This is a genomic window from Algoriphagus alkaliphilus (assembly GCF_900103735.1).
GTDB lineage: Bacteria > Bacteroidota > Bacteroidia > Cytophagales > Cyclobacteriaceae > Algoriphagus > Algoriphagus alkaliphilus.
On sequence record NZ_FMXE01000021.1, the window covers coordinates 1 to 88,970 of the forward strand.

Genomic DNA, 88,970 nt, shown 5'->3' on the forward strand with positions numbered 1-88,970 from the left:
GCCTTTGATAAAGTGCACAATGTGTCCAAAATTCAACTTTGGGTCATAATTTGGTCACGATTTATCATGATAATCATCTGTACACAGTTTATTTATACCCCTTGCCGAATTTTAGTCAAAACAAAGGCAAATAAAGATCTGAGTCTGATGAAAGTCACTCAATATTTAACAAGGAATCCACAAAAATTGATTCTAATTCTGAATGAATTACAAAGCAAACCAAATGAACCTTGCCTGGCGATAGAGGCACTAGCCAAATATTGTTGCTATGAAACAAGAAAAAGATCTCATTATCAACAAGATCTGAAAATTATATATCGCTAAGTTAACGCCAATGCCTTGGAGGGTTGTTTATTAATTGTCCTGCTTCTCCTCCGATTGCTATCGGAGCCGGACTATTCCTTGCCACAAAGCTTTCTCGGCACATCAGTTGATTGTAAAAACTGGAAAAATATGGAATCAGATTCCATATTTTTCCATATTTTTGATTATGATTTCAAGGAGGGCAACCGAAAAGCTTCAAGAATTGGCAAGCTATTTTAAAGTAGTAGCTGTAGTTGGTCCACGTCAATCTGGCAAAACCACGCTCGTTCGGTCCATTTTTCCCCATAAACCCTATGTATCCTTAGAAGATCCTGATCAAAGGAGGTTTGCGCTTGAGGACGCAAGAGGATTTTTAAGTGAATTCCCGGAAGGGGCTATTTTGGATGAGGTACAGCGCACACCCGAACTGTTTTCTTACTTGCAAGGGGTGGTAGATTCAAGTCCTCAGCCAGGGCAATTTATCCTTACCGGTTCAAACAATTTCCTTTTGCAACAGTCCATCACTCAGAGTCTGGCAGGAAGAGTAGGGTATTTGCAACTGCTTCCTTTTTCTTTGATAGAACTTTACCCAGAACAAGCTGACATTCCTTCAGAAGATGAATTAATGATTAAGGGGGGATATCCACCGCTCTTTGAGCCTGGTATTCCTATGGATTTATGGTTTCCAAATTACCTGCGGACCTATATTGAGCGGGATGTAAGGCAGATCAAGAATATTACTGATTTAATTGTTTTTGAGCGATTTATTCGCCTTTTGGCCGGAAGGGTAGGCCAAGAATTGAATATGACTTCACTCGGAAACGAAGTCGGGGTAGATACAAAGACCATTCAATCTTGGATCGGTATTTTGGAAAGTAGTTTTTTGATTTATCTATTAAGACCCCATTTTCAAAACTTCAATAAGATTATCGTCAAACGTCCTAAAATCTATTTCTTAGATACAGGGTTGGTTTGTTTTCTTTTGGGAATCAGTACTATTGCACAGTTGGATTTTCATCCTTTGCGGGGGGCACTGTTTGAAAATTTGGTGGTATCGGAATTGATCAAAGAAAGGACGAATCAAGCAAAAGAGATCAATCTGTTTTTCTGGAGAGATAAGACCGGACATGAAATTGATGTGCTGATCGATGAGGGATTAGACTTATTTCCCATGGAAATTAAATCCGGGAAAACCATCAACTCCGATTATTTCAGAAACCTGAGATTTTGGATGAATCTGAGTCAGCACAAAAAAGGAGTAGTGCTGTATTCTGGTAATCAGTCCCAATCCCGAAGTGATGGGATAGAAGTCAGGAACTGGAAAGAATTTCTATTCCGAACATAGCGGTTCTAATCTTTATGGCCGAGTCAAAATCCTGGCTGCAAATGGTGCAGGACAACTACCCGGATATCGAGTTTCACTTTACTTCAGAGTTTTAGAGTCATTAACCATCCAAGGGTTCGGAACCCTTGGAGGGTTTCTTTTATGCTGTCCTGCTTCCTCACAGATGGGGGATTGATTTCTTACCTACCATAGAGCTTCTGTCGGAAAAGTAGCGGAGACTGAATGAATAATCCAAAACCGGAAAAATATGGAATCAGATTCCATATTTAGTCAAAAACTTTACCGTAGCTCCTCTCTTCACCACTTATCACTTCCCGATTTTATAGCTAAATCGTGAGGTTCCAGGATTTCCCTGCTTGCTGATTCCTTCGATTAATCCATGGATTACAGTTTCTACGTCGTGGTTATAAAACTTAATAGAAGCTTTACCGCTGGAGTCAGTTTGGATGTCAGGGGCCCAAAAGAGTGTCACCCGCCGATCAGGTCTAGGCTGTGGTGGTTTCTGAGCTTCGTATTTTGGGGAGTAGAATTCTTTTTCAAGCTGATATCCGCTTGGCACGGGTGGATGATCCGATTGATTTGGGGTGCTGGACTGCACTTTGCCTCTTTTGGTGTAGAAACCCAATACACCATTCGCTCCCCGAGAACCAAAAATCGCGGCATCCGGCCCTTTCCATACCGATACACTTTCAATCTCCAAAACAGGAATTGAACTTAAGCCTTGGATCGGAATCGGAATATCATCCACCATGATCAGGGGCTCCACACTGCTGTTGATTGAGCTTACACCTTGGATCAAAATGCTCCAGGTATCACCACTGCCCCAAACTTGCACTCCTGCGACTCTACCTTTGACCAAGTCCAGCGGGTGCTGAAGGTTTTCTAAGGCAGGATTGTCTGCCACAGTGATTTTTGTCGATCCACCTCCATAGATCCTTGGACCGGTGTATTGATCTATGATTTTTGTTCCGGTAACTTCCACTCCCTCTAGTGCAATAAGGTCTTCGTCAAAATCAAATGCCCTGCTTATATTTTTTCGCTCCACGCTTTTGATTAGAAATTCCCTTTCGAGTACAGTTGGAGTGGAAAAGAAGGGTAATATCGAATACCTAAGTGTTGGAGTCCTACGAGTGTGATCAGCAGAAACAGTAGCAGTGGATTTTCCATTTTTCAATTTCCCCTGAAGCATGACCTCGGCTGAATCAAAATAGATGAGGTCTTCAAATTCAAATTTACCCTGTGAATCGCTGGTAGTGGTCCTGGATTCGGAAACGGGAAAAAGCGAAAGATACGAGGCGGTACCGCTGGCAATGGGTTTGTCGGTTTTTGGATCGGTGAGTTGCCCGCTGATCGTAAGTCCTTTTTCAATTCGGTAGGCGGGTTTTGGGAGTTCTCCGCTCTGTGCCTTTTTGAGTGAAAATTTTCGCCAACCTTGAGTGAGCAGGAGGTAATCGAGTGCAACTTCCCGATCCGGATTTTCAAGATTGAAATAGTACCCCGGCTTTTCAATTTGTCCTTGCAGTTCGGATGAAAGTAAGAGGTTGGATTGGATGGTTTCGTGGTCCTCATCAAAAGGCACTTGGCTCTTGTCAAAAACACTCAGGGAGAAGTTGGCTATGACCGGCTGTCCAGCCTTATCTTTTGCGGTGATGTCAATTAGTACCGATTCTTTGGGGCCATAGTTGGATTTGTCAGGGACAGCAGACAGGGAGAGCTGATCCTGATGGTCGATGAAGACCAAGCGCTCTGCCAACGGGATTCCGTTTTCATCCAAAGCGGTGATTTGAGCGATTCCTGTCGGAAATTCTTTCTTGGGAATTCGTACAAATACCACTCGATTTGCCAAGTCGGCCCGACTCGATGCACAGACCAAACCGCGAGTCTGTGCCAATAGGCTGATTTTGGAGATTTGAGAGTTCTCCGAAGATTGGATTTTCACCACAATATCTTCTGACTTGCCGGAGTTGGACACCGACATGACTAGGCCTGATTCCTGGGCAGCGGGCAGATCCAAATCCATTTTGTAGCCTTCTAGGTGGGCTTGATAGGTTTTTCCTTTTTCAGGTAAAAGTGGAAAAACGCCCATTCCAAGTGAATTACTCTCAAACTCAGCGATGACGGCATCTCCTTCCAGAATTTTTCCCTTTACAGCTTTTCCAAGTCCATTTTCGCCAATGGCTTTGAAAGCCACTTTACTGAGAATCCCCTGGACCAAATTTCCCCCTTCGGGAAAAAATTGAATGTCCACTTTTCCAGTAGCAAGCTCAATTTCTCGAGTCGTCGAAGGCTTGGAAATGACTTGACTGTTCCAAATTTTTATGGGTCGGTGAAAAAAATAGTCCTCCCCTGAATTTCGCATCCAATTGGTATAGGCTCGCAGTAAATAATTGCCTGAGCGGATTGAATCTGAAAGCTCAAGCTGACCGGAGGCAAAACCATCGGGTGTGAAAAGCTTATGCTGCTCGATTAGTTCTCCCTCCGAGCCGATCAACTCCACATAGATAGTGCTACTCAGCGAAGAGGGAATGTGGAAAGGTCCGGCGGTGAGGTAGGCTTTCAGCCAAATGGTTTCACCTGCGGCATAGGTTTGTCTGTCAGTGTGTAAATAAACTTTTTCCTGAGGTTGCTCAGAAATGTAGCGCTGAAACCCTGCAATGATCTCTTCCAAAGGATCTTTAGCGCTTGAAAATGAAATCAATAGGCAAGAAATTGCCAGAAAGAGTACTTTAAAAAATGGCTTTATCACTTTTAGCCAATCTAATTTTTTAATTCCTTTTCTCAACTTAATCCAATCTTAATTCTGAACTCCAATAAATAATTTTCTGTAAGATGGTAGGAATTCAGTGTTTCTACAAATAATACGTAAATAAACGTATTTCAACTTTTAAAACTATCCAATCCAACTGCTTTAAAAAAAATGCTTCCCATCTTTTCAAACTTTTGGGATTTGATCAATACTTAACTGGTTGAAGATATCTGATCGTTTGAAATCAAGCAGTTCAGCAAAATTTTGGCTATACTTGATCCTCTTTTAAACCTATTAGAATGGCTAATTTCAATATTGATGCAGACAAAAACCTGACTTATGATGCGATTGTCATCGGTTCGGGAATCAGCGGAGGCTGGGCAGCAAAGGAACTTTGCGAAGCCGGACTCAAAACCCTCGTCCTGGAACGGGGGCGAATCGTGGAGCATGTCGTGGACTATCCCACCATGACCCTCGATCCCTGGGAAACAGAACTCCGTGGCGGACTCACGCCCGAGCAAAAAGCAAGACATCCAAAAGGAGGGCGGTCCGGTTTTATCGGCGAAATGAACGAGCATTTTCATGCGAATGATGTCGAAAACCCTTACACAGAAGTAAAGCCTTTTCTATGGGTTCGGGCCCATCAGATGGGTGGCCGATCTCTGCTTTGGGGCAAGCAGTGTTACCGTTGGTCAGATTTGGACTTCGGGGCCAATGCCAAAGACGGTCATGGAGTAGACTGGCCGATTCGTTATAAGGATTTGGCACCTTGGTACACCCATGTTGAAAAATTTGCAGGGATCAGCGGTGAAGCCCTGGGATTGCCACAGCTGCAGGATAGCCATTTTTTACCTCCCATGGAGCTCAATTGTGTGGAAAAACACGTCAAAGAGCGAATCGAAAAGGAATTCAAAGGAAGAAATATGATCATCGGTCGGGTGGCTCACCTGACCGAACCGCTGAATGGTAGAGGGAAGTGTCAGTTTCGTAATCGATGTGATAGAGGTTGTCCTTATGGCGCATATTTCAGCAGCAATGCGGTAACCTTGCCGGCGGCTCATGCCACGGGAAACCTCACCATCCGTCCTTTTTCCATTGTGCAGTCCATTGTCTATGATGAGCAAAAAGGAAAGGCTTCCGGTGTCAGAATCATCGATTCGGAGACAGGAGAAGAGTTGGTATATAAAGCCAAAATTGTCTTTGTCAACGCATCCACGCTCAGCACCACACAGATTTTGCTCAACTCCACTTCCAATCGTTTTCCAAACGGCCTGGGAAATGATTCCGGCGAATTGGGACATAACCTGATGGACCATACCTATCGGGTAGGAGCAATGGGTGCTGTGGAAGGTTTTGAAGATCAGTATTACAAAGGACGCCGTCCAAATGGAATCTACATCCCACGCTATGTCAATCTGGATGAAAAGACCAAGTCAGACAAGTTCGTGAGAGGCTTTGGTTTTCAGGGTGGTGGAGGACGCGCAGGCTGGGGTGCAGGTTCCAACCAGGAAGGTTTTGGAGGTGATTTCAAAGATGGCCTGATGAAGCCAGGTCCTTGGGAATTCTTTATTACTGGTTTTGCAGAGTGCCTGCCTTATCATGAAAACAAGGTTTACCTCAACAAAGACGTGCTGGACAAATGGGGTCAGCCGACGCTATCTATCGATGCGGAATGGGGCAAAAATGAATTGGAAATGAATGCCCAGATCCGGATTGATGCCAAAGAAATGCTCGAACGCATCGGCGTGAAAAACGTCCTGGATTTTGACAATAAACATGAAATGGGCTACGGAATCCATGAAATGGGAACCGCGCGAATGGGACGTGATCCCAAGACTTCCGTGCTGAGCGCGACCAATCAGATTCATGATTGCAAAAACGTATTTGTCACTGACGGTGCTTGTATGACTTCATCATCCTGCGTCAATCCTTCGCTGACCTACATGGCACTCACTGCCAGAGCGGCCAGTCATGCGGTATCAGAACTCAAAAAATCAAATCTCTAATCCATGAACAGACGAGACGCACTAAAAAAAACAGCCCTTTTTGCAGGTTCGGCAGTAGCTGCACCGACCATGCTTAGCCTTTTGCAGGCATGTGTCAAACAGGATCGATTGACTTGGACTCCCCAGTTTTTGGGAGAGGATCATGCGCTATTCATTTCGGCTTTTGTGGATTTTCTATTGCCAAAGACCGAAACTCCAGGTGGCCTGGATGTGAAGGCGGATATTTTCATCGACTCCATTTATGCAAAAACCTACGACGAAGCCGGACAGAAAAATGTCCTTGCCGAAATCGAAAAGTTTAATGCGGATTGTAAAGTTGCCTACGGAAAAGTTTTTGCTGAGCTAAGTCCGGAGGATAAAGCCGCCTGTTTTCAAGCACATGAAGCCAATTCGCCTAAGTTTCCAAAGAATGTATGGGGTTCGGCAGTGGGACCAAGAGAGTCGGTAGGATTCTATCGAAGTCTGAAATCAACAGTGCTTTGGGCGTATTTTACCTCGGAAGAAATCGGAAAAAATGTCCTGAGTTACGACCCCATACCGGGAGAATTCAAAGGCTGTATTCCGGTTTTGGAAGTAGGGAATACTTGGAGTTTGTAGGAAAGACTTTTGTGTAAACAGAAAAAAGGCTGTCTCATAACTGTTGTTTGTCACATTGAGTCTTAAATATTCTGCGAACATACAAAATGGAAATGGCGGTAAATCACTTCGAAAGCAGGGGGTTTGTCACCTTGAGCATTTGAGAGACGAGAGTCTCGAAATCGAAAGGTCCTCGACTCCGCTCGGACTGACACACATTCAGCTGCCAAAATACCTTACGTGATTGGTAGTACCTGTCTGTCGGGTAGGCAGGAGTCCAAATGCAGCTGTATTTGCTGCAGAGGGCCTTCGACTCCTGTCACGCAGAGCGGAGTCGAAGTGTCAGGCTGACACATTTAGGCCTTTTGAGACACCCTCTTTTAACTTTAAGTCTTTTCATAAGCCTTCCTAAAAAAGTCTAAAAGTGACCGAGCGCTTCAGGAAATTCAACAGGCATTTATTCCATAGAATTGGGCTAATAAACCCCAATCTGAATAATGACTCAACAATCCTGTTTAGGATTTATACCTAATTTGCGGCGGAAACCTTATTCGGTGTCGTGGCACCGGGTTTGAATAAGTTGAAGTAATAATTTATTGTTTCACTTTAACCCAAAACAAAATGAAAACTGACACTAGGCTTCAAATTAAAGGTACTTGGAATGAAGTTAAAGGAAAATTGAAGCAGAAGTATGCTGATTTGACCGATGACGATTTGCTATACGAAGAAGGAAAAGAGGACGAGCTCCTCGGGAAATTGCAGAAAAAGCTTGGTAAGACGATGGATGATGTCAAAAATGAGATTAACTCACTTTAATCGTTTTAACAAGGTGATTTGGAATGATTAAAAATCATTGATAAGCCAGAACTGTAGCAAATCAAACAAAAACAAAAGGGCTGATGTGAAAATCGGCCCTTATTTTTTTTACTCACAGATTTCACTGATTCTCACAGATGGGAATCGGGTCTTTGGTCATCTTAGTCATCCCTCATCCGCTAAAAGATCTGTAAGGAATTCCCTGAAGGAATATGATGCACAGGAAGCCCCGGCATGTTTTCATTCAGCCAATTTTTTACAAATTCTGATCCGCCTTCCTCACTGGCCGAATGGCCGATTTCGATCATAGAAAGCTTCATCCCGATTTCATTTGCTGCACGCACATATTCTGGTGTTTCCCTTCGTTGGATTCACCGCACACCAAGACGTCAGGCTTTTCTTTCATGATGGATTCTATTTGCCCTCTTCCTCCTACTGCTCCGGGAAGAAGCAAGACTTTGCTGCAGGTCTGATCCAGATCTCCTACATAGCGCATCGCCGGTACACCAAGTTTGCCTTTGATATGATGAATTAATTTTCGAAGGCTGGTTCGGGGAATATTCAGAATCGGACTTTTTGGTTGATAATTAGCATTCCGGCACCGATCGGTACACTTGATTTGAGTAAAAATTCACGCCTGATAGTTTGGGAGTTCATAAGCCTTGTTTTTTTGTTAAGATATAAAAAATGCCGCTGGCAGCTCAACAGCGGCATAAGGAAATTCAGTTGAATTTCAAACATGGATTAGTCAACCTTGATATTGGTAAACCAAATAAACCGTTTACCGGCATCATTGGAGTGGTCGGTTGCAAACTTGAGTGGGCCGAAGTCCTGCACATTTTCCCAAGTGACCGCACGTCCATCCGGGCCGTTTCCTCTACGGAAAACCCATTCTGTGATCATTTTATTTTCATTCAAATAAAGGTCATAGGCATCGCCTGGGGTGTACCCCATTCCGGGTGCCGTAGGCTCTCCGGAGTTATATAGGATGGTCAGCTTGGTAGAATTGGCCTTAGCAATTGGGGAAGGGACATTTTCCAGAATTTCAAAGGTGTACCCAGTGTCCCATGCGAGTTGGAAAGGCATCATCAACCAATATTTGTCATTGATGAATCCTCCGTCCTGCTTTGGCAAAGAGTCTGAAGCCAAGCTGTAAGTGAAGGTAGTGTCAGGTCCTGAATAATAAACTGTATTTTCTTTAATATTCCATTTCCAGTCTCTGGAAAGCACATTTACCGAATCACGCTGCACATTCCATGTATATGCGATGGAGTTTACCTGGTCAAAATTACTAAATCCGTAGGCCTTTGCCACTTGGATAGGTAGGGTGTCAGGCAGTTCTGTTTTTTGCTCACAGGAGCTTATTAGCCAGATGAATGAGAGTAAGAAGAAATAGTTTTTCATGGAATGTGGTTGATGATTTGAAATTAAACTGAACCGTTATTGCTTTGTTTTGCTTGCCAAGATCGGAATTTCTTTGATTCAATTGTCTGATAGATCGGTCGAATGAAATAAAGGAAATTATTCAAGTGAAGCAGTATTTTAAAGAGGGGAGATGGGAAAATCATGTTTTTGCCTTTCTGCACTCCACTGAGAATTTTTTGAGCTACAATTTTTGGGCTTTGCATTGGGAAGGCTTTTGGGATTTCGCTACCGGCGGAATCAAAAAAAGTGGTGGATGTGGCGATTGGAAATACTAAACTTAGCCAACTTCCTGATTTTTCAGCCCAAATTGTTCTTGCCCATTGGAGTAGTGCAGCTTTGCTGGCACCATATACACTGTACCCTGGAACAGCCCAAAATGCAATTGCAGAACAAGTGATGATGTGCCGGAATGTGATGTTTGGAAAGCAGGTCTTTAATTCCAATCCCAGCTGAATCGGGCTGAAGACATTGAGTTGGAAAAGCGAGTCCATTTCATGCCAATTTTGATTCTCCGTAGCGTTGTATTCAGCTTTCCCTGCATTTGCAAAACAAAAATCAACCCCGATCCAATTTGCTTTAATCCATTCCAAAATCAGTATGTTTCCTGTTTTTTCACTTAAATCTGTAATTAGAAAACCTTCAATTTCGGGAAGTTCATCCTTTAATTCCTCAAGATTTTGACCTGAGATATCCACGGCTAAAATTTGCTTTGTCGATGGGTAGAGTAGTCTTACCAGGGCTAATCCGATCCCCGAACCTGCTCCGGTGACAATAATTTGTTTGTTTTCAAAATGGTTCATCCCCATAGGTTGGCTCCGGGAATTTGATGTGAAAGGGGCTTATCTTCATGGCCAAAAGAGGCTTGATATCCCGAATGTCAGGAAAAAAAGTGGGATCCAAATCGAGGCTTTTTATTTTAGCCAGCTTTCCCCAACCATATCCACTGGGCTTGGTGTAGTATTTTACCTTATTCCAAATTTGGCATAGACTGATAGGCAAAAGTGAAGTAGTCACAGGGAAAGACAGCCCACTATGTGTGATTTCTGTTGAAAAAATCACTTGGTCACCGGATTTAATTTGGATTATATCTTTGCCTTGCTCCTTTTCCCAGGTAAAAGGAAGTGTTTCCTTAGGTATTCCCCAGTTGTTTCGTCCATTTTGGGTACTTACCTCTGTATCCACATAAATTTTGGTAATCGCCTGTTTTTTTATTTTTCGAAATTTCCCGGGGATGATCAGCAATTCGTGATAAGGTCCTACCGGTGTTTTTTCATAGTTGACGAGCATGACGTAACCCAGTCCGCCTTTGAATTTTCCTTCGAGATGTTTTGGGAGTAAACCAAAGTTTTCAACCCAATTTTTTTTGAATTTGAAAATTAGTATGATCCCTTCACCACTGAGCTGCCAGGGGGGTGGAGATTTTAATACCAGGTGAAGGTCTTTGGCGATGAGATGGTTTTCAGACATAAGGAGAGGGGCTAATCGCTGTCCAGCCACCATCTACGATGAGTGTTTGCCCGGTGATGTGACGTGCGGCATTGGAAAGTAGAAATGCTGCAGCCTCAGCTATATCAGTCGTAAAGGCGGGACGGCCGATCGGGGTAAGTTTTGACCAGGTTGTGACATATTCCGGGTCAGAAGTAGTGCGCTCGGTAAGGGTAGCACCGGGTGCTATGGTATTGATTCGAATGCCAAAGGGAGCGAGTTCCAATACCAGATTTTTGGCCAACATCTCAATGGCGGCCTTGCTCATGGCGTAAGCGGCAAGATTTTCATGGCTTTGATGTGCAGTGACAGAGGAAGTAAGCAAAATCGACCCTCCGTTTTTCTGGTCTTTCATTACACGTGCAGCTGCTTGTGTCAAAAAGAATGTGCCTGCTTGATTGACCCGCATCACTTCCAGAAAATCCTTTCGGGAATACTCCAAAAAATTACCGAAAAGCGTAATGCCTGCATTTGCGACCACTTGGTCAATTTGACCAAAATGATGCATGGCCAATTCGATCAATTCCGAAATCACCTCCTCGGAAGAAGAATCGCCCGAGCATCCTATGACTTGACCTTTGCCCATGCGGGCGAGGGAAGCTACGGCCTCTTCGGTCAGGCCGACTTCCAGATCATTTAGGACAATATGTGAACCGGTATCAAGCATTTTTCTGGCAATCTCCAATCCGATTCCCTGACCTGCTCCTGTAATAATGGCTACTTTTTGGGGTTTCATGACATGTTAAATTATAGAGACCTGGCAGGTTTTCAAAACCTGCCAGGTCTGGTAATTTAAAATTAATGCGAATCTCTTTTCACTTCTGAACCTGAGCTTCCTTGGAGAAAATCAAAGTCTACGCCTTCGTGTGCTTGATTTACTTTGTCAAGGAAAAGATTCACGTAGCCTCTTTCATAAGGGAGCTTGGTCGGCTGGAAGCCTACTCTTCGCCTTTCAAATTCCTCTTCGGAAATCAATAGGTTTAGGCTGCGGTTGGGTACATCCAAGGCGATCATATCTCCGTTTTGCACGAATGCCAATGGGCCTCCGATTGCAGATTCAGGAGAAACGTGAAGCACAACTGTACCGAATCCTGTTCCGCTCATTCTTCCATCCGAAATTCTTACCATGTCTTTTACACCTTTTTCAAGAAGTTTTGTTGGTAGTCCCATATTGCCAACCTCCGGCATGCCGGGATATCCTTTTGGCCCTACATTTTTCATGACCATCACGCAAGTTTCATCAATATCCAGATTCGGGTCGTCTACTTTGGCTTTGTAGTCATCAATATTTTCAAAGACAACGGCTCTTCCGGTATGGGTAAGCAGGCTTGGAGTGGCGGCCGAAGGTTTCAGTACCGCACCGTTTGGGCAGAGATTACCTTTAAGTACTGCTATGCCTGATTCCGGTTTGATGGGGTTTTCCAATGTGCCGATCAGATTTCTATCCCAGCATTCAGCCTTTGCAATATTCTCTCCGATGGTTTTCCCATTGACTGTAAGGGAGTCACGGTGGAGATGCTTTTCGATTTCGCGCATGACCGCCGGTAGTCCACCTGCATAAAAGAGATCTTCAACCCAATGCTCTCCGGATGGCTGCACATTGGCGATAAGGGGGATTTTGGCTGAGAAATGATCAAAATCTGTGAGATCCAATTCCACTCCGATTCGCTTGGAAATGGCTGTCAAATGAAGAATAAAATTGGTGGAGCCTCCTACAGCCGCATTGACCATGATGGCGTTTTCGAAGGCTTTACGGGTCAAAATCTTACTCATTTTCAAATCTTCTTTCACCATCTCCACGATTCGCATGCCGGTCATGTGGGCCATGACTTTCCGGCGGGAGTCGGCTGCAGGGATGGTTGCATTATCAGGTAAAGAAAGGCCCAAGGCCTCTACCATCGCCGCCATGGTAGAAGCAGTACCCATAGGGGCGCAGTGTCCTACAGAACGGGACATGGCGGCTTCTGCCTCGATAAATTCTTCCTGAGAAAGCTTTCCCAACTTGAATTCCTCTGCAAATCTCCAAATGTCCGAAGTGCCGATTTTCTTTCCTTTGAATCTTCCTATGAGCATAGGTCCACCTGAAAGTACCATAGCCGGAATATCGACAGAAGCGGCTCCCATGACGAGTGAAGGGGTGGTTTTGTCACATCCACACATCAGCACCACGCCATCCATGGGGTTTGCTCGGATGCTTTCTTCCACATCCATGGAGGCTAAATTTCTGAAAAGCATCGCAGTAGGTTTGAGGGAGCATTCGCCCAAGGACATCACCGGAAATTCCAATGGAAATCCACCGGCTTCCCAGATACCACGCTTCAAGGCTTCAGCTAAATCCCTGAAATGGGCATTGCAGGGGGTGAGTTCGGACCAGGTATTGCAAATTCCAATCACTGGCTTATCGCCTTCGAAAAGATGATGGGGGAGTCCCTGATTTTTCATCCAGGATCGGTAAATAAATCCGTCTTTTCCAGTCCGGCCGTACCATTCTTGGCTACGGAGTTTTTTCTTGGTCATAGGTTAAAATGGGTTGAACTATTTGGCCAAGAAGTTACCAAAAAAAAGGCGAAAAGGTCAAAAGGGAATGGATAATTGGGAAAAGAAATTCTGAAAATACGCTTTTTCAGTTTCTATTCTTACCTCTGTCCAAAGTCATGATCGGTGTTTGTTTCTCTGAGTCCAGCCATAATTAAAAAAGAAATTGGGAGTCAAAAGCTCCCAATTGAATTATGCAATTCGTTCGATTTTTGCGCCTAAGGCATTTAGCCGAACGTCAATGTTTTGATACCCTCGATCAATCTGCTCGATATTGTCAATGACAGAAACCCCATTAGCAGACATGGCAGCTATGAGCAGTGCCACTCCCGCACGGATATCCGGTGAAGTCATTCGAATACCCCGAAGTGGATACTTTCGGTCCAATCCGATCACGGTGGCCCGATGCGGATCACAAAGGATGATCTGTGCCCCCATGTCGATCAACTTGTCCACAAAGAATAAACGGGATTCAAACATCTTCTGGTGAACCAAAACAGTCCCTTTTGCCTGAGTGGCTGTCACCAAGATGATCGAAAGCAAATCCGGCGTAAATCCGGGCCAAATCTGATCGGCAACGGTCAAGATCGACCCGTCGATGAATGTTTCAATCTCGTAGTGCTTTTGTGCAGGAACGAAAATGTCATCGCCTCGAAATTCCAAATGGATGCCCATTCGCTTGAATGTCTCCGGAATAATTCCCAAGCGCTCAATTTGACAGTCTTTGATGGTGATCTCGGACTGAGTCATTGCTGCCATTCCGATGAACGAACCGATCTCGATCATATCCGGAAGCATGGTGTGCGTTGTACCGCCAAGTTTTTTGACACCCTCAATAGTCAGCAAATTTGAGCCGACTCCTGTGATTTTTGCCCCCATACGGTTGAGCATGTCACAAAGCTGCTGAAGGTATGGCTCGCAGGCTGCATTGTAAATAGTGGTTTTGCCTTCGGCTAGCACTGCTGCCATCAAGATATTGGCCGTGCCGGTGACCGAAGCCTCATCCAAAAGCATGTAGGTACCCTTGAGTTTTTTTCCATCGATGTGAAAAATCTCATTTTTGGCATCGTAGTGGAATTCTGCCCCGAGCTTTTGAAAGCCAAAAAAGTGGGTATCCATTCTTCTTCGGCCGATCTTATCTCCTCCCGGCTTGGATAGTTTGCCTTTTCCGAATCTCCCCAAAAGCGGACCCAGTATCATCACCGAGCCTCGAAGTGCGGATGCCTTGGTCAGGAAATCTTCCGTTTCCAGGTAATCCAAGTTGACCTCGTCTGCCTGGAAACTATAGGACTCAGGACTCAGTTGCTTGATTTTGACTCCCATATCGGCAAGCAGCTCGATGAGCTTGTTTGCGTCACGGATGTTTGGGATTTTGTTGACAGTGATTTTTTCGGGAGTGAGCAGGACTGCGCAAAGAATTTGAAGTGCCTCATTTTTTGCTCCCTGAGGGGTGATTTCACCTTTTAGTCGGGTACCACCGGTGACTCGAAATGATGCCATTAATTTCTGCGCTTTTTATTATTGTGGCCGTTGCTTCTGGGCTTTTTGGGATGGTTGAACTTCTTTTTCTGAGGTTCAGCCTCGATATGAGGAATTTTGAAGTCTCTCCTAGTATTGGATTCGAAGAGGGCATTCTCCCTTACTTTTTCCAGATCGATATGAAGTCTCCCTTTTGACAGCGTTTTGATGTCGTCAAGGATAATCCCATCATCGAAGTTCTCCCTGTTCCAGGTAGAGTGGAAGGAACGCATTAATTCGCCGATGTAGATGATTGCAGATTCCTGATCGTCATCATTCTCAATCTCTATGGCTTGTTCGATCAGTTTTTCGATATTTCTGCCATAGTGCTTAAACTTCACCTCACCTTTGGGGTATCCGATGGGCTGTGGTTTTTTGCCTAGAAGCTCTTTTTCCGGCATCGGAAAAGGGCCATCCACATCGAGTTTGAAGTCCGACATGATGTAGATGTCATCCCAAAGCTTCTGATCATTTTCCTGCTTCCAGGTTGGATTGAGCTGTTTGATGATTTCGATGACAGTGTAGGCACTCTGAGTGCGCTTTTCACGGTCTTCAATCGCGGTGACATGATCTACCAGGCGTTGAATGTTTTTGCCGTATTCTTTCAAAATAAGTCGTTGTTTTTCAGGTTCGGTGTGCTCCATGTTGCTTCCCGTTTATTGCCATTCAAAAGGTAACAAAAAATCACCAAAAGGCAGGAAGGCAAGTGATTAGTCTATGATTCTGAGCTTGGCAAAGCTAAGCAATAAAGTTTTCTCACCAAAATGCTCAAATTGAATCGTTGCCTTTTTGTTAAGTCCTTCTGTTTCAATTTTTTGAACTTTTCCAAAACCAAATTTCGGGTGCTCTACCAATTGGGCTGCTTTCAGATTGTTGGTATTTGAGGGCTTAAAATCAGGAGATGGGGTATGAATTTTCAGTTGTGAGGGTTGTCTGGATTCGGGTTGCCTTTTGATTCCCACAAATCCTCCTGCTCCGGGTAAACCTTCCTTGCGAAGCGCCCCCGGCATATCCTTGGAGGACATACGCTTGTTTACCTTGATCATGTTTTGGTCCACTTCTTCCAGGAATCTGCTCGGTTCACAGTTGAGTAATCGCCCAAAACGATAACGGGACAAAGCATAGGTCAAATACAATTTGTCCATCGCCCGGGTAGTCGCAACGTAAAATAAGCGCCGCTCTTCCTCCAGATCTTCGCGGCTTTGCATCATCATTTGCGAAGGAAAGAGATCTTCTTCCATTCCGACTACAAATACCTGTCTAAACTCCAAGCCCTTGGAAGAATGGATAGTCATCAGGGTGATCGCATCGGTTTTGTCCTTGTCCTGATCATTGTCGGTAAGCAGGGCAATTTCCTGAAGGAATGAGCCCAAGCTTTTGTCCTCATTTTCAGGGTTGTCCACGTATTCTTTGATTGCATTCAGCAATTCCTGGACGTTTTCGTATCGATTGAGCCCTTCTATGGTTTTGTCTTCGTAGAGCTCCCGCAGCAAACCACTCTGCTTGGCGATGCTGCTGGCCACTTCAAATGCGTCTTTTCGCTCGACTTCGATTTGGAATGCCTTGATCATCGTGGCAAAATCATCTACCGAACTTCCCGCTCTGCCGGGCAGAAAACTGTGGGCGTTTTTTACAACCTCCCAAAGCGGGATATCATGATCGTAAGCGGCAACAAGGATCTTCTCCACGGAAGTATCCCCGATTCCCCGTTTGGGATAATTGATTACGCGCTTGAAGGCTTCCTCGTCCACCGGGTTCACGGTGAAGCGCATGTAAGCCATCAAGTCTTTGATTTCCTTCCGCTGGTAAAATGAAAGACCTCCCACGATTTTGTAGGTCAGGTTCATTTTGCGCAGTGCTTCTTCCATCGATCTGGACTGGGAGTTGGTCCGATAGAGAATCGCAAAGTCACTGTTGTTGAGCTTTTTATTGTTTTTCTCCTCAAAAATCGTGTTGGCCACGATCCGTCCCTCCTCTCCATCCGATGTTGCTTTGATCAGCTCGATCAGTTCGCCTTCGGGATTGGAGGTCCAGACGAGCTTTTTGAGCTGTGCTTTATTCTTGTCAATAATGGAATTGGCCGCTTCGACGATGGTCTTGGTGGACCGATAGTTTTGCTCCAGTTTGACCACAAAAAGGTCCGGGTAGTCCTTTTCGAAATTCAGAATATTCTGGATATCCGCTCCGCGAAAAGCATAAATACTCTGTGCGTCATCGCCCACTACACAGATGTTTTGGTGGACAGCAGCGAGTTTTTTGGTGATCAGGTATTGGGAAATATTGGTGTCCTGAAACTCATCCACCATCACATATTTGAAGCGCTGCTGGTATTTATTCAACACGTCCAAATGATCCCTAAACAGGACATTGGTGTTGAAGAGCAGATCGTCAAAGTCCATGGCGCCCGATTTGAAGAGTCGCTTTTGGTATTTCTCGTAGATAGCCCCCATATGAGGTTTCATGGCTGCTTCGTCGTCTGCTTTGACATATGGGTCATCCTGATAGGCTTGCCAGGAAATGAGGCGGTTTTTAGCGCCCGAGATTCGGGAAAGTACCACACTCGGCTTGTACACTTTGTCGTCGATTCGCATCTCTTTGACGAGGGTGCGAATGAGGGATTTGGAGTCGTCGCTGTCATAGATCGTAAAGTTGGAAGGGTAGCCGATTTTACCGGCTTCGACACGGAGGATTTTCGCAAAAACGGAGTGAAAAGTCCCCATCCAGGTATTTCTGGCCTCGAGCCCAACCAGCATCTCGATGCGATGCTTCATTTCCGCAGCGGCTTTGTTGGTGAAAGTCAGGGAGAGAATATTGAAAGGATCGATTCCTTTGGCATAGATCAGGTGTGCAATGCGGTAAGTCAGAACCCGGGTTTTACCCGAGCCGGCACCTGCAATGATCATCACCGGACCATCAGTATGTTGCACCGCCTGAAGTTGCGGGGGATTCAGTTCCTTGAGGTAATCCATTTTTAAGTATCAAGTAGCTAGATTTTAGTATCAAGAGGTAAGATCCTATTATCTAGTGTTAGTGGTAATTTTTTAATGTACGATGCTTCGACTTCGCTCAGTACAAGTTTAAGAATTAGGATTTATGAGCTTATATTTAGTGTGGAGGTAAAGCATAAATCAGGCTTTTGCTATTTTTCACATCCTGACTTCCAACCTCCAAACCTCCAAACTTCCTAACCTTCCAACTCACATTTTCCACCGCTTATGACTCCAGAGATAAAGGTCAGGTTGGTTTCTGATGTTTTCTTCAAGCCTACGGCAAAATTCGTCTGTGATGCTGTGGGCTTCATGTGAATCGTAAGGAGGCTCGGCAACTTTCGCGAATTCAAATCGGTAATGTCCCCGTTTCAATTTGGTCATGGTACCGAAGAAAACGGGTAATTCCATCTTTTTGGCCATAAATTCTCCGCCTTCGAAGAAATAAGCCGGTCGGTTGAGAAAATCCCGCTGGTAGCGCTTTTCCGAACCGGGAGGTCGTTGATCCGCTGCCAAATGTACGATTCTCGGCTGACTTCGCATGGTGATCATGCTTTTCCGAAAGTCCCTTTTCTCGGTCATCACCCCGCCAAAATGTGTCCGAATCTCCAACATAAGCTGGTTGAAGAAGGGATTGTTTAACTTGAGATAAACCGTTTCGGCTGTTACTTTGGTATTGAGTGCCACGCCCAAAATCGCCATTTCCCAATTGAATACATGTCCGGCCATCATGAGGGCACTTTTGCCTTTTTCGACTTCTGCATCGATGATTTCCTGATTTACTACATGGAATCGTTGACTGAGTTCTTTTTCAGAAATGCTCAGCATTTTGATTGTTTCAGCAAAAAAGGCATCCGTGAAATTTCGGTAAAATAGATTACGGATTTGCTTTCGTTCTTCTTCGGATTTTTCGGGAAAAGCAAATTTCAGGTTTTCGTCGATTACATTTTTGCGGTAGCTGAGCAGGTATCGGGCGATCAGATAGATCAGATCTGAAAACAAGTACAACATCGAAAGCGGCAAATAGGACAGCAGCCTAAAGAAAAACATAACAAATACCTTTGTTGATGGGGAGGTTTGCTCCGAACTTGGAGTCAATTCAGCAACAAAATAAATTAATTCAGCCGACTTTCGGTTTAAATTCTGGTTATAAATTGGGCTTTCATTACTTTTGAACCTTATGTCTGAAGTACAGCGCAGAAAATATTCTCAAGAAGAGAAAACGGCCATCTTTGATGGGGAGTTTATGCCACACATAGATTCCATGTACAATTTTGCTTTTCGACTCACCTTTGACGAGGATGATGCCAAGGATCTCGTGCAGGATACTTACATGAAGGCCTTCCGGTTTATCAATTCTTTTGAGAAGGGAACGAATGCCAAAGCATGGCTTTTCAGAATTCTGAAAAACAGCTTTATCAATGAGTACCGGAAAAAAAGCAAGCAACCAACGAAGGTAGATTATCAGGAGGTGGAAACTTTCTACAACTCGGATGATGTTGACTACCAAAGTACTTCTGATCTCCGGGCTGAATCTGTCAAGGATATGCTCGGGGATGAGATCTCCAATGCACTTAATGCACTGGCTGTTGATTTCCGTACGGTGATCATTCTGGCAGATCTGGAAGGCTTTACTTATGAGGAGATGGCCAAGATCCTGGACATCCCCATTGGGACGGTAAGATCCAGGCTGCATCGCGCCAGGAATCTTTTGAAAGAACAACTGAAAGGGTACGCTCAGTCTATGGGCTACAATACGAACGAAGAAGAGGAGGATTAAAACGATTACTCATGGAAATAAACGATCAATCAGGCGATGAGCGAAAGCTGGCGTGCAGTGATGTAACCAAGTGTTTTCAGTTGCTCGAAAGCATATTGGACGGCGAGATGGGTGAAACGGGCCAGGAACTGATGAAGGAAAAGTTGGCAAAATGCCAGCCTTGCTTTGAGCACTTTCATTTGGAACAGGCGATTCGGGACGTACTGAAGACAAAATGCACCAAACAAGCTGTCCCAACGGAACTGGCTAGGTCTATACGCCAGATGATTCAGGAGAGCAAATGAGCAAAACCCAAGGCAAAGCAATTATTTTCTCAGCCCCGTCGGGATCAGGAAAAACCTCCCTGGTCAAGCACCTGATACAGCATGTACCTAATCTTGGATTTTCTATCTCGGCATGTACCCGTGACAAAAGAGGCAGACATGAAGTTCACGGCAGAGATTACTACTTTTTAAGTATCGATGAATTCAAAAATAAGATAGACAAAGATGCCTTTGTGGAATGGGAAGAAGTCTACGAGGGGAATTTTTACGGAACCCTCAAAGAAGAAGTACAACGCATCTGGGACAATGGTAAAGCAGTCATTTTTGATGTGGATGTGAAAGGCGGCTTGGCACTCAAAAAATACTTTGGGCCGCAGGCACTGGCTATTTTTGTCAAAGTGCCCTCACTGGAAGTGCTGAAAACCAGGCTGAACGACCGGGGAACTGAATCCGAAGAATCCCTGTCCAGAAGATTGTACAAAGCGCAGTTTGAAGCCATGTTTGAGCCTCAGTTTGATGTGAGTATTCTCAACGATGACTTTGATCGATCCTCGCAGGAGGCGGTAGCATTGGTATCGGAATTTTTGGCAAAATAAAAATGAAGGTTGGACTGTATTTCGGAAGCTTCAATCCAATCCACGTCGGACACCTGATCATCGCAAATGTATTGTACGATCGCACTGACTTGGATGAAGTCTGGTTTGTGGTCAGTCCACAGAATCCATTCAAAAAGCAACAAGCCCTGATCCATGAGTTTGATCGCCTGCGAATGGTAGAATTGGCGATAGCGGATCATTTTCACTTTCGGGTCAGCGATGTGGAGTTTCGGATGCCCCGGCCCAGCTATACCGTCGATACACTAACCTACCTCAGCGACCAATATCCACAGCATCAGTTTTGCCTTTTTCTGGGCTCGGATAATCTGACCCACTTCCAAAAGTGGAAAAACCATCAGGCGATCTTGGACAATTATGAGATTTTTGTCTATCCCCGACCTAGGGAAACAAAGGGTTTTGTACATCCCAAAATCAAAACCATCGAGGCCCCGCTTTTGGATATCTCGGCGACTTTTATCCGCAAGTCAATTCAGGAAGGTCACTCGGTGAAATACCTGCTACCGGATAAGGTGGAGGAGTATATTCTGGATAAGAAGCTGTATCAATAAATTTCTTTTTTACCGTAAAGAAGTTTTACCACAGAAAACACTGAGGGGAGAAGAAGGAGATTGGTTTTTGTTATTGGAACTTAATACTTTTTCACTTCGGGTTACTTTATTCAAGGGCATGGAGGAAAAGCTAAAGCTTTATATTTTTCATCGCAAAGCACGCAAAGGAAGATTAAATGTAGGCTTGGGTGAACTTGATAATAAACTTCAGGAATCCCCGAAACAGATGACTTTTTTCAAGGGCACGGCCAAACAGCTAAAATTTTTTGTTTTTTCACCACAAAGCCCTGTAGGGGCCAAATGTAATAGCCAGGGGTTTTAACCCCTGGATTTGAGCGTTTCCACCATTCCCCGCGCTGGCGCAAAATGCTGATTAGGAACTAGAATGCATGTGCCAGCGCAACACAATAAATTTCATTCAGGAAAGCGATTTTACAATGGAGAGTTTTGGGAAATGGAAATATTGATTTAAAGATTCTCAGGGGTTGTTCTCTATACCAACCTAATTGTGAACACAGAGAAAAACTAAAGCTTTTCACAGCAAACCTTCTGCATTTGACAGAATTGATTAAGATAATTGCGTAAAAGTGACCGTTCAAAAAAAAAAAAAAACGCCGTCCAAGTATTTTACAAATAAATTTCTAAACTAGATCTTACATTTCGGGGACTAAGCCATTAGATTAGTTTCAGCTTCAGGATGAAGCCGTTTTTGGCCAAAAGCTTTTTAATAAAATCTAAAGCCGCCGTTCGTGTCTTCACGCACGGCACTTGAAATGAAAAATTAATCATTGGATTGGCCTTTTTGGGGTCATTGGCATTTGGAGGTTCAGCATTGGAAAAAGCAATGCTAGCCAATCCTACGGCGGTGGTTTTCGTGCTTGAATTTGAGCTTAATGTTAAGTAATGGCTTTTAACCATTAAGGGAATTAAGAAAATTAAGTTTTGGAGATCAAATCTTCGGTACAGCTCAAGGCATTATGAGTTGAATTAAAAGTGCAAAATGAAGCGCCTAGCTTTAGGGCTAAATGCTCTTAATCTTCTTAATGGTTAAAAAAATGAGAAAAAAAATCCCGAAACTCACGCCTCGGGATTCTCTAGTTTCTCGCTAATTTTGGCTTTTTGATTTCCTTGTCTAAAATCTTGTCTCTAATATCTAGCGTCTTTCTAACATCGCCACCCGATCCGGCTTGGTCGAGATTTTACTCCAGATCAGTTCCCCGACTTTCTGTCCTTGCTTGGTTCCTTCCGTGATGGCTGGCATAAAATGAATTCCACCATAAAATCTGCTGATGGCAGCTTCTGCCGCAGCCTGTGAAAAGTTCCTAAACTCTCGAATGGGAAGTCCATAGGCCTCTTCGGTACTGTCTACGATATGCAGCTCATCTCCGAAAAGTTGGGTTAAAGTAAAAGCCGCTGCTGTCGAAGCCACACTATGTCCCGAGGTATGTTCGGGGAAAGGAGGCGTCTGCAATAGCGGAACCCAATCTTCGTCGATAAATTGATTGATATAAGTCTCCGGGCGGATCAGGCGACTTCGGTATTTCTCATCCCAGCAGGCAATAAATGCTTCATTGAGTGAAATTCCTGTCATAGCCAAAGCTTCCACAGTCCCTTTCCAGTCTTTTTCCGCTGCCGCCGATGCGATAGATGCGATGCCCATCCAATGGCCACCTGGAGTGATCTTTTTCTCTGCAAACATCACATGGCCTTTGACATTCATTTTGTAGGGATTGCAATCCCAAAACATCGCAATCGCTGTTTCTTCGGGAGTGGCGTTTTGTTTGGCATCATAGACTTCTTTGGCCAGCTTATAAAACTCAGAATTAGGTTCTGTCGAGTAAGCTGGGGGAGGAGTGATCCTAAATTGTGAAGCAGAGTCCAGGACAAAGGTTCGGATTTTGTTCCAGTGGGGCTCTACAGCCTCCATGTATGCGGGGGGAGTAGGCTGCCAAGTTCCCGGCTGGTTGACGACGGTGTACTTAGGAAAAGACCGGCTTTGGTGGTAGTTATCCTTTTTAGAGTAGTCTTTCACCTTTTCACCGACTTCCTGTCCAAATTTTACTGAGGTGTCAAATACCTCACTTGGGATTCCTTTTTTCTTCAATTCCTTGAAGACCTTGTCCCGGTGCTCATTCATCATTTCCTCCGAGAAGATCAGGGCGGTTCCTACGTGATAATAAGCTGCCAATGCTGCCAAAGGTGGATAGACTTTCTCAGGTATGGACAGATTCAAAGCTTCCGAACCGTTCAGTTGACCCATAAGCGGGGCGTAACTGGCAGGGTCTGTTGCTGCAGCTACTTCATAAGCTGCTAGTGAAGCATAGGAATAGATCCTGACAGCAACAGGCGGCGAGAAGATGTCATGAATGATGACTTCCGTGATCCGGTTTTGAGCCTGGTGAAAATACTGCCCATCGCTGATCACTTGCGAGTAATCTACTGGCTCCTGACAGGCTGAGAATGCACTGACCAAGGCAAGTGTAGAGCAAATTAATTTAAGGGTACGCATAGAGGGTTTTCATTTTTAAGTTGACGATAGATTGTCCCTTGCGGGCGATTGGGTTTTATCAACTTACATGAGTGTTCAAAGCTAATTATAAGGCATTCAATGCCAAATGATTTTACTCAGGTTTTTGTGGAATGTATTTTATTTTGCTCAGAGATTACACAGAAAGGCACAGATATTAACGGTGCCTAAAGATTTATCTTCTTGGATTATTCCGAGGGGATTCCGGACTCTTCAGGTTTTCGATTAATTTCTCCAAATCCTAAATCCATTCATTTGATCCAGACTAGTGAACCATTGTTTTGGGCACCGAGAAGCTGATTCCCTTTGTTGGTTTTAAGGAATTTCAGATTTCGGACTTCGGATGCTTCGACTACGCTCAACACAGGTTTCGGATTTCGGATTTTTTCCGCCTCCAACCATAATGACTGGTCCCACCTAAATGCCAGTATTCCAATGTTCAGAGATTTTCCAAGGTCGACTCGGAAGTCAGAGGAATTTCCACCGAGGTAAATTGTGCCTGTCTGCTCATCCACTTCTACGGCGAAAATTGGACTCCACTGCGCTTCTGACGGGAAAGGAATAAATTCAAAGCTTCCGTCTGCGGCCTGAAAGTAAACTCCGGATCGGAATTCATAGGCAGGGAGCTTTCTTGCTTTTTGGATTTCTTCTTTGGGGAAAAGATCTCCGGGGGTTCTGATTTTTGAGTAGTCTTGGTAAGAGTTATGCTGGCGCTTGATGCCCGGAATCTGTCGGATCAGATCATCCCTCGTGGCGAATGGGACGAGTTTGTCGCCCATGTAATGAAAGATCAGCGGATCTGCCTGCCCGTTTCCGTCAAAGTCATGATGATAGAGCCAAACCGGTTTTTCAAGCGATGCCTTGAGCTTGCTGTTGAGTCCGAGATTTCCTGTCAAGATATCCAATCGACCATCTCCATTCAGGTCAGCGACTTGGATCGTATTGATCCAACCTGCAGAGAATTCCAGACCTTGAGGTTTGATTTCGCTAAGTTTCTTTTCTGGCGAAAGCTCAAATACCCGCAAGCCCTGCCAATCACCACTGAGTATCAATTCAGCTTTTCCATCTCCGTCCAGATCGGCCCATTTTGCAGTGTTGACCATGCCTAAATCCGATCCCGATTCAAGCCAAAGCTGAGTTTCATCCCTGAATTGTCCATTGCCCTGATTGATCAACAAGCTGCTTTTCGGGCTGGCTCCGTAATCCCCAGTTTTGACAGCACTTCCTACAAAAAGATCCAAATCTCCGTCTCCATCCACATCGTGAATTGCAATGCAGGAAGTGTTTTCACCGATAGGAGGTAAGGAATTCATAGAAAATCTGAAATTCCCGTTGCCCTCTCCAAAGAAGATTCGATCAAAATTGAACAAGGCCCTACTTTCGTACTCATTTCCACCGCTACCGATAAACAAATCCAAAAAACCATCCCCGTTGAAGTCGGCAAATTCCGCCACCACATCCTCGGCTTTTGCCAATTGGACAAACATGGGATTGGGGATTTCCTCAAAATGTCCGTCTGACTTTTGAAGGAAAAGGACTCCGGGCTGGTCTTTGGCTCCACCCACATAGAAGTCGTCCAAACCGTCTCCATTTACATCAGCTACAGCCAAAGCAGGTCCCATTTTGGAATAGCTTTTTGGAGCCAAATATTCACGCTTGATGAAATCAACTTCATTTTTTTCCTGATGCGTCCAATTGATTTGGGGAAAAGAGTCTTTCGAAATATTCGCTTCGGTCAATTTCTCAAAGGACTTACCCTGACCTTGAGCGAGTTTGAGCGATAGGTTTACGGGAGTCTTCGGGAAAATCTCCGAAGTTCCATCAGCCCAATTGACCTGAACAGAATCCAGTGAAGTAATTTTCCCCAATCCGAAAACCAGGGTGGTGGAAGGACCGGACTGAAAACCACGGCTGGTGCTGATCCGCTGCGTCCATTTTTCGGTGCCTGAGAAAAGAATCACCTGGGAGCCGATACCAAAGATGTTTTGCCCTGTGGATTTCAAGTCAATCCGAAGAAAGTTGTTTCCGAATTTTTCAGCCTGATTTTGATAGAGAAAAGCAGGCTGATCCAGATTGTTGATGACCAGGTCCAGGTCTCCGTCATTGTCCAGATCGGCATACAGCGAACCGTTGGAATAGCTTTCCTGATCCAAACCCAAGGATTTTGCTTCGTTTTTGAATTGTAGACCCCCCTGATTTTTCCAGGCGAAGTTTGAAATTTTGAGGCTTGGAAGCATGTCGATCTGCTTTTTCCGCAGTTCTTCGATCGAGATGCCCGCATAGGAGTCCTGACTGTATTGGATAAAATCCAAGTCATTGGGTCGCTTCACGATCCCGTTGGTGACATGGATATCGGACAGCCCGTCATTGTCCATGTCAAAAATCAGGGGCGACCAACTCCAGTCTGAAGCATGAACGCCTGCGAAAAGGGCAATTTCCGAAAACCCATTTTCGCCCCGATTCAGCTGCAGGTGATTGCGCACGTATTGATCCTGGTAGCCAAATTGTTCCTTGACCTGATAGACTTCGGCCTTGTCTTCCCCTACGGATTTCATCCAGATTTCCGGATCCTCGGGGAGCATGTCGGTGGTGAAGATTTCCGGCATCCCGTCTCCATTCAAGTCTGCGGCATCGTTGCCCATGCTGTACCGACTGGTACTGGGCATGAATTCATTTAAAGCCTCCCTGAAAGTCCCGTCCTGATTGTTGAGGTAGAGGTAATCGTTTTCGGTAAAATCGTTGGAAACGTAAATATCCAGCCAGCCGTCCCCGTTGAAATCTTCTGTGCTGACACCCAGTCCAAAACCCAAAATACTGGAATAGATTCCCGAGACTTCGGTCACGTCTTCAAAACCGATTTCTCCTTCCGAAGCCAGGTTCTTGAAAAGTTTGTCTCCGCTGGGATCGATTTTGGCCCGTACTCTTGCCTTGGCAAAAACCTCCGGAGATTTGATGTTGTGATTGAGCAGGTACATGTCCAGGTCACCGTCCCGATCGTAATCGAAAAATACGGCATGCGTGCTGTAGCCTTTGAAATCCAGTCCAAATTCAGCCCCTGCTTCACGGAATTTTCCTTCGCCTAGATTCAGGTAGAGTTTGTTTTTCCCTTCAATTCCCGGCAATCCCCCGACTTGACAAACATAAATATCCAGCAATCCGTCCCCATCCACATCAGCCATCGTGACTCCTGTCGACCAGCCACCATCTCCGCTGACTCCAACTGATTCGGTGATGTCTTCAAACTGGAAGTTTCCCTTATTGAGGTAGAGTTTATTGGGGACTTGGTTGCCGGTGAAATACAGATCTGTCAATCCGTCTCCATTGATGTCACCTGCTGCCACGCCGCCTCCATTGTAGAAATAGAGGTATTCCAGAATGTTGTTTTCCGGACTTGAAGTCAGCTGATTTTGGAAAGTGATTCCTGTTTGCTCCGGAGTAAGTAATCTGAACTGAGTTGAGGTTTCTGTGGAGACTTCTTTTTTGCAGGAAAAAAGAAAAATTCCGGCTACAAATACCCAGCTGAATTTCGCGATTGAATGCTGCATCAGTAATTCCAGATCTCAGCTGCTGCGCTGTTTTTGATGACTAAAATCCGCTTGTCACCCAAAAGTGAGAACCCCCTGACATCGCCCTCCAGTTTCAGTCCATTTTCGCGGTTAGGGCTGAAGTTGAAGGTTCCGTCCCCGTTTCCGAGCAAAACCTCTCCAAAACTCCCGTCAAACTTCCCGATTTCCGGTTTTACCTGTGCAAGGTTGCCACCGAGGATCAAATCCAGCTTTCCGTCTCCGTCGACATCCAAAACCTGGATGGCAAAGATCCAGGATCGCTGGGCTATTCTCGGAAAGGGTTTCCACTCAAAATCCCCATTGCCCTTATTCAGCAGAATTCCTGATTCGAGATTATTGACTTCCTGGATGATGGATTTATCGACGATTTCCTTCGGGAAAATTTCAGTTAAAGATTTGTTGTTGTAGTCTGTGTAGCGGATGTACTTTTTCTTGATACCAGGCACCTGTCTTTCGAGTTCATGCTTGAGCGTATAGGGTATCTGCACCTCACCGACCCTTTGTGTGAAAAGGTGCTCAATGGATCCGTTTTGATCAAAATCATTCAAATACAAACTAACCGGAGAAGCTGAGGAGGCCTTTAGTCTGGTATTTAACCCATGATTACCAAGGGCCAAATCCGGTAATCCATTTCCGTCAAAATCCCCGACTTCGACCGTCCGGTACCAACCTTTGAGATTACTCAAATTTGGCAATTCTGTTTTTTCCAGCTTTCCTCCGGTGTTTCTGAAAAAGGTGGGAGCCATCCATTCACCAACTACAGCGAGGTCATTTTTCCCATTTCCATCCCAGTCCAGAACCTGCGCATCGGTCACCATGCCCAAGTCCTTCAATCCCGGAGCCAGTGCGGCAGACTGCTCGGTAAAATTGCCTTTGCCGTCATTTATCCACAATTGGCTACTTGCAGGAGCACCATAGGTGAATGGAATAAGTCTTCCTCCGACAAATAAATCCACTGCACCGTCGCCGTTGATATCGATTAGTTTTACAGTGCTGCTGCTTCCAACTACTGAAGAGAATCCTCCCCCGGAAATTTTGCGAAAGTCTCCTTTTCCATCATTCAGGTAAAGCCGGTCAGCCAGATCCGGCGATCCAAATCCTGATTCATTGCCTCCCGAGGTGACAAACAAATCCAAATCCCCGTCTCCATCTGCATCAAAGAAAACAGCATCAGTGTCCTCAGAAATCGCATCTGCAAGGAAATCATCCTGAGGGCTTTCCGTGTAGCTGGCCGAAGGGCTTGCCAAGAATAGCTTGGCAGGAAAGGATTTTGCTCCACCGAAAAAGAGATCCTCCAGGCCGTCGCCGTTTACATCTGCTTTGGCAAATGCCGGTCCCTCGGTGGAAAACATAAAGTAAGTCAGTCGATCCCGATCAAAGTCAACGAAAGCGTTTTCTTCATGAAGGAATTTCAAACCTGGATTTTCGACTTTGGTGAATTGTTGGTTTGAAGTCTTTTCAAAAAAGGATTTGCCAACTGGCAATTCTCCTGCTTCTTCCCACTTCACTATCAACAACTGATCGGTGGCCTGATTTTTCAACTCTGTGTATTTGCCGTCAGGCCAGAGGATTTCAATGGATGCTATCTCAGTAAGGGAACCTAATCCGATGGTGATCTTTGGGTCTACTGAGGATTGAAATCCCCGGTTGGGCATTTGCTCCACATAGAAGATTTTCCCTTCTGATTTCATGCGGATTTGCGTCCCTATGGCTTGGGTATTTTTGCCTTTCCCCACCAATTGGAATTGGATGGAATGATGACTTGGATGGATTGTTTTCCCCAGATTTCTGAAGATCTGAGCAGGTTGATTGACGTTATTCACGACCAGATCCAGTGTGCCGTCGTTGTTGAGGTCACCGTAGGCGGCACCGTTGGAGTGGATGGCTTTGCCCAGTCCCCAAGCCTCCGCCTTGTTTTCAAATTTCAGTTCGCCCATATTATGAAAGGCATAATTTGGGATGGGATTGACCGGAATCGGATCGATCAGGGCTTTGTAGTTGACACCTTCCTGAGAGATGATTTTACGCTTAGTCTGCTCATCATCGATGAAATTCAGGTAATCCAGGTCGGTGATGTCTTGGTAGATGCCATTGGCCACGAAAATATCCCGTAGTCCGTCATTGTCCATGTCAAACATCAGCGCACCCCAACTCCAGTCGGTGGCTTCTACATTTCCCAGTCTGCCGATTTCGCTGAAGGTTCCGTCTCCGTTGTTGAGATGGAGCATATTTCGGGAAAACTGGTAATGATAGCTGTGGGTCTTGTTAAACTGGAATTTATCCCAATTCTCAAAAGTTGTAACCTGCTTCAGGCGGGTTTGGTGCTCGGGAAGCATGTCAGTGACAAAGATATCCAATAGTCCGTCTCCGTTGATGTCGGCAATGTCCGCACCCATGGAAGCCGCACTGATCGAGCGCATGGAGCTTTCCATGGATTCTGTGAAGGTGCCGTCCTGATTGTTGATATAGAGGTAATCCTTTTCAAAAAAGTCATTCGAAATAAAAATATCGGGCCATGTGTCCTGATTTACATCTCCGATGGTGATCCCCAAACCAAAACCGATGATGGAACCATAGATTCCGGCTTCTTCAGATACGTCGGAGAATTTGTCTCCGTCATTTCGGAAGAGTTTGTCGCCGCCAACCGCATCCCGCTTGATCCGCTCGTTCTGCATTTTGTTAAATGAACCGATTGCCTGATAGGAATTATTCAGCAGATAGACATCTAGGTCCCCGTCCTTGTCATAGTCGAAAAAAACCGCGTGCGTGGAGAATCCCTGATCTGCCAAGCCATAAGCTTCAGCCATTTCCTTAAATGTGCCATCGCCCTGATTGATGAATAGCTCATTCTGCTTGTTGTCACCGGAGATGTCGCCCGAGTTGCACACGTAAATATCGAGAAATCCGTCCCCATTGACATCAGCCATAGCTACTCCTGTACTCCAGGCGCGGGTTCCTGCCACCCCTGCACCGTCTGTAATGTCTTCAAAACTGAAGTCGCCCTTATTGAGGTAAAGTTTGTTTGGCCCTAAGTTGGCGGTGAAATACAGGTCTACAAGTCCGTCATTATTGATGTCGCCGATGGCTACTCCTCCACCGTTGTAATAGTTTCGATAGGTAAAAACATTAAAGTTTTCATCGAAATTTAGGTCGTTGCGGAAGTTGACGCCGGTGGAATCAACATCCATCTCCTGATAGAGCGTAGGCTCTTTTTCCTTTTGTTCAGAACAGGAAAAAAGCAAACTCAGAAGAAAAAGACTTGGAAATAGGATTCTCATGAATTACTGTTTTCCTTTAATTTTTTCTCGATGGGAAGATCAGATATTTCGGCCCTTACGATAGAAATATGTTTTTTGAAAATCCGGATTCTGCGGTTACCATCCATTTTCACAAATACGATTTGGGATTTGTCCTCATTGGTGACTTCAATAAATCCCGGTCCATACCATTCTTCAAAGAGTTTGACCACATCGGCACGGAGTTTTTCCGCACTTAGCTCCTCATTCCATGGCGCCCACCCTTCGTAAGTAAATTCAACGGGCATCATGTAGATTTTATCCTGCTCAAATTTCGGATAGAAACGCATTTTGGCTGAATTTCCAGAAGCCAATTCAGTCCTATATTCCACTGAAAGTTCCGAAGGACCATTGGTAAGTTTGCCTTGTTTGTTTAGTTTCCAGCAAGTCTCGAAGAAGGTTTTCTGATCCATTCCCAGCTTCAAGCCCAAGAAGAGTTCATTGACCTGTTTGCCTGAGGAGAGTTCTCTCTTTTCCAGCTTTTCATATTCGGATTGGCAGGAGAATAGGAGCGATGCGAAAATCAGCGTGCTAACGTATTTCAAAAACGAGTGGCGTATCATTGTTTCTTAGGACTACTAAATTTGGTTTGTTTTCAAGAATAATTTGGAGGAACTGTCGGATTTCACCTCTGACGTACAAGCCGCTTTCCTCCGGCAGAAGTGCTTTCCATTGGTTGTTACCGAGCGGTTTCAGAGCCCATGCAAAACTTCCCATTTGACTTCCCAGTTCAGGTTTGATCCGGCTTTGATTCCCTCCGAAGAGCAATCGTGGAAGTTGTGAATCAGCGGAAATAGAGGTGATTGAATGGACAGGAGACGATTGAATTTCAGAGGGTAAGGCAGTACGGATAAAATTTCCCTGACCTCCATTTATCCATAGGCTGGTTTCCAGAATGTCAGCGTCCAAAGTTAAGGAATTTGCCCAAACTGCTTCAGGGAAAAGTTCTTCCAAGGACTTATTTTGGTAGGATTCATAAGTTAAAAGTTGCTTTCGTAAAACAGGAATTTGACGAAGTAAAGCTGGTTTGAGTACCCAGGGAATTGTTTTTTGATCTTCATACTTGGAAAGGATATGATCCAAGGCTCCATTTTGATCAAAGTCATTAATCAGCATGCGTAGCTTTGAGCTTTCTGAAGTGCGAAGTCGGGAGTTTAAGCCATGGTTGCCGGCAAGAATATCAGGTTTTCCGTCCCCATTGATATCTGCCACATAAAGGCAATTCCAAAGTCCGGCGGTATTTTCAAAACCAAATTCAGCCGTTTTTTCCAGTAATTTATTTTCCTGAAATGCGAAAATCCGGACAGGCATCCACTCCCCCGTAAAAATGAGTTCCAACTCTCCGTCTCCATCCAAATCCGCCAAAGCCCCGGAAGTCAGCATTCCAAGCTCAGAAAGTTCGGGATTTAGATTTCGGGAAATTTCAGTGAAACTTCCCCTTCCATCATTTTCCCAAATCTGAAGTCCCGCAGGAATCCCGTAGGCAAAGGGTATCGCCCGACTTCCTACAATCAAATCCAAATCTCCGTCTCCATCGACATCGTGGGAAAGTATGAAAGCCGTAGGGGTAGGGGAGAAAGCTTGTGGAGATTTCTGAAAGTTGCCTTTACCATCATTGAGGTAAAGCCGATCTGCATAGGCAGGTGAATAGTCTCCAAACTCGATACCTCCGCTGCCTACAAGCAAATCAGGTTTGCCATCTCCGTCAGCATCAAAAAAATGTCCGGTGACATCTTCCGAAATAGCATCCATTGCAAAGAGTTCTGCTAGCTGTGGGGTGAATTTCCCACTCGAATTTTGGGTAAGCAAAACTGAGGACTGACCTTTTGCTCCGGGAATAAACAGATCCTCCAATCCGTCTCCGTTCAGGTCTGCTTTTGCAGCCTTTGGTCCTTCATTACTGATCATCCAAAACCGCAAGCGGTCACGATCGAAGTCGATAAAATCACTCTCTTCGTGCTGAAAAGGGATCTTTGATTCACTTTGGAGGAAAGGCTGATTTTGAGCTTGCTGGAACGTTGGTTGAATTTTATCCTCGATTCCAGGTGAGAGTTTGAGTGTTTGATTGCTTTGGATATTTTTGAGCGTTCTTGTTTTTCCGCTTGGCCAAAGTATCTGAATGGAGTCTAATTTCTCAATTTCCCCCAAACCAAAATGGATCCGTGGATCTACCGATGACATATACCCTTTGACAGGTTGGTACTCCTGATAGAATTTTTGTTTCCCGGAGAAAGCCGTGACTTTTGATCCAAACGCATTTCCAAGTTCAATGCTTAAATAATTGCCATTTTTTGAATCGGCACTTGTGTTTTGATAGATGAAGGTCCGTTCGTTCAGGTTGTTTATGACCAAATCCAAATCCCCGTCATTGTCCAAATCTCCATAAGCCGACCCGGTGCTAAAAGTAAGCTGATCCAATCCGAGGTTTTGGGAGAGGTTTTCAAAATTCCAATTGCCCAAGTTTTTGAACAGGAAATTTCGCTGTGCAATAGATGGGAAGGCATCAATCATTTTGGTTAACAGCACGGAATCTTCCCGGTAGCCTTTTACTTTTTCCTGATTGTTGACATAAAAGTCCACAAAGTCAAAATCGGTCAGGTCTTTTACAATGCCGTTTGCGACGAAGATATCCTTCAGTCCGTCATTGTCCATGTCAAAAATCAAAGCCCCCCAACTCCAGTCTGTGGCTTCGACTCCTGCCATCCGACTGACTTCGGAGAAAACAGGGATTTGAGTTCCCGGTTGAAATCCCAAATTTCGTTGGAGGGTGTTTCGGGTAAACTGATGATGATATCCGGCTTTTACGCTTGCCTGGTATTTGTCCCAATCTTCAAAGGGTGTTTTGGTTTTGACGCGGGCTAGATCTTTCGGGAGCATTTCTGTGACAAAAATATCCGGACGGCTGTCATTATCCAGATCGGCAATGTCTGCCCCCATACTTCCCATGCTGATTTCGGAGAGCAATTCGGGAAGGACTTCGGAAAATGTTCCATCCTGATTGTTGAGATAGAGGTAATCCCGCTCAAAAAAATCATTGGATACATACAGGTCCGGCCAGTTGTCATCATTCAGATCGGCGACAGTGACTCCAAGTCCATAGCCTATGCTGCTTCCAAAAATTCCTGCTGCTTCGGATATGTCAGTGAACTTAGTCCTATCATTTCTGAAAAGTTTATTTCCACCCTCGGGATCCCGGATTTCACGCTGTCCTTCACGGAGGTCGTAGATCCCCACAGACCGCCCCGAATTACTTAGAAGGTACATATCCAGATCTCCGTCTTTGTCAAAATCGAAGAAAACGGCGTGCTGGCTCAGGCCTTCTTCGGCAAGTCCATATTCTTTGGAACTTTCGGTGAAAGTCAGGTCGCCATTGTTGATGAACAGTTCATTGTGGCGTTTCTCTCCTCCCGGAGGTCCTGATTTGCAAACATAAATATCCAGCAATCCATCTCCGTTGATGTCTGCCATGCTTACTCCTGTGGACCAATAGCCGGTGGAGTTTAATCCGGCTTGGTCTGTAATGTCTTTGAATTTCAGATTTCCCTGATTGAGGTAAAGCCGGCTGGAGGTTTGGTTGCCTGCAAGAAACATATCAATCAGCCCGTCATTATTGATGTCTCCAAGTGCTACACCGGCACCGTTGTAAAAATTCCGAAACGTATAGGGGTTTACTTTTTCGGTATAGGTGAGGTCATTTCTAAATGTAATGCCTGTTTTTTCCTCCGATAGGAGGCGAAACAGTGGGTCAGTGTTTTTTTCTTCCTGATGGCAGGAGTAAAGGAAAAGAAACAGAAGGAAAAGGATGTTTCTTCGCTTCATGGGCTTAAAGTAAAAAAAAGGAAGTGTGTCAAAACACACTTCCTTTCAAATTTAATTTAGACTCGATTAATAACCCGGATTTTGTTTCAAAGCAGGATTAGCGTTGATTTGATTTTGAGGGATTGGGAATAATGCTCTGAATGGCTGAGAAGCTGGCTTCTCCCACCATGGCTGATTCCATTTCCCGAATCGGATCATGTCAGTTCTTCGGCTTGCCTCTGCAAACATTTCAAAACCTCTCTCATCAAAGATATTATCCAAAGTGAGTGTAGTGAAAGCAGGCATATTGGCTCTTGTTCGGATCTGATTGATTGCAGTAAGCGCAGCTGCTGTTTTTCCCTGACGGAATGCAGCTTCAGCTTTGATCAAAATGATATCACCCAGGCGAATCAAAGGATAATCATTGTTCAAGCTGTTAGCAGCACCTAAGGCGAATTCAAACTTACCTACTCTTGTACCGGCTTGTCTGAATGCATTAGGAGCAAGCATGTTGATATTAGGAGTAAAAGTCAATGGAGGGCCGTCCGGATCAGTTGGTTCTGCTGAAATATCAAGCAATCTAGTGCCATCTGAAGCAAATTGAGGACCTACAAGGAATGACTTTTTACGTACATCCTTGTCATCAAATTTGTTATAGAATTCTTCCAAAGATGCATATCCATTCCAGGGTTGATCCTGCAAATTGTATGTTCTCTGACTTAGGTAGTGTAAGGTCATTTGAGGCAAGTTGAATCCCGGAGCGTTGTTCTGATCATAAGGGAGCGTCAAAATATTCTCTGTCGAGCCGCTGTTTCTTTCCGAGAAATTGGCAAAGAAATTTGAGGACAAGGAGTATTTGCCACTGTTGATCACCTGATCAGCTGCTGCTTCGGCCTCAGCCCATTTGGCAGTACCCGTGTAAATTTGCGCATTCAAATAAAGCTTGGCAAGCATGGCCTGAGCCGTATAGAAATTAACCGTAGATTTTGCGTTGTCCTTTGGCAAGGCATTGATGTTGTCCTTTATGGATTTTTCAATGAATGCAAAAACTTCTGCTCTGGTCTTATTTGTTGGATTACCACCTTTGGTAGTTTCGTCAATAATCGGCACGTTTCCGAAAGAGTCAATCAGCCATAGGTAAACCAAGGCTCTCAGTACTTTCAGTTCAGAATTCAAGGCTGCCACATCCGGGAACTGGATCAACAGGTTGTTGATTTCCCCGATTGCCGTGAAGCAATAGTTCCAGGAGTTGTTGAAGGATTCCTCAGCAGGGTTCCAAGTGTGTCTATGCATTCTGATCCATTGGCCTCCGTCTTCCCAGTCAGCACCCTTTTGAGGGATTGCCATTGCATCTGAAGAGACTTCATAAATAGACCAAATACTATTGTGACCGCCCCAAGAACCTACTATTCTAGCATAAGCGGAAGCTTTCAGGACGTTTATCAAATTCGGATTTTTGCTGTTTGCAATATCCTCAGCTGTCACCCCGTCCAACACCTCTTGCTCAAGCTCCTGACATGCGCCCAATGCATAAACCAACGGGAGCATCAAACAGATTTTACTTATAGATTTTAACATATCTGTAGAATTTGATTGGTTATTTAAAGTTTACTGTTACACCCAACGTGAATGAACGAGTCTGGAAGTAAGTATTTCTACGTTCGATTCCAGGAGAAAGTGCAGAAGTAAACGGATTATTATTTTCAGAGTCGTTTATTCTTACTTCAGGATCCACACCAGTGTAGTTTGTTATTGTAAATAAGTTCTGTGCAGCGAAATACACCCTCAAAGAACTCAAGTTTGGAGATTTGGTTTGGAAATTATAACCCAATTCCGCGTTGTCCAATCGGATAAACGATGCATCTTCCACCAATGAACTATTGAATGTCGGCGGTGATTTTATCAAAGGACTTGTAGGTGTCTTATCTGTCACAACTGAGTTCCATGTGTTTGAGGCGGTATCACCGTTTTCATAGAAACCTCTATAGGAGTTGTAAAGATCATGTCCCCAAGCACCTCTAAAGAAGAAGTTCAGGGTCCATTGACCGTACATAAAGCTGTTGGCAAAACCAAATTCACCTTTAGGCAGACCATTTCCCAACTTTTCGAATTGATTTGGGTCAGTGGTAGAAAGAATGTACTCACCGCTTTCGGTTAAGCCATTCAGACGAGGACCGTAGAAATCACCCAAATTCTGACCTACTCTGTTGTAGATAATCGGGTTGTTGTTTTGTCCAGGAGAACCCGGAGTGGCAAATCTCAATTCTTCGAAACCTAATTCACCGGCTGATAAGCTTTCGATGGAGGTTTTGTCATAAATGGTAAAATTGAATGTTGGAGACCATTTCAATGAACCTTTACCGATCTGGTTGACAGAGACTAAAAATTCAAAACCTGCAGCTCTTAAATCTGCCAAGTTTACCCAAGTCGAACCTGCAGTATTGAATCTTCCAGGATCAAATGGGTTTGGGGCACCCGTAGCTACAGGAACGTTGAATAACAAGTCAGATATATTTCTGGTGTAGTAGTCAACACTACCGGTTACTTTATTATTGAACAAACCAAAGTCAACACCGAAGTTTAATTCCCTTTTAGTTTCCCATTTCAATTCCCGATTTGGGTTGGAGAATTGGTTAATCCCTACGAAGATGTCATTTTGAGTCAGCGGATCCCCGTCAAGATCAATTCTGTTTCCATTACCAAACACACCCAAGGCCAAAGTAGGAGAAGGAGGAAGGTTACCGGTCACACCGAAAGATACTCTGGGCTTAAACTGAGAGAAAACGCCCATATCAAAAACCTGGGTAAAGTCGGATCCAATAGATACTGCAGGGAATACACCAGTTTGGTTTTTTGGTCCAAAACCGGAATAAGTTTCTGCTCTAACGGATGCAGAGAAGAAAATCATATTATCCCAGTTGAAATTCGCTCTTCCAAATAATGAGTTAAGCTGATCTTCATTTGCAAAAGATGAAACGTTGGTATTGTTCCCCAATCTGATCGCACCAGCTCCAAGATTATTCCATCCCAAATCAAACAAATACTGTCTTACTCTTGCATTGAAACCTTGGTTTGTGGTGTACTGCAAACCAGCACCTCCAAGAAGTGTCATGTTCAACTTGTCGGAAAGGTCAGTTTCGTATCTCAAGGTGGTCTCAAAGATTCGCTGCTTTCGGTCAAAGGTGTTTCTTTCAGCTGATCCTGTAGCCCCAAGCCCAACTTGAAAGTCTTGCAATGACCAGAAGTTTCCATCCAGTTCAGTTCTTCTATCCTGAGAATACTGTGCAGTAAGTGTAAGATTTGAGAGAATGTCATATTCTACCCGATATGATGTCAGGGATGTCTTTGCTTCTCTAACAAATTTTTGTTGCCTAGCCAAAGCCACTGGGTTGAAGAAATCAAACAGATCCCGTTGGAAGTATCCTCCAAATCTGTTTCGGGCATCTTCCGTGTTTTCAAACACCGGTGCAGTTGGATTGTAGATTGTCGCATATCGAAAGGCCGCATCATTGATTGACTCCCGATCTTCGGTTGTAAACGATAAATTGACATTGAATCTCAGTTTATTGTTCAATGCGCCTTGGGAAAGGTTCAATCTCGTATTGAGTCTTTCATTTCCGACACCGTTTACGATACCATTGTTATCCCGGTAGTTGACCGAAGCCATGTAGTTGGAATTTCCAAAGCTACCGGATACACTGGCGTTTGTGGTATAAGAAAATGCATCATCGATCAATTCATTTCTCCAGTCTGTGTTGCTGCCGAAATTATTACCGCCTCTTGCTACAAACTCTTCAGCAGATAGTATAGGGATTAAATTTGCTGCCCGATCCATTGTTGCGAAGGAATTGACAGTAACGTTAGTCGCTCCTTCTTTCTTGCCTTGTCTGGTGGTAGTGATCAAAATTACACCGGAAGAACCTCTAGCTCCGTAAATAGCCGCAGCGGAACCATCTTTCAATACATCGATGGATTGAATGTCATTTGGATCCACGTTTTCAAGGGAAGCACCGATTACCCCATCCAATACGATAAGTGGAGAAGCATTCGCGCCGAAAGTCGAAAGACCTCTAAGACGCACATTGAATGGATTGTTTGGATTGCCTCCAGGTCTTGTAATGGATAGACCGGCAACCTTACCTTGAAGCAATTGAGCAGGGTTGGAAACGTTACCGCGGTTGAAGTCTTCAGGTTTTACACCGACTACTGCAGAAGTAATTTCCTTTTTGTCCTGCGAACCATATCCAATTACCACAGCTTCCTGGAGGCTTTGAATGTCCTCCTGTAAGTTGATAGTGATAGTATTCTGATTGCCGATTTCTATTTCCTGTGTCAGATATCCGACAAAGGAAATAACCAATACCTGATCTCCTGCCTGAATTGGAATCGTAAACTTTCCATCCAGATCAGTCGCAGAACCTCGGGTGGTACCTTTGACGATAACCGTGGCGCCAGGGACAGGATCTCCAAGTCTTGCGTCCATCACTGTACCAGAGATGGAGCGGGTTTGGGCATTGGCAACTACGATTGCACCGATTGTAAGTGCTAAAGCAAGTGTCAATGACTTGAGTTTTAGTAAATAATTTCTCATAGGGTTTTTTGTTTTTTTAAAAATCGAAATAGGTATGAGTACTTGTATTTCGAATCTAAGGTGAATTGTAAATTTTGATTTTGCAATTTTTAACGAAAGCACTCTACTTACTTCTAAAAATCTATTTTCAACAGAATAAAGTATTATTTAGCAAAAACGCAATGATCAGCCGAATATGTTAAAGTATGTTTAATGGAAAACGTTTTCCATTTGTGGATACTTAAAAAAATCAATTTTTATTAAATAAATGAAAATTTGAAACTTTTCTGAAATCTTTGTTTAAAGTGCTTATTCGACATTTTTAAAAAATTTATAAAAGTCTAAGAATTAGCGGAGTTAATTTTCCCGGAGGGTTTTTTCGGATTTTAAAATTACCGGGGATCAATCATGTTCTCTAAATCCAACCTGATCATTTATCCTTTTTTTTCCGCAATCTTAAATCATCTCAAAACTACCCGGACAACCTATCCGTTGCTTTGAGCATCTGTATATTTACAAGATGCTAAACCACTTTTATGAGAGAATATAAGTGTACTATTCTATATTTCGCAATATGTCTTTTTGGGATTCCATTTTATTCACAGGCACAGGGGATCAAGGGCAAAGTAACAACCAAGGAAGGCGAACCTTTATCCTATGCCTCGGTTTACATCAGGAATCTCGAAGATGGTGTTCCAACCAATGAAAATGGGGAGTATGAGTTTCGCCTAAAACCCGGGTATTATGATGTACTGGTTCAGTTTCTGGGCTATAAGTCTCAACTGGAAACTGTGGAAATTCGTGAAGGTTGGGTTGATCTGAATTTCAGCCTGGAACCTCAGATCTACACCTTAAGCACGGTCGAGGTTCGGGCGGGGGCAGAAGATCCTGCACTGACCATCATGCGCAAAGCCATCTCCAAAGCCAAATACCATCGACTCCAACTACAGCGATATGCCATGACGGTCTATCTTAAGGGTACCGGACAATTGACCGATGCGCCTTTTTTCATGAAAAAGACACTGGAAAAAGAAGGATTGAAGCTCAATGAGGCCTACACTTCCGAATCAGTATCGAGAATTACCTTTACCCTGCCCAATAAAGTGGAGGAAAAGGTCATTTCCATCAGAACCAATGGGGATAATCAAGGCACTTCACCCGCGCCTTATATTCAAACCTCATTTTATCAGGACCAGATCAACGAGATCGTTTCTCCACTTTCCCGCTATGCTTTCAACTATTATCAGTTTAAGTATGAAGGAAGTTTTTTTGATCAGAATGTGATGGTCAGTAAAATCAAAGTGACCCCGAGATCACGTGGCGAGCGGGTTTTTGAAGGATACATTTACATTATCGAAGGACTCTGGGCGATTCATAGTCTGGATTTGAAGACCTCGCTTTTGGGTTTTCAGATTTCTGCCAAACAACAATATGCCCCGGTTGCTGACAATGTCTGGATGCCCCTGACACATACTTATACGTTTGGCGGAAAGATTTTTGGCTTCGAAGGGGAATTCAAATACCTGGCGTCTACACGGGAATATGATATTGAATTGAATCCGGACTTGGTGGCTGTGCCTGAGATCATCGATGAAAAGGTTCAGGAGATCCCTCAGGATTTGAAAAAATTTGACAAGTCAATTTCGGCCTTGGAACAGTTGGCCACTGAAGAACCCAAAACCCGAAAGGAATATCGGAAGCTGATCAATGAATATGAAAAGGAAGCTCTGAAAGAACAACAAGTCGAAGATAAGCAGGGGGTGGTTTCGGAGCGCTACTACAGTGTGGATTCTTTGGCGAAAAAACGTGGATTGAGCTATTGGGACAGCATTCGGCCGGTCCCCTTGACACTGAAAGAAGTGGAAGGTTACAAGCGGGACGACAGCCTCGCGGTGGTGGAAACAGCCAAAATGAGTGAGGTGGATTCAGTGGCCAAAAAAGCGCGAAGTAAGTTTAAACCGCTGGATTTCATGAATGGATCTCGCTACAATTTTGGAAAGGGAGTTTCGGTTGGCTTCCGCCAAAATTGGACAAAGATGTCCTTCAACACCGTAGAGGGCTGGAAGGTAGGTTTGGCAATGTATTACCGAAAATATTCTGAAGTAAAGCTGGCTGATAGCGTTAATCGGGAACGTAAAAGTTTCAACATCGAACCGGAGCTTCGCTATGGATTTGCAAGCAATCGGTTTTATGGAAAAGTAAATTTCCGCTGGTCTCATACCCAACCCACTTCCGGGCAAACCTGGGGTATCGAAGGAGGTCGATTCATCTACCAATTTAATCCTGATGAACCGATTCAGGAGCAAGTCAACGCTGCGTATTCTTTGCTGATCCGAAGGAACTACATGAAGCTTTACGAACAGGATTTTGCGCGGGCGTATTGGTCACATCGGGTCAATTATGGCTTGACTTATCGGGTGAATTTCACTGTAGCGGAGCGGAGGGAATTGTTCAATAACTCGGACTATTCTTATTATCGCAAACCTGAACGAGAGTACACGTCCAATCGACCTGAAAATCTAGAAGCAGGTGCAGCAGCTTTTCAAAATCATCGGATCGCAAAACTTTCTTCCACGGTAGAATGGCGTCCAGGTCTTACCTATTCAATTCGCAATGGTAGAAAAACTCCAAATTATGAGCGTTCTCCATTGATAACGATGACTTATCAGAAAGCCTTCCCAGATTTAATTCAAAATGAAAACTCTTCCAAATTTGATCTGCTTGAAGTCGGAGTGAAGCACGATGTCAGATTTGGAGTGAGTGGAAAATTAGACTTTAACTTGACGGCAGGGACTTTCCTAAACAATGACCGGGTTTATTTCCAGGATTTCAAGCACTTTGGAGGCAATCGAACAATCTTCTCCAATTTCGGCCCGGCTTCGAATTACCGCTTTATGGACTATTATAAGTACAGCACCAATTCCAATTACATTTCAGGAATTGCACATTATCAATTTAGAAAATTCTTGCTGACTCAGTTGCCGATGCTACGCTTCTCCGGAGTGCGTGAGAATATCTTTGTCAATTATCTGAAAACTGAAAACTCGCCTCATTATACCGAGATTGGCTATTCTTTGGATAACCTCTTTCGGATTTTCAGGCTGGAATTGGGAGTGGCCTTTGAAAATGGAAAGCACCTTAGAAGTGGACCACTCTTCGGAGTCGCGACCTTTATCAATGTGAATTTTGATGATTGAAAAAAGTAGGGATGCAGGGAGGTTTGGAGGTAAGGGAGTTAAATTGATTGGCTTAGGGGAGATTCGCCGAATTTAATTTAGATCATCTGATCAATTCACCCAAAGGCATTATAATTGGTGAATTGATCTTAAGCCTAAAGTTTAAAAAATAAAAACCCGGCTTCAGTAAAGTAGCCGGGTTTCAATTTGGGTTATTGAAGTCAAGATCAGACCTTCATAATATCCGCTTCCTTCTTCACCAGAAGCTCATCGATTTTGGCTGAATAGTTATCTGTTAATTTCTGAACCTGGTCCTCAGCCCGTTTGATTGCGTCTTCTGCAGCGCCGTCTTTCTGAAGTTTTCTTAAAGATTCATTCGTATCCTTTCTGACACTTCGGATAGAAATTTTTCCCGATTCACATTCTTGTTTGGACTGTTTCACCAGATTGATTCGACGCTCTTCTGTCAAGGAAGGGATCGTCAGCATGATGGTTTCCCCGTTGTTTTGCGGAGCCAAACCAAGGTCTGAATTGATGATTCCCTTTTCGATTTCCGAGATCAGATTCCGTTCAAATGGCTTGATCGCAAGGGTTCTCGCGTCAGGAGTAGTGACAGAGGACACTTGGTTGATTGGCGTGGGAGTCCCATAATACATCACCATTACGCCATCCAGCATATTTGGCATGGCCTTGCCTGCCCGGATTTTCAATAATTCAGCCGCGGTATGATCCACCGCTTTCTGCATCAGTTCTTTTGCTTCGTCTAAGAATAATTCGATTTCTTCCATGATTTAATTCAGGATTTGTCAGTGATCAATGTTCCGATTTGTTCGCCAAGTACGAGTTTACTCAGGTTGCCGGTCTTGTTCATGTCGAAGACAATAATGGGCAGGTTGTTTTCCTGGCAAAGCGTGAAGGCAGTCATATCCATCACGTTGAGATTTTTTTCATAAACCTCACTGAAGGTAATCTGTTCGTATTTCGTTGCGGTCGGATCTTTTTCAGGATCTGCTGTGTAAACACCATCCACTCGGGTACCTTTCAGTACCACATCTCCCTCGATTTCGATGGCACGCAGTGCAGCTGTAGAATCAGTGGTAAAATAGGGATTTCCAATTCCGGCTCCAAAAATCACAATCCTGCCTTTTTCAAGGTGTCTTATTGCCCGTCTTCTGATGAAGGGTTCGCAGACACTTTCGATTTTGATTCCTGACATGAGTCGGGTGTACATGCCATTTTGTTCCAATGCACTCTGCAATGCCATCGCATTGATCAGAGTAGCAAGCATGCCCATGTAATCTCCCTGAACTCGGTCAATACCGGATTTCTCTGCCTGAACTCCCCGGAAAATATTTCCTCCTCCAATCACAATTGCTATCTCCACTCCCATTTCCTTCACTTTTTTAATTTCATCAGCGTATTGTTGAAGGCGTGAAGGATCGATTCCGAAGTTTTTGTCGCCCATCAAGGATTCTCCACTGAGCTTGAGCAGGATGCGGTTGTATTTCATTGGGTGGTTGATTTCTAAGTTGCTTTCGGGTAAAGCCCGAAATCTTTTGGATTTAGCTGTCAAATTGCGATCGAATCGACCCTGAGAAGCCCGAGCAATCCGACAAATATAATTTCTTCATCTCACAATGCTAGGGCCAAATCCAAAAATGGGAAAATGTGTATTAAATTAGAATAGTTAATAGGCTGATAATATGGGCTTTTGGGATAAAAAAAGGGTTTGGATCATCGGAGCTTCTTCGGGTATTGGAGAGGGATTGGTTAATATTTTAGCGGAAAATGGAGCGAGACAGCTCATATCTGCCCGAAATAATTCAAAACTCGCGGAGTTAAAAACCAATTTCCCGAAAGCAGAAATTGTTGTTCTCCCTGTAGATGTTGAGCTACTTTCTGAGCTTACAACAAAAGTTGAGGAGGCCTGGCAATTTTTTGGAGGCTTGGATTATGTGTTCTTAAATGCAGGAATGTCGGTAAGAGATTTGGTGACTGAAAGCAAATTGGAAGTGGAGCGGAAAATAATGGACATCAATTTTTGGGGACCGGTGGCTATCACCAAAGCACTATTAAAAAAGCGAAATGCTGAAACTGCGCTTCATCTGGTATTGACATCCAGTCTGAGCGGCAAATATGGAGTCCCAAAACTCGCTGCATATTCAGCCTCAAAACATGCGATGCAGGGATATTTTGATTCCTTGAGGGCAGAGACTTTTGCTACAGGTTTGTTTATTCATGTCGTCATTCCGGGATTTATCAAAACCAATATTACAGTGACAGGACTGAGAGGGGATGGAAGCAGAAGCGGGAAAATGCAGAATGCTTTGGCGGAGGGAATGGAATCAAGCGATTGTGCCAAAGGGATACTAAAAGGACTAGAAAAGGGGAAAGAGGAATTTGCAGTGGGAGGTGCTGAGCGATTTACCCTCGGACTTAACAGATTTTCCCCGGGTTGATGAAAAAAATGATCAGATCCAATCCGCTGAAACGGCTTAAGCAAATGCAAAAAGCAATCTTTGCAAAATAAGGCTACTGGATAATTTGTACGGTCCGAAGTTAAAATTGAATCAGCACCTGATTTTTCTCCACGCTTTGTTTCAGTGCTACTTTTACATCTTTGACGACCCCGTCTCCCGGAGATTTGATGATATTTTCCATCTTCATGGCTTCCAAAATCAGGACTACATCGCCCTTTTTTACTTCGTCTCCAGGCTTTACTTTCAGGTCTAAAATCAAGCCCGGCATGGGGGCTTTGATGTCTTTTATCGCTCCGTTTCCCGCTGCACTCATTCCCATTTGCTCTAAAAGCAGGTCGAATCGATCTTTAAGCTGAAGGGTAGCAGTTTTGTGGCCAATTCGAATCTGCAGGCTTTTTGTATCTCGGTCAATTGACAGCAATTCCGCTTCAATGGATTCATTTCCCCGGATCAAATGGACTTTTCGATCTCCTATCCATTTCAAATCCCAAGAAATCGGTTTTTGGTTTACATTGATTAAATCCTCGGTTTTTTCTACCGAATGGGGGGCGTTTTGAAGGATTACTGAAAACATTCCTGCTATTTTGGGTGTGAATATACAGCTACAGAATCAAATGCTCCGTAGAGATTTCTTCCAAATATGATACAAATGCAATCGACACCAAAGAAAATCTTGATGACTTGCCTGACTTTTGGCAGCTTGTCTTTGGCCCTTTTTACAGTTTCCTGCAAATCAGAAAAATCTGCACTGGTTCAGAATTCCGAGAATTCAGCCGTGGCTGAAGCTTCACCTGAAGCCCGGATTGACAGTGCAAAATTACTGCGAATGATCCGTGAGAAAAATGCTGAAATAGCAGGATATCAGCCCAGTGCAAAGCGGGATTTTGACTTGCTTCACACTGAGCTGGATTTGGCTTTTGACTGGTCAAATCAGGCAGTTATAGGAAGGGCCAAGTTGAAGTTAACTCCCTATTTCTATCCTCAAAAGGAGTTGGTCCTTGATGCCAAAGACTTCGAAGTTGGGGCGATTTATCTTCTGAACGGGGAAGCCCAAAGCAAGCTGAATTATCGATACGATGAAAAGCAGTTGCGTATTTACCTTCCCGAACTATTCACTTCCAAGGACACCATTCAGGTTGAGATCAATTACATCGCATTTCCTGACAGGAATTCCGGTTCGGGAAGTGAGGCAATTACCGATACCAAAGGCCTGTATTTTATTGATCCCTTAGACACGATTCCGGGTAAGCCAACCATGATCTGGACACAGGGCGAGACCGAACACAACAGCAAGTGGTTTCCGACGATTGACAAACCCAATGAGCGATTTACACAGCTCTTCAAATTGACCGTTCCGGATTCGATGGTTTCGATCAGCAATGGAGTATTGGTAAAGCAGGAAAAACTGGAGAATGGGCTGCGAAAGGATTATTGGGAAATGAAATTGCCGCATGCGCCATATTTGGCGGCTATTGCGGTCGGGAATTTTGGAAAGGTGGAGGCAAAATGGAAAAATATTCCACTGGGATATTATGTTGAAAAGGGCTTCGAAAAGGGTGCTGCAATGGTATTTGAAAACACGCCTGAGATGATCGGGTTATTCGAAGAAAAGCTGGGGGTTGACTTTCCATGGCCAAAATACGATCAGATTGTAGTGCGGGATTTCGTCTCAGGGGCAATGGAGAATACCACAGCGTCGATTTTCATGGAAGAATTGCGATTGGATGAGCGGGAAGCGATTGATTCGGAGTGGGATTACATCATCGCTCATGAGCTTTTTCATCAGTGGTTTGGAGATCTGGTTACCACAGAGTCATGGGCCAATCTGACTTTGAACGAGGCCTTTGCCAACTACGGTGAGTATCTCTGGAATGAACATAAGTATGGAAAAGATCAGGCGGCCCTTAAGTTGGTGACTGAGATGGAGGGTTATTTTGCAGAATCAGAATCCAAGCAAGTGGACCTGATTCGGTTTGATTATGCCGATTCTGAGGACATGTTTGATTCACACAGCTACAACAAGGGGGGTGTTGTTTTACACATGCTCAGGCAACATTTAGGAGATGAAGCTTTTTTTAAAGGATTGAATCTTTATTTGAAACAGCATGCTTTCCAGTCGGTGGAGATTCACGATTTGAGGCTGGCGTTTGAGCGGGTAAGCGGACAGGATCTCAATTGGTTTTTCAATCAGTGGTTTTTGGACAAAGGACATCCTGAGCTATTTTTCGAAGTTGATTATTCGCAGCCTGAAAATATTCTTCTGACTGTGTACCAAGTTCAGGATTTAGAAAACTTACCCCTGTATCAGCTTCCCATTGAAGTGAGTTGGTATGAGGGCAAAAGCCGGAAATCCAAAAAATTTCAGATGACAAGTTCGTTCCAGCAGTTTGCCTTAGAAAATGAATTTCCGGTGACCCAGGTTTATATTGATGAAGGGAAAAATTTGTTGGCAAGAAGAAATCAAGAAATCAGTACAGCTCAATACGCACTTCAGTTCAAAGAATCAACTCTTGGTGTGGCAAGGTATGAGGCATTGGATAGTTTGGTTTCAAGGGAGGCTAAAGATTACCTGATTGAGATTTTACCCATTGCAGTTAGGGATTCTTTTTGGTCAGTAAGGGAAAATGCATTGGGCTTTATGCAAAATGATCCGGAATGGAGAAATCAAATTCAGGGCTTGGAGGACATGGTTTATGAACTGGCAGAAAAAGATCCTAAAAATTCGGTCAAGGCGGCTGCGATAGATCTATTGGCGGCATGGGATCCTGATAAATATCAAATGGCTTTTCTTCGCTTAGCAAATGAGCAATCCTATTTGGTGGCAAGTTCAGCATTGATGGGATTGGTAAGGGCAGAGGAGAATCCTGTGGACGCTGCGGTGATTGAAAGATTTGTTGGAGAAAGAAACTTCAGGATGATAATTCCAGTGGCGGAATATTATATTTTACAAAAAGTAAAAAGTAAGGGCCCGTGGTTTTTGGATCGGGTAGATCAACTGTCAGGCGAGGGACTATATTTCTATCTGGGATATTTTAGCGAATATTTCTCCAGATTCCCAGAGGAGGGAAAAGATCAAGCGGTTAGGAAACTATTTCATCTTTTAGAAAAGGATTCGAAAAGTTTTGTTCGATTGGGAGCTTTTCAGGCACTAATGGGATTTGCTGATGAGGAAGCAGTGATCAAAAAGTTAAATCAGGTGGTCCTAACTGAAAAAGATGAAAAACTTAAAAACTATTACAATTATTTCCTTGAAGCACTCAACTGAAAAAATTAATCAGTTGATTTTTAAATCATTGAATTACAACACGTGAAAAAGTTATCAAATTTGGTGGTCATCCTTTGATACTTTGACAAAAGGCTATAATTTTGCCATCCGTTAAGACCACTAGGGTTCAATCCCCAAGAGATTTTAGCGCAGTTGGGGGAATACCAAAGCGGCCAACTGGGACGGACTGTAAATCCGTTGACTTATGTCTTCACAGGTTCGAATCCTGTTTCCCCCACGTGATTGCCCGAATGCGAAATTTTTTATCTAGTTTTGCAGGGCTAAAAAAATCCGGTACGCCGGTTACAAGCGGGAGTAGCTCAGTTGGTAGAGCGGCAGCCTTCCAAGCTGCAGGTCGCGGGTTCGAGCCTCGTCTCCCGCTCTTTCTTTTCTTTCGGGAAATTAAAGGGCAAAAAGCCGACGTAGCTCAGGGGTAGAGTACTTCCTTGGTAAGGAAGGGGTCACGGGTTCAATTCCCGTCGTTGGCTCAATTACAGAGAATTATTATCTAAACATATCTTTAAACTTAAACTGAGGATTTTCACGCATGGCAAAAGCAACCTTCGACCGTTCCAAGCCGCACGTTAACATCGGTACGATTGGACACGTAGACCATGGCAAAACAACCCTGACTGCCGCCATCACTACCGTATTGGCTAAAAAAGGTCTTTCTGAATTGAGAGATTTCTCTTCAATTGATAACGCTCCTGAAGAGAAAGAAAGAGGTATTACTATCAATACTTCACACGTAGAATATCAGACTGAAAACAGGCACTACGCTCACGTAGATTGCCCTGGTCACGCTGACTACGTTAAAAACATGGTAACTGGTGCTGCCCAGATGGACGGTGCTATCCTTGTAGTAGCTGCAACTGACGGCCCAATGCCTCAGACTAGAGAGCACATCCTATTGGCTCGTCAGGTAGGTGTACCTCAGCTTGTAGTATTTATGAACAAAGTCGACATGGTTGACGATCCTGAGCTTCTTGAGCTAGTGGAAATGGAAATCAGAGAACTTCTTTCATTCTATGATTTTGACGGAGACAACATTCCAGTAATCGCTGGATCTGCACTTGGAGCCTTGAATGGTGAAGATAAGTGGGTTGAATCTGTTATGGAGTTGATGAACGCAGTAGATTCATTCATTCCGATTCCTCCTCGTTTGGTTGACAAAGATTTCTTGATGCCGGTTGAAGACGTATTCTCGATCACAGGTCGTGGTACTGTAGCTACAGGTAGAATCGAAAGAGGTGTAATCAACTCTGGCGAACCGGTTGACATTATCGGTATGGGTGCAGAAGGCTTGAAGTCTACAGTTACTGGTGTTGAGATGTTCCGTAAAATCCTTGATAGAGGAGAAGCTGGTGATAACGTAGGTCTATTGCTTAGAGGTATTGAAAAATCACAGATTAAGCGTGGTATGATTATCTGTAAGCCAGGATCTGTGAAGCCTCACGCTCACTTTAAGGCTGAAGTTTATGTTCTTTCAAAAGAAGAAGGTGGACGTCACACACCATTCTTCAACAAATACAGACCACAGTTCTACCTTAGAACTACGGATGTAACTGGCGAGATCAAACTTCCAGAAAACGTTGAAATGGTTATGCCAGGTGATAACGTAACTATCGAAGTTACCCTTCTTAATGCAGTGGCATTGGAAAAAGGTCTTCGATTTGCAATTAGAGAAGGTGGTAGAACAGTAGGTGCCGGTCAGGTTACCGAAATTCTTGACTAATCATACTTAATTACAAGTAAACTATGCGATCCCAAATTAATTTGGGATCGCATTTGTTTCTAAAGACATTATTCCTAATTTTGCGTTCCCATTTACGGAGCGTTCATTCATACGGGCATAGTTCAATGGTAGAATAGCGGTCTCCAAAACCGTTGATGGGAGTTCGAATCTCTCTGCCCGTGCAGCAAGTAAGTAGACTATGAATCTTAAAAACTTTGTCCTTGAATCTTACGATGAGATGGTAAATAAGGTCACTTGGCCTAAATTTTCATCCCTTCAGAATAGTGCCGTATTGGTGTTGGTGGCATCTCTCATTTTCGCGCTGTTTATCGGTGTGGTGGATTTGGGATTTGAGAACATCATGACATGGTTTTATGATTTATTCTAATTGACATTACAGAATGGCTGAACATAAGTGGTACGTACTCAGAGTAGTAGCAGGACAGGAGAAGAAGACCAAGACTTATTTGGATAATGAAATCCAAAGACAGAAAATTGGCGAGTTTATTCCTGAAGTTCTGATTCCTTCTGAGAAGGTATATGAAATGCGAAATGGCAAAAAGCGTGTCCGAGAGAGAAATTTCTTTCCGGGATATGTTTTGGTCAATGCAGATCTTTCCAACGGTGAAGCCAATCACGTAATAACGAGTATCCCGGGTGTCATCGGGTTTCTTGGATCAAACCATGGGGGAGCTTCCAAAACCCCTGAACCGTTACGCCAATCAGAAATCAACCGTATTTTAGGTAAGGTTGAGGAGATTGATGAGTTTGCCGAGAAGCAGGACACACCATTTATAGTAGGAGAGGCCGTAAAAGTAATGGACGGTCCCTTCAGTGGTTTCACTGGGACAATTGAGGAGATATTTGAGGAGAAGAAGAAGCTTAATGTTATGGTTAAGATCTTCGGCCGAAATACTCCTGTTGAATTAAACTTTATACAAGTAGAAAAACAAGACTAAGCAATGGCTAAGGAAATCACTGGTTATGTAAAACTGCAGGTGAAAGGTGGCCAGGCTAATCCGTCACCTCCAGTAGGTCCAGCTCTTGGTTCCAAGGGTTTGAACATTATGGAGTTCTGTAAGCAGTTCAACGCACGGACCCAAGAAAAAATGGGCACGGTGCTTCCGGTACTGATTACGGTTTTTTCTGACAAGTCTTTTGAGTTTGTGGTAAAAACTCCACCGGCAGCCAATTTGCTGTTGGAAGCTGCAAAAATCAAAAGCGGTTCAGCGGAACCAAATAGAAAGAAAGTAGGATCAGTTACCTGGGATCAGGTAAAGGTGATTGCTGAGACGAAAATGCCTGACCTAAATGCTTTCAGAATTGAGTCTGCCATGAAAATGGTAGCTGGTACTGCACGAAGCATGGGTATAACAGTATCTGGTAAAGCCCCTTGGGAAGTATAAATAAAAAACAATGGCTAAGTTAACAAAAAAGCAAAAAGAAGCTCTTTCTAAGTACGACGCAAGCCAAGTGTACTCCCTGGAGGCAGCTTCTTCACTCGTTAAGGAAATTACTCTGACAAAGTTTGATGCATCTGTGGATGTTGACGTTCGTTTAGGCGTCGATCCCCGGAAGGCTGATCAAATGGTACGAGGTGTAGTAGCACTTCCTCACGGTACAGGCAAAGACATCAAAGTATTGGTTCTTTGTACTCCTGACAAAGCAGCAGAAGCAACTGAAGCAGGTGCAGATTACGTTGGTTTGGACGATTACATTGCCAAGATAGAAGGCGGATGGGTTGACATTGATGTCATCATCACGATGCCTAATGTTATGGCAAAAGTAGGTAGGTTAGGTAGAGTATTGGGTCCTCGTGGCTTAATGCCAAACCCTAAATCAGGAACAGTTACTCTTGATGTGGCTAAGGCAGTTAGAGAAGTAAAAGCCGGTAAAATCGACTTCAAAGTTGATAAATTTGGAATTATCCATGCCGGTGTTGGAAAGGTATCTTTTTCTCCAGAGCAAATCGAAGAGAACGTGAAAGAACTTATCATGACTATCTCCAAGTTGAAGCCATCTTCTTCTAAAGGTACATATTTCAAAAGTATTCATTTGTCAAGCACAATGTCTCCGGGTATTGCTGTAGACAAGGGTAGCATTCAAGGTATTTAATCATGACTAGAGACGAAAAGAAAGTTATAATCGACAGTCTGACTGAGAAACTAAAGGAAAACCCTTTCTTCTACATCACTGATGCTTCCGGATTCTCTGTAGCTCAGGTGAATGCATTCAGAAGGACTTGTTACGAAAAAGGTGTTGAGTACAAAGTGTACAAGAATACCCTGATCGCAAAAGCTCTTGGAAATCTGGATGCGGACTACTCCAAACTTGCGAGTGGTGCATTGAAAGGGTTCTCCGGAATTATTTTCTCAAAAGAGACTAGTAACCTACCAGCAAAAGTATTGCTGGATTTCAGAAAGAAAATAGGTAAAAAAGAGACTAGACCAGTATTTAAAGGTGCAGGTATCGATTCAGATGTGTTTCTGGGCGAAAACAACCTTGAGTTACTATCTAACCTCAAGTCTAAGCAAGAATTGCTTGGCGATCTTATCGGATTGCTTCAATCTCCTGCTAAGAATCTTGTTTCTGCATTGCAGTCAGGACAGAACAACATTACTGGTGTTCTTAAGACTCTTGCTGAGCGAGAATCAAAATAATCTTATCAAATCATTCAAAAACAATTAAATAATAATACAATGGCAGATCTTACACAACTTGCAGAACAGTTGGTAAACTTGACTGTAAAAGAAGTTAAAGAATTAACAGACATCCTAAAGGATCAGTATGGCATTGAGCCTGCTGCTGCTGGTGCTATCATGGTAGCTGGTGGTGGTGCTGGTGCTGGCGAGGTTGCAGTTGAAGAAGAGAAAACATCTTTCGACGTAATCCTTAAAGCTGCTGGAGCTTCCAAGCTTGCAGTAGTGAAACTGGTTAAAGAATTAACTGGTCTTGGATTGAAAGAGGCAAAAGATCTTGTAGACAGCGCTCCTAAAGCCCTTAAAGAAGGTATTTCTAAGGACGAAGCTGAAGCTCTGAAAAAGTCTCTTGAAGAGGCTGGTGCTGAAGTAGAGATCAAATAATTTGCTGATTTCGCGCCATTAGGTTCGAAATTAGCCCCAAGACCTGACTTATTAAGTCAGGTCTTTTCCTGTTTATGCTCAGGTTAATAATTGCATTATTTCAAGTGATTATTGTCACTTTCTGATATTAAATTTCACCATAAACTATACACTACCTTGGCTATCAAGAATCAAACCGAAAGGAAAAGTTTCTCCTCCATTAAGGTGGTCAAAGACTATCCCGATTTTCTCGATATTCAACTCCAGTCTTTTAAAGACTTTTTTCAGTTGGATACTCCCGCAGAAAAGCGCCGGGCAGATGGGTTGTTCAAAGTTTTCGCTGAAAACTTTCCCATCAGCGATTCCAGAGAAAATTTCACTTTGGAATTCATCGACTACGCAGTAGATCCGCCTAAGTACAGTGTGGAAGAGTGCATCGATAGGGGATTGACCTATTCAGTACCGCTTAAAGCAAAATTGAGATTACTTTGTCATGATGAGGACAATGAGGATTTCGAAACCATCGAGCAAGAAGTGTTTCTTGGCAATCTTCCTTACATGACTGAAAAAGGGTCATTTGTAATCAATGGAGCCGAGCGGGTAATTGTTTCTCAATTGCACCGTTCTCCGGGGGTGTTCTTTGCACAAAGCAAGCATACCAACGGTACCAAGTTATACTCTGCCAGAATTATTCCTTTCAAAGGTTCTTGGATCGAATTTGCAACTGACATCAACAATGTCATGTATGCTTACATCGACCGTAAGAAAAAATTCCCGGTTACTACTTTGCTTCGTGCAATCGGATACGGTTCAGATAAAGATATTCTGGATTTATTCGGTCTTTCTGAAGAGGTAGCTGCTACTAAGGCCGCGCTTAAAAAAGCGGGAGGACGTAAATTGGCCGCAAGAGTATTAAGAACTTGGGTGGAGGATTTCGTGGATGAAGATACCGGTGAGGTAGTTTCTATCGATCGAAACGAGGTATTGCTTGAGCGTGATACTGTTTTGACTGAAGAAGATATTGAAATGATCTTGGATTCAGGCTCCAAGTCCATCATTCTCCATAGAGAAGATGTGAACGTGGCTGATTTCTCTATCATCTATAATACGTTACAAAAAGATAACTCCAACTCTGAAAAAGAAGCCGTGGAAGTTATCTATCGTCAACTTAGAAATACCGAGGCACCTGATGAGTCTACAGCTCGTGAGGTAATCCAAAGCTTGTTCTTTTCAGATAAGCGTTATGATCTTGGTGAAGTTGGTCGTTACAGAATAAATAAAAAACTTGGTCTTGATATTGAGCCTGAGAAAATTGTTTTGACTAAGCAGGATATTATTTCCATCGTGAAATATCTGATTGGTTTGATCAATTCGAAGGCTGTTGTCGATGACATTGACCACTTGTCCAACAGACGAGTGAGAACTGTTGGTGAGCAGCTGTACAGTCAATTCGGTGTAGGTTTAGCCAGAATGGCCAGAACGATCCGTGAAAGAATGAACGTTCGTGACAATGAAGACTTCAAACCAGTCGATTTGATCAATGCCAGAACGCTTTCTTCCGTGATCAACTCCTTCTTTGGTACCAACCAACTTTCTCAGTTCATGGACCAGACTAACCCGCTGGCAGAGTTGACTCACAAGAGAAGGCTTTCAGCTTTGGGTCCAGGTGGTCTTTCCAGAGAAAGAGCAGGTTTCGAGGTTCGTGACGTTCACTATACACACTACGGCCGTCTGTGTACTATCGAAACTCCTGAAGGCCCAAATATCGGTCTGATTTCCTCCCTATGTGTTCACGCGAAAGTGAACTCTATGGGATTCCTAGAGACTCCTTACAGAAAGGTGGCTGAAGGTAAAGTTGGAATGAAGGTAGAAGACATCGTATTCCTTACAGCCGAAGAAGAAGATAATCATAACATCGCTCAGGCAAATGCGCCATTGGATGATGCTGGTAAATTTATCAATGAAAAGGTAAAAGCAAGGTTTGAAGGGGATTTCCTGGTTCTTGAGCCAAGCGAGATTACCTATATGGATGTTGCTCCAAATCAGATTGTATCAGTAGCAGCTTCTCTAATTCCATTCCTCGAGCATGATGATGCAAACCGAGCCTTGATGGGCTCAAACATGCAACGTCAAGCAGTTCCATTGTTGAAAGCTGAGGCCCCAATTGTGGGTACAGGTTTGGAATCAAAAGCAGCGATCGACTCCAGGGCGCTGATTATTGCAGAGGCCAATGGGGTTGTGGAATATGTTGATGCAAAGAATATTACCATCAAGTATGATCTGACTTCCGACGAACTGTTGGTGAATTTTACCAATGAGTATAAAAGCTACGATCTGATCAAATTCAGAAGAACTAACCAGGATACGACAATCAACTTGACACCATTGGTGCTGAAAGGTGAGAAAATTTCCAAGGGACAAGTTCTTGTGGAAGGGTATTCTACCAACAACGGAGAGCTAGCTTTGGGTAAAAACCTTAAAGTTGCCTACATGCCATGGCAAGGATATAACTTCGAAGATGCGATTGTAATTTCTGAGCGGGTGGTTCGAGAAGACATCTTTACCTCTATTCACGTTGAGGAGTTCCAACTTGAAGTTCGTGACACGAAGCGGGGTGAAGAAGAATTGACTTCCGAAATTCCAAACGTATCGGAGGAAGCTGTTAAGCACCTTGATGAAGATGGAATTATCCGTATCGGTGCAGAAGTAAAAGAAGGTGACATTATCATTGGTAAGATCACTCCAAAAGGGGAAACTGATCCGACTCCTGAAGAAAAACTGCTAAGAGCAATTTTTGGCGATAAAGCAGGGGATGTGAAAGATGCTTCATTAAAAGCTTCTCCTTCTTTGAATGGTGTGGTCATTGAGACTAAACTATTCTCCCGACCTAAAAAGGATAAGGATAACAGAGCAAAGTCTAAAGCTGAAGTTGAAAAACTGAAAGGTAAATATTCTAAGGATCTCCTTGGAATCAGAGCCAGAATGATCAATAAGTTGGTAACGATTTTGGATGGCAAAACTTCCTTGGGAGTGCGTCACAAATTTGGAGATGAAATCATCACCAAAGGCACCAAATTCAATCTAAAGAACATTGAAAATAATCTTTTCCCTGCTAAGAACCCTTACAGAGATGAGTCTAACTATAATGTTCCTGAAGAAGCTAACCTGATTTCAGATATCATTTTAGATGACTGGACAGATGATGCGTATACCAATTCATTGATTGTCAAATTGGTGAAAAATTACACCAATTCCAGAAATGAGATTTCTGGCCTATTTAAGCGTGATAGATTTACACTTGAAGTAGGGGATGAATTGCCTGCTGGCATTGTGAAGCTTGCTAAAGTTTACATTGCCAAGAAGCGTAAGCTGAAAGTAGGGGATAAAATGGCAGGTCGTCACGGAAACAAAGGTATTGTGGCTCGTATCGTAAGAGACGAAGACATGCCTTTCCTGGAAGATGGAACTCCAATGGACATCGTGTTGAACCCACTGGGTGTACCTTCTCGAATGAACATTGGACAAATCTTCGAAACTGTATTGGCTTGGGCTGGGCAGCGTTTGGGTAAGAAATATGCAACTCCAATCTTCGACGGAGCAACTTTGGAAGAAGTAGCTGCAGAATTGGAACTTGCAGGTGTTCCACCTTATGGAAGAACCTACCTATACGATGGTCTTTCTGGAAACAGATTCGATCAGCCAGTTACAGTAGGTGTTTCCTACATGCTGAAATTAGGTCACTTGGTGGATGACAAGATGCACGCTCGTTCAATCGGTCCATACTCGCTCATTACACAGCAGCCGTTGGGTGGTAAAGCGCAGTTCGGTGGTCAGCGATTTGGAGAAATGGAAGTTTGGGCATTGGAAGCATTCGGTGCATCACACGTTCTTCAGGAAATCCTGACGGTGAAGTCTGATGACGTAATCGGTAGAGCGAAAGCTTATGAAGCGATCGTGAAAGGTGAAAACCTTCCTAAACCTAACATCCCTGAATCATTCAATGTATTGGTTCATGAATTGAGAGGTTTGGCTCTTGAAATTACTTTGGATTAATTTGGCTCATAGGGCGAGCAATCGCCCTTAACATATCTCAAAAAATTATGTCGTTTAGAAAAAATAAAAAACTCAACAACGATTTTTCCAGAGTTACGATCAGCTTGGCCTCTCCAGAATCAATTTTGGATAGTTCAAATGGTGAAGTGACTCAGCCAGAGACAATCAACTACAGAACATATAAGCCAGAAATGGGTGGGTTGTTTTGTGAGCGAATCTTTGGTCCTGTAAAGGACTGGGAATGTCATTGTGGTAAATACAAGCGAATCAGATATAAAGGAATCATCTGCGACCGTTGCGGTGTGGAGGTGACTGAGAAAAAAGTGCGTCGTGAGCGCATGGGACACATCGAATTGGTTGTTCCTGTAGCACACATTTGGTACTTCAAATCTCTTCCTAATAAAATCGGTTACCTTCTTGGTCTTCCTACCAAAAAGCTGGACCAGATTGTTTACTACGAGCGCTATGCAGTAGTTCAGCCTGGTATCAAAGCAGAGGAAGGTGTTCAATATTTAGACTTCCTGACCGAAGATGAGTATTTGGATATCATGGATAAGCTTCCTAAGGAGAACCATTCTCTGGATGATGCAGATCCAAACAAATTCATCGCCAAGATGGGTGCTGAGGCTCTTGAGATGTTGTTGGCAAGATTGGATCTCGATGATCTTTCTTACTCACTCCGTCATCAGGCAGCTACCGATACTTCGCAGCAGCGTAAGGCTGAAGCCTTGAAGCGTCTGAAAGTGGTCGAAGCATTCCGTGATGCAAGAACAAGAATCGAAAACCGTCCTGAGTGGATGGTAGTTCGTATGGTTCCTGTGATTCCACCGGAATTGCGTCCATTGGTTCCTTTGGATGGTGGTCGTTTTGCGACTTCCGATTTGAATGATCTATATAGAAGAGTAATTATCAGAAATAACCGTCTGAAGCGTTTGATCGATATCAAAGCTCCTGAGGTTATTTTAAGAAATGAGAAGCGAATGTTGCAGGAAGCTGTGGATTCACTTTTTGACAACTCAAGAAAAGTAAATGCGGTAAGATCCGATGGAAACCGTGCCTTGAAGTCCCTTTCTGATATGTTGAAAGGAAAGCAGGGTCGTTTCCGTCAAAACTTGCTCGGTAAGCGTGTGGATTACTCCGGTCGATCTGTGATCGTCGTAGGTCCTGAGCTGAAACTGCACGAGTGTGGACTTCCTAAAAATATGGCAGCTGAACTTTTCAAGCCATTTATCATCAGGAAACTGATCGAAAGAGGCATTGTAAAGACCGTAAAATCTGCAAAGAAAATTGTGGACCGTAAGGATCCGGTAGTTTGGGATATCTTGGAAAACGTATTGAAAGGACACCCTGTTCTTTTGAACCGTGCTCCAACACTTCACAGACTTGGTATCCAAGCTTTCCAACCGAAATTGATCGAAGGAAAAGCAATCCAGCTTCACCCATTGGTATGTACTGCATTCAACGCCGATTTTGACGGTGACCAGATGGCGGTTCACGTACCTCTCGGACATGAGGCAATCCTGGAAGCTTCGACTTTGATGCTTTCTTCACACAATATCCTAAACCCTGCCAACGGAGCGCCGATCACGGTACCTTCTCAGGACATGGTTTTGGGCCTCTATTATGTGACTAAAGGCAAAAAATCTACTCCTGAAGAAATCGTTGCTGGTGAAGGCATGACTTTCTACAGTCAGGAAGAGGTAATCATTGCCATGAACGAAGGCAAAATCTCCAAGCACGCCAACATCAAGTGTAAGGTAAAAGTAAAAGATTCCGAGGGAGTGATCGCAGACAAGATCATCGAAACCGTTGCAGGTCGATTGATCTTCAACCAGTTTGTTCCTGAGGAAGTAGGGTATGTAAATGAGCTTTTGACCAAGAAAAAACTACAGCAGATTATTGCTGAGGTGGTAAAAGTTTGTGGCATCGCCCGTACTGCACAATTCCTTGATGACATCAAGCACTTGGGTTTCCAAATGGCATACCAAGGTGGTCTTTCTATGGGACTGAATGACGTAATTATTCCTGATGAGAAAGTTCCGATGATCGCCAAGGCGAAAGAGGAAGTAGATCAGGTTTGGAACAACTACCTCATGGGTCTGATCACCGACAATGAACGATACAATCAAGTAATTGACATCTGGACTCGTACCAACTCTCATTTGACTAACATTCTTATGAAGCAGATGGAAGAGGATAAGCAAGGATTCAATGCTATCTACATGATGATGCACTCAGGAGCCAGAGGTTCAAGAGAGCAAATCCGTCAGTTGGGTGGAATGAGAGGTCTGATGGCGAAGCCGCAGAAAAACCTTCAAGGTTCTGTTGGTGAAATTATTGAAAACCCAATTCTTTCCAACTTCAAAGAAGGACTGGACGTATTGGAATACTTCATCTCTACACACGGTGCTCGTAAAGGTCTAGCCGATACAGCATTGAAAACTGCCGATGCGGGTTATTTGACCCGTCGTTTGGTAGATGTTGCTCAGGACATGATTGTTACCGAAGAAGATTGCGGTACCTTGAGAGGTCTGGTAGTACAACCATTGAAAGACAACGAGGAAATCGTTGAGCCACTTTCTGAGAGAATCCTCGGCAGAGTATCTGTACACGACGTGTACGATCCGATCACGGATCAATTGATCATTCCTGCCGGAATAGAAATTGGAGATGACGTTGCCAAAATGGTGGACGAATCTGCTATCGAAGAGGTGGAAATCAGATCAGTATTGACTTGCGAAACCAGAAGAGGGATTTGCGCAAAATGCTACGGAAGAAACTTGGCTACCGGTAATATGGTGCAGGCAGGTGAATCTGTGGGTGTTATTGCTGCACAGTCTATCGGTGAACCGGGTACACAGCTTACCTTGAGAACATTCCACGTAGGTGGTACAGCTTCCAACATGGCAGTAGATGCTTCCATTCCGGCTAAGTTTGACGGGGTAATCGAGTTCGATGAGGAATTGAGATACATCGAGACGACCAACAAAGATGGCGAAGCAGTCACTATGGTGATGGGCCGTTCCGGCGAAATCAAGATCAACGAAGCGAAAACCGGAAAGACTCTGGTATCAAACCACGTTCCTTACGGCGCGATGTTGAATGTGAAAGATGGGCAGAAAATCGCTAAAGGACATTCCTTATGTACTTGGGATCCTTACAATGCGGTCATTCTTTCAGAATTCGATGGTAAAGTTGAATTCGAAGCGGTCATTGAAGGGATTACTTATAAGGAAGTGGCTGATGATCAGACTGGCTTCCGAGAGAAAGTAATTATCGAAACAAAAGACAGGACTAAGAATCCTTCAATTATTATCAATCACGGTGATGATTCCAAAGCTTACAATATTCCGGTTGGAGCTCACCTTGCTGTAGAAGCTGGTGAAAAAGTGAAGTCCGGGCAAATCTTGGTGAAAATCCCAAGATCAGTTGGTAAGACAAGAGATATTACCGGTGGTCTTCCACGAGTTACAGAATTGTTTGAAGCAAGAAACCCATCCAACCCGGCTGTGGTATCTGAAATCGACGGTGTCGTGACTTATGGTGGTATCAAGCGAGGTAACAGAGAGATCATCATCGAATCAAAAGATGGTGTGATCAAGAAATACATGGTATCTCTTTCGAAGCACATCTTGGTTCAGGAAAATGACTTTATCCGTGCGGGTGAGCCATTGTCTGATGGAGCAATCACTCCAAATGACATCCTTTCCATCAAAGGACCAACTGCTGTTCAGGAATATTTGGTGAACGAAATTCAGGAAGTTTACAGACTTCAGGGTGTGAAGATCAACGATAAGCACATCGAAGTAATTGTAACTCAAATGATGCAGAAAGTAGAAATACTTGATGCGGGTGATACAGGATTCCTTCAAAATCAAATCGTAGATAAGTGGGCTTTCCGTGAGGAAAACGACAATATCTTGGACAAGAAGGTAGTAATGGATGCCGGTGATTCTTCTACTTTGAAGCCAGGTATGATCATTTCTGCAAGAAGACTGCGTGATGAGAATTCAAGCTTGAAGCGTAAGGATTTGAAGTTGGTACAGGTAAGAGATGCGGAGACTGCGGTTTCCAAGCCTACACTACAGGGTATCACTGCAGCATCTTTGGGAACTGAAAGCTTTATTTCTGCAGCTTCCTTCCAGGAGACTACCAAGGTGCTTTCTGAGGCGGCCATCAGAGGTAAGCGAGATGAGCTATTGGGCTTGAAGGAAAACGTGATCGTAGGTCACTTGATCCCGGCAGGTACCGGTCAGCGCAGATTGCGTAACCTGATCGTTGGTTCTCAGGAAGAATATGATAAGCTTTCTGAAAACATGGAGCGAACCACCTCCAAAAGATCAAGCGAAGCTATCCTTTAATAGCATTAGTATATCAATCAAAAGGCCTGTACTAATCATACAGGCCTTTTTTTAATTCTAAAATAATATGGAAGACAACAATAGACCAGACCAGCAGATCAATGTAGAGCTATCCGAAGAGGTGGCCGAGGGAGTTTACTCCAATTTGGCGATGATCGCTCACTCCAATTCTGAATTCGTGATCGATTTTATCCGTTTGATGCCGGGAGTGCCTAAGGCAAAAGTGAAATCCAGAATCATAGTGACTCCGGATCATGCGAAGCGATTGCTTGCTGCACTGAAAGATAACATTGAAAAATACGAAGCTGCCTTTGGTAAAATCAACCAAGGAGGAGGCGCTCCATCCTTCCCGATTTCTTTCGGAACGCCGGGAGAGGCTTAGGTTTTCAAAACCTTTTCTGATAAGCCCCAAATGAAGTGTTTTACATCTTGGTTTGGGGCTTTATATTTTTTGTAATTTGTTCAAGCGTTTAGTCCATTTACAGTCTTCTGTTAATCAAGCTCAAAATTTGATGTGCCGACTGGACCGTCACTTTGGGTAATTGATTTGCATTCGGATTTTTTGTCAAGCGAGTTTAACAAAGTTATCTTCAAGTTTTACGTTGAAATTTATTTCTGCTTTTAATGCTTTAAATACTTTCAAAATTGTGTCAATTGTAGCACTATTGGTGCTGCTTTCAAGTTTGGAAATTTGAGCTTTCTGCACGCCAACAAGTTTCCCAAGTTCTTCTTGTGTCAAACGCCTTTCTTGTCTTGCAAGCTTTATCATTTTGCCCAAAACGTCCATACTGAGTTCATATTCGTATTCGTCTCGGTCAGCTGTACCAACTTTTCCGATATACCTATCCTTCATTTCGGCAAGCGAATAAGTTTTGATTTCTTTAGTTGCCATAATAATATTTCTTTAGTTTGTTGTTGAAGTAGTTGTCCTTTAGCCTCACTGCACGGTCGATTTCGTTTTTTGGAACTTTGTCAACCTTTTTTATAAAACCGTGGGTCGCAATTACCAAGGTTTCTTTGTTATCTGTTTTGTCCCAAAATGCTAGAAGTCTAATTTGATGTCCAGCGTATTTTGTGCGAAACTCCCAAATGTCATTTTGAAGTTTCTTTAAAAGTTTTGGATCATTTGTCTGTTCCGCGAGGTCAATATTGTAAAAGATTTTTTTGACGGTCTTTGAGTCAAGTCCGGCAATGAATTTATCGGCCTCTTCTAAAAATCTTGTCTCAAAATATTTTATTCAATATTGTCCTGATTAACGTTACCAAAATAAATCCTGTTTCCAAATATAGAAACTTTAATTTAGGTAATTTCAATCGTTTTTGTTTTCTGAGCTGAATCTCAAAGTTCTATGTGAAGTCAATTTATTTCTTTGAGTTTTCATTATCGGCTCTGTGAGTGTCTCACTCACGGAAAAAGGCTGATTTGAACCCGGTTGGGTGTAAATTAATATTGCCCTTAGGAGTACTGAGAGACAAATTTCTCTTCCAAGGTCTGTGTCCTCACAGGACTTTTTTTGTGTAAACGACATTTTGATTCTTCCATTTTTCCTTCTGATCCAAATAATTACCAAGGGTAAATTGTCAAGTTCAGGGACCAGACCCTGTTGAACGACTGGGGTGATGCGTAAAAAATCGGCTCCAAGGTGACTGGATCAAGAACCCAATGCTTCTTATACATGGTGGTCAGGCCATAGTAATATCGGGCGTCCACCACAAAATGACTACCCAAGCGATAGCCAATCCCCCCCAGTATTCCGGCATCCAAACTTTGCAGGTGATCGTGACTTCCTTCGGAATCATTGTGCGTATATATTTCCTTGTCATGAACCAAAAAACCAATTCTGCCACCTGCCTGAATGAAAAAATTCTTTCCACCGGGGCTGTATCGTGCAGTAATCGGAACAGCCAGATAGTCGAAATTGGTAATGTATTTTCCTGAAAACACATTATCAACACTTCCACCTTGACGACTATAGACCAATTCTCCAGCCAAGGATAATATGTCCGAAAAATCCCTTTCCAATGCCAATCCCACCCGGTATCTCCACAAAGGATCTGTCAAATTGGTGCTGGTTTTTACCCGGCTCAGATTTAGTCCTCCGGTAACTCCATAGCGCATATTGTTCTGGCCATAACTTTCCCAAGAATTTCCAAAAAGAACCCCCCAAGTCACTATGCGGGCTAATACTATGTTGAATTTCATGTTTTTAGGATTTATGGAAGTGAACGTTGATCTAAATACCTTGGAGTGGTTTCGTTATCAATTCCTAGATTTGGAAAGTCCGCCTGCTATCAATCTTTATTATTAAGACAATGCAATTCTGGGATTTATTCCAAAACGACTCGAACCTTTTGGATGGGCAAATTTGATTTTGGGTCAGGTATGAGATGTATATAGTAAACCCCCCTAGGAAAATCCTTGACATCAATTTCAAGTTTTTTATTGGTATGAAATGAGTCCTTAGCCGCTAAATCCTCATGCGCCAATCGTTTTACTGCTTCCATGGATTTCTCAGAATATAGAATCAAATCAAAAGAAACGATATGGGAAGAGACATCTCTTTCAAATTCGATTGACAATAAATCAGTGGCAGGATTTGGATAGACCGTTTTAAGATATCCGCCAGCAGGAGGAAGATAGAAACAATATGGGATGCCAGTGCCACAAGAATTAGTTGCAGTAACGCAAATTGTAGCTCCGTTTGGGGTAGTGATATAGCAGTCTTGGTTCTGAGGATTTAAGACAGCCGAACCTGAAGAAACATAAAATGAGTAGGTCACTCCTGGGCCACCTGAAGTCTGGCTAAATTGCCACATATTAGATCCAGGGTCAAACAACCAATAATTAGGGTTGGTTATGACGGGCGGCCCCAATTTAATATTGACAACATCACTTTCAAGATTTCCGCAACTGGGAATTACAGCTTTTACTGAATAGGATCCATTTGAGATATTGGCGATGGTGACCGTGCTGGATGTTCCATTTTGAGTAAAGCTACTGCCACCGTTTACCGTTACTCCACCATAGGTCTCCCAAACCAAATTGATAGGGTGAGTACCTTGAAAATTATAATCACTTGTAGCGGTGATACTTCTGGAGTTTCCCGCACAGATGTTAGCTTCAACTGAAATACTCGGTGTAGGTGGTTTTTGTCGAATATATACTCGAATATTTCCACTTATACCCACGTGAGCCACATCTATCCATCCATTTTGTCTAGATGGATCCAGATTCAAGGTTTTCATGATGTCAGACGGAGTGCTACTTACCGTGAAATTGGAGGAAGGAGAAACACTAATCTTCAGATTACTAGGGCCGGGAATTATCACTAAATCAATGTAAACGTTGACATTTGTCTTGTCACATTTAATGTACGCCGTTTGCCCATTCGTATACCAAGTACCATCTATATTCACTCGTGAGGGGAGTACGGCTATAGCGGCTTGAAGTGAGAGAAGCCAGAAAAAACAAACTACACAAAACCTCATTTCATAATGATTTGATTGTAAGGTGAATGTAGTGATTTTTTACAGATATCAGCTAATTAGTCTGTATAGAATATAATGGCCTAGGAGAAATTCGGAGTTCCATCTCGATGGGCATGTGGATATGAATGTCGCCGATTCTTGGTCGAAGTATCCTGCTTGAGACTCTTCTCTCGGTAAGTTTTCTATTTTTTTTTGGAATGCGTCTGCTTCTATTGATTACTCTAGTGATGGTTTCCACCTTTCAGGAAAGCTCCCTTGGAGGATGGTATCGTTTCCTTGGGACGTTTTTCGGATAACTCTGACTATGCTTCCTTGTCTTTAACTGGCATTCGCTGAAATATGGTCCGCTTTGCGAACGGTGAGGCTGGAGAAATTAAGCTCGCGGAGCCTTATTCGGATGATAACTTTATCCTTAATTTCAAAGAAAGCGGAGAAATCACGGGGAAAACCTCTACTAATGAAGCATATGGTGAATATTCCATACTCAATGACCAATTATTGATTTCAAGTTTTACCAATGTTACTGAAATCAATGAGCTTTTTGATGGACGATCGTATATCGAGAAAATGAATAAAGTCAGAACATTCAAGATGTCCTCGAAAGGGCTGCACCTTTTTTATGATGGAATCAGGTTTCTTTTATTTCAGCCAGTCGAATAGTCGCCACTGGATTTATTGGTCGATTTCATTCACATGAGACGAGATTTTTTTGCCCACATCCAACCTAGGAAGGGGCTAAGCGGAATGGAACGGTGAGCGGCCAAGGGGGCGGTCGAAACAAAGCCAGTTCCTTTGAAGGTATTTGCCATCTATACCATTTTTGTGAGTTTGTCGGAAAAGGCCGATTCATCGTTTGCCTACTCTTAAGGAGGATCTTCCATTAGCGAAGTTTTGGATTCTTCTAGCCCTCCTAGCGGACGGGTCTTACAGGTCAGTTTAGTTGCCTGATTTTGAGCTTTTCCTTTACAAAAAATATAACTGCTTAATTTTGTTACTCTTATTAGTTTCTTTACCTTTGCAGTCCAAAATTTAACAGTTTACAGGAAAACTAAATATCATCAGTTAATGCCTACTATTCAACAGTTAGTAAGAAAAGGTAGAACTACACTGGAAATCAAATCAAAGTCTCGGGCTTTGGACGCATGTCCTCAGCGTAGAGGTGTTTGTACCAGAGTATACACTACGACCCCTAAGAAGCCAAACTCCGCGATGAGAAAGGTGGCCAGGGTAAGATTGACGAACGGAAAAGAAGTGAACGCTTACATTCCAGGTGAAGGTCACAATCTACAGGAGCACTCGATCGTATTGATCAGAGGTGGTCGTGTGAAGGATCTTCCAGGTGTAAGATATCACATCATCCGAGGTGCACTTGATACTGCCGGAGTAAAAGACCGTAAGCAAGGTCGCTCCAAGTATGGTGCTAAAAGACCGAAAGCAGGTAAAGGTGCTCCAGCAGCTCCAGCCAAAGGTGCTCAAGGCAAGAAGAAATAACAAAACACTTTAAAAGAAATGAGAAAAGCGAAACCAAAGAAGAGATATATTCTTCCTGATCCAAAGTTCAATGATACTTTGGTGACCAAGTTTGTAAACTGTCTGATGTTTGACGGGAAGAAGAGTATTGCTTACAACATTTTCTATGATGCAGTTGCAAAAGTAGAAGCTAAAGTCGGCGAGAATGGTCTTGAAGTTTGGAAAAAGGCGCTTAACAATATTACTCCTGCCGTAGAGGTAAAGAGTCGTAGAGTTGGAGGTGCTACATTCCAGGTTCCTATGGAAGTCAGACCTGAAAGAAAAGTGTCCCTTGGTATCAAGTGGATGATCAACTACGCTCGTAGAAGAGGTGAGAAAACAATGATGGACCGTTTAGCAGGTGAAATCATCGCGGCAGCAAAAGGCGAAGGAGCCGCTGTCAAGAAAAAAGATGATACGCACAGAATGGCTGAGGCTAACAAAGCATTCTCACACTTTAGATTTTAATTAGAATGGCAAGAGATTTAAAATATACCAGAAATATTGGTATTGCCGCTCACATTGATGCTGGTAAAACGACTACAACTGAGCGAATCCTTTTTTACTCAGGGGTAAGTCACAAGATCGGTGAAGTTCACGACGGTGCTGCAACAATGGACTGGATGGCGCAAGAGCAGGAGCGAGGGATTACCATCACTTCAGCAGCCACCACAGTTTTTTGGAACTACCGGAACAACAAGTACAATGTTAACATCATAGATACGCCTGGACACGTTGACTTTACTGTTGAGGTTAACCGTTCCCTTCGAATCCTGGATGGCCTAGTTTTCTTGTTTAGTGCTGTGGATGGTGTAGAGCCACAGTCTGAGACCAACTGGAGATTGGCAGATAATTATAAAGTAGCCCGTATTGGTTTCGTTAACAAAATGGACCGTGCAGGTGCTAACTTTTTGGAAGTTTGTAAGCAAGTGAAGGAAATGCTAGGAAGCTATGCAGTTCCACTACAGCTTCCAATCGGTTCTGAAGATAAATTCCGTGGTGTAGTTGATTTGATCAACAACCGGGGAATAGTCTGGAATGAGGATGATTTTGGAATGACTTTCCAAGAAGTTCCGATTCCTGAAGATATGCTGGAAGAAGTTGCTGAGTATAGAGAATATCTATTGGAGGCAGTGGCAGATTACGATGAGTCTTTGATGGAGAAATTCTTTGAAGATCCAAATTCAATTACTGAAGCTGAGATTTTGAAAGCACTTAGAGCAGCTACCATCGACATGAAAATTGTCCCTATGGTTTGCGGTTCTTCTTTTAAGAACAAAGGTGTTCAGACCATGCTTGACTTGGTAATGGAATTGCTTCCTTCTCCTTTGGATAAAGAAGCGATTGTTGCGACAAGCTTAGATACGGAAGAGGACGTTGCGATCAATCCTGACGAAAAAGAGCCATTCACTGGCTTGGCATTCAAAATTGCTACTGACCCATTTGTAGGTCGTCTTTGCTTTGTAAGAGCATATTCAGGTACGCTTGAGTCAGGTTCTTATGTATTCAACAGCCGCTCTGGCAATAAGGAGCGTATCTCCCGAGTTTTCCAAATGCACGCCAATAAGCAAAACCAAATCGAAAGACTGGTTGCTGGTGATATTGGTGCAGTAGTAGGTTTTAAAGATATCAAGACTGGAGATACGCTTTGTGACGAAAAGCGCAAGGTAGTATTGGAATCTATGGTGTTCCCTGAACCGGTTATCGGATATGCAATCGAGCCTAAAACTCAGGCGGATGTCGATAAACTAGGTATGGCAATTGCCAAATTGATCGAGGAAGATCCAACACTTCAGGTGAATACTGACCACGAAACTGGTCAGACCATCTTGAGAGGTATGGGTGAACTTCACCTGGAAATCATCATCGACCGATTGAAGCGTGAATTCAAAGTTGAAATCAACCAAGGTGCTCCACAGGTTGCTTACAAAGAAGCTTTATTTGGATCAGTTGAACACAAGGAAGTTTACAAGAAGCAGACGGGTGGTAAAGGTAAATTTGCAGATATCGTATTCGAACTTGGACCTAAGGATCCAGATGCTGAAACCGGTGAAATAAAAGCAGGCCTTGACTTTGTAAATGGTATCGTTGGTGGTGTGATTCCAAAGGAATTCATCGCTCCAGTTCAGAAAGGTTTCCAGGAAGCTATGAAGAATGGTCCTTTGGCTGGTTATCCTATCGAGTCAATGAAAGTGAGATTGTTTCATGGTTCTTACCATGATGTCGATTCAGATGCACTTTCCTTCGAATTGGCTGCTAGAATCGGTTTCAAAGAAGCTGCTAAAAGGTGTAAGCCAGCTTTACTTGAGCCAATCATGGCAGTAGACGTTGTGACTCCGGATGAATACACCGGGCCAATCACAGGTGACCTGAACAGAAGAAGAGGTTTGATGAAAGGAATGGATACAAAAGGATCCTCTACCGTAGTTAAAGCTAATGTTCCTTTGTCCGAATTATTTGGATATGTAACTGACTTGAGAACAATCACCTCTGGTAGAGCGACAGCGTCTTTGACCTTCTCTCACTACGAGCCTGTTCCAAACAACATAGCCGAAGGTGTAATTGCTAAAGTAAAAGGTGAAAAAGCCTAATCTTCAAGAAAATGAACCAGAAAATCAGAATAAAACTAAAATCATACGATCACAGCCTGGTGGATAAGTCATCAGAGAAGATCGTGAAGGCTGTAAAAGCCACCGGTGCAGTAGTAGTTGGACCTATTCCATTGCCGACTAAAAAGGAAAAGTTTACTGTGTTGAAATCTCCACACGTAAACAAGAAAGCCCGAGATCAGTACCAATTGTGTACGTATAAAAGGCTAGTAGATATCTACTCTAACTCTTCCAAAACAGTGGATGCTTTGATGAAAATCGAGCTTCCTAGTGGAGTAGATGTTGAAATCAAAGTCTGACAGTACCTTATAATTACGACTCCAAAAGGCCTGCATACCCTGCAGGTCTTTTGTTTTTTTAGCAATTTTAAAATTTTCGATTGAGATAGGGTTTGAAGTTCTACCCAGACAGAATCATTTTTTCTAATTGTTTGAAAATATTGGAGTTGAGATTTGTTGCCAAATTTTATTTCAGTAACTTTGCAGTCCTTAAAAAGGGCCCAAGTGTATAATCTCTTGTGGATTATCAAATTATCTTATTAAAGATGTCTGGTATTATAGGAAAAAAAGTAGGAATGACTAGCATTTTCAGTGCCGATGGGCGTAACGTCGCATGCACGCTAATAGAAGCTGGTCCTTGCGTAGTGACGCAAGTAAAAAACGTTGAAACAGACGGGTACAACGCAGTGCAGTTGGCATTCGGTGAGCGTAAGGAGAAAAACACTCCTAAGCCACTAATCGGTCATTTTAAAAAGGCCGGTACCACGCCAAAGCAGAAAGTTGTTGAATTCCGTGACTTCAGGGTCGAGTTTGAAGGCCAAGTGGAGCTCGGAAAGACAGTGAATGCCAAAGAGGTTTTCGTAGAAGGTGACTTCGTAGATGCCATTGGTACTTCAAAAGGTAAAGGTTTCCAAGGTGTTGTTAAGCGTCATGGTTTTGCCGGTGTGGGTGGACAAACTCACGGTCAGCATAACAGAGGTAGACACCCGGGTTCCATTGGTGCATGTTCTTGGCCATCCAGAGTATTCAAAGGCATGAGAATGGCCGGAAGAACTGGTGGTGACAGAGTAAAAGTAATCAACCTAAGAGTATTGAAAGTCTATCCTGAGCAGAACCTATTGTTGGTTTCCGGTTCAGTGCCTGGCCCAAAGAACTCTTTTGTAATTCTTGAGAAATAAGCCATGGAATTAGCAGTAATCAATCATAAAGGACAAGATACAGGTAGAAAGGTGACGCTTTCTGACGAGATTTTCGCGATCGAACCAAACGATAACGCAATCTACCTGGATGTGAAGCAGTACCTGGCTAACCAAAGACAGGGAACTCACAAATCAAAGGAAAGAAACGAAGTAGCAGGTTCTACTAAGAAGATCAAAAAGCAAAAAGGTACCGGTGGTGCTCGTGCTGGATCTTTGAAGGCACCTCACTTCCGTGGTGGTGGTAGAGTATTCGGTCCTAGACCAAGAGACTACTCTTTCAAACTCAATAAAAAAGTAAAGCAGTTGGCTCGTAAGTCTGCACTTTCTTATAAAGTGATAGAAAACAGCCTGGTAATCATGGAGGATGTTTCTTTTGATGCTCCAAAAACCAAAAACTATATCGCGTTATTGAATGGACTTTCTCTTTCTGACAAGAAGACCCTATTGGTTCTTCCTACAGAAGACAAGAATGTATTCTTGTCAAGCAGAAACCTTCCAAAAGCGAAAGTAGTGACTGTAAATGATGTAAATACTTACCAAGTTCTCAATGCAGACCAATTGGTTTTGTGCGAAGGATCTGTAAGTAAGTTGGAAACCATTTTATCGAAATAAGACAATGGATATTCTAAAGCAGCCTTTGATTACAGAAAAAATTTCTGCTGGAAATGAGAGAGGTGTCTACGGATTTATTGTAGAAAAAACCGCTGACAAGATTCAGATTAGAAATGCTGTAGAAAAAACATACGGCGTAAAAGTTGTGTCTGTTCGTACCATACGATATGCTGCAAAGCATAAGACGCGCTATACCAAGAATAAGATCGTATCAGGTTTTACCAATGCTTTTAAAAAGGCAATCGTGCAGGTAGCCGATGGTGAGGTAATTGATTTTTACGGAGAAATTTAATTGAATCAATATCATGGCAATTAAAAAAATGAAGCCTGTAACTCCAGGGACAAGATTCAGAGTGGCTCCAGCTTTTGACGAGATTACCAAGTCAAGGCCGGAAAAATCACTTCTTGCTCCTTTGAAGAAATCAGGCGGAAGAAATAATACAGGCAAAATGACTGCTCGCTATATCGGAGGTGGTCATAAGAGAAGACTCAGAATTGTAGACTTCAAAAGAAATAAGTTTGGCGTACCTGCGACAGTGAAAGCTATCGAATATGACCCAAACAGAACAGCTCGTCTTGCCCTACTTTATTATGCGGACGGTGCGAAGGCCTATATTATCGCCCCGGAAGGTTTGACAGTAGGTCAGACAGTGATTTCCGGTGAGCAAGTTGCTCCAGAAGTGGGCAACGCTATGCCAATGGCTAATATCCCGATGGGTACAATTGTACACAATGTGGAATTGAAGCCAGGTAATGGTGGAGCCATGGCAAGAAGTGCGGGAGGGTATGCACAGATCGTAGCTCGTGATGCGAGATACGTAACTGTAAAACTTCCTTCTGGTGAAATGAGACTCGTTTTGGGCACTTGTATGGCAACTGTAGGTACTGTTTCCAACGGAGATCACATGAACGTGGTGTTAGGTAAAGCCGGTCGTAAAAGATGGCTTGGAGTAAGACCTCGTACAAGAGGTGTGGCCATGAACCCAGTTGATCACCCTATGGGTGGTGGTGAAGGCCGTTCTTCAGGTGGACATCCTAGATCAAGAAAAGGACTTCTTTCTAAAGGAAAGAAAACCAGATCTCCTAAGAAGTATTCAAACAAGTTCATCATCAGCAAAAGATCTAAATAATTATGGCACGTTCATTAAAAAAAGGTCCTTATATCGAGCACCATCTGGTGAAGAAAGTAGATGTCATGAACGAGTCAGGCAAGAAATCTGTCATCAAGACTTGGTCAAGACGTTCTATGATTTCACCGGATTTCGTAGGCCATACCTTCGCAGTGCATAACGGAAATAAATTTATCCCGGTGTTTGTCACTGACAACATGGTAGGTCACAAGCTGGGTGAATTTGCTCCGACTAGAAACTTCCGTGGCCACATTGCTAAAAAAGATAAAGGAAAGAGATAATCATGGAAGCAGTAGCAAGATTAAAAAACGTTCCTACATCCCCGCGCAAAATGCGCCTTGTGGCTGACCTCGTGAGAGGTAAGCGAGTAGGATTGGCACTTAGCATTTTGAAATTCACTCCAAATCATGGAGCGATGAAATTGGAGAAACTTCTCCTTTCTGCGGTAGCCAACTGGCAGGCTAAAAATCCTGACGAAAAGCTTGAAGAGGCTGATTTGTATATCAAGACCCTTATGGTTGATGAAGGCAGGTCACTTAAGAGACTAAGACCGGCTCCTCAGGGACGTGGTCATAGAATTCGCAAAAGATCCAATCATGTAACCCTTGTAGTTGACGCGTTCATCGCAGGAGACGTTACCGCTGATTTAGTTGAAACAAACGAAAAGGCAAATTAAGAAAGACTATGGGACAAAAGATTAACCCAATAGGATTTAGACTTGGTGTAGTCAAAGGCTGGGATTCCAACTGGTATGGTGGGAAAGACTTCGCTGAAAAACTGTACGAAGATCAGCAGATCCGTAAGTATGTCCTTGCCAGGATCCCTAAAGGAGGTATTTCCAAAGTAATCATCGAGCGTACGCTTAAAAGAATCACTTTGACGATACATACCGCCCGTCCGGGAGTAGTAATTGGTAAAGGCGGAGCCGAAGTAGATAAGCTAAAAGAAGAGCTTAAGAAGATCACCAACAAAGATATTCAAATCAATATCTTCGAAATTAAGCGACCAGAATTGGATGCGAAATTAGTCGGTGAGTCTATCGCACAGCAACTTCAAGCTAGAATTTCCTTCAGAAGAGCAATGAAGCAAGCAATTGCAGCATCCATGCGAGTGGGAGCAGAAGGAATCAAAGTTAAACTTTCTGGTCGATTGGGCGGAGCTGAAATGGCCCGTTCTGAAATGTACAAAGAAGGACGTATCCCTTTGCATACCTTGAGAGCCGACATTGATTACGCACTTTCCGAGGCACTTACTGTGTACGGAATCATCGGAATCAAAGTATGGATTTTCAAAGGTGAGGTATATGGAAAAAGAGATCTTTCTCCAAACCAAGGAGCTGCAAATGAGCCTAAAGGCGCACAGCGTAGCCCGAACCCTAAAGGTGGCAGAGGTGATCGAGATAATAACGGTCCAAGACGCAGAAATAAGAAATAACTATTTTCACCGAATAAGTGAGAAATCATGTTACAGCCGAAAAGAACGAAATATAGAAAAATGCACAAGGGCCGTGTCAAAGGTCTTGCTACTAGAGGGGCAGAACTCTCTTTTGGTAACTTTGGTGTAAAATCCCTTGAGCCAGGATGGATTACTTCTCGCCAGATCGAGGCAGCACGTATTGCCATGACAAGAGCTATGAAGAGAGAAGGTCAAGTTTGGATCAGGATTTTTCCTGACAAGCCGATCACTAAAAAGCCCGCAGAAGTACGTATGGGTAAGGGTAAAGGTGCTCCGGAATATTGGGTAGCTGTTATCAAACCGGGTACGATACTCTTCGAAGCTACAGGCGTTAGCCTGGAGGTTGCTAAAGATGCATTGAGACTTGCGCAGCAGAAGCTACCCGTAAGTACAAGTTTTGTTGTTCGTAGAGACTACGCAGAATAATCATAAGCAATGAAAAATACAGAAATCAGATCCCTTTCCGCAAGTGAGATCGCTGAGCGAGTAGTCGCTGAGAAGGAGAATCTAAGCAAGCTTAAGTTTGCTCACTCGATTACTCCGATAGAGAATCCTAACAGAATCAGAGAAGCCAAGCGTCTTGTCGCAAGATTGAAGACTGCATTAGCTTCCAAATAACTAGCTAACAGAAAAGAAAATGGCTACGATTGAGAGAAATCTTCGCAAAGAGAGAATTGGTAAGGTTGTTAGTGATAAAATGGATAAATCCATAACAGTGGCAGTGGAACGTAAAGTGAAGCACCCTATCTATGGTAAATTTATGGCTAAGACTACCAAATTTATGGTTCATGACGAGAACAATGAATGCCACCCAGGTGACTTGGTGAAAATCAGTGAGACTCGTCCGCTGAGCAAGAACAAGCGTTGGAGATTAGTTGAAATTATTGAAAGGGCTAAGTAATCATGATACAGCAAGAATCCAGACTAGGCGTTGCAGATAACTCAGGTGCTAAAGAAGTACTCGTTATCCGCGTATTGGGAGGAACTGGGAAGCGTTACGCTTCCATCGGTGATAAAGTAGTCGTGACTGTAAAGTCGGCCCTATCTTCCAGCAACATGAAAAAAGGTACCGTTTCTAAAGCGGTTATCGTGCGAACCAAAAAGGAGATCCGTAGAAAAGATGGATCCTACATCCGATTTGAAGATAATGCTGCCGTGTTGCTTAACAACAACGATGAGCCAAGAGGTACTCGTATCTTCGGACCCGTGGCCAGAGAACTCAGAGAAAAGCAGTTCATGAAAATCATTTCTTTGGCCCCTGAAGTACTGTAATCATGGAAAGAAAATTGAACAAGCAGACAAAACTGCATATCAAAACCGGTGATACCGTTAAAGTAATCGCTGGCGATGATAAAGGAAAAACAGGAAAAGTACTTTCTGTAGTTGTTGAAAAAAGAAAAGCTTTCGTGGAAGGGATCAATATGATCACAAAACACGTCAAGCCCACTGCAGCAAAACCACAAGGTGGCATCGAAAAGAAAGAAGCTGCGCTACATATCAGTAACCTGATGCTAGTAGATCCTAAAACTGGTGAAGCCACCAGAACAGGTCGTAAGGCAGGTGAAAATGGAAAACTAGTTAGATTCTCAAAGAAAACCGGGGAGGTGATCAATGGCTAATTCAAGAATGAAAGCAAAGTATGTGGGCGATATCGTTCCTGCTTTGAAGGAAAAATTTCAATACTCTTCTGTCATGCAAGTGCCTCAGTTGACCAAGATCGTCCTTAACAAAGGAATTGGTGCTGCCGTGGCTGATAAGAAATTGGTTGATCAGGGAGTTGAAGAGCTTTCATTAATCACTGGACAAAGAGCTGTAGCTACCAAATCAAAAATCGCCGTATCCAACTTTAAGTTGAGAGAAGGTATGCCAATTGGAGCTAAAGTGACACTCAGAGGAGAAAAAATGTACGAATTTCTTGACCGTTTGATTACTGTCGCTTTACCTCGTGTTCGTGATTTTAAAGGCATTTCTGACAAAGGATTTGACGGAAGAGGTAACTATACGCTGGGTGTAACTGAGCAAATTATCTTCCCTGAAATTTCTATAGAAAAAGTGAATAGAATATCCGGTATGGATATCACCTTTGTTACTTCAGCCAAGACAGACGAGGAAAGCTATGCTTTATTGAAAGCTTTCGGAATGCCGTTCGTTAACAAAAATAAAGAAGAATAATCATGGCAAAAGAATCCATTAAAGCTCGTGAGAGAAAGAGAGAGTACCTGGTAGCCAAGTATGCCAAGAAAAGAGCTGAGCTGAAAGCGGCCGGTGATTATGAAGGCCTTGACAAATTGCCAAAGAATGCTTCACCGGTAAGATTACATAATCGTTGCAAACTTACTGGCCGCCCAAAAGGCTACATGAGAAAGTTTGGTATCAACAGGGTAACTTTCAGAGAAATGGCCTCAGCAGGCAAGATCCCTGGAATTACAAAGTCCAGCTGGTAAAATAGCGACAGTAGTTTTTATTCTAAAAATCAATTCGTAACTTTGCACGCCCAAAACGGGTGGAGCTAGACCATAAAATACCATGACTGATCCAATAGCTGATTATCTGACAAGGTTGAGAAATGCCATAAAGGCCTCTCACCGAATCGTTGAGATACCTGCTTCTAACATCAAGAAGGAGATTACGAAAGTATTGCACGACAAAGGATATATTCAAAACTATAAGTTTGAACAAGATGGTTCTCAGGGAACCATCAAGATCGCTTTGAAGTACAATCCTGCGAGTAAGCAGAACGCAATCGTAAGCCTTGAAAGAGTTAGTACGCCAGGTTTAAGAAAATATGTAAAGCATGACGAACTCCCGAGAGTTATCAATGGCTTGGGCATAGCAATCGTATCCACCTCAAAAGGTGTGATGACTGACAAAGAGGCACGTACCGAAGGTATCGGAGGCGAAGTACTTTGCTACGTTTATTAATATACTATCATGTCTAGAATAGGTAAAAAACCAATAAATCTACCCGGCGGTGTTACTGTAGACGTGTCAGCTCATGGAACTGTCACTGTTAAAGGTCCAAAGGGTACACTGACTCAGGATGTGAATCCGGATATTCAGGTGAAAGTAGAAGGCAACGAAATAGTTGTCACTCGACCTACCGAGTCTAAAAGACACAAATCTTTGCATGGTCTTTACAGATCATTGATCAACAACATGGTGCTCGGTGTCTCTGAAGGATACAAAAAAGATCTTGAGTTAGTCGGTGTAGGTTATAAGGCTTCTAATCAAGGCCAAATACTTGAGCTTAGCTTAGGTTACTCTCACAGTATTTTTATGGTGATGCCAAATGAAATCTCTATTAAAACAGAGACTCCAAAAGGTAAAAACCCATTCATTACTTTGGAAGGTATCGATAAGGAATTGATTGGGCAGGTAGCTGCCAAAATCAAATCACTCCGTAAGGTGGAACCATACAAAGGTAAAGGTGTGCGTTTCGTTGGTGAACAAGTTAGACGTAAGGCTGGTAAAACTGCCGGAAAAAAATAAAAGGTTATGGCATTTAATAAGACTTCCAGAAGACTTAGAATCAAACAAGGTATCAGAAGAAAGATTTCTGGTACAGATTCCAGACCTCGTCTGTCAGTATTCAAAAGTAATACAGGCATTTACGCGCAATTGGTGGATGACCTTAAAGGTCTCACTTTGGCACAAGCATCTTCAAAAGAGCTTGGTGCGAAAACCAACACTACTATTGGAGTATCCAAAGAAGTAGGTAAAAAACTCGCTGAAAGAGCAGTAGCCAATGGCGTATCTGTAGTTGTATTCGATAGAAACGGCTACTTGTATCATGGTAATGTGAAAGCTTTGGCTGAAGGCGCCAGAGAAGGTGGCCTTAAATTTTAATCATTATGTCTCAAGTAAGAAGAAAACCCATTAGGGCTACAGATACAGAACTAAAAGAGAAAGTAGTAGCTATCAACCGAGTGGCCAAAGTGGTTAAAGGTGGTAGAAGATTCTCCTTCTCTGCAATCGTAGTAGTAGGTGATGGCCAAGGTGTTGTAGGTTACGGATTAGGCAAAGCCAACGAAGTAACAGATGCAATCACCAAAGGCATCGAGGATGCAAAGAAAAACCTGGTTAAAGTACCGGTTTTGAAAGGCACTATTCCTCATGAGCAAATCGGAAAATTCGGTGGCGGACTTGTATTAATCAAGCCAGCTGCAGCAGGTACGGGTGTAATAGCCGGTGGTGCAATGCGTGCGGTTTTGGAAAGTGCTGGTGTAACTGACGTTTTGGCTAAATCTAAAGGTTCATCGAATCCTCACAACGTGGTGAAAGCTACTATCGATGCACTTACTCAGTTAAGAGATGCAATCGCTGTTTCTCAACAGCGTGGTGTGAAAATGGCGAAAGTCTTTAACGGATAATTATCATGGCGAAGATTAAAATCACACAGGTAAAAAGTACGATCGACAGACCAAAAGATCAGAAAGCAACTATTACTGCTTTGGGTCTGGGGCGTATTAGCAAGTCTGTAGTAGTAGAGAATACTCCACAGATTGCTGGAATGGTAAATAAAGTGAATCACCTTGTAAAAGTGGAGGCAGCTTAATCATGAAACTAAATACATTAACTCCGTCAGAAGGTTCAACTAAAAACCGTAAGAGAATTGGTCGTGGTACTGGTTCTGGTCGAGGTGGAACATCTACAAGAGGCCATAAAGGCGCTAAATCCCGTTCAGGATATAAGTCTAAAGCTGGGTTTGAAGGTGGTCAGATGCCGCTCCAAAGAAGAGTACCCAAATTTGGCTTTAAATCCTTCAACAGGGTGGAGTTCAAACCAGTAAATTTGGATACCTTGCAAGACCTAGCCGATCAATTCAATCTTGCTACAATAGACATGGATGCATTAGTGGCTCATGGTATTGCTTCCAAGAATGATAAGATAAAAATTCTCGGTGGTGGTGAACTAACGGCCAAATTAGAGGTGACTGCCCACAAGTTTTCCGCTTCAGCTGTTGAAGTTATTGAAAAACTAGGCGGTACCGTAAACAAGATTTAAGTAAATGAAAAAGTTTATTTCGACAGTTAGGAACATTTTCTCAATCGAAGATTTGAGAGTCAGAATTGTAAACACAATTGGATTCTTAATTATTTTCAGGTTAGGATCATTTATCGTTCTTCCCGGTGTAGATCCTTCCAAGTTGGGAGATGCTCCTGAGGGGATTTTCGGTTTGATTGATACTTTCCTTGGAGGGGCATTTAGTAATGCTTCAATCTTTGGACTGGGAATTATGCCCTATATCTCTGCTTCCATTGTGCTGCAGCTGTTGACTGTCGGGGTTCCTTATTTTCAGAAAATGCAAAAGGAGGGTGAGTCCGGTAGAAAACGAATCAACCAGATCACCCGAGTCCTTACCATCGCAATTACTGTGGCACAAGGTATAGGTTATGTATCGGCCACGATACTTCCCACCGGTGCAGTAATGGTCAGTACCTCCCTTTTCATGTTTAGTTCCTTGGTTCTGCTATCAGCAGGAACGATGTTCTGTATGTGGTTGGGTGAAAAAATCACTGAGAAAGGAATTGGCAATGGAATTTCAATGCTTATCATGATTGGTATCATTTCAAGATTTCCAGGTGCCATAATAGCTGAGGGTCTTGAAAAAGGCACTTCAGGCATGTTGCTCCTCATCATTGAGGCTGTTGTTTTGTTCTTTGTTGTTGTGGGAGTAATCGCTCTCACTGAAGCAACAAGAAGAATTCCAGTTCAATATGCGAAGCAAGTAGTAGGTGGTAAGGTATATGGAGGACAAAGACAATACATTCCAATTAAGGTAAATGCGTCGGGTGTAATGCCTATCATTTTCGCCCAATCATTGATGTTTGTTCCTGCATTGATTGCCCAGATTTGGGCAGGGGAAAGTGACATCGCCAACTACATTGGTACTACTTTCAGTGATTTCACCTCATGGCAGTATAACCTTTTGTTTGCAGCTTTGATTATCATCTTTACGTTCTTTTATACTGCTATCACGGTTAACCCCGAACAAATTGCTGAGGACATGAAACGTAATGGTGGTTTTGTCCCTGGTATCAAGCCAGGTGCACCTACCTCAGAGTTTATCGATGGGATTATTTCCAAGATTACTTTACCAGGTTCTGTTCTTTTAGCAGCAGTTGCAATCCTTCCTGCTTTGGCAATCATTGCTGGTGTAGGTGGTGAGTTTGCTCAATTTTATGGTGGTACTTCCCTGCTTATTATGGTGGGTGTTATCATGGATACTTTGAGACAAATTGAAAGCTATTTGCTCATGAGACATTACGAAGGAATGATGAAAAGCGGTAATCTGAAGAATAATCCTTCGAATTACCAAGTAGCTTAATATGATTCAATACAAGACTTCGGAAGAAGTTCAGTTAATAAAACAGAGTGCTGATATTCTTGGTAGAGCTCACGGAGAAGTTGCCAAGCATATCAAAGAAGGGGTAAAGACCTCTTTTCTTGACAAAGTTGCTGAAGAGTTTATTAGGGATCACAATGGTGTACCTTCATTTAAAGGGTATAACGGTTTTCCCGCTTCACTTTGCATTTCGGTGAATGAGGTAATTGTTCACGGTTTTCCAAGTGATTATGAATTGAAAGATGGCGATATAATCTCAGTAGATTGTGGAGTCTTTCACCAAGGTTTTCATAGCGATTCCGCTTATACGTATCCTATCGGTGAGGTCTCCCCTTCTGTAAAAGCATTGTTAAAAGCCACTCGAGATTCGCTCTATCTGGGAATCGAGCAAGCTGTAGTGGGGAACAGAATTGGTGATATTGGTTTTTCAATCCAAAAGTTTGTAGAAGCTAAAGGCTACACAGTAGTCAGAGAGCTAGTCGGACATGGTCTAGGAAAGAAACTTCATGAAGCACCTGAAGTCCCTAATTATGGAAAAAAAGGAAGTGGTGTCCCGCTTAAGGCGGGAATGGTGATTGCAATTGAGCCAATGATCAATCTGGGTACGAGAAATATCGTCCAAGAACGAGACGGCTGGACTATCCGAACTGCAGATCGGAAACCTTCAGCTCATTATGAGCATACGGTTGCAATATTGGAAGATAAAACAGAAGTTTTGACAACGCATAAATACATAGAAGAGGTCTTTAAATTCTAATATGGCCAAACAGACATCAATAGAGCAAGACGGTACCATCATCGAAGCATTGTCTAATGCAATGTTCAAAGTGGAACTTGAAAATGGACATCAGTTGATTGCTCATATTTCGGGGAAAATGAGAATGAATTATATTAAAATTCTCCCCGGAGATAAAGTTAAGCTGGAATTATCTCCCTATGATTTGACAAAAGGCAGAATAGTATATCGATATAAATAGACTGACATGAAGGTAAAGGCATCTATTAAAAAGAGAAGTGTTGACTGCAAGCTAATCCGTAGAAAAGGAGTATTGTATGTCATCAACAAGAAGAATCCTAAGTATAAACAAAGACAAGGTTAATCATGGCTAGAATTGCAGGTGTAGACATACCAGACAATAAGCGCGGCGAAATCGGACTTACCTATATCTTCGGAATAGGAAGAAGTGCTGCCAAAGCGATCCTGACTAAGGCCGGTATCTCTTTCGACAAAAAGGCCGGAGAGTGGAATGATGAAGAATCTACCGCAATCCGTAACATTATTGCCGAAGAACTCAGAACCGAAGGTGTACTGAAGTCAGAGATCCAATTAAACATCAAGCGCCTGATGGACATAGGATGTTACAGAGGTTTGAGACACAGAAAAGGACTTCCGGTACGTGGTCAAGGCACTAAAAACAACGCCAGAACAAGGAAGGGTAAGCGTAAAACTGTTGCTAACAAAAAGAAGGCAACTAAATAAAACCTGATTTAGATTATGGCTCAGAAAAGAAACGATAAAGCAAAAGGTAAAAAAAGAGTAGTAAAGGTAGAAGCTGTAGGTCAGGCACACATCAGAGCCTCCTTCAACAATATCATAATCTCTATTACCAATAATGCAGGTCAAGTGATCTCTTGGGCTTCTGCCGGTAAAATGGGTTTCAGAGGCTCTAAGAAAAATACTCCGTACGCTGCTCAGATGGCTGCCCAAAACTGCGGACAAGTAGCATACGACTTAGGTTTGAGAAAAATCGAAGTGTTCGTAAAAGGTCCAGGATCTGGTCGCGAATCTGCGATCAGAACATTGCAAAACGTAGGATTGGATGTAACGACGATCATTGACGTGACTCCAATGCCGCACAACGGCTGTCGTCCTCCTAAGCGTAGAAGAGTTTAATTTTAAAAAGGTAACAGAATGGCAAGATATACAGGTCCTAAAGCGAAAATCTCCAGAAAATTTGGAGAAGCAATAGAAGGGCATAGCAAGGCGCTTCAAAAGAAAAACTACCCTCCCGGAATGCATGGTCGTGGTAGAAGAAAGAAGCAATCTGAATATGCTGTCCAGTTGGCTGAGAAGCAAAAAGCAAAATACATCTATGGCATATTGGAAAGGCAATTTGCAAAGATGTTTGATACAGCTTCCAGAAAAACAGGTATTACAGGTGAAAACCTCCTTCAGCTTCTTGAAGCTCGTTTGGATAACACCGTTTATAGATTGGGAATCGCTCCTACACGTCGTGGTGCAAGACAGCTTGTTTCTCACAAGCATATTTTGGTCAACGGAGAAGTAGTAAATATTCCTTCCTATACTTTGAAGCCGGGTGATCTTGTTTCAGTAAGAGAGCGTTCTAAATCTCTCGAAGCAATCACCAGCAGCCTGGCAGGTAAAGCAGCAAATAGATATCCTTGGTTAGAGTGGGATAATGCTTCTTTGACAGGCAAATTCGTCAGTGTACCGGGCAGAGATGATATTCCAGAGAATATCAAGGAGCAGCTCATTGTCGAACTTTACTCTAAGTAATTTTACAATTTTCAGCTAAAAACCAGAACGAGACATATGTCCATACTAGCATTTCAAATGCCCGAGAAAGTGGTGATGGAAAAAGCCGATGACTTTCACGGCTTGTTCACTTTCAAACCACTCGAAAAAGGCTATGGAGTTACCATTGGTAACGCCCTGAGAAGAATTTTGCTTTCTTCATTGGAGGGATACGCCATCACTTCTATCAAAATCCCAGGAGTGGTTCACGAATTCTCATCCATTGATGGCGTAGTAGAAGACGTGACTGATATTATTTTGAACATGAAGCAAGTGAGATTCAAGAAGGTGCATGATGCCTTTGATGGGAAAATCACTGTGGAAATCAAAAATCAGTCTGTATTCACTGCAGGGGACATTGCTAAGTTCACTTCTTCCTTCGAAGTACTCAATCCGGAATTGATAATCTGTCATATCGATGAAACCAAAAATTTCGAAATTGAGATTACAGTCGAAAAAGGAAGAGGTTACCTGCCGGCTGAAGAATCCAGACCTAAGGAGCAGGTATTTGGTCAAATTGCAATCGATGCGATCTTTACTCCTATAAAGAATGTGAAGTACAGCGTAGAAAATACCCGTGTAGAGCAGAAAACTGACTTTGAAAAATTGATCCTTGAAGTATCTACAGATGGTTCTATCCATCCTGAGAAGGCACTTCAGGAATCAGCCAAAATTTTGATTCAGCACTTTATGCTTTTCTCTGACCAGACCATGGTCTTAGATTCTACCGGCATTTCGGAACCGGAGCCTATCGATGAGGAATTCCTTCACATGCGTAAGCTTCTTAAGACTTCTTTGAGCGATCTGGATTTATCTGTTCGCGCTTTCAACTGTCTTAAAGCTGCTGATGTGAGAACTCTTGGTGATTTAGCTAGACTTGAAATTTCCGATATGATGAAATTCAGAAACTTCGGAAAAAAGTCATTGGCTGAACTCGAGCAATTAATCCAAGAAAAAGGTCTGACCTTCGGGATGGATATTTCTAAGTACAAACTTGACGAAGAATAATATAAAATGAGACACGGTAAGAAATTTAACCACCTTGGACGTACTGCCTCCCACAGAAAGGCAATGCTTTCCAACATGGCAACTTCCCTGATTCTTCACAAGCGTATTTCAACTACGCTTGCCAAGGCGAAAGAATTGAAGAAGTTTGTTGAACCTCTGGTGACCAGAGCCAAAGAAGACTCCACACATAACAGGCGTATTGCATTTTCATATCTTAAAAGCAAAGATGCGATTAAAGAGCTCTTTGGTGAGATAATTGACAAAGTAGGCAATCGTCCAGGAGGATATACCAGAATTATTAAAACTGGATTCCGTCTTGGTGATAACGCTGAAATGTGTATCATCGAGCTGGTAGATTATAATGAACTTATGCTTAAGGATGCTAAGCCTGCGAAAAAGACTACCAGAAGATCCCGTAGAGGAACTGCTGGAGCTAAAGAAACAGTCGCGACTGAAGCTGTTTCCGTCCCAGTTGTGGAAGCCAAAACTGAAGAGCCTAGTGCTCCTGAAGCTTTGGCGGAAAACGAAAACGAAGAAAAATAAATTGAAAAGTATTTTCAAATATCAAAAGGATTGGACTTTCGTTCAATCCTTTTTTTATACCCATTTCACTTATCCTCCTTCCCAAGATTTGGTTAACTTTGGGCAATCTTTAAAAAAATGAGTAAAAAGAAAGCAACACTTCTATTAGCTGATGGAACTGTATTCCATGGCTCACTAATTGGAAATCCTGGTACAAATGGTGGTGAAATTTGTTTCAATACCGGAATGACCGGTTATCAGGAAATCTACACTGATCCATCCTACACCGGTCAAATTGTTGTAACCACCACTTCGCATATTGGAAACTATGGCGTGCATTCAGAAGAAATTGAATCTGAGCATCCATGTGTTGCAGGTATTGTCGTCAACAGTTTTTCAGATATTTTTTCACGGGTGGATGCCTCCGGTTCCTTGCAGGATTACCTAGTGAAATATAAGATTACTGGCATTGCAGATATCGACACCCGGAAACTGGTGAGACACTTGAGATCAAAAGGCGCCATGAATGCCATTATCAGTTCCGAATTTGAAGAAAACCTAGCGGGCTTAAAAACCGAATTAGCTAAGGTTCCAGACATGAATGGCTTAGAACTTTCTTCTACTGTTTGTACTCAGGAACCATTTTTTTATGGAGACGAGTCATCTAAAATGAAAGTAGCCTGTCTTGATTTTGGAATCAAAAAAAATATTCTTAGAAATCTCGCTACACGAGGAGTTTACTGCAAAGTTTTTCCTGCTAAAACCAAGCTAAAGGAAATTCAGGAATGGAATCCTGATGCATTTTTTCTTTCCAACGGCCCTGGAGATCCTGCTGTAATGGATTATGCGGTCGAAACTGTTAAAGAAATTTTAGAAACCGGTAAGCCTGTTTTCGGGATCTGTCTGGGGCATCAACTTCTTGCCGAGGCAGTTGGAATCAAAACCTACAAAATGCATCACGGTCATAGAGGCCTCAATCATCCTATAAAAAATTTGATTACAGGAAAAAGTGAAATCACCTCTCAAAATCATGGTTTCAATGTCGTCAGAGAAGATACTGAGACAAACAGTGAAGTAGAAATAACTCACGTTCATCTGAATGACAACACGGTAGCTGGTATTCGGCTGAAAAATAAGCCTGCATTCTCTGTTCAATATCACCCTGAGTCCTCACCGGGGCCCCATGATTCTCGTTACCTTTTTGACGAGTTCATAGCACTTATTAATAAAAACTAATTTTCACAAACCTTTTAAAACTATGACGTTGATTCAATCAATTCATGCAAGACAAATCCTCGATTCAAGAGGTAATCCAACTGTAGAAGTAGATGTTTTCACCGAAAATGGTGCATTTGGCCGAGCGGCCGTACCAAGTGGCGCTTCTACCGGTATGAATGAAGCAGTCGAACTCCGCGACGGGGACAAAAGCAAATATTTAGGCAAAGGCGTACTAAAAGCCGTTGCCAATGTAAATGAAATAATTGCCCCTGAGTTGGTAGGAATGGATGTATTTGAGCAAAATACGATTGACCAAATTATGATCGAGCTGGACGGTACTGCCAACAAAAGCAAGCTCGGGGCAAATGCCATCTTAGGTGTTTCTTTGGCAGTTGCCAAAGCCGCAGCAATGGAGTCAGGTCAGCCGCTTTACAGATACATCGGTGGAGTAAACGCAAATACGCTTCCTGTTCCGATGTTGAATATTATCAACGGTGGTTCTCACTCTGATGCACCTATTGCTTTCCAAGAATTCATGGTTCGCCCTGTCGGCGCTTCCAGCTTTTCTGAGGCGATCCGGATGGGGGCTGAGATTTTCCATAATTTGAAAAAAATCCTTCATGATAAAGGGCTAAGTACTGCGGTAGGAGATGAGGGCGGATTTGCTCCAAACTTCTCCGGAGGAACAGAAGAGGCTTTGGGTTGTATCTTGGATGCCATTGCAAAAGCCGGCTACAAAGCTGGTGCTGATGTCACGATTGCATTGGATTGTGCTGCTTCCGAATTTTATAAAGACGAAAAATACGATTATACCAAGTTTGAAGGACCAACTGGAAAAATCAGATCAAGAGAAGAGCAGGTTGCCTACTTGGCTGAATTAACAGAAAAATATCCTATTGATTCTATCGAAGACGGCTTTGCTGAAGAAGACTGGGCTGGATGGGCGATGCTGACTGCCAAAATTGGAGATAAAGTTCAACTGGTTGGTGATGATCTTTTTGTAACAAATGTCAAATTCCTGAAAAGAGGAATTGAAGAAAAATCCGCTAATTCTATCTTGGTAAAAGTAAACCAAATTGGGACATTGACTGAGACCTTGAATGCAATCAGCTTGGCTCACAAGGCTGGATTTACGGCAGTGATGTCGCACAGATCCGGTGAAACGGAAGACTCTACTATCGCTGACTTGGCAGTGGCAGTGAACTGCGGACAGATCAAAACCGGCTCAGCTTCCCGTTCTGACCGTATGGCCAAATACAATCAGTTGCTCAGAATCGAAGAGCAATTGGGAGAATCAGCCGTTTTCAAGGGAAGATTGAAATAATAGCACTTTAATAGATATCGTGAGACAGCCTACTAAAGCGGGCTGTCTTTTTTTTGCACCATTTTTGTACCTTGGATCACGAGATTCAATTCCATTATGATGAAACTTATCAAATACAGTAGTAATTTTTATGTCCTGGCCACATTGGTTTTTCTTTTTTGGATGATTTTTATTGATTCCAACAACTTGGTAAATCATTTTCGACTAAGTCACAAGCTATATCAGTTGGAGGATCAAAAGGAATTTTACTTGGAGAAAAAAGGTAAAATTACTGCCGAACGGGAAGAATTGATGAGTAATCCTGAACTTTTGGAAAAGTTTGCCCGTGAACGCTATCTGATGAAAAAGCAAACCGAAGATCTTTATGTTGTTGTCGAAAAGTAAATGGATGGCTATTGTCCTTCTGGGGCTTTTTTTTGTTTCAAATCACAGTTTTGGACAGCGGGAAATTTCCGGTGATTCCGTTTCATTCAAGGACCGCCTATATTTTGGGGGCAATATGGGCTTTCAGCTCGGAACAATCACTTTGATTGATGTATCTCCTCTAATGGGAGTCATGGTCACACCCAAACTATCCGGAGGCCTAGGTGGTACCATTCAATATTATGATGACAAGCGTTTTCAGGGTGCACAGAGCGCTTCTTATGGAGGCCGGGTATTTGGGAGGTACAACATTCTGCCAAATATATTTACTCATTTAGAGTATGAATCCATCAACTGGGAGCGATATGATGTTCGTGTCGAGAACTTTAGACGAATCTGGACCAATGCTTTTTTTGTGGGAGGGGGGTATTTTGCTCCATTTGGTCCAAGGGGTGGAGCTAACTTTACTTTTTTATACAACGTCCTTCACGATAACCAAAATTCCTACTATGCTGAACCTTATGTAATTCGGGTTGGTTTTGTCCTGTAACAATTCCACCTTTAACTTCCTATGGAATCTTTTATAAAAAAAATACATAAGTCTCATCAGGAATGTTCTGATTGCCCTTCTCCAAAGCTTATCCAACAGTATTTTGAGGATTTATTAGGGTTACTTTTCCCAGAATATTCCGTCCAAAAAATCCGTGAAGAGGAAGATGTAAAATCTAGGTTGGAAAATCTTCAAGCTCAGCTTTCCAATATCTTAACCCGAAATATCCACCTCCATTCTGGTGATGGAGAAAAACTCGCCAAGCGGTTTATTGTCGATTTAGAAAAGGTTTTTGATTGGATAAATCAAGATGTGGATGCCATGTTCGCAGGAGATCCCGCTGCTAAATCACGCACAGAGATTCTCAGAAGTTATCCTGGTTTCTATGCGATTGCAGCCTATCGAATTGCCCACCTTTTACTTCAGTTGGGTATTAAATTAATACCAAGAATGATCACTGAATTTGCACATAGTCGAACGGGAATTGATATCCACCCAGGGGCTACCATCGGGCAATACTTTTGCATTGATCATGGTACAGGGGTGGTAATCGGAGAGACAACTGTGATCGGGAATCATGTAAAAATCTACCAAGGCGTGACGCTTGGAGCACTCAGTGTGGAAAAAGCTGATGCAGACATCAAACGTCACCCCACCATCGAGGATAATGTGGTCATTTATGCCGGTGCTACCATCCTCGGCGGTAAAACAACGATTGGCAAAAGTAGTATCATCGGAGGCAATGTATGGTTGACCAAGTCTGTACTTCCCGGGTCGAAGGTCTATTACCAAACCCAAATGCATCACGAGGAAGGTACAGTGACTGACGTATATGTCTTCAAAAATGACATAGACGAATTAAGTCACTAGGGATTTGTTCTCATTTCATAAAAGTTAATCATTCCAGTATTTCCTTTTGAATTAGGCATTGTGTCAAAAATCATCGAAAAAAAACATGAAACTCTTTGAACTGATCGGGAATACGCCTTTGGTGGAATTGGAAGTTATTCCTACTAATCGGAGGGCAAAGATTTTTTGTAAAATGGAAGGACAAAATCCCGGTGGAAGTGTCAAGGATCGTGCTGCATATAATATGATTCGATCGGCTTTGGATCGCGGAGAAATCAAAAAAGGAGATAAACTGGTCGAAGCCACAAGTGGAAACACCGGAATTGCTTTGGCGATGGTGGCTAAAGTCTTGGGACTGGATATGACCCTAATCATGCCGGATAACTCCACCAAAGAGCGGGTGCTTTCCATGGAAGCCTATGGGGCAAAGGTTATTTTGACCCCAGCCGCAAAGACGATTGAATATTCCCGGGTTTTAGCAGAAACGATGCGGGATGAGAAAGGATATTTTATGCTCAATCAGTTTGGGAATCCGGACAATTACCTGGCTCACTATAAGACCACCGGTCCCGAAATCTGGAAAGATACAGCCGGGAGGGTGACCCATTTTGTCTCAGCAATGGGTACAACTGGAACGATTATGGGAGTTTCCCGATACCTGAAAGAGGTTAATCCGGCCATACAAATTGTCGGTACTCAACCTACTGACGGTTCCAGTATTCCCGGAATCCGACGCTGGTCCCCAGAGTTTTTGCCAGAAATATTTGAGCCAGTCCGTGTGGACCGAGTGATTGACGTCAGTCAGCAGCAAGCTACTGAGATGACCCGGAGAATGGCCAAGGAAGAAGGAATCCTAGCCGGAATGAGTAGCGGAGGAGCCTTGCATGCCGCAATCGAATTATCCAAAGAACTGGAAGAAGGGCTGATTGTCTGCATCACCTGCGACCGGGGAGACAGATATCTCAGCTCGGATTTGTTTGGGTGATGAGCGATTGAAAAATTGGAAAATTTTAAGATTGGAAAATTGAGTTGACTACAGTTGAAAGATATAATCCTCATGATTTGCCTTCAGCTTTAGCAAGGAATTAAGTTAAAATTTTAAAGAAAAGTGCCGTAGGCATGAGCGATCATCTAGCCAGCCAATTCATTGGCTGGATACGAGGGTATAATAGTTTTTTAAAATGCCGTAGGCATGGACGATTTTAAATGAAAATGTGAAATCCAAAAATAGTTCGACATCCTTCGGGGTCGCCAAATCTTTAGATTATCGTCATATCCACGGGTTTCACCCGAGGCTATTCAAAGGTTTGACCCCATTCGGGCATTGGCGTTAACTTAAGGCTTATACCCCTATTAGAGAGATAGTTCCTCTCTTATTTTTTAGCCTTCTTCTTCAGAAATGATTCTTTTTTA

General features: G+C 43.1%; 88 protein-coding genes and 4 tRNA genes. 66 read left to right on the plus strand and 26 right to left on the minus strand.

Translation table 11 applies throughout. The features are described 5' to 3' along the window. Positions 1–490 precede the first annotated feature (490 nt). A complete protein-coding gene (locus BLQ81_RS14140) occupies positions 491–1,648 on the plus strand; it encodes an ATP-binding protein (RefSeq protein WP_092731280.1) in 1,158 nt (385 codons plus the stop codon). 307 nt (positions 1,649–1,955) lie between these two features. Here the strand turns inward: BLQ81_RS14140 and BLQ81_RS14145 are convergent, their stop codons facing one another. Then, positions 1,956–4,394 carry a TonB-dependent receptor plug domain-containing protein gene (locus BLQ81_RS14145; protein WP_139183641.1) on the minus strand — a complete coding sequence of 813 codons (2,439 nt, stop codon included), beginning with the start codon at positions 4,392–4,394 and terminating at the stop codon, positions 1,956–1,958. Positions 4,395–4,693: 299 nt separating this feature from the next. Between BLQ81_RS14145 and BLQ81_RS14150 the strand changes: the two genes are divergently transcribed. From BLQ81_RS14150 to BLQ81_RS14160, 3 genes are all read left to right on the plus strand, one after another. After that, positions 4,694–6,400, plus strand: coding sequence for a GMC oxidoreductase (locus tag BLQ81_RS14150; RefSeq protein WP_092731122.1), 1,707 nt, complete (start codon positions 4,694–4,696; stop codon positions 6,398–6,400). 3 nt (positions 6,401–6,403) lie between these two features. After that, positions 6,404–6,997 (plus strand): gluconate 2-dehydrogenase subunit 3 family protein, encoded by a 594-nt coding sequence (locus tag BLQ81_RS14155; RefSeq protein WP_092731124.1) that lies wholly within the window; start codon positions 6,404–6,406, stop codon positions 6,995–6,997. Positions 6,998–7,597: 600 nt separating this feature from the next. Beyond that, positions 7,598–7,792 (plus strand): CsbD family protein, encoded by a 195-nt coding sequence (locus BLQ81_RS14160; RefSeq protein WP_092731126.1) that lies wholly within the window; start codon positions 7,598–7,600, stop codon positions 7,790–7,792. A gap of 179 nt (positions 7,793–7,971) precedes the next feature. Here the strand turns inward: BLQ81_RS14160 and BLQ81_RS22320 are convergent, their stop codons facing one another. The 11 genes from BLQ81_RS22320 to BLQ81_RS14215 all read right to left on the minus strand — a co-directional run bounded on the left by BLQ81_RS22320 (position 7,972) and on the right by BLQ81_RS14215 (position 18,840). After that, positions 7,972–8,112, minus strand: coding sequence for a hypothetical protein (locus BLQ81_RS22320; protein WP_175454238.1), 141 nt, complete (start codon positions 8,110–8,112; stop codon positions 7,972–7,974). Then, positions 8,109–8,288, minus strand: coding sequence for a hypothetical protein (locus tag BLQ81_RS23235; RefSeq protein WP_245693272.1), 180 nt, complete (start codon positions 8,286–8,288; stop codon positions 8,109–8,111). The genes BLQ81_RS22320 and BLQ81_RS23235 overlap by 4 nt, the downstream gene beginning before the upstream one ends. Before the next feature lie 248 nt (positions 8,289–8,536). Further along, positions 8,537–9,196: a hypothetical protein gene (locus tag BLQ81_RS14175; RefSeq protein WP_092731132.1), complete on the minus strand. Its 660-nt coding sequence runs from the start codon at positions 9,194–9,196 to the stop codon at positions 8,537–8,539. A gap of 23 nt (positions 9,197–9,219) precedes the next feature. Next, positions 9,220–10,017, minus strand: coding sequence for an SDR family NAD(P)-dependent oxidoreductase (locus tag BLQ81_RS14180; protein ID WP_175454239.1), 798 nt, complete (start codon positions 10,015–10,017; stop codon positions 9,220–9,222). Then, positions 10,004–10,684 carry an acetoacetate decarboxylase family protein gene (locus BLQ81_RS14185; RefSeq protein ID WP_092731136.1) on the minus strand — a complete coding sequence of 227 codons (681 nt, stop codon included), beginning with the start codon at positions 10,682–10,684 and terminating at the stop codon, positions 10,004–10,006. The genes BLQ81_RS14180 and BLQ81_RS14185 overlap by 14 nt, the downstream gene beginning before the upstream one ends. After that, positions 10,677–11,438 (minus strand): SDR family NAD(P)-dependent oxidoreductase, encoded by a 762-nt coding sequence (locus BLQ81_RS14190; RefSeq protein WP_092731138.1) that lies wholly within the window; start codon positions 11,436–11,438, stop codon positions 10,677–10,679. Before BLQ81_RS14190 ends, BLQ81_RS14185 begins: the two co-directional genes overlap by 8 nt. Positions 11,439–11,500: 62 nt before the next feature. Continuing rightward, the gene (locus BLQ81_RS14195) at positions 11,501–13,219 is read right to left on the minus strand and encodes an IlvD/Edd family dehydratase (protein WP_092731140.1); all 1,719 of its coding nucleotides are present in this window, start codon (positions 13,217–13,219) and stop codon (positions 11,501–11,503) included. A 210-nt stretch (positions 13,220–13,429) separates the two neighbouring features. Beyond that, a complete protein-coding gene (gene murA / locus BLQ81_RS14200) occupies positions 13,430–14,737 on the minus strand; it encodes a UDP-N-acetylglucosamine 1-carboxyvinyltransferase (RefSeq protein ID WP_092731142.1) in 1,308 nt (435 codons plus the stop codon). After that, entirely contained in the window at positions 14,737–15,399 is a 663-nt protein-coding gene (locus tag BLQ81_RS14205) for a DUF4290 domain-containing protein (protein ID WP_092731144.1), read from the minus strand. The genes murA and BLQ81_RS14205 overlap by 1 nt, the downstream gene beginning before the upstream one ends. Positions 15,400–15,465: 66 nt before the next feature. Continuing rightward, the gene (locus BLQ81_RS14210; protein WP_092731146.1) at positions 15,466–17,724 is read right to left on the minus strand and encodes an ATP-dependent helicase; all 2,259 of its coding nucleotides are present in this window, start codon (positions 17,722–17,724) and stop codon (positions 15,466–15,468) included. Positions 17,725–17,952: 228 nt separating this feature from the next. Beyond that, on the minus strand, positions 17,953–18,840 hold the full coding sequence (locus tag BLQ81_RS14215) for a lysophospholipid acyltransferase family protein (protein WP_262481061.1): 888 nt from the start codon (positions 18,838–18,840) through the stop codon (positions 17,953–17,955). Between the two features lie 82 nt (positions 18,841–18,922). On the opposite strand from BLQ81_RS14215, the gene BLQ81_RS14220 reads away from it, so the two are divergent. From BLQ81_RS14220 to BLQ81_RS14240, 5 genes are all read left to right on the plus strand, one after another. Continuing rightward, positions 18,923–19,522 (plus strand): sigma-70 family RNA polymerase sigma factor, encoded by a 600-nt coding sequence (locus tag BLQ81_RS14220; protein WP_092731150.1) that lies wholly within the window; start codon positions 18,923–18,925, stop codon positions 19,520–19,522. Positions 19,523–19,533: 11 nt separating this feature from the next. Further along, positions 19,534–19,806 (plus strand): mycothiol system anti-sigma-R factor, encoded by a 273-nt coding sequence (locus BLQ81_RS14225; RefSeq protein WP_092731152.1) that lies wholly within the window; start codon positions 19,534–19,536, stop codon positions 19,804–19,806. After that, on the plus strand, positions 19,803–20,381 hold the full coding sequence (gmk, locus tag BLQ81_RS14230; RefSeq protein WP_092731154.1) for a guanylate kinase: 579 nt from the start codon (positions 19,803–19,805) through the stop codon (positions 20,379–20,381). Before BLQ81_RS14225 ends, gmk begins: the two co-directional genes overlap by 4 nt. 2 nt (positions 20,382–20,383) lie before the next feature. Continuing rightward, positions 20,384–20,950 (plus strand): nicotinate (nicotinamide) nucleotide adenylyltransferase, encoded by a 567-nt coding sequence (gene nadD, locus BLQ81_RS14235; protein WP_092731156.1) that lies wholly within the window; start codon positions 20,384–20,386, stop codon positions 20,948–20,950. Between the two features lie 118 nt (positions 20,951–21,068). Next, on the plus strand, positions 21,069–21,272 hold the full coding sequence (locus BLQ81_RS14240) for a hypothetical protein (protein ID WP_092731158.1): 204 nt from the start codon (positions 21,069–21,071) through the stop codon (positions 21,270–21,272). Positions 21,273–22,103: 831 nt separating this feature from the next. Here the strand turns inward: BLQ81_RS14240 and BLQ81_RS14250 are convergent. The 7 genes from BLQ81_RS14250 to BLQ81_RS14280 form a co-directional block, all read right to left on the minus strand. Further along, positions 22,104–23,459, minus strand: coding sequence for a vanadium-dependent haloperoxidase (locus BLQ81_RS14250; RefSeq protein WP_092731162.1), 1,356 nt, complete (start codon positions 23,457–23,459; stop codon positions 22,104–22,106). Between the two features lie 269 nt (positions 23,460–23,728). Beyond that, a complete protein-coding gene (locus tag BLQ81_RS14255; protein ID WP_092731163.1) occupies positions 23,729–27,022 on the minus strand; it encodes a VCBS repeat-containing protein in 3,294 nt (1,097 codons plus the stop codon). Further along, positions 27,022–30,321 carry a VCBS repeat-containing protein gene (locus tag BLQ81_RS14260; protein WP_092731165.1) on the minus strand — a complete coding sequence of 1,100 codons (3,300 nt, stop codon included), beginning with the start codon at positions 30,319–30,321 and terminating at the stop codon, positions 27,022–27,024. The genes BLQ81_RS14255 and BLQ81_RS14260 overlap by 1 nt, the downstream gene beginning before the upstream one ends. Then, entirely contained in the window at positions 30,318–30,884 is a 567-nt protein-coding gene (locus BLQ81_RS14265) for a hypothetical protein (RefSeq protein ID WP_245693274.1), read from the minus strand. Before BLQ81_RS14265 ends, BLQ81_RS14260 begins: the two co-directional genes overlap by 4 nt. After that, complete coding sequence (locus BLQ81_RS14270) at positions 30,871–34,158, minus strand: VCBS repeat-containing protein (RefSeq protein ID WP_092731169.1); 3,288 nt, start codon at positions 34,156–34,158, stop codon at positions 30,871–30,873. The genes BLQ81_RS14265 and BLQ81_RS14270 overlap by 14 nt, the downstream gene beginning before the upstream one ends. A 66-nt stretch (positions 34,159–34,224) precedes the next feature. Continuing rightward, positions 34,225–35,715, minus strand: coding sequence for a RagB/SusD family nutrient uptake outer membrane protein (locus BLQ81_RS14275; protein ID WP_092731171.1), 1,491 nt, complete (start codon positions 35,713–35,715; stop codon positions 34,225–34,227). Between the two features lie 19 nt (positions 35,716–35,734). Further along, positions 35,735–38,728, minus strand: a complete 2,994-nt coding sequence (locus BLQ81_RS14280; RefSeq protein ID WP_092731173.1) for a SusC/RagA family TonB-linked outer membrane protein — start codon at positions 38,726–38,728, stop codon at positions 35,735–35,737. Positions 38,729–39,243: 515 nt separating this feature from the next. Between BLQ81_RS14280 and BLQ81_RS14285 the strand changes: the two genes are divergently transcribed. Beyond that, entirely contained in the window at positions 39,244–41,904 is a 2,661-nt protein-coding gene (locus BLQ81_RS14285; RefSeq protein WP_092731175.1) for a DUF5686 and carboxypeptidase regulatory-like domain-containing protein, read from the plus strand. A 206-nt stretch (positions 41,905–42,110) separates the two neighbouring features. On the opposite strand, the gene frr is transcribed toward BLQ81_RS14285, so the two are convergent. Together frr and pyrH are read right to left on the minus strand one after the other, a co-directional pair. Continuing rightward, a complete protein-coding gene (frr, locus tag BLQ81_RS14290; RefSeq protein WP_092731177.1) occupies positions 42,111–42,671 on the minus strand; it encodes a ribosome recycling factor in 561 nt (186 codons plus the stop codon). Between the two features lie 8 nt (positions 42,672–42,679). Beyond that, positions 42,680–43,393: a UMP kinase gene (pyrH, locus tag BLQ81_RS14295; RefSeq protein WP_092731179.1), complete on the minus strand. Its 714-nt coding sequence runs from the start codon at positions 43,391–43,393 to the stop codon at positions 42,680–42,682. A 193-nt stretch (positions 43,394–43,586) separates the two neighbouring features. Between pyrH and BLQ81_RS14300 the strand changes: the two genes are divergently transcribed. Beyond that, on the plus strand, positions 43,587–44,342 hold the full coding sequence (locus BLQ81_RS14300; protein ID WP_092731181.1) for an SDR family NAD(P)-dependent oxidoreductase: 756 nt from the start codon (positions 43,587–43,589) through the stop codon (positions 44,340–44,342). 100 nt (positions 44,343–44,442) lie between these two features. Here BLQ81_RS14300 and BLQ81_RS14305 read toward each other — a convergent pair whose 3' ends face one another. Then, positions 44,443–44,937, minus strand: coding sequence for an acetyl-CoA carboxylase biotin carboxyl carrier protein subunit (locus BLQ81_RS14305; RefSeq protein ID WP_092731183.1), 495 nt, complete (start codon positions 44,935–44,937; stop codon positions 44,443–44,445). A gap of 75 nt (positions 44,938–45,012) precedes the next feature. On the opposite strand from BLQ81_RS14305, the gene BLQ81_RS14310 reads away from it, so the two are divergent. The 15 genes from BLQ81_RS14310 (at position 45,013) to BLQ81_RS14380 (ending at position 61,221) form a co-directional block, all read left to right on the plus strand. Then, a complete protein-coding gene (locus tag BLQ81_RS14310) occupies positions 45,013–47,628 on the plus strand; it encodes a M1 family metallopeptidase (RefSeq protein WP_092731185.1) in 2,616 nt (871 codons plus the stop codon). A gap of 155 nt (positions 47,629–47,783) precedes the next feature. After that, positions 47,784–47,866 (plus strand) — tRNA-Tyr (locus BLQ81_RS14315). A gap of 71 nt (positions 47,867–47,937) precedes the next feature. After that, a tRNA-Gly gene (locus tag BLQ81_RS14320) sits at positions 47,938–48,010 on the plus strand. Positions 48,011–48,044: 34 nt separating this feature from the next. Next, positions 48,045–48,116 (plus strand) — tRNA-Thr (locus tag BLQ81_RS14325). Positions 48,117–48,175: 59 nt separating this feature from the next. Then, positions 48,176–49,363: an elongation factor Tu gene (gene tuf, locus BLQ81_RS14330; RefSeq protein ID WP_092731187.1), complete on the plus strand. Its 1,188-nt coding sequence runs from the start codon at positions 48,176–48,178 to the stop codon at positions 49,361–49,363. A gap of 111 nt (positions 49,364–49,474) precedes the next feature. Next, positions 49,475–49,545 (plus strand) — tRNA-Trp (locus BLQ81_RS14335). Positions 49,546–49,562: 17 nt separating this feature from the next. Further along, positions 49,563–49,751, plus strand: coding sequence for a preprotein translocase subunit SecE (secE, locus tag BLQ81_RS14340; RefSeq protein WP_092731189.1), 189 nt, complete (start codon positions 49,563–49,565; stop codon positions 49,749–49,751). 13 nt (positions 49,752–49,764) lie between these two features. After that, positions 49,765–50,322, plus strand: coding sequence for a transcription termination/antitermination protein NusG (gene nusG, locus BLQ81_RS14345; protein WP_092731191.1), 558 nt, complete (start codon positions 49,765–49,767; stop codon positions 50,320–50,322). Positions 50,323–50,325: 3 nt separating this feature from the next. After that, positions 50,326–50,769: a 50S ribosomal protein L11 gene (rplK, locus tag BLQ81_RS14350; protein ID WP_092731193.1), complete on the plus strand. Its 444-nt coding sequence runs from the start codon at positions 50,326–50,328 to the stop codon at positions 50,767–50,769. Positions 50,770–50,779: 10 nt separating this feature from the next. After that, positions 50,780–51,478, plus strand: coding sequence for a 50S ribosomal protein L1 (gene rplA / locus BLQ81_RS14355; RefSeq protein WP_092731195.1), 699 nt, complete (start codon positions 50,780–50,782; stop codon positions 51,476–51,478). Between the two features lie 2 nt (positions 51,479–51,480). Then, on the plus strand, positions 51,481–52,023 hold the full coding sequence (rplJ, locus tag BLQ81_RS14360; protein WP_092731197.1) for a 50S ribosomal protein L10: 543 nt from the start codon (positions 51,481–51,483) through the stop codon (positions 52,021–52,023). A 39-nt stretch (positions 52,024–52,062) separates the two neighbouring features. Beyond that, positions 52,063–52,446 carry a 50S ribosomal protein L7/L12 gene (gene rplL / locus BLQ81_RS14365; RefSeq protein WP_092731199.1) on the plus strand — a complete coding sequence of 128 codons (384 nt, stop codon included), beginning with the start codon at positions 52,063–52,065 and terminating at the stop codon, positions 52,444–52,446. Between the two features lie 156 nt (positions 52,447–52,602). After that, positions 52,603–56,478, plus strand: coding sequence for a DNA-directed RNA polymerase subunit beta (gene rpoB / locus BLQ81_RS14370; RefSeq protein WP_092731201.1), 3,876 nt, complete (start codon positions 52,603–52,605; stop codon positions 56,476–56,478). 47 nt (positions 56,479–56,525) lie between these two features. Beyond that, positions 56,526–60,839, plus strand: coding sequence for a DNA-directed RNA polymerase subunit beta' (rpoC, locus tag BLQ81_RS14375; protein WP_092731203.1), 4,314 nt, complete (start codon positions 56,526–56,528; stop codon positions 60,837–60,839). Between the two features lie 67 nt (positions 60,840–60,906). Next, positions 60,907–61,221: a DUF3467 domain-containing protein gene (locus BLQ81_RS14380; RefSeq protein ID WP_092731205.1), complete on the plus strand. Its 315-nt coding sequence runs from the start codon at positions 60,907–60,909 to the stop codon at positions 61,219–61,221. A 183-nt stretch (positions 61,222–61,404) separates the two neighbouring features. Here BLQ81_RS14380 and BLQ81_RS14385 read toward each other — a convergent pair whose 3' ends face one another. The 4 genes from BLQ81_RS14385 to BLQ81_RS14405 all read right to left on the minus strand — a co-directional run bounded on the left by BLQ81_RS14385 (position 61,405) and on the right by BLQ81_RS14405 (position 64,085). Next, positions 61,405–61,731, minus strand: coding sequence for a helix-turn-helix domain-containing protein (locus BLQ81_RS14385; RefSeq protein ID WP_092731207.1), 327 nt, complete (start codon positions 61,729–61,731; stop codon positions 61,405–61,407). Further along, positions 61,721–62,077 (minus strand): type II toxin-antitoxin system RelE/ParE family toxin, encoded by a 357-nt coding sequence (locus BLQ81_RS14390; protein WP_092731209.1) that lies wholly within the window; start codon positions 62,075–62,077, stop codon positions 61,721–61,723. Before BLQ81_RS14390 ends, BLQ81_RS14385 begins: the two co-directional genes overlap by 11 nt. A gap of 326 nt (positions 62,078–62,403) precedes the next feature. Beyond that, on the minus strand, positions 62,404–63,042 hold the full coding sequence (locus BLQ81_RS14400) for a porin family protein (protein WP_092731213.1): 639 nt from the start codon (positions 63,040–63,042) through the stop codon (positions 62,404–62,406). Positions 63,043–63,167: 125 nt separating this feature from the next. Then, the gene (locus tag BLQ81_RS14405; protein ID WP_092731215.1) at positions 63,168–64,085 is read right to left on the minus strand and encodes a hypothetical protein; all 918 of its coding nucleotides are present in this window, start codon (positions 64,083–64,085) and stop codon (positions 63,168–63,170) included. A gap of 582 nt (positions 64,086–64,667) precedes the next feature. Between BLQ81_RS14405 and BLQ81_RS14410 the strand changes: the two genes are divergently transcribed. The 40 genes from BLQ81_RS14410 to cysM all read left to right on the plus strand — a co-directional run bounded on the left by BLQ81_RS14410 (position 64,668) and on the right by cysM (position 88,542). Then, positions 64,668–64,988, plus strand: coding sequence for a hypothetical protein (locus BLQ81_RS14410; protein ID WP_092731217.1), 321 nt, complete (start codon positions 64,668–64,670; stop codon positions 64,986–64,988). A gap of 405 nt (positions 64,989–65,393) precedes the next feature. Beyond that, positions 65,394–65,819: a 30S ribosomal protein S12 gene (gene rpsL, locus BLQ81_RS14415; protein ID WP_092731219.1), complete on the plus strand. Its 426-nt coding sequence runs from the start codon at positions 65,394–65,396 to the stop codon at positions 65,817–65,819. A gap of 18 nt (positions 65,820–65,837) precedes the next feature. Beyond that, positions 65,838–66,305: a 30S ribosomal protein S7 gene (gene rpsG / locus BLQ81_RS14420; RefSeq protein WP_092731221.1), complete on the plus strand. Its 468-nt coding sequence runs from the start codon at positions 65,838–65,840 to the stop codon at positions 66,303–66,305. 5 nt (positions 66,306–66,310) lie between these two features. Beyond that, positions 66,311–68,428 carry an elongation factor G gene (gene fusA, locus BLQ81_RS14425; protein ID WP_092731223.1) on the plus strand — a complete coding sequence of 706 codons (2,118 nt, stop codon included), beginning with the start codon at positions 66,311–66,313 and terminating at the stop codon, positions 68,426–68,428. 11 nt (positions 68,429–68,439) lie between these two features. Then, a complete protein-coding gene (gene rpsJ / locus BLQ81_RS14430; RefSeq protein WP_024284766.1) occupies positions 68,440–68,745 on the plus strand; it encodes a 30S ribosomal protein S10 in 306 nt (101 codons plus the stop codon). Positions 68,746–68,990: 245 nt separating this feature from the next. Continuing rightward, entirely contained in the window at positions 68,991–69,623 is a 633-nt protein-coding gene (gene rplC / locus BLQ81_RS14435) for a 50S ribosomal protein L3 (protein ID WP_092731282.1), read from the plus strand. 3 nt (positions 69,624–69,626) lie between these two features. Further along, the gene (rplD, locus tag BLQ81_RS14440; protein ID WP_092731225.1) at positions 69,627–70,256 is read left to right on the plus strand and encodes a 50S ribosomal protein L4; all 630 of its coding nucleotides are present in this window, start codon (positions 69,627–69,629) and stop codon (positions 70,254–70,256) included. 4 nt (positions 70,257–70,260) lie between these two features. Next, the gene (rplW, locus tag BLQ81_RS14445; RefSeq protein WP_077346312.1) at positions 70,261–70,548 is read left to right on the plus strand and encodes a 50S ribosomal protein L23; all 288 of its coding nucleotides are present in this window, start codon (positions 70,261–70,263) and stop codon (positions 70,546–70,548) included. A 13-nt stretch (positions 70,549–70,561) separates the two neighbouring features. Then, complete coding sequence (gene rplB / locus BLQ81_RS14450; protein WP_092731227.1) at positions 70,562–71,386, plus strand: 50S ribosomal protein L2; 825 nt, start codon at positions 70,562–70,564, stop codon at positions 71,384–71,386. Positions 71,387–71,388: 2 nt separating this feature from the next. Further along, positions 71,389–71,667: a 30S ribosomal protein S19 gene (gene rpsS, locus BLQ81_RS14455; protein WP_074226879.1), complete on the plus strand. Its 279-nt coding sequence runs from the start codon at positions 71,389–71,391 to the stop codon at positions 71,665–71,667. Positions 71,668–71,669: 2 nt separating this feature from the next. Continuing rightward, positions 71,670–72,062 carry a 50S ribosomal protein L22 gene (gene rplV, locus BLQ81_RS14460; RefSeq protein WP_092731229.1) on the plus strand — a complete coding sequence of 131 codons (393 nt, stop codon included), beginning with the start codon at positions 71,670–71,672 and terminating at the stop codon, positions 72,060–72,062. 8 nt (positions 72,063–72,070) lie between these two features. Further along, positions 72,071–72,820, plus strand: coding sequence for a 30S ribosomal protein S3 (rpsC, locus tag BLQ81_RS14465; RefSeq protein WP_092731231.1), 750 nt, complete (start codon positions 72,071–72,073; stop codon positions 72,818–72,820). 27 nt (positions 72,821–72,847) lie between these two features. Continuing rightward, positions 72,848–73,267: a 50S ribosomal protein L16 gene (gene rplP / locus BLQ81_RS14470; protein ID WP_092731233.1), complete on the plus strand. Its 420-nt coding sequence runs from the start codon at positions 72,848–72,850 to the stop codon at positions 73,265–73,267. Positions 73,268–73,276: 9 nt separating this feature from the next. Continuing rightward, complete coding sequence (rpmC, locus tag BLQ81_RS14475) at positions 73,277–73,459, plus strand: 50S ribosomal protein L29 (protein ID WP_092731235.1); 183 nt, start codon at positions 73,277–73,279, stop codon at positions 73,457–73,459. 19 nt (positions 73,460–73,478) lie between these two features. Continuing rightward, positions 73,479–73,742, plus strand: coding sequence for a 30S ribosomal protein S17 (rpsQ, locus tag BLQ81_RS14480; protein WP_092731237.1), 264 nt, complete (start codon positions 73,479–73,481; stop codon positions 73,740–73,742). Between the two features lie 2 nt (positions 73,743–73,744). Next, complete coding sequence (rplN, locus tag BLQ81_RS14485; RefSeq protein WP_026966248.1) at positions 73,745–74,113, plus strand: 50S ribosomal protein L14; 369 nt, start codon at positions 73,745–73,747, stop codon at positions 74,111–74,113. A gap of 2 nt (positions 74,114–74,115) precedes the next feature. Beyond that, complete coding sequence (gene rplX, locus BLQ81_RS14490; protein WP_092731239.1) at positions 74,116–74,460, plus strand: 50S ribosomal protein L24; 345 nt, start codon at positions 74,116–74,118, stop codon at positions 74,458–74,460. Continuing rightward, complete coding sequence (rplE, locus tag BLQ81_RS14495; RefSeq protein ID WP_092731241.1) at positions 74,453–75,013, plus strand: 50S ribosomal protein L5; 561 nt, start codon at positions 74,453–74,455, stop codon at positions 75,011–75,013. Before rplX ends, rplE begins: the two co-directional genes overlap by 8 nt. A gap of 2 nt (positions 75,014–75,015) precedes the next feature. Then, positions 75,016–75,285 carry a 30S ribosomal protein S14 gene (rpsN, locus tag BLQ81_RS14500; RefSeq protein WP_092731243.1) on the plus strand — a complete coding sequence of 90 codons (270 nt, stop codon included), beginning with the start codon at positions 75,016–75,018 and terminating at the stop codon, positions 75,283–75,285. A gap of 82 nt (positions 75,286–75,367) precedes the next feature. Continuing rightward, the gene (rpsH, locus tag BLQ81_RS14505) at positions 75,368–75,763 is read left to right on the plus strand and encodes a 30S ribosomal protein S8 (protein WP_092731245.1); all 396 of its coding nucleotides are present in this window, start codon (positions 75,368–75,370) and stop codon (positions 75,761–75,763) included. A 9-nt stretch (positions 75,764–75,772) separates the two neighbouring features. Beyond that, the gene (rplF, locus tag BLQ81_RS14510; protein ID WP_092731247.1) at positions 75,773–76,330 is read left to right on the plus strand and encodes a 50S ribosomal protein L6; all 558 of its coding nucleotides are present in this window, start codon (positions 75,773–75,775) and stop codon (positions 76,328–76,330) included. Positions 76,331–76,336: 6 nt separating this feature from the next. Beyond that, a complete protein-coding gene (gene rplR, locus BLQ81_RS14515) occupies positions 76,337–76,687 on the plus strand; it encodes a 50S ribosomal protein L18 (RefSeq protein ID WP_092731249.1) in 351 nt (116 codons plus the stop codon). A gap of 5 nt (positions 76,688–76,692) precedes the next feature. Beyond that, entirely contained in the window at positions 76,693–77,211 is a 519-nt protein-coding gene (gene rpsE, locus BLQ81_RS14520) for a 30S ribosomal protein S5 (RefSeq protein WP_077346324.1), read from the plus strand. A gap of 5 nt (positions 77,212–77,216) precedes the next feature. Then, on the plus strand, positions 77,217–77,396 hold the full coding sequence (rpmD, locus tag BLQ81_RS14525) for a 50S ribosomal protein L30 (protein WP_092731250.1): 180 nt from the start codon (positions 77,217–77,219) through the stop codon (positions 77,394–77,396). Positions 77,397–77,398: 2 nt separating this feature from the next. Further along, a complete protein-coding gene (gene rplO / locus BLQ81_RS14530) occupies positions 77,399–77,845 on the plus strand; it encodes a 50S ribosomal protein L15 (protein WP_092731251.1) in 447 nt (148 codons plus the stop codon). A 4-nt stretch (positions 77,846–77,849) separates the two neighbouring features. Further along, complete coding sequence (secY, locus tag BLQ81_RS14535; RefSeq protein WP_092731252.1) at positions 77,850–79,169, plus strand: preprotein translocase subunit SecY; 1,320 nt, start codon at positions 77,850–77,852, stop codon at positions 79,167–79,169. Position 79,170: 1 nt separating this feature from the next. Further along, positions 79,171–79,944 carry a type I methionyl aminopeptidase gene (gene map, locus BLQ81_RS14540; RefSeq protein ID WP_092731254.1) on the plus strand — a complete coding sequence of 258 codons (774 nt, stop codon included), beginning with the start codon at positions 79,171–79,173 and terminating at the stop codon, positions 79,942–79,944. A 1-nt stretch (position 79,945) separates the two neighbouring features. Beyond that, the gene (gene infA / locus BLQ81_RS14545; protein WP_009183359.1) at positions 79,946–80,164 is read left to right on the plus strand and encodes a translation initiation factor IF-1; all 219 of its coding nucleotides are present in this window, start codon (positions 79,946–79,948) and stop codon (positions 80,162–80,164) included. Positions 80,165–80,170: 6 nt separating this feature from the next. After that, a complete protein-coding gene (rpmJ, locus tag BLQ81_RS14550) occupies positions 80,171–80,287 on the plus strand; it encodes a 50S ribosomal protein L36 (protein WP_092731256.1) in 117 nt (38 codons plus the stop codon). Between the two features lie 2 nt (positions 80,288–80,289). After that, on the plus strand, positions 80,290–80,667 hold the full coding sequence (gene rpsM, locus BLQ81_RS14555; protein ID WP_092731258.1) for a 30S ribosomal protein S13: 378 nt from the start codon (positions 80,290–80,292) through the stop codon (positions 80,665–80,667). A 15-nt stretch (positions 80,668–80,682) separates the two neighbouring features. Continuing rightward, entirely contained in the window at positions 80,683–81,081 is a 399-nt protein-coding gene (rpsK, locus tag BLQ81_RS14560) for a 30S ribosomal protein S11 (RefSeq protein ID WP_092731260.1), read from the plus strand. 18 nt (positions 81,082–81,099) lie between these two features. Beyond that, positions 81,100–81,705, plus strand: a complete 606-nt coding sequence (gene rpsD / locus BLQ81_RS14565; RefSeq protein WP_092731262.1) for a 30S ribosomal protein S4 — start codon at positions 81,100–81,102, stop codon at positions 81,703–81,705. Between the two features lie 36 nt (positions 81,706–81,741). Continuing rightward, entirely contained in the window at positions 81,742–82,731 is a 990-nt protein-coding gene (locus tag BLQ81_RS14570) for a DNA-directed RNA polymerase subunit alpha (protein WP_092731264.1), read from the plus strand. Between the two features lie 6 nt (positions 82,732–82,737). Then, entirely contained in the window at positions 82,738–83,274 is a 537-nt protein-coding gene (gene rplQ, locus BLQ81_RS14575) for a 50S ribosomal protein L17 (protein WP_092731266.1), read from the plus strand. Between the two features lie 117 nt (positions 83,275–83,391). Beyond that, a complete protein-coding gene (carA, locus tag BLQ81_RS14580) occupies positions 83,392–84,489 on the plus strand; it encodes a glutamine-hydrolyzing carbamoyl-phosphate synthase small subunit (protein ID WP_092731268.1) in 1,098 nt (365 codons plus the stop codon). Between the two features lie 22 nt (positions 84,490–84,511). Continuing rightward, positions 84,512–85,795: a phosphopyruvate hydratase gene (gene eno, locus BLQ81_RS14585; protein ID WP_092731270.1), complete on the plus strand. Its 1,284-nt coding sequence runs from the start codon at positions 84,512–84,514 to the stop codon at positions 85,793–85,795. 96 nt (positions 85,796–85,891) lie between these two features. After that, positions 85,892–86,179: an FtsB family cell division protein gene (locus tag BLQ81_RS14590; protein WP_092731272.1), complete on the plus strand. Its 288-nt coding sequence runs from the start codon at positions 85,892–85,894 to the stop codon at positions 86,177–86,179. Continuing rightward, a complete protein-coding gene (locus BLQ81_RS14595; protein ID WP_092731274.1) occupies positions 86,160–86,708 on the plus strand; it encodes a hypothetical protein in 549 nt (182 codons plus the stop codon). The genes BLQ81_RS14590 and BLQ81_RS14595 overlap by 20 nt, the downstream gene beginning before the upstream one ends. A 21-nt stretch (positions 86,709–86,729) precedes the next feature. Next, a complete protein-coding gene (locus tag BLQ81_RS14600; RefSeq protein WP_092731276.1) occupies positions 86,730–87,578 on the plus strand; it encodes a serine O-acetyltransferase in 849 nt (282 codons plus the stop codon). An 85-nt stretch (positions 87,579–87,663) separates the two neighbouring features. Continuing rightward, a complete protein-coding gene (cysM, locus tag BLQ81_RS14605; protein ID WP_092731278.1) occupies positions 87,664–88,542 on the plus strand; it encodes a cysteine synthase CysM in 879 nt (292 codons plus the stop codon). The last annotated feature ends 428 nt before the right edge of the window (positions 88,543–88,970 follow it).

What these genes read in the sequence shown, in the direction of transcription:
- rplL (WP_092731199.1), top strand. Translation starts at nt 52,063, where the DNA reads ATGGCAGATCTTACACAACTTGCAGAACAGTTGGTAAACTTGACTGTA.
- BLQ81_RS14220 (WP_092731150.1), top strand. Translation starts at nt 18,923, where the DNA reads ATGTCTGAAGTACAGCGCAGAAAATATTCTCAAGAAGAGAAAACGGCC.
- rplW (WP_077346312.1), top strand. Translation starts at nt 70,261, where the DNA reads ATGGATATTCTAAAGCAGCCTTTGATTACAGAAAAAATTTCTGCTGGA.
- frr (WP_092731177.1), bottom strand. Translation starts at nt 42,671, where the DNA reads ATGGAAGAAATCGAATTATTCTTAGACGAAGCAAAAGAACTGATGCAG.
- rpsQ (WP_092731237.1), top strand. Translation starts at nt 73,479, where the DNA reads ATGGCTACGATTGAGAGAAATCTTCGCAAAGAGAGAATTGGTAAGGTT.
- rplJ (WP_092731197.1), top strand. Translation starts at nt 51,481, where the DNA reads ATGACTAGAGACGAAAAGAAAGTTATAATCGACAGTCTGACTGAGAAA.
- BLQ81_RS14570 (WP_092731264.1), top strand. Translation starts at nt 81,742, where the DNA reads ATGTCCATACTAGCATTTCAAATGCCCGAGAAAGTGGTGATGGAAAAA.
- rplR (WP_092731249.1), top strand. Translation starts at nt 76,337, where the DNA reads ATGGCATTTAATAAGACTTCCAGAAGACTTAGAATCAAACAAGGTATC.
- carA (WP_092731268.1), top strand. Translation starts at nt 83,392, where the DNA reads ATGAGTAAAAAGAAAGCAACACTTCTATTAGCTGATGGAACTGTATTC.
- BLQ81_RS14160 (WP_092731126.1), top strand. Translation starts at nt 7,598, where the DNA reads ATGAAAACTGACACTAGGCTTCAAATTAAAGGTACTTGGAATGAAGTT.
- BLQ81_RS14600 (WP_092731276.1), top strand. Translation starts at nt 86,730, where the DNA reads ATGGAATCTTTTATAAAAAAAATACATAAGTCTCATCAGGAATGTTCT.
- infA (WP_009183359.1), top strand. Translation starts at nt 79,946, where the DNA reads ATGGCCAAACAGACATCAATAGAGCAAGACGGTACCATCATCGAAGCA.
- BLQ81_RS14255 (WP_092731163.1), bottom strand. Translation starts at nt 27,022, where the DNA reads ATGCAGCATTCAATCGCGAAATTCAGCTGGGTATTTGTAGCCGGAATT.
- murA (WP_092731142.1), bottom strand. Translation starts at nt 14,737, where the DNA reads ATGGCATCATTTCGAGTCACCGGTGGTACCCGACTAAAAGGTGAAATC.
- BLQ81_RS22320 (WP_175454238.1), bottom strand. Translation starts at nt 8,112, where the DNA reads ATGAAGCTTTCTATGATCGAAATCGGCCATTCGGCCAGTGAGGAAGGC.
- BLQ81_RS14210 (WP_092731146.1), bottom strand. Translation starts at nt 17,724, where the DNA reads ATGGATTACCTCAAGGAACTGAATCCCCCGCAACTTCAGGCGGTGCAA.
- tuf (WP_092731187.1), top strand. Translation starts at nt 48,176, where the DNA reads ATGGCAAAAGCAACCTTCGACCGTTCCAAGCCGCACGTTAACATCGGT.
- BLQ81_RS14405 (WP_092731215.1), bottom strand. Translation starts at nt 64,085, where the DNA reads ATGAAAACCTTGAATCTGGATCCATCTAGACAAAATGGATGGATAGAT.
- rpmD (WP_092731250.1), top strand. Translation starts at nt 77,217, where the DNA reads ATGGCGAAGATTAAAATCACACAGGTAAAAAGTACGATCGACAGACCA.
- BLQ81_RS14240 (WP_092731158.1), top strand. Translation starts at nt 21,069, where the DNA reads ATGGAGGAAAAGCTAAAGCTTTATATTTTTCATCGCAAAGCACGCAAA.
- BLQ81_RS14225 (WP_092731152.1), top strand. Translation starts at nt 19,534, where the DNA reads ATGGAAATAAACGATCAATCAGGCGATGAGCGAAAGCTGGCGTGCAGT.
- rpsL (WP_092731219.1), top strand. Translation starts at nt 65,394, where the DNA reads ATGCCTACTATTCAACAGTTAGTAAGAAAAGGTAGAACTACACTGGAA.
- rplN (WP_026966248.1), top strand. Translation starts at nt 73,745, where the DNA reads ATGATACAGCAAGAATCCAGACTAGGCGTTGCAGATAACTCAGGTGCT.
- BLQ81_RS14310 (WP_092731185.1), top strand. Translation starts at nt 45,013, where the DNA reads ATGCAATCGACACCAAAGAAAATCTTGATGACTTGCCTGACTTTTGGC.
- BLQ81_RS14260 (WP_092731165.1), bottom strand. Translation starts at nt 30,321, where the DNA reads ATGAGAATCCTATTTCCAAGTCTTTTTCTTCTGAGTTTGCTTTTTTCC.
- rpoC (WP_092731203.1), top strand. Translation starts at nt 56,526, where the DNA reads ATGTCGTTTAGAAAAAATAAAAAACTCAACAACGATTTTTCCAGAGTT.
- rpsK (WP_092731260.1), top strand. Translation starts at nt 80,683, where the DNA reads ATGGCTCAGAAAAGAAACGATAAAGCAAAAGGTAAAAAAAGAGTAGTA.
- rpsC (WP_092731231.1), top strand. Translation starts at nt 72,071, where the DNA reads ATGGGACAAAAGATTAACCCAATAGGATTTAGACTTGGTGTAGTCAAA.
- BLQ81_RS14275 (WP_092731171.1), bottom strand. Translation starts at nt 35,715, where the DNA reads ATGTTAAAATCTATAAGTAAAATCTGTTTGATGCTCCCGTTGGTTTAT.
- BLQ81_RS14385 (WP_092731207.1), bottom strand. Translation starts at nt 61,731, where the DNA reads ATGGCAACTAAAGAAATCAAAACTTATTCGCTTGCCGAAATGAAGGAT.
- BLQ81_RS14185 (WP_092731136.1), bottom strand. Translation starts at nt 10,684, where the DNA reads ATGTCTGAAAACCATCTCATCGCCAAAGACCTTCACCTGGTATTAAAA.
- rpsE (WP_077346324.1), top strand. Translation starts at nt 76,693, where the DNA reads ATGTCTCAAGTAAGAAGAAAACCCATTAGGGCTACAGATACAGAACTA.
- BLQ81_RS14400 (WP_092731213.1), bottom strand. Translation starts at nt 63,042, where the DNA reads ATGAAATTCAACATAGTATTAGCCCGCATAGTGACTTGGGGGGTTCTT.
- secE (WP_092731189.1), top strand. Translation starts at nt 49,563, where the DNA reads ATGAATCTTAAAAACTTTGTCCTTGAATCTTACGATGAGATGGTAAAT.
- rplA (WP_092731195.1), top strand. Translation starts at nt 50,780, where the DNA reads ATGGCTAAGTTAACAAAAAAGCAAAAAGAAGCTCTTTCTAAGTACGAC.
- nadD (WP_092731156.1), top strand. Translation starts at nt 20,384, where the DNA reads ATGAAGGTTGGACTGTATTTCGGAAGCTTCAATCCAATCCACGTCGGA.
- BLQ81_RS14195 (WP_092731140.1), bottom strand. Translation starts at nt 13,219, where the DNA reads ATGACCAAGAAAAAACTCCGTAGCCAAGAATGGTACGGCCGGACTGGA.
- secY (WP_092731252.1), top strand. Translation starts at nt 77,850, where the DNA reads ATGAAAAAGTTTATTTCGACAGTTAGGAACATTTTCTCAATCGAAGAT.
- rpmJ (WP_092731256.1), top strand. Translation starts at nt 80,171, where the DNA reads ATGAAGGTAAAGGCATCTATTAAAAAGAGAAGTGTTGACTGCAAGCTA.
- BLQ81_RS14380 (WP_092731205.1), top strand. Translation starts at nt 60,907, where the DNA reads ATGGAAGACAACAATAGACCAGACCAGCAGATCAATGTAGAGCTATCC.
- rpsH (WP_092731245.1), top strand. Translation starts at nt 75,368, where the DNA reads ATGACTGATCCAATAGCTGATTATCTGACAAGGTTGAGAAATGCCATA.
- BLQ81_RS14180 (WP_175454239.1), bottom strand. Translation starts at nt 10,017, where the DNA reads ATGAACCATTTTGAAAACAAACAAATTATTGTCACCGGAGCAGGTTCG.
- rplB (WP_092731227.1), top strand. Translation starts at nt 70,562, where the DNA reads ATGGCAATTAAAAAAATGAAGCCTGTAACTCCAGGGACAAGATTCAGA.
- rpsS (WP_074226879.1), top strand. Translation starts at nt 71,389, where the DNA reads ATGGCACGTTCATTAAAAAAAGGTCCTTATATCGAGCACCATCTGGTG.
- BLQ81_RS14590 (WP_092731272.1), top strand. Translation starts at nt 85,892, where the DNA reads ATGATGAAACTTATCAAATACAGTAGTAATTTTTATGTCCTGGCCACA.
- BLQ81_RS14305 (WP_092731183.1), bottom strand. Translation starts at nt 44,937, where the DNA reads ATGTTTTCAGTAATCCTTCAAAACGCCCCCCATTCGGTAGAAAAAACC.
- BLQ81_RS14205 (WP_092731144.1), bottom strand. Translation starts at nt 15,399, where the DNA reads ATGGAGCACACCGAACCTGAAAAACAACGACTTATTTTGAAAGAATAC.
- rplO (WP_092731251.1), top strand. Translation starts at nt 77,399, where the DNA reads ATGAAACTAAATACATTAACTCCGTCAGAAGGTTCAACTAAAAACCGT.
- rplK (WP_092731193.1), top strand. Translation starts at nt 50,326, where the DNA reads ATGGCTAAGGAAATCACTGGTTATGTAAAACTGCAGGTGAAAGGTGGC.
- BLQ81_RS14270 (WP_092731169.1), bottom strand. Translation starts at nt 34,158, where the DNA reads ATGAAGCGAAGAAACATCCTTTTCCTTCTGTTTCTTTTCCTTTACTCC.
- BLQ81_RS14595 (WP_092731274.1), top strand. Translation starts at nt 86,160, where the DNA reads ATGTTGTTGTCGAAAAGTAAATGGATGGCTATTGTCCTTCTGGGGCTT.
- rpsD (WP_092731262.1), top strand. Translation starts at nt 81,100, where the DNA reads ATGGCAAGATATACAGGTCCTAAAGCGAAAATCTCCAGAAAATTTGGA.
- BLQ81_RS14155 (WP_092731124.1), top strand. Translation starts at nt 6,404, where the DNA reads ATGAACAGACGAGACGCACTAAAAAAAACAGCCCTTTTTGCAGGTTCG.
- cysM (WP_092731278.1), top strand. Translation starts at nt 87,664, where the DNA reads ATGAAACTCTTTGAACTGATCGGGAATACGCCTTTGGTGGAATTGGAA.
- eno (WP_092731270.1), top strand. Translation starts at nt 84,512, where the DNA reads ATGACGTTGATTCAATCAATTCATGCAAGACAAATCCTCGATTCAAGA.
- rplP (WP_092731233.1), top strand. Translation starts at nt 72,848, where the DNA reads ATGTTACAGCCGAAAAGAACGAAATATAGAAAAATGCACAAGGGCCGT.
- rpsM (WP_092731258.1), top strand. Translation starts at nt 80,290, where the DNA reads ATGGCTAGAATTGCAGGTGTAGACATACCAGACAATAAGCGCGGCGAA.
- BLQ81_RS14285 (WP_092731175.1), top strand. Translation starts at nt 39,244, where the DNA reads ATGAGAGAATATAAGTGTACTATTCTATATTTCGCAATATGTCTTTTT.
- rplQ (WP_092731266.1), top strand. Translation starts at nt 82,738, where the DNA reads ATGAGACACGGTAAGAAATTTAACCACCTTGGACGTACTGCCTCCCAC.
- BLQ81_RS23235 (WP_245693272.1), bottom strand. Translation starts at nt 8,288, where the DNA reads ATGCGCTATGTAGGAGATCTGGATCAGACCTGCAGCAAAGTCTTGCTT.
- rplD (WP_092731225.1), top strand. Translation starts at nt 69,627, where the DNA reads ATGGAATTAGCAGTAATCAATCATAAAGGACAAGATACAGGTAGAAAG.
- BLQ81_RS14280 (WP_092731173.1), bottom strand. Translation starts at nt 38,728, where the DNA reads ATGAGAAATTATTTACTAAAACTCAAGTCATTGACACTTGCTTTAGCA.
- rpsJ (WP_024284766.1), top strand. Translation starts at nt 68,440, where the DNA reads ATGAACCAGAAAATCAGAATAAAACTAAAATCATACGATCACAGCCTG.
- BLQ81_RS14150 (WP_092731122.1), top strand. Translation starts at nt 4,694, where the DNA reads ATGGCTAATTTCAATATTGATGCAGACAAAAACCTGACTTATGATGCG.
- BLQ81_RS14140 (WP_092731280.1), top strand. Translation starts at nt 491, where the DNA reads ATGATTTCAAGGAGGGCAACCGAAAAGCTTCAAGAATTGGCAAGCTAT.
- rplE (WP_092731241.1), top strand. Translation starts at nt 74,453, where the DNA reads ATGGCTAATTCAAGAATGAAAGCAAAGTATGTGGGCGATATCGTTCCT.
- rplX (WP_092731239.1), top strand. Translation starts at nt 74,116, where the DNA reads ATGGAAAGAAAATTGAACAAGCAGACAAAACTGCATATCAAAACCGGT.
- BLQ81_RS14300 (WP_092731181.1), top strand. Translation starts at nt 43,587, where the DNA reads ATGGGCTTTTGGGATAAAAAAAGGGTTTGGATCATCGGAGCTTCTTCG.
- rpmC (WP_092731235.1), top strand. Translation starts at nt 73,277, where the DNA reads ATGAAAAATACAGAAATCAGATCCCTTTCCGCAAGTGAGATCGCTGAG.
- map (WP_092731254.1), top strand. Translation starts at nt 79,171, where the DNA reads ATGATTCAATACAAGACTTCGGAAGAAGTTCAGTTAATAAAACAGAGT.
- pyrH (WP_092731179.1), bottom strand. Translation starts at nt 43,393, where the DNA reads ATGAAATACAACCGCATCCTGCTCAAGCTCAGTGGAGAATCCTTGATG.
- rplV (WP_092731229.1), top strand. Translation starts at nt 71,670, where the DNA reads ATGGAAGCAGTAGCAAGATTAAAAAACGTTCCTACATCCCCGCGCAAA.
- BLQ81_RS14410 (WP_092731217.1), top strand. Translation starts at nt 64,668, where the DNA reads ATGGTCCGCTTTGCGAACGGTGAGGCTGGAGAAATTAAGCTCGCGGAG.
- rpsG (WP_092731221.1), top strand. Translation starts at nt 65,838, where the DNA reads ATGAGAAAAGCGAAACCAAAGAAGAGATATATTCTTCCTGATCCAAAG.
- gmk (WP_092731154.1), top strand. Translation starts at nt 19,803, where the DNA reads ATGAGCAAAACCCAAGGCAAAGCAATTATTTTCTCAGCCCCGTCGGGA.
- rplF (WP_092731247.1), top strand. Translation starts at nt 75,773, where the DNA reads ATGTCTAGAATAGGTAAAAAACCAATAAATCTACCCGGCGGTGTTACT.
- BLQ81_RS14190 (WP_092731138.1), bottom strand. Translation starts at nt 11,438, where the DNA reads ATGAAACCCCAAAAAGTAGCCATTATTACAGGAGCAGGTCAGGGAATC.
- rplC (WP_092731282.1), top strand. Translation starts at nt 68,991, where the DNA reads ATGTCTGGTATTATAGGAAAAAAAGTAGGAATGACTAGCATTTTCAGT.
- rpsN (WP_092731243.1), top strand. Translation starts at nt 75,016, where the DNA reads ATGGCAAAAGAATCCATTAAAGCTCGTGAGAGAAAGAGAGAGTACCTG.
- BLQ81_RS14175 (WP_092731132.1), bottom strand. Translation starts at nt 9,196, where the DNA reads ATGAAAAACTATTTCTTCTTACTCTCATTCATCTGGCTAATAAGCTCC.
- nusG (WP_092731191.1), top strand. Translation starts at nt 49,765, where the DNA reads ATGGCTGAACATAAGTGGTACGTACTCAGAGTAGTAGCAGGACAGGAG.
- fusA (WP_092731223.1), top strand. Translation starts at nt 66,311, where the DNA reads ATGGCAAGAGATTTAAAATATACCAGAAATATTGGTATTGCCGCTCAC.
- BLQ81_RS14250 (WP_092731162.1), bottom strand. Translation starts at nt 23,459, where the DNA reads ATGCGTACCCTTAAATTAATTTGCTCTACACTTGCCTTGGTCAGTGCA.